General features: G+C 64.7%; 94 protein-coding genes (2 of these 94 cut by a window edge). 41 read left to right on the top strand and 53 right to left on the bottom strand.

Annotation, left to right across the window (positions count from 1 at the left end):
* Positions 1-303, bottom strand: the 5' portion of a protein-coding gene (locus tag ACP7BL_RS03095) for a 2Fe-2S iron-sulfur cluster-binding protein (RefSeq protein ID WP_126847794.1). 15 nt of this gene lie to the left of the window's left edge; only the first 303 of its 318 coding nucleotides appear in the window; its start codon is at positions 301-303; the stop codon falls past the left edge of the window.
* Between the two features lie 73 nt (positions 304-376).
* Here ACP7BL_RS03095 and ACP7BL_RS03090 point away from each other — a divergent pair, with 73 nt between their 5' ends.
* From ACP7BL_RS03090 to ACP7BL_RS03080, 3 genes are read left to right on the top strand one after another with little or no spacing between them, the layout of a single operon-like run.
* Complete coding sequence (locus tag ACP7BL_RS03090; RefSeq protein ID WP_126847792.1) at positions 377-1,000, top strand: DNA-3-methyladenine glycosylase family protein; 624 nt, start codon at positions 377-379, stop codon at positions 998-1,000.
* A 3-nt stretch (positions 1,001-1,003) separates the two neighbouring features.
* Positions 1,004-1,357 carry a hypothetical protein gene (locus tag ACP7BL_RS03085; RefSeq protein WP_033965665.1) on the top strand — a complete coding sequence of 118 codons (354 nt, stop codon included), beginning with the start codon at positions 1,004-1,006 and terminating at the stop codon, positions 1,355-1,357.
* Positions 1,354-2,226 carry an S-methyl-5'-thioadenosine phosphorylase gene (locus ACP7BL_RS03080; RefSeq protein WP_426257593.1) on the top strand — a complete coding sequence of 291 codons (873 nt, stop codon included), beginning with the start codon at positions 1,354-1,356 and terminating at the stop codon, positions 2,224-2,226. Before ACP7BL_RS03085 ends, ACP7BL_RS03080 begins: the two co-directional genes overlap by 4 nt.
* Before the next feature lie 91 nt (positions 2,227-2,317).
* Here ACP7BL_RS03080 and ACP7BL_RS03075 read toward each other — a convergent pair whose 3' ends face one another.
* From ACP7BL_RS03075 to ACP7BL_RS03060, 4 genes are read right to left on the bottom strand one after another with little or no spacing between them, the layout of a single operon-like run.
* Complete coding sequence (locus ACP7BL_RS03075; RefSeq protein WP_126847788.1) at positions 2,318-3,139, bottom strand: HpcH/HpaI aldolase/citrate lyase family protein; 822 nt, start codon at positions 3,137-3,139, stop codon at positions 2,318-2,320.
* Entirely contained in the window at positions 3,139-4,602 is a 1,464-nt protein-coding gene (locus ACP7BL_RS03070) for an efflux transporter outer membrane subunit (protein WP_426257639.1), read from the bottom strand. The genes ACP7BL_RS03075 and ACP7BL_RS03070 overlap by 1 nt, the downstream gene beginning before the upstream one ends.
* Positions 4,603-4,607: 5 nt before the next feature.
* Positions 4,608-7,793 (bottom strand): efflux RND transporter permease subunit, encoded by a 3,186-nt coding sequence (locus tag ACP7BL_RS03065; protein WP_426257592.1) that lies wholly within the window; start codon positions 7,791-7,793, stop codon positions 4,608-4,610.
* Between the two features lie 12 nt (positions 7,794-7,805).
* On the bottom strand, positions 7,806-9,008 hold the full coding sequence (locus tag ACP7BL_RS03060; protein WP_426257591.1) for an efflux RND transporter periplasmic adaptor subunit: 1,203 nt from the start codon (positions 9,006-9,008) through the stop codon (positions 7,806-7,808).
* A 336-nt stretch (positions 9,009-9,344) separates the two neighbouring features.
* Between ACP7BL_RS03060 and ACP7BL_RS03055 the strand changes: the two genes are divergently transcribed.
* On the top strand, positions 9,345-11,552 hold the full coding sequence (locus tag ACP7BL_RS03055) for a penicillin acylase family protein (protein WP_426257590.1): 2,208 nt from the start codon (positions 9,345-9,347) through the stop codon (positions 11,550-11,552).
* 34 nt (positions 11,553-11,586) lie between these two features.
* Here ACP7BL_RS03055 and ACP7BL_RS03050 read toward each other — a convergent pair whose 3' ends face one another.
* The 5 genes from ACP7BL_RS03050 to ACP7BL_RS03030 all read right to left on the bottom strand — a co-directional run bounded on the left by ACP7BL_RS03050 (position 11,587) and on the right by ACP7BL_RS03030 (position 17,716).
* Positions 11,587-13,995 (bottom strand): TonB-dependent receptor domain-containing protein, encoded by a 2,409-nt coding sequence (locus ACP7BL_RS03050; protein WP_405053304.1) that lies wholly within the window; start codon positions 13,993-13,995, stop codon positions 11,587-11,589.
* Positions 13,964-14,917 (bottom strand): FecR family protein, encoded by a 954-nt coding sequence (locus tag ACP7BL_RS03045; RefSeq protein ID WP_426257589.1) that lies wholly within the window; start codon positions 14,915-14,917, stop codon positions 13,964-13,966. The genes ACP7BL_RS03050 and ACP7BL_RS03045 overlap by 32 nt, the downstream gene beginning before the upstream one ends.
* Positions 14,907-15,464: an RNA polymerase sigma factor gene (locus ACP7BL_RS03040; RefSeq protein WP_033965017.1), complete on the bottom strand. Its 558-nt coding sequence runs from the start codon at positions 15,462-15,464 to the stop codon at positions 14,907-14,909. Before ACP7BL_RS03040 ends, ACP7BL_RS03045 begins: the two co-directional genes overlap by 11 nt.
* 83 nt (positions 15,465-15,547) lie before the next feature.
* Entirely contained in the window at positions 15,548-16,432 is an 885-nt protein-coding gene (locus ACP7BL_RS03035; protein ID WP_171010558.1) for a glycosyltransferase, read from the bottom strand.
* 324 nt (positions 16,433-16,756) lie between these two features.
* The gene (locus ACP7BL_RS03030) at positions 16,757-17,716 is read right to left on the bottom strand and encodes a LysR family transcriptional regulator (RefSeq protein ID WP_426257588.1); all 960 of its coding nucleotides are present in this window, start codon (positions 17,714-17,716) and stop codon (positions 16,757-16,759) included.
* A 189-nt stretch (positions 17,717-17,905) separates the two neighbouring features.
* Between ACP7BL_RS03030 and ACP7BL_RS03025 the strand changes: the two genes are divergently transcribed.
* From ACP7BL_RS03025 to purU, 10 genes are read left to right on the top strand one after another with little or no spacing between them, the layout of a single operon-like run.
* Positions 17,906-19,111 (top strand): aromatic ring-hydroxylating oxygenase subunit alpha, encoded by a 1,206-nt coding sequence (locus tag ACP7BL_RS03025; protein ID WP_033965016.1) that lies wholly within the window; start codon positions 17,906-17,908, stop codon positions 19,109-19,111.
* On the top strand, positions 19,108-20,367 hold the full coding sequence (locus tag ACP7BL_RS03020) for a cystathionine gamma-synthase family protein (RefSeq protein WP_033965015.1): 1,260 nt from the start codon (positions 19,108-19,110) through the stop codon (positions 20,365-20,367). The genes ACP7BL_RS03025 and ACP7BL_RS03020 overlap by 4 nt, the downstream gene beginning before the upstream one ends.
* Complete coding sequence (locus ACP7BL_RS03015; RefSeq protein WP_426257587.1) at positions 20,364-21,881, top strand: FAD-dependent oxidoreductase; 1,518 nt, start codon at positions 20,364-20,366, stop codon at positions 21,879-21,881. The genes ACP7BL_RS03020 and ACP7BL_RS03015 overlap by 4 nt, the downstream gene beginning before the upstream one ends.
* Entirely contained in the window at positions 21,874-23,022 is a 1,149-nt protein-coding gene (locus ACP7BL_RS03010; protein ID WP_426257586.1) for an NAD(P)/FAD-dependent oxidoreductase, read from the top strand. Before ACP7BL_RS03015 ends, ACP7BL_RS03010 begins: the two co-directional genes overlap by 8 nt.
* On the top strand, positions 23,019-24,275 hold the full coding sequence (locus tag ACP7BL_RS03005; protein ID WP_426257585.1) for a sarcosine oxidase subunit beta family protein: 1,257 nt from the start codon (positions 23,019-23,021) through the stop codon (positions 24,273-24,275). Before ACP7BL_RS03010 ends, ACP7BL_RS03005 begins: the two co-directional genes overlap by 4 nt.
* Entirely contained in the window at positions 24,275-24,538 is a 264-nt protein-coding gene (locus tag ACP7BL_RS03000) for a sarcosine oxidase subunit delta (RefSeq protein ID WP_209515504.1), read from the top strand. The genes ACP7BL_RS03005 and ACP7BL_RS03000 overlap by 1 nt, the downstream gene beginning before the upstream one ends.
* Positions 24,535-27,258, top strand: coding sequence for a 2Fe-2S iron-sulfur cluster-binding protein (locus ACP7BL_RS02995; RefSeq protein WP_426257584.1), 2,724 nt, complete (start codon positions 24,535-24,537; stop codon positions 27,256-27,258). Before ACP7BL_RS03000 ends, ACP7BL_RS02995 begins: the two co-directional genes overlap by 4 nt.
* Positions 27,251-27,733, top strand: coding sequence for a sarcosine oxidase subunit gamma (locus ACP7BL_RS02990; RefSeq protein WP_426257583.1), 483 nt, complete (start codon positions 27,251-27,253; stop codon positions 27,731-27,733). The genes ACP7BL_RS02995 and ACP7BL_RS02990 overlap by 8 nt, the downstream gene beginning before the upstream one ends.
* 31 nt (positions 27,734-27,764) lie before the next feature.
* Entirely contained in the window at positions 27,765-29,090 is a 1,326-nt protein-coding gene (locus tag ACP7BL_RS02985) for a spinster family MFS transporter (protein WP_426257582.1), read from the top strand.
* A complete protein-coding gene (purU, locus tag ACP7BL_RS02980) occupies positions 29,090-29,950 on the top strand; it encodes a formyltetrahydrofolate deformylase (RefSeq protein ID WP_426257638.1) in 861 nt (286 codons plus the stop codon). Before ACP7BL_RS02985 ends, purU begins: the two co-directional genes overlap by 1 nt.
* 40 nt (positions 29,951-29,990) lie before the next feature.
* Here the strand turns inward: purU and ACP7BL_RS02975 are convergent, their stop codons facing one another.
* The 14 genes from ACP7BL_RS02975 to ACP7BL_RS02910 form a co-directional block, all read right to left on the bottom strand.
* The gene (locus ACP7BL_RS02975; RefSeq protein WP_426257581.1) at positions 29,991-32,552 is read right to left on the bottom strand and encodes a TonB-dependent receptor; all 2,562 of its coding nucleotides are present in this window, start codon (positions 32,550-32,552) and stop codon (positions 29,991-29,993) included.
* A gap of 165 nt (positions 32,553-32,717) precedes the next feature.
* Positions 32,718-34,706, bottom strand: a complete 1,989-nt coding sequence (locus tag ACP7BL_RS02970; RefSeq protein WP_426257580.1) for a tetratricopeptide repeat-containing sulfotransferase family protein — start codon at positions 34,704-34,706, stop codon at positions 32,718-32,720.
* A 101-nt stretch (positions 34,707-34,807) separates the two neighbouring features.
* Positions 34,808-35,512, bottom strand: coding sequence for a Crp/Fnr family transcriptional regulator (locus tag ACP7BL_RS02965; protein ID WP_033963729.1), 705 nt, complete (start codon positions 35,510-35,512; stop codon positions 34,808-34,810).
* A gap of 59 nt (positions 35,513-35,571) precedes the next feature.
* Entirely contained in the window at positions 35,572-35,799 is a 228-nt protein-coding gene (locus tag ACP7BL_RS02960; RefSeq protein WP_126847755.1) for a hypothetical protein, read from the bottom strand.
* A gap of 100 nt (positions 35,800-35,899) precedes the next feature.
* Positions 35,900-36,088, bottom strand: coding sequence for a cbb3-type cytochrome oxidase assembly protein CcoS (gene ccoS / locus ACP7BL_RS02955; RefSeq protein WP_033963725.1), 189 nt, complete (start codon positions 36,086-36,088; stop codon positions 35,900-35,902).
* Positions 36,085-38,205 carry a heavy metal translocating P-type ATPase gene (locus ACP7BL_RS02950; RefSeq protein WP_126847753.1) on the bottom strand — a complete coding sequence of 707 codons (2,121 nt, stop codon included), beginning with the start codon at positions 38,203-38,205 and terminating at the stop codon, positions 36,085-36,087. The genes ccoS and ACP7BL_RS02950 overlap by 4 nt, the downstream gene beginning before the upstream one ends.
* Positions 38,202-38,660 carry a FixH family protein gene (locus tag ACP7BL_RS02945; protein ID WP_426257579.1) on the bottom strand — a complete coding sequence of 153 codons (459 nt, stop codon included), beginning with the start codon at positions 38,658-38,660 and terminating at the stop codon, positions 38,202-38,204. Before ACP7BL_RS02945 ends, ACP7BL_RS02950 begins: the two co-directional genes overlap by 4 nt.
* The gene (gene ccoG, locus ACP7BL_RS02940) at positions 38,657-40,174 is read right to left on the bottom strand and encodes a cytochrome c oxidase accessory protein CcoG (RefSeq protein ID WP_426257578.1); all 1,518 of its coding nucleotides are present in this window, start codon (positions 40,172-40,174) and stop codon (positions 38,657-38,659) included. The genes ACP7BL_RS02945 and ccoG overlap by 4 nt, the downstream gene beginning before the upstream one ends.
* Positions 40,174-41,103, bottom strand: coding sequence for a cytochrome-c oxidase, cbb3-type subunit III (gene ccoP / locus ACP7BL_RS02935; RefSeq protein WP_426257577.1), 930 nt, complete (start codon positions 41,101-41,103; stop codon positions 40,174-40,176). The genes ccoG and ccoP overlap by 1 nt, the downstream gene beginning before the upstream one ends.
* Positions 41,096-41,263 (bottom strand): CcoQ/FixQ family Cbb3-type cytochrome c oxidase assembly chaperone, encoded by a 168-nt coding sequence (locus ACP7BL_RS02930; RefSeq protein WP_033963718.1) that lies wholly within the window; start codon positions 41,261-41,263, stop codon positions 41,096-41,098. The genes ccoP and ACP7BL_RS02930 overlap by 8 nt, the downstream gene beginning before the upstream one ends.
* Entirely contained in the window at positions 41,260-41,994 is a 735-nt protein-coding gene (gene ccoO / locus ACP7BL_RS02925; protein ID WP_426257576.1) for a cytochrome-c oxidase, cbb3-type subunit II, read from the bottom strand. The genes ACP7BL_RS02930 and ccoO overlap by 4 nt, the downstream gene beginning before the upstream one ends.
* 10 nt (positions 41,995-42,004) lie before the next feature.
* On the bottom strand, positions 42,005-43,660 hold the full coding sequence (gene ccoN, locus ACP7BL_RS02920; protein ID WP_126847746.1) for a cytochrome-c oxidase, cbb3-type subunit I: 1,656 nt from the start codon (positions 43,658-43,660) through the stop codon (positions 42,005-42,007).
* Between the two features lie 211 nt (positions 43,661-43,871).
* Positions 43,872-44,951, bottom strand: a complete 1,080-nt coding sequence (gene adhP, locus ACP7BL_RS02915) for an alcohol dehydrogenase AdhP (RefSeq protein WP_426257575.1) — start codon at positions 44,949-44,951, stop codon at positions 43,872-43,874.
* A gap of 35 nt (positions 44,952-44,986) precedes the next feature.
* A complete protein-coding gene (locus tag ACP7BL_RS02910) occupies positions 44,987-46,378 on the bottom strand; it encodes an NAD-dependent succinate-semialdehyde dehydrogenase (RefSeq protein WP_426257574.1) in 1,392 nt (463 codons plus the stop codon).
* Between the two features lie 186 nt (positions 46,379-46,564).
* Here ACP7BL_RS02910 and ACP7BL_RS02905 point away from each other — a divergent pair, with 186 nt between their 5' ends.
* Complete coding sequence (locus ACP7BL_RS02905; RefSeq protein WP_126848373.1) at positions 46,565-47,344, top strand: sterol desaturase family protein; 780 nt, start codon at positions 46,565-46,567, stop codon at positions 47,342-47,344.
* Between the two features lie 16 nt (positions 47,345-47,360).
* Here ACP7BL_RS02905 and ACP7BL_RS02900 read toward each other — a convergent pair whose 3' ends face one another.
* The 7 genes from ACP7BL_RS02900 to dxs all read right to left on the bottom strand — a co-directional run bounded on the left by ACP7BL_RS02900 (position 47,361) and on the right by dxs (position 55,935).
* Positions 47,361-48,920 (bottom strand): AAA family ATPase, encoded by a 1,560-nt coding sequence (locus tag ACP7BL_RS02900; RefSeq protein WP_052192125.1) that lies wholly within the window; start codon positions 48,918-48,920, stop codon positions 47,361-47,363.
* Positions 48,921-48,995: 75 nt separating this feature from the next.
* On the bottom strand, positions 48,996-50,165 hold the full coding sequence (locus tag ACP7BL_RS02895; protein WP_426257573.1) for a L,D-transpeptidase family protein: 1,170 nt from the start codon (positions 50,163-50,165) through the stop codon (positions 48,996-48,998).
* Positions 50,166-50,177: 12 nt separating this feature from the next.
* The gene (locus ACP7BL_RS02890) at positions 50,178-50,981 is read right to left on the bottom strand and encodes a universal stress protein (RefSeq protein WP_426257572.1); all 804 of its coding nucleotides are present in this window, start codon (positions 50,979-50,981) and stop codon (positions 50,178-50,180) included.
* Positions 50,982-51,142: 161 nt separating this feature from the next.
* On the bottom strand, positions 51,143-51,445 hold the full coding sequence (locus ACP7BL_RS02885; RefSeq protein ID WP_341202886.1) for a UBP-type zinc finger domain-containing protein: 303 nt from the start codon (positions 51,443-51,445) through the stop codon (positions 51,143-51,145).
* Positions 51,442-53,085, bottom strand: coding sequence for an FAD-dependent oxidoreductase (locus tag ACP7BL_RS02880; protein ID WP_426257571.1), 1,644 nt, complete (start codon positions 53,083-53,085; stop codon positions 51,442-51,444). The genes ACP7BL_RS02885 and ACP7BL_RS02880 overlap by 4 nt, the downstream gene beginning before the upstream one ends.
* A gap of 126 nt (positions 53,086-53,211) precedes the next feature.
* On the bottom strand, positions 53,212-53,910 hold the full coding sequence (locus tag ACP7BL_RS02875) for a DUF6629 family protein (RefSeq protein WP_033963711.1): 699 nt from the start codon (positions 53,908-53,910) through the stop codon (positions 53,212-53,214).
* A 99-nt stretch (positions 53,911-54,009) separates the two neighbouring features.
* Positions 54,010-55,935, bottom strand: coding sequence for a 1-deoxy-D-xylulose-5-phosphate synthase (gene dxs, locus ACP7BL_RS02870; RefSeq protein ID WP_426257570.1), 1,926 nt, complete (start codon positions 55,933-55,935; stop codon positions 54,010-54,012).
* 97 nt (positions 55,936-56,032) lie between these two features.
* Between dxs and ACP7BL_RS02865 the strand changes: the two genes are divergently transcribed.
* Complete coding sequence (locus ACP7BL_RS02865) at positions 56,033-56,572, top strand: GNAT family N-acetyltransferase (RefSeq protein WP_033963708.1); 540 nt, start codon at positions 56,033-56,035, stop codon at positions 56,570-56,572.
* 45 nt (positions 56,573-56,617) lie between these two features.
* On the opposite strand, the gene ACP7BL_RS02860 is transcribed toward ACP7BL_RS02865, so the two are convergent.
* A complete protein-coding gene (locus ACP7BL_RS02860) occupies positions 56,618-57,076 on the bottom strand; it encodes a Fur family transcriptional regulator (protein WP_033963766.1) in 459 nt (152 codons plus the stop codon).
* Between the two features lie 52 nt (positions 57,077-57,128).
* Positions 57,129-57,521 carry a MerC domain-containing protein gene (locus tag ACP7BL_RS02855; protein ID WP_052192120.1) on the bottom strand — a complete coding sequence of 131 codons (393 nt, stop codon included), beginning with the start codon at positions 57,519-57,521 and terminating at the stop codon, positions 57,129-57,131.
* A 129-nt stretch (positions 57,522-57,650) separates the two neighbouring features.
* On the opposite strand from ACP7BL_RS02855, the gene ACP7BL_RS02850 reads away from it, so the two are divergent.
* The 4 genes from ACP7BL_RS02850 (at position 57,651) to rpsI (ending at position 60,722) form a co-directional block, all read left to right on the top strand.
* Positions 57,651-58,688 carry a COX15/CtaA family protein gene (locus ACP7BL_RS02850; protein ID WP_426257569.1) on the top strand — a complete coding sequence of 346 codons (1,038 nt, stop codon included), beginning with the start codon at positions 57,651-57,653 and terminating at the stop codon, positions 58,686-58,688.
* A gap of 152 nt (positions 58,689-58,840) precedes the next feature.
* Positions 58,841-59,539, top strand: a complete 699-nt coding sequence (locus ACP7BL_RS02845; RefSeq protein ID WP_426257568.1) for a hypothetical protein — start codon at positions 58,841-58,843, stop codon at positions 59,537-59,539.
* A 143-nt stretch (positions 59,540-59,682) separates the two neighbouring features.
* On the top strand, positions 59,683-60,162 hold the full coding sequence (rplM, locus tag ACP7BL_RS02840) for a 50S ribosomal protein L13 (RefSeq protein ID WP_052192118.1): 480 nt from the start codon (positions 59,683-59,685) through the stop codon (positions 60,160-60,162).
* On the top strand, positions 60,162-60,722 hold the full coding sequence (gene rpsI / locus ACP7BL_RS02835) for a 30S ribosomal protein S9 (RefSeq protein ID WP_052192115.1): 561 nt from the start codon (positions 60,162-60,164) through the stop codon (positions 60,720-60,722). Before rplM ends, rpsI begins: the two co-directional genes overlap by 1 nt.
* A gap of 134 nt (positions 60,723-60,856) precedes the next feature.
* On the opposite strand, the gene ACP7BL_RS02830 is transcribed toward rpsI, so the two are convergent.
* Genes ACP7BL_RS02830 through ACP7BL_RS02810 form a run of 5 tightly spaced genes read right to left on the bottom strand, consistent with a single transcriptional unit; the run spans position 60,857 to position 65,659 of the window.
* Entirely contained in the window at positions 60,857-61,624 is a 768-nt protein-coding gene (locus ACP7BL_RS02830; RefSeq protein ID WP_426257567.1) for a metallophosphoesterase family protein, read from the bottom strand.
* Positions 61,621-62,451, bottom strand: a complete 831-nt coding sequence (locus ACP7BL_RS02825; RefSeq protein ID WP_426257566.1) for a diacylglycerol/lipid kinase family protein — start codon at positions 62,449-62,451, stop codon at positions 61,621-61,623. Before ACP7BL_RS02825 ends, ACP7BL_RS02830 begins: the two co-directional genes overlap by 4 nt.
* Positions 62,452-62,507: 56 nt before the next feature.
* A complete protein-coding gene (locus ACP7BL_RS02820) occupies positions 62,508-64,133 on the bottom strand; it encodes a DHA2 family efflux MFS transporter permease subunit (protein ID WP_426257565.1) in 1,626 nt (541 codons plus the stop codon).
* A complete protein-coding gene (locus tag ACP7BL_RS02815; protein WP_426257564.1) occupies positions 64,111-65,211 on the bottom strand; it encodes an HlyD family secretion protein in 1,101 nt (366 codons plus the stop codon). The genes ACP7BL_RS02820 and ACP7BL_RS02815 overlap by 23 nt, the downstream gene beginning before the upstream one ends.
* Entirely contained in the window at positions 65,204-65,659 is a 456-nt protein-coding gene (locus ACP7BL_RS02810; protein WP_426257563.1) for a MarR family winged helix-turn-helix transcriptional regulator, read from the bottom strand. Before ACP7BL_RS02810 ends, ACP7BL_RS02815 begins: the two co-directional genes overlap by 8 nt.
* A gap of 123 nt (positions 65,660-65,782) precedes the next feature.
* On the opposite strand from ACP7BL_RS02810, the gene ACP7BL_RS02805 reads away from it, so the two are divergent.
* The gene (locus ACP7BL_RS02805) at positions 65,783-67,732 is read left to right on the top strand and encodes an OPT family oligopeptide transporter (protein ID WP_137903008.1); all 1,950 of its coding nucleotides are present in this window, start codon (positions 65,783-65,785) and stop codon (positions 67,730-67,732) included.
* A 143-nt stretch (positions 67,733-67,875) separates the two neighbouring features.
* On the opposite strand, the gene ACP7BL_RS02800 is transcribed toward ACP7BL_RS02805, so the two are convergent.
* From ACP7BL_RS02800 to queF, 3 genes are all read right to left on the bottom strand, one after another.
* Complete coding sequence (locus ACP7BL_RS02800) at positions 67,876-69,153, bottom strand: glycoside hydrolase family 130 protein (RefSeq protein ID WP_126848343.1); 1,278 nt, start codon at positions 69,151-69,153, stop codon at positions 67,876-67,878.
* Between the two features lie 45 nt (positions 69,154-69,198).
* On the bottom strand, positions 69,199-71,472 hold the full coding sequence (locus tag ACP7BL_RS02795; protein ID WP_426257562.1) for a glycosyltransferase: 2,274 nt from the start codon (positions 71,470-71,472) through the stop codon (positions 69,199-69,201).
* Between the two features lie 151 nt (positions 71,473-71,623).
* Complete coding sequence (gene queF, locus ACP7BL_RS02790) at positions 71,624-72,070, bottom strand: preQ(1) synthase (RefSeq protein WP_341202878.1); 447 nt, start codon at positions 72,068-72,070, stop codon at positions 71,624-71,626.
* 96 nt (positions 72,071-72,166) lie between these two features.
* On the opposite strand from queF, the gene sseA reads away from it, so the two are divergent.
* From sseA to ACP7BL_RS02775, 3 genes are all read left to right on the top strand, one after another.
* Positions 72,167-73,006, top strand: a complete 840-nt coding sequence (gene sseA / locus ACP7BL_RS02785) for a 3-mercaptopyruvate sulfurtransferase (protein WP_033963698.1) — start codon at positions 72,167-72,169, stop codon at positions 73,004-73,006.
* Positions 72,961-74,199: a cystathionine beta-lyase gene (gene metC, locus ACP7BL_RS02780; RefSeq protein WP_260591572.1), complete on the top strand. Its 1,239-nt coding sequence runs from the start codon at positions 72,961-72,963 to the stop codon at positions 74,197-74,199. The genes sseA and metC overlap by 46 nt, the downstream gene beginning before the upstream one ends.
* A gap of 219 nt (positions 74,200-74,418) precedes the next feature.
* Complete coding sequence (locus ACP7BL_RS02775) at positions 74,419-75,207, top strand: TorF family putative porin (protein WP_341202875.1); 789 nt, start codon at positions 74,419-74,421, stop codon at positions 75,205-75,207.
* Between the two features lie 74 nt (positions 75,208-75,281).
* Here ACP7BL_RS02775 and ACP7BL_RS02770 read toward each other — a convergent pair whose 3' ends face one another.
* The 5 genes from ACP7BL_RS02770 to sppA all read right to left on the bottom strand — a co-directional run bounded on the left by ACP7BL_RS02770 (position 75,282) and on the right by sppA (position 81,859).
* The gene (locus ACP7BL_RS02770; RefSeq protein WP_426257561.1) at positions 75,282-75,698 is read right to left on the bottom strand and encodes a DUF3035 domain-containing protein; all 417 of its coding nucleotides are present in this window, start codon (positions 75,696-75,698) and stop codon (positions 75,282-75,284) included.
* Positions 75,691-76,230 (bottom strand): signal peptidase II, encoded by a 540-nt coding sequence (gene lspA / locus ACP7BL_RS02765; RefSeq protein ID WP_209611928.1) that lies wholly within the window; start codon positions 76,228-76,230, stop codon positions 75,691-75,693. Before lspA ends, ACP7BL_RS02770 begins: the two co-directional genes overlap by 8 nt.
* Complete coding sequence (locus ACP7BL_RS02760; protein ID WP_426257560.1) at positions 76,227-79,229, bottom strand: isoleucine--tRNA ligase; 3,003 nt, start codon at positions 79,227-79,229, stop codon at positions 76,227-76,229. Before ACP7BL_RS02760 ends, lspA begins: the two co-directional genes overlap by 4 nt.
* 171 nt (positions 79,230-79,400) lie before the next feature.
* Positions 79,401-79,985, bottom strand: coding sequence for an N-acetyltransferase family protein (locus ACP7BL_RS02755; RefSeq protein ID WP_341202873.1), 585 nt, complete (start codon positions 79,983-79,985; stop codon positions 79,401-79,403).
* Complete coding sequence (sppA, locus tag ACP7BL_RS02750; RefSeq protein ID WP_426257559.1) at positions 79,982-81,859, bottom strand: signal peptide peptidase SppA; 1,878 nt, start codon at positions 81,857-81,859, stop codon at positions 79,982-79,984. Before sppA ends, ACP7BL_RS02755 begins: the two co-directional genes overlap by 4 nt.
* Before the next feature lie 212 nt (positions 81,860-82,071).
* Between sppA and groES the strand changes: the two genes are divergently transcribed.
* Together groES and groL are read left to right on the top strand one after the other, a co-directional pair.
* Complete coding sequence (groES, locus tag ACP7BL_RS02745; RefSeq protein WP_010404457.1) at positions 82,072-82,359, top strand: co-chaperone GroES; 288 nt, start codon at positions 82,072-82,074, stop codon at positions 82,357-82,359.
* Between the two features lie 108 nt (positions 82,360-82,467).
* Positions 82,468-84,114 carry a chaperonin GroEL gene (gene groL, locus ACP7BL_RS02740; protein WP_126848327.1) on the top strand — a complete coding sequence of 549 codons (1,647 nt, stop codon included), beginning with the start codon at positions 82,468-82,470 and terminating at the stop codon, positions 84,112-84,114.
* A gap of 212 nt (positions 84,115-84,326) precedes the next feature.
* Here groL and ACP7BL_RS02735 read toward each other — a convergent pair whose 3' ends face one another.
* Positions 84,327-84,851, bottom strand: coding sequence for a hypothetical protein (locus ACP7BL_RS02735; RefSeq protein WP_052192110.1), 525 nt, complete (start codon positions 84,849-84,851; stop codon positions 84,327-84,329).
* Between the two features lie 203 nt (positions 84,852-85,054).
* Between ACP7BL_RS02735 and ACP7BL_RS02730 the strand changes: the two genes are divergently transcribed.
* Entirely contained in the window at positions 85,055-87,922 is a 2,868-nt protein-coding gene (locus tag ACP7BL_RS02730; RefSeq protein ID WP_426257558.1) for a TonB-dependent receptor, read from the top strand.
* A 69-nt stretch (positions 87,923-87,991) separates the two neighbouring features.
* On the top strand, positions 87,992-89,857 hold the full coding sequence (pepF, locus tag ACP7BL_RS02725) for an oligoendopeptidase F (protein WP_426257557.1): 1,866 nt from the start codon (positions 87,992-87,994) through the stop codon (positions 89,855-89,857).
* 226 nt (positions 89,858-90,083) lie between these two features.
* On the opposite strand, the gene ACP7BL_RS02720 is transcribed toward pepF, so the two are convergent.
* A complete protein-coding gene (locus ACP7BL_RS02720; RefSeq protein WP_426257556.1) occupies positions 90,084-91,148 on the bottom strand; it encodes a mannose-1-phosphate guanylyltransferase/mannose-6-phosphate isomerase in 1,065 nt (354 codons plus the stop codon).
* Positions 91,149-91,321: 173 nt separating this feature from the next.
* Between ACP7BL_RS02720 and ACP7BL_RS02715 the strand changes: the two genes are divergently transcribed.
* Genes ACP7BL_RS02715 through ACP7BL_RS02695 form a run of 5 tightly spaced genes read left to right on the top strand, consistent with a single transcriptional unit; the run spans position 91,322 to position 99,003 of the window.
* Positions 91,322-92,710, top strand: coding sequence for a TIGR03013 family XrtA/PEP-CTERM system glycosyltransferase (locus tag ACP7BL_RS02715; RefSeq protein ID WP_033963692.1), 1,389 nt, complete (start codon positions 91,322-91,324; stop codon positions 92,708-92,710).
* A gap of 4 nt (positions 92,711-92,714) precedes the next feature.
* Complete coding sequence (gene prsK / locus ACP7BL_RS02710; RefSeq protein ID WP_126848318.1) at positions 92,715-94,766, top strand: XrtA/PEP-CTERM system histidine kinase PrsK; 2,052 nt, start codon at positions 92,715-92,717, stop codon at positions 94,764-94,766.
* Positions 94,763-96,112 (top strand): PEP-CTERM-box response regulator transcription factor, encoded by a 1,350-nt coding sequence (gene prsR, locus ACP7BL_RS02705; protein WP_426257555.1) that lies wholly within the window; start codon positions 94,763-94,765, stop codon positions 96,110-96,112. Before prsK ends, prsR begins: the two co-directional genes overlap by 4 nt.
* On the top strand, positions 96,105-98,150 hold the full coding sequence (locus tag ACP7BL_RS02700; RefSeq protein ID WP_426257554.1) for a tetratricopeptide repeat protein: 2,046 nt from the start codon (positions 96,105-96,107) through the stop codon (positions 98,148-98,150). Before prsR ends, ACP7BL_RS02700 begins: the two co-directional genes overlap by 8 nt.
* Positions 98,151-98,190: 40 nt before the next feature.
* Entirely contained in the window at positions 98,191-99,003 is an 813-nt protein-coding gene (locus tag ACP7BL_RS02695) for a DUF815 domain-containing protein (protein ID WP_426257553.1), read from the top strand.
* A gap of 142 nt (positions 99,004-99,145) precedes the next feature.
* On the opposite strand, the gene ACP7BL_RS02690 is transcribed toward ACP7BL_RS02695, so the two are convergent.
* A complete protein-coding gene (locus ACP7BL_RS02690; protein WP_426257552.1) occupies positions 99,146-100,936 on the bottom strand; it encodes an ABC-F family ATP-binding cassette domain-containing protein in 1,791 nt (596 codons plus the stop codon).
* 305 nt (positions 100,937-101,241) lie between these two features.
* Here ACP7BL_RS02690 and ACP7BL_RS02685 point away from each other — a divergent pair, with 305 nt between their 5' ends.
* Genes ACP7BL_RS02685 through ACP7BL_RS02675 form a run of 3 tightly spaced genes read left to right on the top strand, consistent with a single transcriptional unit; the run spans position 101,242 to position 103,720 of the window.
* Positions 101,242-101,547: a hypothetical protein gene (locus ACP7BL_RS02685; RefSeq protein ID WP_137903015.1), complete on the top strand. Its 306-nt coding sequence runs from the start codon at positions 101,242-101,244 to the stop codon at positions 101,545-101,547.
* Between the two features lie 32 nt (positions 101,548-101,579).
* On the top strand, positions 101,580-102,245 hold the full coding sequence (locus ACP7BL_RS02680; RefSeq protein ID WP_010404476.1) for a response regulator transcription factor: 666 nt from the start codon (positions 101,580-101,582) through the stop codon (positions 102,243-102,245).
* Positions 102,245-103,720 carry a sensor histidine kinase gene (locus ACP7BL_RS02675; protein WP_426257551.1) on the top strand — a complete coding sequence of 492 codons (1,476 nt, stop codon included), beginning with the start codon at positions 102,245-102,247 and terminating at the stop codon, positions 103,718-103,720. The genes ACP7BL_RS02680 and ACP7BL_RS02675 overlap by 1 nt, the downstream gene beginning before the upstream one ends.
* Positions 103,721-103,867: 147 nt before the next feature.
* Here the strand turns inward: ACP7BL_RS02675 and ACP7BL_RS02670 are convergent, their stop codons facing one another.
* The 3 genes from ACP7BL_RS02670 to ACP7BL_RS02660 form a co-directional block, all read right to left on the bottom strand.
* Positions 103,868-104,644 (bottom strand): hypothetical protein, encoded by a 777-nt coding sequence (locus ACP7BL_RS02670; RefSeq protein WP_426257550.1) that lies wholly within the window; start codon positions 104,642-104,644, stop codon positions 103,868-103,870.
* Positions 104,645-104,789: 145 nt separating this feature from the next.
* Complete coding sequence (locus ACP7BL_RS02665; protein WP_426257549.1) at positions 104,790-105,569, bottom strand: TIGR00266 family protein; 780 nt, start codon at positions 105,567-105,569, stop codon at positions 104,790-104,792.
* Positions 105,570-105,748: 179 nt separating this feature from the next.
* The gene (locus tag ACP7BL_RS02660) at positions 105,749-106,747 is read right to left on the bottom strand and encodes an LLM class flavin-dependent oxidoreductase (protein ID WP_426257548.1); all 999 of its coding nucleotides are present in this window, start codon (positions 106,745-106,747) and stop codon (positions 105,749-105,751) included.
* Positions 106,748-106,975: 228 nt separating this feature from the next.
* Here ACP7BL_RS02660 and ACP7BL_RS02655 point away from each other — a divergent pair, with 228 nt between their 5' ends.
* From ACP7BL_RS02655 to ACP7BL_RS02640, 4 genes are all read left to right on the top strand, one after another.
* Positions 106,976-107,641: a pyrimidine 5'-nucleotidase gene (locus tag ACP7BL_RS02655; protein WP_126848300.1), complete on the top strand. Its 666-nt coding sequence runs from the start codon at positions 106,976-106,978 to the stop codon at positions 107,639-107,641.
* Complete coding sequence (dapD, locus tag ACP7BL_RS02650; RefSeq protein ID WP_033963686.1) at positions 107,638-108,459, top strand: 2,3,4,5-tetrahydropyridine-2,6-dicarboxylate N-succinyltransferase; 822 nt, start codon at positions 107,638-107,640, stop codon at positions 108,457-108,459. Before ACP7BL_RS02655 ends, dapD begins: the two co-directional genes overlap by 4 nt.
* A gap of 168 nt (positions 108,460-108,627) precedes the next feature.
* The gene (gene glpX, locus ACP7BL_RS02645) at positions 108,628-109,596 is read left to right on the top strand and encodes a class II fructose-bisphosphatase (RefSeq protein ID WP_126848298.1); all 969 of its coding nucleotides are present in this window, start codon (positions 108,628-108,630) and stop codon (positions 109,594-109,596) included.
* 129 nt (positions 109,597-109,725) lie between these two features.
* A complete protein-coding gene (locus ACP7BL_RS02640; RefSeq protein ID WP_426257547.1) occupies positions 109,726-111,588 on the top strand; it encodes a CocE/NonD family hydrolase in 1,863 nt (620 codons plus the stop codon).
* Positions 111,589-111,636: 48 nt separating this feature from the next.
* On the opposite strand, the gene ACP7BL_RS02635 is transcribed toward ACP7BL_RS02640, so the two are convergent.
* Entirely contained in the window at positions 111,637-114,450 is a 2,814-nt protein-coding gene (locus tag ACP7BL_RS02635) for a M16 family metallopeptidase (protein WP_426257546.1), read from the bottom strand.
* 371 nt (positions 114,451-114,821) lie between these two features.
* Here ACP7BL_RS02635 and ACP7BL_RS02630 point away from each other — a divergent pair, with 371 nt between their 5' ends.
* Positions 114,822-115,343, top strand: partial view of a DUF1993 domain-containing protein gene (locus ACP7BL_RS02630; RefSeq protein WP_426257545.1) — the 5' portion only. It continues 39 nt past the right edge of the window; only the first 522 of its 561 coding nucleotides appear in the window; the start codon lies at positions 114,822-114,824; the stop codon falls past the right edge of the window.

Below are 115,343 nucleotides of genomic sequence, written 5' to 3'. Positions count from 1 at the left end.
GATGCGGACCTTCAGCCCGTCCAGCGCATCGGTCAGTTCGATCTGGCACGACAGGCGCGAGGTCGCGTCGCGGTCGGCCGAGGAATCGAGCAGATCGTTCTCGTCTTCGCTCATCTTGGGCAGTTTGGCCGCAAAGTCCGGGTCGACATGAACGTGGCAGGTCGCGCATGAACAGCACCCGCCGCACAGCGCCAGAATTTCATCGATCCCCGCGTCGCGGATGACTTCCATCACCGAAAGGCCGGCATCGCCTTCGATCTCCCGTTCTTCCCCTTCGCGGGTCACGACGATAAGCTTGGGCATGAACGATCCTTTGCGATAGCCACTGTCTCCACCGCCATGCCGCCAGAAGCGGCCCCGATCAAGGTATCACCGCATGGGCCTCAGCGCCGACCAGTTGAAAACCGCGCTGGACGCGCTGGCGGAACGGGAACCAGCCTTTGCCGCCGCACTCGCCCGCGTCGGGTATCCCGCGCCGCGCCTGCGCGAGCGGGGCTATGCCACGCTGCTGCGCACCATCATCGGGCAACAGGTCAGCACCAAGGCCGCGCAGAGCGTCTGGAACAAGCTCGAAGGGCTGGTCGGGTCGCTCGACGACCCGGCCAATATCACTGGCGCAACCGACGAGACGCTGCGCGAGGCGGGCCTGTCGCGCCAGAAAGCGGGTTATGCGCGCAGCCTCGCGGCGTTGGTGGCGAGCGGCGAACTCGATCTGCACCATCTGCCTGCGGATGACGAGGAAGCCATCGCCAAGCTGGTCGCGGTCAAGGGCATCGGGCGCTGGTCCGCCGAAATCTATCTGCTGTTCGCAGAAGGCCGGACCGACATCTGGCCGGCGGGCGACCTGGCGGTGCAAATTGAAATTGGCCGTATCCTCGGCCACGAGGCGCGCCCAAGCGAGAAGCTGGTGCGTGACCTGGCCGAGCCGTGGCGTCCGCACCGTGGGGCCGCCGCGATCTTCGCCTGGCATCATTATCAAAGCGACATGACGGTCGTCTGAGCCATGGCAAAAGCAGACCGCCTCGCCCGGCTCGACGACCGTCGCGCCGAAATCGAAACCGAATATCGCACGCTGCTGCTCGCCGCGCTGCAGCGGACGGCGGCGGGCCAGTGGGGCTTGTTCGGCCACACCAAAGACCGGGCTCACGCCGCCAAGGCGGCCCCGACGGTGCTGGAACTGACCGAATTGGGCGAAACCGCCGATCAACTGCGCGAACAATTATCGATGCCGCCCTTTGCGCTCCACGCGGATTTTGTTGCATCGCGCGGCCCCGTATCGGCACACGCCGTCGGCGAACCAAAGCAAGCGCAAGCGTGGCTGGCACGGCTGGAATCACAGGAAGGGAAACCCGCATGAGCGGAAAGTGGAAACTGGGCGTCATCGGCGGATCGGGCCTGTACGCGATCGATGCCTTGCACAATCCGCGCTGGCACCGCGTCGATACGCCATGGGGGCAGCCGTCGGACGAATTGCTGTTCGGGTCGATCGGCGACGTCGAACTCGTCTTTCTGCCGCGCCACGGACGCGGGCATCGCATCAGCCCGTCGGAGCTCAACTTCCGCGCCAATATCGACGCGCTGAAGCGCAGCGGCTGCACCGACATAGTCGCCATTTCGTCGATCGGGTCGCTGCGCGAAGAATTGCCGCCGGGGCATTTCGTGGTGGTCGATCAGTTTATCGATCGCACCGTCGCGCGTTCATCGAGCTTCTTCGGCACCGGCATGGTCGCGCACGTGTCGATGGCCGAACCGGTCTGCCCGCGCCTGTCGGGCTATGCGGCGGTGGCGGTCGCAGCAGCGGGCGGCGCAGTGACCAAGGGTGCCACCTATCTGGCGATGGAAGGCCCGCAATTCTCCAGCCGCGCGGAAAGCCTCCTCTACCGCCAATGGGGTGCCGACGTGATCGGCATGACCGCAATGCCCGAGGCCAAGCTCGCCCGCGAAGCGGAGATGCCCTATGCGCTGATCGGAATGGTCACCGACTATGATTGCTGGCGCGAGGAAGCCGCGTTCGTCGAAGTGGCCGAAGTCATCAAGCAAATGGGCTCAAACGGCGAAATCGCACGCAAGGCGTTGGCGGCTTTGGTCGCAGCCCTGCCAAGCGAGCGCACGCCCTCCCCGCTCGACACCGTGCTCGACCACGCGCTGATCACCGCCCCCGCGTCGCGCGATCCGGGCGTACTGGCGATGCTGGATGCGGTGGCCGGGCGCGTGCTGGGCAAATAACCCTGCTATCTTCGTGGCTTTGTGTCTTCGTGCGAGCCTTTTCTCACACAAAGCCATGAAGAAGGGACAAAGGCGGCTACGCCGGGGCCGCTCAGCGTGCGAGCGCGACGATCCGCTCGGCTTCGCTCAGGTGCAACCGCTCGACCATCTCGCCCTGGACGCGGATCGCGCCTTTGTCGGCGTTTTCCGGCTGCGCAAAGGCCGCGATCACCGCCTCCGCCCATGCAACGCGCTCGGCCGACGGCGCGAAGGCGCGGTTGGTGAGCGCGATTTGCGCCGGGTGGATCAGCGTCTTGCCATCGAAACCGAACGCCGCCCCCTGCGCGCATTCCGCCGCCAGTTCGGGCGTTTCGGCCAGCACATTCGACACCCCGTCGAGCGCGATCAGGCCATGCGCGCGGGCCGCCGTCACGATGGCGGTCAGATGCGGCAGCAGCGGCAGGCGGTCGGCACCCGGTGTGCAGCGCATGTCCTTGGCCAGATCGTTAGTACCCGCGATCAGACAGCCCAGCCCACGCGTCGCGGCGATCGCAGGCAATGCGAGCATCGCCGCGCACGTCTCGATCATCGCCCACAGCGGAACCTCGCCGAGCAGTGCGCGCGCTGCCGACAGATCATCGGGGTGCGACACCTTGGGCAGGACGATCGCGTCGAACCCGGCGTCACGCGCAGCCTCGCAATCGGCGATGCCCCATTCGCTATCGAATGCGTTGATCCGCAGCGCCAACGTCCGCGTGCCAAACCCGCCATCCGCCGCCGCTTGCATCGCCTGAATACGGGCGCTCGCTTTGGCCTCGGGCGCGACGGCGTCCTCCAGATCGAGAATCACGGCATCGCAGGCCAGGCCCCGCGCCTTCTCGATCGCGCGCGCGTTCGACGCCGGCATGAACAGGGCACTGCGAAGCGTGCGCATTATTGGGCCGCGGCCTCCCGCCGGGTTGGCGCAGGCGCGTCTTCCCAGCCACCGCCCAGCGCCTTGAACAGGCTGATCTGCGCATCGGCGACCGCCGCATCCGATTGTGCCAGAGCGGCACGCGCATCGGCCCGGTCGCGCTCGGCCTCGATCAGCAGCAGGAAACTGTCCGCCCCATAATTGAACCGCACTTGCGACAGCTTCGCCGCCGAAGTGCTTGCCGCTTCGGCACGGCGCAAAGCGGCGTTGCGCTCCAGCGCCCCGGCATAGCGCGCGAGCGCTTGCTCCACTTCGCTCAGCGCGCCGAGCACCTTGCCATCGAATGTCGCAAGGCTGGCATCGGCTCCGGCGCGCGCCTCCCGGATCCTTGCGCGCGCAACGGTCTGGTTGGGGAAGCTCCACGAAATAAGCGGCCCGAACGAATAATTGGCCGCGCTGCTCTTGAACAACTGGCTGCCGCGCGTGGCGTTGAGGCCAATGCTGCCCAGCAACGAGATCTTGGGATAGAGATCAGCCACGGCCACCCCGACCCGCGCCGTATCCGCCGCGAGCGTACGCTCGGCGGCTCGCAGATCGGGGCGGCGCGCGATCAACGCCGCTCCATCACCGACGGGCACCACGGTGTGCATCGTCGGCGGAGCCTTGCACGCATCAGCGGCGGCATCGACTTGCGCGGGCGGCAGACCGGTCAACACCGCCAGCGCATAAAGCGACGCGCGGCGTTCGGCCTCAAAGCCCGGAATGCTCGCCTGCGTCTGCGCGAGCAGGACGTCGGCGCGCTCCACATCGCGCCGCGTGCCGCGCCCTGCGGCGAACAGCGTGTTGGTCAGCCCCAGCGTGCGCTGTTGCAGCGCCACCGTCTCGACCGCGACCGCGCGTTGCTCGGCATTGCTGCAGGCGCTGGCATAGGCCCGCGCGGTTTCGGCGGCGACCGACACGCGCGCCGCATCCAGCTGCGCCTGTGCCGCCTGCGCATCGCCGCGCGCTGCCTCGATCGCCCGCGTCACGCCGCCAAACAGGTCGACCTCGTACGACGCATCGAAGCCCAGCTTGAAGCTATCGAAGCGAAAGGTCTGCGGCGCGGCGGCAGCGCCGCCAAAGGCTGCGGCGCTCGCGCTATTGGCCTGTTGGCGGCTATATTGCGCACTCGGGCTGGTGGTCGGTAGCCGCGCGCCCGTCTGTTCGGACAAAACCGCGCGCGCGCGCTCCAGATTGGCGGCGGCGACGCGGATATCGGTATTGTGTGCCAGCGCCTCGGTTACCAGCCGGTCGACCGATGGATCGTCATAGAGCCGCCACCAATGCTCGGGCAGCGGTGTTGCTGCGACTGCCGCACCGGCGCGCGCTTCGACGAAGCCACCGCCGCTGGCGGCAACGGGCGTGGTCGGGCGACTGTAATTGGGGCCGACGACGCAGGCCGACAATGCCAGCGCGGGCAGCGTCAGCCCGAGGATACGCACCATGCGGGTCATGCTGGATTACCCTCTACATGGTCGCCCGCCGTCGCCACACGCGGCTTGCGGCGGAGCTTGCTGGCAACCCAATCGCCCCCCTTGCGGCTGATGACGTAGAAGCTCGGCGTGAACAGCAGGCCAAAGGTCGTCACGCCAATCATCCCGAAGAACACCGCCACGCCCAGTGCCTTACGCATTTCCGAACCAGGTCCCGAACTGATCACCAGCGGTAACACGCCGAGGATGAAGGCAATCGAGGTCATCACGATCGGGCGCAAGCGCTGCTCGGCGGCGTGTTCGGCCGCCGCGTGCAATTCCATCCCTTGATCTTCGTTCGCGCGGGCAAACTCGACGATCAGGATCGCGTTCTTCGCCGCAAGCCCGATCAGCACGACCAAGCCGATCTGCGTCAGGATGTTATTGTCCATCCCCATGATGTTCACCCCCACGATCGCCGCCAACAGGCACATCGGGACGATCAGGATGACGGCGAAGGGCAGCACCAGGCTTTCATAATTGGCCGCCAACAGCAGGAATACGAACAACACCGCCAAACCGAACACCAGCGAGCCGGTATTGCCCGCCTGCGTTTGCTGGAAGGCGATTTCGGTCCATTCGTAGCTCATGCCCTTGGGCAGGATCTGATCGGCCAGCCGTGCCATCGTCTGCAAGCTCTGCCCCGAGGAATAACCGGGCACCGTGTCGCCCTGCAGTTCGGCCGAGGGATAGAGGTTGTAGCGTACCACGCGGTACGGGCCGCTATCGTTGCGGAGCGTCATCACCGCGTCGAGCGGCACCATGTTTCCGGCTGCCGATCGGGTGCGCAGGTGCCCGACATCCGAAATCTGGTCGCGATACGGCGCGTCGGCCTGCGCGGTCACCCGGTAGGTGCGCCCCAGATAGTTGAAGTCGTTGATGTACGCCGAACCGAGATAGGTGCCGAGCGTCGAAAACACGTTCGAAACCGGCACGCCCATCTGCTCGGCCCGCTCGCGATCGATATCGGCGAACAGGCGTGGAGTGCGGGTGTTGAAGGTAGTGAAGGCTGAGGTAATGCCCGGCGTCTGATTGGCCTTCATCATCATTGCGAATGCGGCCCCCTCCAACGCCTTGTAACCGAGGTTGGAGCGATCCTCGATCAGCATTTTCCAGCCGCCGCCCGTGCCGATGCCGGCGACGGGCGGTGGCGGGATGACCAACAGCAAACCGCCCGAAAGCGGTGCGAAGGCTTGCCGCATCTGGTTGGCGATAAGGGTTGCATCGGCGCGATCCGCGCGGGGCTTCAGGGTGATGAACATCGCGCCGCCATTCGAGGCGGTCGAGAAGGTGGCACCGTCGAGGCCGGAAAAGGCGACCGTGTCGCGCGTTGCCGGGTTCTTGCGCGCGATATCGCTCGCGCGCTGGATCAATTCGGTCGTCCTTTGCAGCGACGATCCCGGCGGCAATTGCGCCGCGACGATCAAATACCCCTGATCCTGCGCCGGAATGAAGCCAGTCGCGGTCGCGGTAAAACGCCATCCGGCGAGACAGATCAGGATAACATAAGCGATTCCGACGATCGCGAGACTGCGAACAGCGCGCGCGGTGAACTTGCCGAAGTTCCGACCGAGCCAATCGAAGCCGCGATTGAATCCACGGGCAAAGCGCGTGCCCCACCCCCGCCAACCCGGCTTAGGCTCCTCGTCATGCTTTGGCTTGAGCACCATCGCCGCGAGGGCGGGCGACAGCGTCAACGACACAAACGCCGAGATTGCCGTCGCCGACACGATCGTCAACGCAAACTGCTGATAGAATTGCCCCGATATGCCGGGAATGAAGCTGGTCGGAATGAACACGCCGCACAGCACCAGCGCGATCGCGATCAACGCGCCGGACACCTCGTCCATCGTCTTGTGCGCTGCCTCGCGAGGAGAAATTCCCTCCTCTTCCATCAAGCGTTCGATATTCTCGACCACCACGATCGCATCGTCGACCACGATGCCGATCGCCAGCACCATCCCGAACAGCGACAGGTTGTTGAGGCTGAACCCGAAACCGCCAAGCACCGCCAAGCTGCCGATCAACGACACCGGGATCGCCACGATCGGGATGATCGCCGCGCGCCAGCTTTGCAGGAACAGCAAAACCACCAGCGCCACCAGCACCAGCGCCTCGACCAGCGTATGCTCGACCGCCTCGATCGACGCCTGAATATATTCCGTCGGATTATACGGGATCGAATAGCTCAGGCCGGGCGGAAAGCTTTTCGCGGCGCGAGCGACTTCCGCCTTCACCGCTTCGGCCGTGCTCAGCGCGTTCGATCCAGGCAATTGCGTGATGCCGAGCGCGGTCATGTGCTTGCCGTTGAGGGCCGCGTTGATCGTATAATCCTGCGCGCCCAGCTCGATCCGCGCGACATCGCGCAGCCGCGTCAGCCGACCCTCGGTGTCGCGTTTTATGATGATTTCGCCGAACTGATCGGGCGTGGTCAGCCGCCCCGTCGCCTGGATGCCAAGCTGGAAGGCCGTGCCGCCCTGGTTGAACGGCGGTGCACCGACCGCACCGGCCGCGACCTGTACGTTCTGCGCGCTGACCGCCGCGACGATTTCATCGACCGTCAGATTGCGCGCGGCGGCGCGATCGGGATCGATCCACAGCCGCATATTGTAATCGCGACCGCCGAAGCTGCGCACGCCACCGACACCGGGAATCCGCGAGATCCGGTCGATGATTTGCGTGGTCGCATAGTTCGACACGTAGGATTCGTTCAACGATCCGTCGGGGGAGGTCAGCGCGATGACCAACAGGATATCGGGCGAATTCTTGCGCACCGTCACGCCAATTTGGCGGACTTCGGTCGGCAGGCGCGGCTCGGCGGTGGAGACGCGGTTCTGCACCAACACCTGCGCCTGATCGACATCGGTCCCCTGCTTGAAGGTCACCGTAATCGCGAGCGATCCGTCCCCAGTGGCCGATGAGGACATGTAGATCATGTTCTCGACGCCGTTGATCGATTCCTCGAGCGGCGCGGCGACGGTTTCGGCAAGCGTCTCCGCATTCGCGCCGGGGAAGGTCGCGCTGACCACCACGGTTGGCGGCGCGATCTGCGGATATTGCGCGACCGGCAAGGACGGATACACGATCACGCCGAACACGACGATCAGGATCGACAGCACCGCCGCGAAGATCGGTCGATCTATGAAGAAGTGGGGAAATTTCACGGGCGCGGGGCCTTAATTGGCGGTTGCGTCAGAAGCGGGCGGTGCGGTTTCCTGGGTAGATTGCGGTGCAGTATCTGCCGCTTTGGGCTGCATCTTCACCAGATTTTGCTTCACCGTCATGCCCGGCTGCAACGTCGTAATGCCATCGATCACGACATGTTCGGTGGGTGCCAGGCCGGATTTGACGACGCGCAACCCCTCCACCTGCGGGCCGGTTTCAACCGGACGCGCGACGACCTTGCCATCCTGGCCGACGACATAAACCAGCTTCCGGGTCTGGTCGGTAAGAATGGCCTCATCAGGCACCAGCATCGCTTTGTAATGGCCCGAGCCCAGCAACCGTGCGCGACCGAACAACCCCGGCGTCAAAAAGCCGTCGGGATTGGCGATGACGGCATGCGCGCGGATGGTGCCCGAATTGGGGTCGACCGCATTGTCGACGAACTCCATCCGGCCATGCCAGCGATACCCCTTCTCGTCGCCGAGCTGAACCTCGACCGGGTTGGGGGTGTTGCGGGAAGACCCTCGCTCGCCCGCTTTGGCCTGGCGCAGATATTTCAGATAGAAGCTCTCCGCGCCTTCGAAGGAAAACCAGATCGGGTCGGTGGAGACGACGCGGGTCAGCACGGTCGTCGCGGCCGTCGCATAATTGCCCTTGCTCACGCGGCGATCGGAAACGACCCCGGTGATCGGCGAACGGACCGTCGTGAAGCCAAGATTAAGCTCAGCCGTCGTTACATTGGCGCGGCCAGCACCCAAGTCGGCCTGCGCGGTGCGCACCGCCGCCAGCTTGGTCTCATATTCTTCCTTGCTGATCGCCTCGGCCGCCAGCAGCTTGTCCGCGCGTGCCAACTCGGACTGGGCATTGGTCAGCGCCGCCTGTGCCTTGGCAACCTGCGCGCGCGCCTGTGCCAACGCAGCCGCATAAGGACGCGGATCGATCGTAAACAGCGCCTCCCCGGCGCGCACGTGCTGGCCGTTGGAGAAAAAGATCCGATCGATGGTGCCGGATACGCGCGGGAGCAGCTGGACGTCCTGAATCGCCTCAAACCGCCCGACATATTCGTCCCAGTCGACCACCTCGCGTTGCAACGGCAGCGCCACGCTGACTTGCGGCGTGGGCGGCGGCGGCGGGGCCTTTGTGGAACATGCAGACAAGGCCAGAATAGCGCTCGCGAAGGCGATCAAGCCCATACGGCCAGGCATCATTGTCATCGGCGCTTTGATCCCTACGAGCATCATGGTCTGAATGCACCCCCGCCACGCAGCCCGCTTCTCCGGCAGGCCTGCTCGTAATCGTGTGTAGAAATGAGAACGACGGCGCGGCAATGCAATAGAGCATCCGTAAAATACCGGATTGATTTGGCTATATGCCTGATAAAGGTCACTATTATTACAAGCGCCTGCCGCGCGAGCGCCAGTGCCAAAGGCGTGTACCGTCAGCGGCCCTTGCCGCGCCCGGAGCCGGGCGGGCGATTGGACCAGAGATTTGAAGCATCGCGCGCCAGACGGTGATTGTGGTCGCGGATAATGCCCGATAGCCTCCCGCCCATGAGCACCGTCCGATCCGCCCGCGTGCTGTTCGCCGCGACCGCTTTTCTCGTCACCGCTGCGGCACCTGCGCCGAGCGACCAGGCGCACTGGCAGGAGCAAGCCGCGCGCGTCACGATCACCCGAGACACATGGGGCATCGCCCATGTCGTCGGCCAAAGCGACGCCGATGCCGTGTTTGGCGCAATCTATGCCCAAGCCGAGGACGATTTCAGCCGGATCGAAGCCAATTACCTGACCGTGCTTGGCCGCACCGCCGAAACCGAAGGCGAAGGGGCAATCTGGGCCGATCTACGCCAGCGGCTCTATGTCGATCCGGTCGATCTGCAGGCGCAATACCGCGCCAGCCCGGACTGGCTGCAACGGCTGATGACCGCCTGGGCCGATGGGCTGAACTATTATCTGGCGACGCACCCGCAGGTGCACCCCAAGGTGCTGACGCACTTCGAACCGTGGATGGCGCTGTCCTTCACCGAAGGCAGCATCAGCGGCGATATCGAACGCATTTCGCTGGCGGAACTCGCCGCTTTCTATGGCGGACAGAAGATCGCCGTGGCGGTGGAAGATGTCGGCCCGGTGCCGCGCGAGCCGCGCGGATCGAACGGCATCGCCATCGCTCCCAAAAACACCGTGGACGGCCACGCGCTGCTGCTGATCAATCCGCACACCAGCTTCTATTTCCGGTCCGAATTGCAAATGACCAGCGGTGAGGGGCTGAACGCTTATGGTGCCTCCACCTGGGGGCAGTTCTTCATCTATCAGGGCTTTAACGAGCAAGCCGGGTGGATGCACACCTCATCCGGGGTCGACAATGTCGATGAATTTGCTGAACAAACCGCACTGACCCGGTACGGGCGGTTCTACGTCTATGGCAAGGACGTCCGCCCCTATCGCACCAATCCGATCACCCTTGCCTATCGCTTGCCCGACGGGACGCTCGCATCGCGCAGCTTCACCACGTATGCCTCACACCACGGCCCGATCGTCGCCGAACGCGGCGGCAAATGGATTGCCGAGGCGTTGATGTGGAAGCCGGTCGCCGCGCTCGAACAAAGCTGGCTGCGCACCAAGGCGCACGATCTCGCCAGCTATAGGAAGGTTGCCGAGCGCCAGGCCAACTCGTCGAACGACACGCTGTTCGCCGACGCCAAGGGCGAAATCGCCTATCTTCACCCGCAATTCGTGCCCGTGCGCGACGACCGCTTCGACTATACCAAAGCGGTCGACGGGGGCGACCCGGCGACCGACTGGAAAGGCCTGCACACGGTCGCGTCGCTCCCCAATGTGATCAATCCCGGCACCGGCTGGGTGCGCAACACCAATGACTGGCCGTGGAGCGCCGCTGGGCCGGACAGCCCCAAAGCGAAGGACTATCCGCGCTATATGGATCAATTCGGCCCGAACCAGCGCGGCGTCCATGCCGACCTGCTACTCACCGGGCATCGCGACTTTACACCGCAGCGCCTGATCGCGGCGGCGTATGACAGCTACTTGCCGGCCTTTGCCGAACTGATTCCGCCACTCGTAAAGGCGTATGACACGCTGCCGAGCAAAGACCCGCGCCGCGCCAAACTCGCCGAGCCGATCGCGACACTGAAGGCATGGGACTATCGCTGGGGCGCGAACTCGGTGGCGACGACGCTTGGCGTGCTATGGGCTGGCCAGATGTGGCGCGACGTCGGCAGCTTCATCCAATCCGAACAAATCAACGTGCCTGCAGCGATCGCCACGCAAGTCTCGGCCGAACGCAAGCTCGCCGCTTTGGGCGAGGCGGTAGATCGATTGAACCGCGACTTTGGCGACTGGCGGGTCGGTTGGGGGAAGATCAATCGATTCCAGCGGCTCGACGATGCCATCGCCCCACATTTTGACGATGCCAGGCCCAGCATCCCCGTACCGTTCACCTCGGCGCAATGGGGGAGCCTCGCTTCATTCGGTGCCAAGCCCTATCCCAATACCAGGAAGCTCTACGGATCAAGCGGCAACAGCTTTGTCGCAGTGGTCGAATTCGGTCCAAAGCTGCGTGCCTGGGCGGTGACTGCAGGCGGAGAGAGCGGCGATCCGGCCTCACCGCACTTCAACGATCAGGCCGCGCGCTATGCAACGGGTGCGCTGCGCCCGGTCTATTTCTACCCCGACGATCTGGCGAACCATATCGAGCAACGCTACCGCCCCGGCAACGTCCCACTGTCGACGCGGCCGCAATAGGCGCGCGACACGCGCTATTGTAGCGGACACCACGTTACCAGGCGATCGATACCCCCAGCCGAACATTGCGCGGGCGCAGCGGCGTCGTTTGCTGCCGCGTTGCCAGAATGGTCGGGTTGCCAAGGGCGAAGCGATTGGCCGTCGCATTGGCGAGATTGTCGCCAGTCAACGACACATCGAGATTGCGCCAATGCCACCCGATCTGCGCGTCAAGCACCCCATATTTACCCTGGCTGACGTCCAGGAAGTCGCCCGTTCCCAGTAGCGACCGCCCGACATAGCGGCCCGACACGCCGGCACTGAAGGTCGACGATCGGCCTCGCGTCCAGCGGTAGGTCAGCCCCCCATTGCCGGCAAAGGCGGGGGTCTCCGGCAATCTGCGATTGGCGCGCACGGACAATTGCGCAAGCGGCCCGTCGACGACATTGTAGGTGTAAAGAAACGCAAAGTTGGCGTGCAGCCCACGCACGATCGCCCAATCGCCGGCAGCCTCCAAACCGACAATGTCCGCATTGCCGACATTGGCGGTATAAGGCTGGCCCCGCGTATTGTATAAGTCGGCCTGAATGTTGCGCCAGCGCGCATAGGACACGGCAGTGGTAAGTTCCAATCCGGTCGGACCGGTGCGTTGCTTGCGGATCCCGACCTCGCCGACAAGAATCGAGTCCGAGCGGAAATCCAGAACGCGTCCAACACCCGTCGCGACGGCAAGCCCCCCCGTGCGATACCCCGATTGCAGTCGCGCGAATACGGCGGTGCGCTTATCGATCAGCCACGACAGCCCCAGCGTCGGATCGACGCGTCGGGTGGCGCGCCCCTTGATGAAGCTGTTGTTGCGCGGGCGCACGGAGGGCTCGCCATCGGTTCGAGCGGCCGTAAAGCGGGTACCGGCGGTGAGCGTCAGGCGCGAGGACACCGGCCAACTCGCCTCGCCAAAAGCCGAGAGGCTGTCGGTCATGTTGGTGACGCCGATGATATCGAGCGGCTGGTCAGGCGGCCCGAGCGCCCGCGCCTGGATATCGCGATCATGCAGGAACGCGACGCCGACCAACCAGCCGATATGATCCGGCACCGCGCGCGACAGTCGCGCCTCCTGCACGAACAAGACATTCGACTGTTCGTTGGTGTAGATCGTCGGCCCCTTGCTGCCGATCGCGCGGGTGGCATCGAAGGTGTCCGACGTCTGCAACTCGACATAGCCCGTCGCCGAAATCAGATCGAGCCCGTTGTCCCAATGTTTGCGCACCACGCCACGCAGCAGTTTGATCTCGCTGCTATAGGGCTGAGCCAGCGAGCGCCGTGCGAGCGGGCCGACCGTCTGCTCGGCATATTGCGCATCTGCGGCGTCGATTCGCTGCGTTAGCGCACCCAGTTCGACGCCCCATCCGCCACCCGGATCGACCGCAAGCGTCGCGCGTCCGCCAACCGTGTCGGTGCGGTTGATATTCGAAAGTTTTCTCGTCTGGTCTGCGATAAACCCGCCATCGCGGTCCCGATAGCCGACCACGCGCAGGCCCACGCGGTCCTCGATCAACGGTAAGTTGGCCATACCGGCAACATCGAAACCGCCGCCACCGCCCTCGGTCGCGGTCGCACCGCTGCTCAGCGAAGCCGAGGCCACCCGCAAATCAACCGGATTGGGCGTCAACCGTATGATCCCGCCGATCGCCCCCGATCCGTACAAGGTCCCCTGTGGCCCCTCCAGCACCTCGACGCCTTTCATATCGTAAAGGTTGAGGCTGGGCTCCGGCCCGGAATATCCTAGAGGCACCTCGTCGAAATAGATGCTCGCGGTGGATTGCGTGGCACCGTTGAAGCTGCTGTCGGCAACCCCTCGAATGAAAATCTTGTTGCGACCGACGCCGAGCTCGGTGTTCTGCAAGACCGGCGTACCCCGCGCGACCTCGTCCATATCGATGGGACGCCCCGCCAATGCACCCGGAGAAAACCCGCCGACCATGAGCACGCTGCCGGGGAACCGAAGCAAGGTAGATTTCTGCTTGCCCGCGGTAACGATGATGTCGTCGCCTGACGCCGGTTCCGGAATCCGCCGCGCCAACAGGCGCGGATGAAGGACCAGTCGCGGAGCCCGTACGATGCGGTAGCTGCGGCCATCGACCGCCACCGCACGATAGCCTGTGCCATCCAGCAGCCGCCGCAAGGCTTCGCGTGGCGGCATCTGGCCGGTCACGCCCCGGGTCCGAACCCGCGCCAGGCCCGGCTCGGTGCTAATGATGTCGAAGCCGATTTGGCGCGCCAGCGCCGTCAATGCCTGGTCGAGCGGTTCAGCGGGGACCGCAACGCGCGGCGAATCGGCGGCCGCTGCAACCGGTATGCTGGCGAAAAACACAAAGGCGACGATGCGACGTCCCAGCCGTTTTGTTTTTCTGTTCAGGCACAGCAAATTACGGCTATTTCGGCGAGATGGTCCATCGCTCGCCATCGTGATGCCACTCAGCCCCAACCAGCGCGGCAATGTGCGGAACATCCCGCGCCGCTTCACCCGTGAAGCGGACCATGCCGGTAAAGGGCTGCTGCGACAAGCTCGGCTCAATCGAAAGGATGACTCCGTCGATCCGTCTGACCGAAGTGATGACACGCCCGAACGGTTCCCCGCCAAAGGCAACCACCCCATTTCGCCAGCTGCCGACCTTGGCGGCGTCGATCTTCATCACCGTCACGCTGCCAAGATCCTCCCGCGCCGAGACCGCAGCGCCCGAGCGCAGCGTCACCGCTTGCTGGCGCGGCTGGAACAAAACCGACCCTTCAGCGACCTGCACATCAAACCGCGCGCCATCGCGTTCGACATTGAAGACGGTTCCCAGATCCTGGACCGTCATCGTGCCGGATCGCACCGTAAACGGATCGCGCGGATCATGGCGGACATGGAAAGTCGCCTCGCCCGCCTGGAGCGTGGCAACTCTGGGATTGTTGCGGTCCAGCACCAACCGGCTCGCGCCGTTCAGCTCAATCCGCGTGCCGTCGCTCAGCGCGATATCCTGCCGCTGACCTGGCTTGGTTTCAACAGCATAGGCAGCGCTCCCGCTGCCTGAACCGATCGGTGCCACCATCAGCGTAACACTGGCTGCGGCCGCAACCGCTGCCCCTCCGCCAACCCACGCCCAAAGGCGTCGAGTCGGTGCCCGCACCACGACTGGCGCTACCACCATGGGTTGCGCGGGAAAAAGATCGGCGCGTTCGGACAACATCGCCATGTCGAGCGCAACCGTGTCAAAAGCCTGCGCATGCGCCGGATCTTCCTCCAACCAGGCGACGAAAGCGCGCCAGTCAGCCTCGCCCATATCGCCCTGGCGCAAATGCCAGTCGATGGCGCGGTCGACGATAGTCGCGTCTTCAACGGCCACGATGAGAGTCCCCTTCATCGGATAGACGATACACATCGCCCGATTCCGCCTCGCCCGCCAGTTTATATGCGTGAATTTCTTTAACAGCCCGTCTCAACAGCTTTTCGACACCGCTAACCGTCATGCCAAGCCGCTCGGCGATCTGCTTTTGGGGCAGGTTTTCGACGCGATACAGGCGCAAGGCCTGGCTCATCCGCTCAGGCATCGCGGCGAGCGCGGCTTCGAGTCGCGCAAGCCGCTCGCGCGCCAACAGGGTATGCTCGATCGAGGGATGCTCCTCGGCCGCCGGCTGCACCTCCAGCCATGCGGTGTCCCGCGCCCCCGCCCGCGCCGATGCGATCCGCCGATCCGCCGCCAGATTCGTAGCCATGCGATACAGATAGGCGGCAGGCTGGGCGACGGGCGGCGCGCCGTGCTGGTCGAGCTTGAGCCAAATATCCTGCAGCGCATCCTCTGCATCGGCGGGATTGCCGAGACGTGCCGCGAGCAAGCGCAACAACATCGGCCGTTCCGCCAGGAACACCGCCTTGAGACCGGCCTCGGTCATCGATGAAGAAGCAGCCACGGCATTCTGCCGTCTAGAGCGCGCCGCGCGTCACTTCGCAAGCGCGCACATACATTTACCGACGATCAGGCGGGTGTGGCCGAACGGTTGGCAAAATCCGTCTGCGCGTAAAACTGACGTTCGCGGATCCGGTCGCTCGTCAATTTGCGCGCGGCAAGCCTGCGACCAAGAAAGTCATAGAAGAACCAGTCGCGGGCGGGCTTCGGAGTCACATGATACAGAACGCGTTCCAGCAACGTCCAGCGGATCGATTCCCGATCGCGTTCGCGGGGTGACGGCGCGCACCACAGAGCACCGCCATACGCCAGCCGACCAAGCTTCGCCATGCGGTGCATGATTTCGTGATCCTCCAGCACATAGCCCCAGCGGCTGGCATCAAATTGCCCCGCGCGGCGCAGCGCATCGGTACGGAACACTTGCCCCGCCCCGCCGGTATGGCACTGCGCTGGCAGCAGCTTGGCCGCGCGCGCCATGCGCTGCGCCGCCTGGGCGTGATCCTCTGCGGTCGCGGTGGGCGTGACGAAATAGGCACCGCCTGCCACTGCACCCGACGTTTCGAGCAGATGCTGCGCCTTGCGCAGATAATCGGTCGGATACAGCGTATCGGCATCGCACGTCGCGACGAACGGCGTTTGCGTGCATTCGATCCCGCTTTGCAGCGCGTTCACCTTGCCTGGACGGCGATCGACGCGCAGCGTGAAGGAAAGACCGAGCCGCTGGCAGATCGCCGCCGCAACATCGCCGCTGCCATCGGTTGAGCCATTGTCGATCAGAATCAGCTCGAACGGCACGTCCTGCGCGGCAAGGCTGGCCAAGGTCCCGTCCAGGAAATTCCGCTCGTTGAAAAAGGGAATCAGCACGGTCCACGCACAAGGGCCACGATCGACGCTGGTCGCGTTGGGCTCCCACGGCGAATTCCAGCCTTGATAGTCCTGCGATTCGAGTAACATGTGTCGTTCCTGCGCTGGTCAGCGTGGTCAATAGGTCGAGGAGAGAGCGGCGACTGCCGACAAGGCGCGCGCTCGGTTCGCCGTTGCGCAGGTGCCCCCCGACAGGCTGCGCCAACCGCCCGGCCGCGCAAAACGGGTGTCGACTCCCGTAAAGTGTTTCGCGGTCGGCATCGGCAAACGAGATCTCCTCGTTAACAAAACGATACCGACGCGCGAAAACCGGACGGGATAATCGGCGTTATGGAACTTTTTTTGCTATCGCGCGTGCGGTGGGCGGAAACACCCTCATAATGATCGCGATTTCAAACGCTTCGTTTGCCGACCTTACGCTTTCGCGTGGCCTCGCGCGGCGAAGTGCGCGATCAGCCAGCTCCGCACCATGCTGATCGTCGGGTCGGCCAGATCGTCGGCACGCAGTTTCAGATAGTAACCGAACCCGTCGTTGATTACCGCTTCATAGGGAATGACAAGCTGGCCTGCGGCGATTTCGGGCGCGAACATGTCGATATCGGCGAGCGCCACACCATCCGACTGCATCGCATAGCTGACCGCCAGTGCGTTGGCGTCGAAGGCAAGGCCACGGTCGGAGTCGAGCGCGATGCGACACTGATTGGCATAAGCGCTCCACAACAGTCCGCGCGGCTGCCCCTCCAGCTTGACGTGGAGCAACGGCGCATCGGCCAGGAACTGCTCCAGCGTCTTGCCCTGGTGCCGTTCGGCGGTCTGCGGAGCGCACACCGGGGCGACGCGCACCATCCACAACAGATCGGTCACGCGGTCATCGATATTGGGGCGGTCGAACACGATCGCCATATCCGTCTCGGTGCTGGGCAAGCCGACCGCGTGCGAGCTGGAAATGTCGATGCGGATGTCGGGATGTTCGGCGTGGAAGGCCTGGATCATCGGCATCACCACTTGCTGCAACAGCGTCGGCGGAATGTGGATGCGGATCGGGCGGCTGGCGGCGGGGTTGGCGCAAATTGCGTTCATCGTCTGCTCCAGCCGGTCGAACGCCTTGCCGACTTCGGGCAGCAGCACCTTGCCCGCTTCGGTCAGCACCAGCGCCTGGCCCGAACGATCGAACAATTTGTGCCCGAGCAATTCCTCCAGGCTGATGACATGGCGGCTGACCGCGCTTTGCGAGACGTTGAGCGCCTGCGCGCCGGCGGTGAAGCTCAGCCGTTGGCCGACCGCGTCGAATGCCCGTAGCGCGTTCAGCGGCAACCAGCGCCGGTTGACAGGTGTGGTGCGTGCGATGGGAATCCCCCTGCTGGCTGGTGGCACATGGCAAGCCTTACGCGCGGCTATGCCGTTTTTCGATACCAAGCGTGTTTTTTCGGGCGGTGCAACGGTGCGGCGCGGCGGCGCACCGACCCCACAGCTTTTGGCATATCGCCATGCACAAATGCGATTTCAGCATCGGTTGCTCGCCATGTCACTCTTCTATGGTGGGCAGGTGGGAGGATTTCGGTTTTGAACCTCGGGGATATTTCGGCACTGCTACAGGCGCGTCCGGTCGGCCATTCGCTGCCCCAGGCGCTCTATACCGGTCAGGAAGCGTTCGAGTTCGATCTGGCGGCGATCTTCGGCCAGTCGTGGCTGTTCGTCGGGTTCGAGGCGGAATTGCGCCAGCCCGGCGACTATCTGTCCTTCATGATCGGTCGCTGGCCAGTGCTGGTGGTCCACGGCCGCGACGGCGAATTGCGCGCCTTTCACAATAGCTGCCGCCATCGCGGATCGATCCTGTGCAAGCCCGGCGAAGGCCATGTCGCGCGACTGATCTGCCCCTATCACAGCTGGACCTATGGTCTGGACGGGCGTCTGCTCGCGGCGGGACGGATGCCCGAAGTCTTCGACAAGGGCGAGCACAGCCTGAAGCCGATCCATCTCGAACGCGTTGCCGGGGCCGTGTTCGTCTGCCTTGCCGAAACGCCACCCGACATCGCCACGATACGGCGCGACCTGACGCCGCTGCTCGCGCCGCACAACCTTGGCCATGCCAAGCTCGCGCATCAAGCGACGCTGGTCGAATATGCCAATTGGAAGCTGGTGATGGAAAATGGCCGCGAATGCTATCATTGCGCGAGCGGCCACCCCGAACTCTCGCGATCCTTCCCGATCAATGCCTCGGCCTATTTCGATTTCGCCGATGACACCGCGACCCGCTTCGAACGGCGCATGGCCGATCTGGCGATGCCGATGGGGCCAGTGGGCGAGGATTGGTGGCAAGCGGTGCGCTTTCCGCTGAATGACGGCACGGTGGCGATGAGCACCGACGGGCAATTCACCGTCAATAAGCTGATGTGCGATATTGGCGGCGGCGATACCGGCTCGTTGCGCTGGGCGATCGAACCCAACAATTTCTGCCATTCGACCGCCGAATATACCTTTGCCTTCAGCGCATATCCGGTGTCGCCGACCGAAACGCATGTCGTGTCCAAATGGCTGGTGCATGAAGATGCGGTGGAGGGTGTGGACTATGACATCGCCTCGCTGACCGACCTGTGGACGCGCACCAATTTGCAGGACAAGGAGCTGGCCGAAAATAACCAGCTTGGCGTCAATTCGCCGGGCTATACGCCGGGCCCGTACAGCCCCGATGCCGAATCGCTGACAATGCGCTTCGTCGATTGGTATTGCGCCAAGGCCAACGCCTATCTTGATCGCGCGGCGCGATGAGCGACGAGACTCCTCCCGTGTGGCGTCCCGAAACGCTCGCGGTGCGCGCGGGCTACGATCCGGCCAGCGCCGCCAACGCCGCCAAGCCGCCGATCTACATGACCTCGACTTTCGCCTACGCCTCGGCCAGGCAAGCGAAGGACATTCACGAAGCGTATTTCGAGGGCACCGGCCCCGAAGTCGGGCGCCCCGGCCATATCTACGCCCGGCTGAGCCACCCCGGCCTCGACATGGTCGAGGCGCGGCTGGCGGCGCTGGACGGGGCCGAAGCCGCCGCTGTGTTCAACAGCGGCATGGCGACGCATTCGGCGATCGCCCTCGCGCATTTGCGCCCCGGCGACAGCGTGGTGTTCAGCCGACCGATCTATGGCGGCACCAATGGGCTCTATACCGGGCTGATGCCCGCCTTCGGCGTCAGCCATGCCGAATTTACCGACGGGTGCGACCGCGCCAGCATCGCGGCTGCGGTCGAGGAAGCACTCAGCCACGGGCCGCTCAAGCTGATCGTGATCGAAACCCCGGCCAACCCGACCGCCGCGATCGTCGACATCGCCTTGGTCGTCGACATTGCCGACGCCGTTGGCGCGCGCACCGGGCTGCGCCCGTTGGTGGTGGTCGACAACACCTTGCTCGGGCCATTGATGCAGCGCCCGATCGCGCTGGGGGCTGATTTGTGCATGACCAGCCTGACCAAATATTGTGGTGGCCATAGCGATTTGCTCGCGGGCGGCGTCAGCGGCAGCGAAGCGTTGGTCGCGCCGCTCCGGCTGTTGCGCACCACGCTTGGCAGCCATCTCGACCCCTATACCAGTTGGTTGCTGCTGCGATCGATGGAAACGGTGCATGTGCGGGTCGAGCGCGCAATGGACAATGCCCGCCACATCGCCGAATTTTTGCGCGATCACCCCAAGGTGGCGAGCATCCTCTATCTCGGCTTCCTGCCCGAAGGCAGCGCCGCACGCGCGGTGTATGATCGCCAATGCAAGGCGGCGGGATCGACCTTTTCCTTCGCGGTCGTCGGCGGCGAGGCGGAGGCGTTCCGCTTTCTCGACCGGCTGACGCTGCTGCGTTTTGCAGTCAGCCTTGGCGGATCGGAAACGCTCATCACGCATCCGGCGACCACGACGCATTATGCGCTCACCCCTGCGGAACGCGCGGCGGGCGGGATTACCGATGCCACGCTACGGCTGTCGGTCGGGATCGAGCATGTCGAGGATTTGCTGGCCGATCTTGCCCAAGCGCTCGACGCGGTATGACGGTGCGCGATTTCCACGCGATCGACGGCAAGGTGCCCGCGCCCGATGCGCGCTTCGATGTGGTGGTAGTGGGCGCAGGCCCCGCAGGCACGGCGGCGGCGATTGCGGCAGCGGCGGACGGGGCGTCGGTGTTGCTGATCGACGAAAATCCGGTGCCGGGCGCATTGATCGGCAGTGACGTTCCCTATTTCTACGGCGGTCGCATGACGGCGGCGGTGCAACAGCCCGCGCGGATGCTGGAGCAGGTGTTCGCCAGCAATCCGGCGCTCGAAACCGCTTTCGCCGCCGGGGTCGATGTCCGGCTCGGCACCTGTGCCTGGGGACTGTATGTCAACGGCCCCGCACTGCGCGCCTTGCCCGAGCCGATGCTGGGCATTGCCGATGCCGAAGCCGCGACAATGGTCGGGTTCGGGCGGCTGGTGCTGGCGACCGGCGCGCGCGATCTGGTACTGGGCTTTGCCGGGTGGAACCAGCCGGGGGTGATGGGCGCGCAAGGCTTTGCCGCATTGCTGACGCGCTATGATGCGTTGGCGAGTCGGCGGGTGGTGATCCTGGGTTCGGGCGCGCTGGCGCTGGAAACGGCGCTGCTCGCGCTGGCGCGCGGGATCGCGGTTGCGGCGCTGGTCGAGGTGGCGGAGACTGTGCAGGGTTCGGCGACGCTGGCGGCGCAAGTCGCGGCGGCGGGCGTGCCGATCCTGCTCGGCCACACCATCGCGGCGACGCACGGCGGGATCGATGGTGTTGAAGGCGTTACCCTAACCCGTCTTCCTTCCCCGGCCCAGGCCGGGGCCCAGTCGGGAAACGGCGACTGGGAAGCGCTACGCTCCGTTACCAAAACCTCCGCGACTGGGCCCCGGCCTGCGCCGGGGAAGGACAACGAGCTAGAAATCGCGTGCGACACGATCGTGCTCGCCATCGGGGCCACACCGGCCACCGAATTGCTCGATGCGGCAGGCACCCTCCCCAACGAAAGCATCAGCCTGATCGGCGACGCCGCCACCGTCACCCGGCCCAACCCCGCCTATCTCCAGGCCTGGTCCACCGCGCTCAGCCAGCACGCCACCCCCGATACGATCGTCTGTCAGTGCGAAGAGGTCACCCGCGCCGATCTGCTTGGCGTGCAGCCGCCCCGCTATCTCGATCGGCCACAGGCAATGGCGGCGCGCTCGCTCGCGTCGCTCATCAACGACGGGCCCGCCCATCCCGACCAGATCAAGCGCTTGACCCGCGCCGGGATGGGCGCGTGCCAGGGGCGGCGTTGCCGCGATCAGGTGGCGTGCCTGCTCGCCGAACAGCAAGGCATCCCGCTCGCCACGGTGCCGGTCGCCAGCTTCCGCGCGCCGGTGCGGCCCGTGCCGCTCGGCATCCTCGCCGACTGGCAGGAAAGCGCCGCGATGACGGCGGGATGGGACGTGTGGTTCGGCATCCCGACGCAATGGACGCCCTATGCCGTGATCGGCACGGCGGAAGAGGCGGAGCATGTCGCGGGATTGGGCGGCAACATGCATGTCTGAGGCGAATTTGCCCAAGGGCGCGGCGGTCGTCGTGATTGGCGCGGGCGTCACCGGGCTCAGCGCGGCCTGGTGGCTGGCGCGCGACGGGTTCGACGTGGTCGTGCTCGACAAAGGCATCGTCGGCTGGGAAGCCTCGGGCCGCAATGGCGGCGGGGCCTCGCATTACCAGAGCCCGCTCTTCGCCGAGGAGCAACGGTTGTGGCCGCAGATGGACGATTTGCTCGGCTACCCGACCGAATATCAGCGCGAACGCATCATCATCCAACGTGATCCGGACCTGCTCGCCCATTACCGCGCAGTCGGGCGGATGTGCAGCGCGATGGGCTACCGCGTCGATGATCTGGACAGCCAGCAGGCGCAGGAAATGGTGCCGCTGACCGACCAGAGCTGCCTCGGCGGCATTCATCTGCGCTTCGGCGGCCATGCCAATCCGCAGCGCACGGTGCAGGCCTATGCCTGGGCGCTGCAGGATTTGGGCGGGCGCATCCTGCAACATTGCCCGGCCCGCTCGATCGAGACCGCAGGCGGCAAGGTCGTCGCGGTCGATACGCCGCGCGGGCGGATCGCCTGCGATGCGTTGGTCGTGGCCGCAGGGCCGCAATCGGGGATGCTGCTTGCCCCCCTCGGCGTGGAGTTTCCGCTCGCCTCGGCCCGCGCGGAAATGATCGTGACCGAACCCGCGCCGCTGATGCGGATCGGCGGCGTCGACGGCAACGGCCTGTACGGGCGGCAGACGCTGCGCGGCAATCTCGCCTTTGGCGGTGGCCCGCACGAATGGATCGGTATGGATGAAACCGGCCCGAAGGTGCGCCCGACCTCGCCGCTGATCCGCAACCTTGCCCGCCGTGTCGCGGAAATGTTCCCCAAGGCCGCGCACTTGAACGTCATTCGCTCCTGGGCGGGGGTGATCGAGAATACGCCCGATGGCCGCCCGATCCTCGACCGGCTCGACCATCCCGCCAACGTTACCGTCGCGACCATGTCGGGGGTCGGCTTCGGCCTGTCGCCCGCCAGCGGCCACGCCGTTCGCGATCTCGTCATCGACGGCACCTGCTCCTTTGCCGACATTACCAAGCTTGGTCTGGCGCGCTTCAAAGGTCTGGAACCCGATTGGCGCGAGCAGCGCGGGTGGGCGGCATGAAGCGCTATTCGGCACTGGCGCTGCTCAAGGCGGGCCTGACCGGGCAGCGGGGCTGGGAGCGGGCGTGGCGCGACCCAGAACCGAAAAAGTCGTATGACATCGTCATCATCGGTGGCGGCGGGCATGGCCTGGCCACGGCCTATTACCTCGCCAAGGTCCACGGCCTGCGCAATATCGCGGTGCTTGAAAAAGGGTGGATCGGCGGCGGCAATACCGGGCGCAACACGACGATCGTGCGCTCCAACTACCGCCAGAAACCCCTGCACGATTTGTTCGATTTCGCGCTCGATTTGTGGGAGGGGATGAGCGACGCGCTCAACTTCAACGTCATGTTTTCCCCGCGCGGCGCGCTGTTCCTCGGCCATTCCGACGGCGACATGACCGCGCTGGCACAGCGCGGCGATGCCTTGCGCTGCGACGGGATCGATGCGGAACTGCTGACGCGCGCGCAGGTGCAAAGACTGGTGCCGCTGCTCGACATGGCACCCAATGCGCGCTTCCCGATTCACGGCGGGCTGATCCAGCGCCGGGGCGGCACCGCGCGGCACGATGCGGTCGCCTGGGGCTATGCCCGCGCCGCCGATGCGCTGGGCGTCGACGTGATCCAGAATTGCGAAGTCACCGGCTTCGCCATGACCGGCGGGCGGGTGAGCGGTGTCGCGACGACGCGGGGGGCCATCGCCGCCGGTCGCGTCGGCATTTGCGTGGCGGGCAATAGCGGCCCGGTCGCGGCGCTTGCGGGCCTCCAGCTTCCGATCGAAGCGCACACGCTACAGGCCTTCGTCACCGAGCCGGTCAAGCCGATGATCGACACCGTCATCATGTCGCAGTCGCTGCATTGCTATATCAGCCAGTCGGACAAAGGCGGGATCGTGCTGGGCGGCGACCCCGATCACTTCCCGAGCTACGCACAGCGCGGCCTGCCGCCGCGGATCGAGAAAGCGGCGGCGGAAGCGATCGCGCTTGTGCCCGCGCTATCGCGCTTGCGGATGGTGCGGTGCTGGGCGGGCACGACCGATATGAGCTTCGACGGATCGCCGATCCTGTCCGCCTTGCCGGTCGACGGGCTCTATCTCAACGGCGGCTGGTGTTACGGCGGCTTCAAGGCGACCCCTGCTTCGGGCTGGTGCTACGCGCATTTGCTGGCGACGGGCGATAATCATCCACTCGCAGCACCCTTCGCGTTCGACCGCTTTGCGCGCGGCGCGACCATCGATGAAGCAGGCGTCGGCGTCCTGCCGCAATTGCGCTGATGCTGCAGATCGATTGCCCTTATTGCGGAGCGCGCGCGCAAAGCGAGTTCGGCTATGAACGCACGCTCGATTCGATCGTGACGCTGGAGATGCCTGCGGACGAAGCGGTTAGGCGGCTCTATGCGCGCGCCAACCCGCGCGGCTTCGACGAGGAACTGTGGCGTCATGCCTTTGGGTGTCGGCAATGGCTGGTGCTGCGCCGCCACCGCCAGACGCACGAGATCGCATCGGTCGCCGCCTTTGATCCGGCACTGCATCGATGAGCGGCCCGTCGCGCTTGCCCGGCGGCCCCGCGCCGACGCTCCGCTTCACCTTCGATGGCGTACCCCTGCGCGCGCGCGCCGGCGATACGCTGGCGGCGGCGTTGCTGGCGAACGGCATCGGCCTGGTCGCGCGCAGTTTCAAATATCACCGCCCGCGCGGCATCTTGAGCGCGGGCGTCGAGGAGCCCAATGCGCTGGTCACGGTCGGCGAAGGCGGACGCTGCGAACCCAATACGCGCGCGACCGACGTCTATGTCTATGACGGCCTCGTCGCGCACAGCCAGAATCGCTGGCCGAGCCTCGCAGTGGATCTGGGCGCGATCAACGGGCTCGCCGCGCGCTTTCTGACGGCGGGCTTCTATTACAAGACCTTCTTCGGCCCGCCGTCCCGCTGGATGCTGTACGAACGCTTCATCCGTCGCGCCGCCGGGCTGGGCAAGGCACCGACCGAACCCGACCCCGATCAATACGAACACCGTTCGGCCTTTTGCGATGTGCTGGTGGTCGGTGGTGGCCCCGCCGGAATCGCCGCCGCGCGTACCGCGCTGCAGGCAGGGGAGCGCGTGCTGCTGGTCGAGCAGGACCGCGCAGTGAACGAAGCGATCGACGGTGCGCGCGTACTGACGCGCACCACCGCGTCGGGCGTGTGGGATCATGGCTTCGTCACGCTCGTCGAGCGCCTGACGGAGCCCGGCCAGCCCCCTGCCCCCGGCCAGCCCGCACAGCGGCTATGGCATGTCCGCGCGCGCCGCATCGTGCTCGCGACCGGCGCGATCGAGCGCCCGCTGACCTTTGCCGGGAATGACCGCCCCGGCGTGATGCTGTCGCAAGCGGTGCGCCGCTATATCGGACGGTTCAAGGTGCTGCCCGGCCAGCGCGTCGTCATCGCCACCAACAATGACGATGCCTATGCCACTGCCGACGCGATTGCGGCGGCGGGCGGCACCGTCGTCGCCATTCTGGATTCGCGCGCCGAAAAGAGCGCCATCGCCAGCGCCACCGCGCACCCGGTCCACACCAATGCCTTCCCAATCTCGACCTCCGGAAAACGCCATCATTTGCATTCGGTCGAGGCCGATATCTGGACCGAGCGCACGCGCTTCGAGGCCGATCTGCTGGCGGTTTCGGGGGGCTTCACCCCTGTCGTGCATTTGCACAGTCAGGCGGGCGGCGCGCTCGATTGGCACGAGGCGATCCAGGCGTTCGTGCCCGGCGCATCTCGGCAAGCGGTGTCGAGCGTCGGCGCGGCAGCGGGCGATCTTCCACCGGTCGGCACGGCTGTTGCCGACCTGCCCAACCCCAAAACCAGCTTCATCGATTTCCAGAATGACGTGACCGCCGCCGACATAGATCTCGCCTGGGCTGAAGGCTATCGCTCGGTCGAGCATCTCAAGCGCTACACCACGCTCGGCATGGCGACCGACCAGGGCAAGACCAGCAATATGGCAGCACTCGCGCGGCTGGCGAGCGTCGCCGGGGTCGCCATCCCGCAAGCTGGACTCACCACCTTCCGCGCGCCGTTCACGCCGGTGACGCTGGGCGCGCTGGCCGGGGCCGATGGCGGCGGCCATGCCGCGCCGAGCCGGAGGCTGGCACTCTACGATCGCCACCAGCGCCTCGCCCCACTCTGGCAACCGCTCGGGCTGTGGCACCGGCCGCGCGCTTATCCGGTGGCGAGGGAAACGCTGCATCAGGCGGCGCTGCGCGAGGCGCGCGCGGTGCGCACCGCCGCCGGGATTGTCGATGTCTCGACGCTCGCCAAATTTGCGGTGGTCGGGCCCGATGCGGCGGCGTTGCTCGAAAGCGTGTGCGCGACCGGCATCGCCAAGCTCGCGGTCGGGCGCGGGCGCTATACCTTTATGCTGCGCGAAGACGGCATGGTGATGGACGACGGCACCGTCTGGCGGCTGGAGGAAAATCGCTATCTGCTGACCAGTTCGACCGGCGGGGCCGACCGGATGGAGGCGCATCTCAGCTATGCCCACCGCGTGCTCGCCCCGCATTTGCGCGTGTCGGTGGTGGCGCAACAGGAGCATTTCGCCGGGATCGCGCTGGCCGGGCCACGCGCGAAGGACATTCTGGCCGAACTGACCGGCATCGCCCCGCCCGCGCATATGGGCCTGGCTCATGCCGAAATCGCAGGGGTGCCTGTGCTGATCCTCGCCGCCAGCTATAGCGGCGAACGCGCCTTCGAACTCTATGCGGTGGCGAGCGACGCGGGCGCGGTGTGGGATGCGCTGGAGACGGCCGCGCGCGCGCGCGGCGGTGCGCCTTATGGGTTGGAGGCGCTGGAATTTCTGCGGATCGAAAAGGGCCATATCGTAATCGGGGCCGAGGCCGATGGCCGCACCACCCCGCATGACCTCCAGCTTGAACGGATGCTGCGCAAAAGCGGCGGTTTCATCGGCGCGGCGGGGTTGACCCGCCCAGCCTTGTCGGCCCCCGATCGCCTGCAGCTCGTCGGCCTGACCAGCGACACGCCGATCCCCGAAGGCGCAATGCTCGTCACCGCGACCGGCGAACCGGTGCTGGGCCATGTCACCTCCGCCACCGGGCGCGTGCTTGGCGAGGGCGCGGTCGCGCTGGGCTTGCTCGCTGGGGGAAGAATGCGGATCGGCGAAAACCTGCTGGCGACCTCGCCGACACGCAGCCAGTCGGCCCGCGTCACCGTTACGGCACCGCTTTTCTACGATGCCGAAGGGATACGCTATCGTGACTGAGGCGCGGGTTACCCTGGCGATAGCCGCAGCGGGCGATGTCATCGCGCTCGACTTGTGGGACGATTCGGAGCCGCCAAATCTTCCAACCGGGCGGACCCTGCAGGTCGAGCCGCGACGCTGGTGGTTGATCGACGCCGCGCAGCACGCGCCCGCAATCGCCGCGCACATCGCCGATCGCGGCGCGCTGTCGCCCCTTGGCGGCGGCCTGATCCGCGCCACGCTCACCGGCCCCGGCTGGCGCGGGCTGCTGAGCGTGAGCGGCTGGTTCGATTCCGAAAATCCGGATTTCGGCCCCGGCCAGATCGCCGCGACAACGATCCACCATGTGCCGGTGTGGATCGCGCCGATCAGCGACACCGCGTGTGAGGTCTATCTGCCAAGCAGTTACGCCGCTAGTCTGGTCGATCTGTGGACGCGCGCCATCGGGGTAACCGAACCGCCGCCTGCACCGTGCAACAGTCCCGACGGCAGCTGACGGCGGGGAAACGAACACAATGGGGGCCAGCATGATGACATCGACGACACCGCGCCTGGAATCGGCGCGCTGGTATGTCGTCCTCGTGCTGGGGCTGGTCTATGCGGTCAATATCGCCGATCGCTACGTGGTCGCCACCGTGCTCGAACCGATCCGCAAGGAGTTCGGCCTCAGCGATTCAGGCGTCGCCTGGCTGACCGGCGTTTCGCTCGCCTTCTTCTATATCTTCGTCGGGCTGCCGATCGCGCGCTTTGCCGATCGCGCCAATCGGCGGAACATCGTCGCAGGCGCGATGATCCTCTGGTCGGCAGCGACCGCTTTGCTCGGCCTGACGCAAAACTATCTGCAATTCCTGCTGGCGCGGATCGCGGTCGGCATCGGCGAGGCTGGCGGCACCCCGCCCTCGACCTCGATCATCGCCGACAATTTCCCGCGCGGAAGGCGCGCCTATGCGCTGACCATCTATGCGCTGGGCCTGCCGCTCGGCGCGTGGATGGGGTCGAGCCTGGCGGGTGCAATCGTCGAGCATTTCCATAGCTGGCGCGCGGCCTTCATTGCGCTCGGCGTGCCCGGCGTGATCTTCGGCCTGCTGATCCTGCTGACCGTGCGCGAGCCGGTACGCGGCCGCTTCGAATTGGTCACCGAAGACAGCGCCCCCGCCGCGAGCTTTGTCGAGACATGCCGCTTCCTGTGGACGCAGCGATCGGCGTGGCACATCAACGCGGCCGGCACGGTGATCTGCCTGTGGGGCTGGGGCCTGTTGTTCTGGACGCAGACCTATTTCGAGCGCGCTTATGGCCTATCGACCGCAGAGGCGGGCGCGCGCCTCGGCACGATCTATTTCTGGGCGGGCACGGTCGCGACGATCGCCACCAGCGCCATCCTCGCGCTGCCGCAAATGCAGGATCCGAAATGGATCGCCCGGCTGCTCGCCGTCATCGTCGCGGCATCGACGATCCCGTCCTTCCTGATTTACTGGACGCATTCGCTCACCGTGGCGACGGCGATGCTGTGGATCGTGGTGCCCGCGATCTATCTCTATGTCGGCCCGACCATGGCGCTGCTGCTCAATTTCATGCCGGCCCCGATGCGCGCACAAGGCATGGCGATCAGTTTGCTCACCGCCAATGTCGCCAACCTCATCATCGCGCCCACCGTCGTCGGCTGGATCAGCGACATGCTGACCGGGCCGCTGGGCGGCAATGCCGCATCGCTGCGCTATGCGTTGCTGGCGCTGTCGCTCACCGGTTTCTGGGCGGCCTATCATTATTGGACGAGCGTGCGCAGCTATGCGGTCGACGATCTACGCGTGCGGACCTTCGGCATGGACGCCGCCCCTAAACCTGCGGAGACATGATGCCCGTTCAGCCGTTTATCTTAACGCTGTCGTGCCAGGACCGGCCCGGCATCGTCGCCGCCGTGTCCGGCCACATTCTGGCGTGCGGCGGCAACATCACCGATTCCAGCCAGTATAACGACGTGGATTCGGCCAGCTTTTTCATGCGCACCGCCTTTTCCATCCCCGGCGACGGCGATGCGGCGGCGTTGCACAGCGGGTTCGACGCGCTTGCCAAAGGCTATGGCATGACGCTCACGCTCCGCCCGGCCGATGCCCGACAAAGGGTGCTGATCCTGGTGTCGAAGTTCGACCATTGCCTGGTCGACTTGCTCTACCGCCGCCGCATCGGCGAGCTCGACATGGAGGTGGTCGGAATCGTCTCCAACCATCCGGCCGACACCTTTTCCGCACTCGATCTGGCGGGCATTCCGTTCCACCATTTGCCGATCACCCCCGCGACCAAGGCCGAACAGGAAGCCAAGATCTGGGCGATCCATCAGGCCGCGAACACCGATCTGGTGGTGCTGGCGCGCTATATGCAAATCCTGTCGGACGATCTCGCAGCCAAATTCGCCAGCCGCTGCATCAACATCCACCACAGCTTCCTGCCCGGATTCAAAGGGGCCAAGCCCTATCATCAGGCCCATGCGCGCGGGGTGAAGGTAATCGGGGCGACCGCGCACTATGTGACCGGCGATCTCGACGAAGGGCCAATCATCGAACAGGATGTCGAACGGATCAGCCACGCCGACACGGCGGAGGATCTGGTGCGCAAGGGCCGCGACATCGAGCGCCGCGTTCTGTCGCGCGCGGTTGGTCTCCATCTGAGCGGACGCGTGCTGGCCAATGGCGCGCGGACGATCGTGTTCCGCGACTGAAGGCGATGGGGAGAGCGGTTTGCCGCCCTCCCCAGCCCGGTCAGAATTTCACCTTAGCCCGCACGCCAATCGTGCGCGGGCGCGCATAGGTCACGCGCGATCCCGCCTGATAGATCGCATAGTAAGTCGCGCGCTGGATATCGATCACCTTGACGCCGTCGAACAGATTGTTGCCGAAAACGCCGAATTCGAACTGGCCGATGTCGTAAGTGACCGACGCGCTGGCATTATGGCTTTCGGGGATCACGGCGAAGGTCTGGCTGGCCCCACCATTGCTGGTTTTGTCGATGATCAGCTGCTTGGTCTTCGGGTCAAGCGTGGTCGAATAATTGTTGAACGTCGTCTGCTGCGACGAGATGTATTTATACGTCGCCTGCAGATGCAACGACCCGCTGCCGAGATCGGTATCGTAGAACGCCCCTGCCGACGCGGTCACTTGCGGCGAATAGGGCGTACGGTCGCCGTCAAACGCGCCGACCGTCGGAATATCGCCGCGCGCATTCGAATCGTTGAACGAGAAGCTGCCGTTGAGCGTGATGTTGCGCGTCGCCTTGACCGCCGCCTCGAGCTCGACGCCCTTGCTGGCGATCTTGCCCTTATTGTCGGTGAAGAAATACGAGCAGTTGAGCCGCAACCGCGTCTGCACGTCGGACCAGTCGATATAATAAGCGCTGGCGTTGAGCGTTACGCGGCCGCCGGCCAGCTTGGCCTTTTCGCCGATCGTATAGTTCCACAATTTATCGGGCCCGAACGTCCCCGGCGCGGCGGTATAGCCATAGGCATTGAGCTGCGTCGTGCAGCGCCCGGCCAGTCCCGCCGTGCCGAGCGGCACCGGCTGATTGGCACCGCCATAGCGGAAGCCCTTCGCCGCTTCGGCATAGACCAGCACATTGTCATTGAGCTTGTAGGAGATGTTGGCGCGCGGATTGACGCCGTTCGATTTGAGCGTGGACGTGATCGACTGGGTGATGCCCGTCGTCCGCCCCTGCGCATCCTTGCCGAGCAGCACGCCGAACGCGCCGCCTTCGTACAGATAATAGTTTTCCTTGAAATTGAAGTAGCGCAGGCCCGCGGTCAGATCGAGCCGATCCGTGACGTGCCAGGTGCCATCGGCATATGCCGCGAACTGATGCTCGTGGACGTCCTGCAGGCCTGAGAAAATGTCGTTCGAGTTGAATGCGCCATCGACGGTTTTCGAGTCATACAGGCCGCTCGGCGTTGCGAACGGGCCGAATGCGGCGTTCTGGTAGGATAGCGTATCGAACCCGGCGACCGGAATGTCCTGAACGAGATGCCGGTTCTGCTTTTCGTAATAAGCGCCGACCGTCCATTTGATCGGGCCATCGTTCTTCGACACCAGCCGCGCTTCGGCCATGAAATCGTTGAGCTTCTGGTTGATCGTATAGTTTTCAGCCGGGATCAGGCTGGTGACGGCGTGGTTGTAGCTGGCTGGCGGGTTATACAGCGGGTATTTGCCGGCCCCGGTATAGGGCGCGTAATAACTGGCGAAATAATAGCCGATCTGCGGATCGGGGCTCGCGTTGAAACCGATCTTGCGGTCGGTATACGCTCCGGTGACGATCAGATTGGCAAAGCCCGCATCATAATCGAAACCGCCGGTGTAGAGCTTGAACAGGTCGCGCGTACCCTCCGCGCCATTGCTCTCATAGGTGTAGGGCGCAAGGCCATTGAGCCCGGTGTTGAGCCCCTTGGCGCGGCTGTCCTCATAGGTGAAGCTTCCATCGACGACCAATGCGTCGGTCGGCGTCCAGCGTACCGCGACCCTGCCCTGGGTCGAGCGGTTGCTATTGGCGTTGTCGACCTTGTGCTGGCCGATATTGTCGATGAAGCCGCCATCGTTGCCGACGAAGATGTTGCCGCGCACCGCAAGCTGATCCTTGATCAGCGGAATGTTGACCATGCCGCGAACATTGTAACTGCCGGCACCATGCTCGGTGGTCGAGCCGCTCGCTTCGGCGGTGCCGAAGAAGCTCCTGGCATCGGGCTTCGCCGTCACGAAGCGCACCGTGCCCGCCATCGAACCCGCACCGAACAGCGTGCCCTGCGGCCCACGCAGCACTTCGACGCGGTCGAGATCATAGACCTTCAGGTCAGGCGTCTGCCCCTGCACCGAGATCGGCGTGTCGTCGAGATAGACCGCGACCAGCGGACGATCCGACGTGTCCGACGTGACATAGCCGCCCGTCGCAAGCCCGCGCAGGTTGAACTTATTGAAGCCCGGCGCACCTTCGGTGATGACGAGTGAGGGGGTGAATTTGGCGAGATCGGACAGATTGCCCTGCCCCGATTTGGTGACCTGATCGACATTCACCACCGACACCGCAATCGGCACCTTCTGCAGCGATTCCGCCCCCGAGCGCGTTGCGGTGACGACGATGTCGGTCAGCTCGCCGTCCTTGGGGGGCGTTTGTGCAGACGAAGCTGCCGCCGCGCCCGTATCGGGAAGGGGGGCAGCACGGTCTGCCGCAGCAAAAGCCGCTTGCGGTGCCAGCAGCGCCAAGCCTCCCGCAGATGCCAGCAAAGTAGCAAGCAAAGGCGTGCGACGGCCCAACGGGCCGGATTGAGCATGAAACTTCGTCATAGTCCCCCCTTGTCGTAAACGCCCCGTCAGATCCTCGCGCTGCCGCATCAGGCTTCATGCCTTTTGCTTACGGAGAATTTGGATCTGATCCCCGATTGAAGAAGCTCACCCGATTCCCGAAAAGCGAGAAGGATAATAATCAGATAGGGGCATTCCAAATTGCGATTATGGCCGATCGGTGACGGGTCTGGCAAGGGGGCCGAGCGTTTCGATCAACGGGCCAAGCCACGGCTCGAAGCCACGCCACTGGTCCAGCGCGTCGCGGAAGATCGGGCGGCGCACCTGTTCCGAACTGGGCGTGCGCACATTCCGTCCGGTCTCGAAAAAGCGCAGACAGTGCGGCTCGAAAGCAAGCCCGCAATGATCGAGCAGACGGCGGATCTCACCCTCGGCGTCGTCCACCAGATCTTCATAGACAATGCGGTGCACCCTGCCCGGCAAGACCGTATCGAAATGCGCCATCAGCGCAACATAGTCGCGATAGTAATGGGCCAAATCTTCAAGATCGTAACTATAGGCCTGTCCACGCGCGAACGCCTGCTTGAAAATGGAGAAGCAGCACGCCACCGGATCCCGCCGGACATCGATGATGCGCGCGTTCGGCAGCATCAGATGAATCAGGCCGCCGTGCAGGAAATTGCCGGGAAATTTATCGACGAACAATGGTCGGTCACCGCTGCGATACACCTCGGTCTGCTTTAGATAGGCGCGTCCAAGCTCGGCGAACGTCTCAAGCGGCACTTGCGAGATCGAAGAAGGATAGCCCGGATTGGCGACCGCCAAGTCCCGCGCCAGCGCGGTCAGCGTCGGCAGCTCCGACGCGCCCTCGACCTGACTATGGCTGGCGAGGATCTGTTCGACCAGCGTCGAGCCCGATCGCGGCATGCCAACGACGAAGATCGGGCCGATCGCATCGCACCCAGCGCCCGCCGCTCGCGCGAACAGCGAAGTGTCGAACGCGGCGATCGATTGCGTAACGAAGCGACGATGCGCCGCGGCATCGTGCGGCTCCAGTCGCTTTCGCGCCGCATTGCCGCGTGCATAATGGTCGAACGCCTCTGCATAGCGGCGCTCATCCTCCAGCGCCTTGCCCAACGCGAAATCCAGATAGGCGCGGTCGCCGGGATTGGCGCTGGCCGCTTTCGGCAGCGCCTGCATCCGCGCGATATCTTCGGCGTCGAAGCGCACCGTCTTGAGATTGGCGAGGCTCCACCATGCCTCACCGGAGCCGGGCGCAATGGCGATGGCGCGACGATAGGCGGCGACAGCATCGCTTTGTCGCCCGATCGCGCGCAGGGCGTGGCCATAAGCATGCCACATCTCGCTATCCTCGGGCGTCGTCCGCACCACGCCTTCATACGCATCGATTGCCTGCGCGACATTGCCGAGCTGCATGTGGATCGCCGCTTGCAAACCGACCACCATCGCGCTGCCCGGATACGCCTCCACCACCGGCTCGATCGCGGTGAGGGCCTCCGCTCCGCGTTCGAGCCGATGCAGCGTGAGGGCGAGGCTGAACCGCGCGGGCGCGAAAGCGGGCGCGGTCGCCACCGCCGCGGCCAGCAACGGCTCGACCGCCGCGAAATGCCCCAGGCGCATGCCGATATCGGCTAACAGACGGACAGCCGCGACATCGTTCAGGTCCAGCCCGAAGCGCGTCCACAGCGCCGCGCGAGCGCGCGGGTCCTCGCGCGCGAAGAGCGCACTCGCGACATCGGCGAGCGCGGCATCGCCGACATAGCCCGGCACCACGCGCATCTGCGCTGCGACCGCAGCGTCGGCGCGGTTGCGCAGCGCGAGCTGGTCCCCCAGCGCATGCCACGCGAGCGACGATTGCGGATTGGCGCTGGTCGCGCGTTCCAGCGCGGCGATGGCGAGATCGGACCGACCGAGCGCCGCCAAGGCCGTTCCATATTCGTAGTGCAAGCCCCACGCAGCGGGCCGCACCGTCGCCAGCGGTGCCAGCACAGCGCAAGCCGCAGAGATTTCCCCGCTCCGCCGCAACGCCGCGCCGAGCAGAAAGCGCGTTTCAAACGATTGCGGTTCCACCGCCACGGCCCGCCGCGCATATTCCACCGCCGCGACCGGATCGACGCCGAGCAACCGCCGGGCCTCGCGCAATTCGGGAGAAGGACCGGGTTTGGGCAGCGTCATGGTCCCGCAAGGCCAGAGGGGAAAACGCAAGCCTATCCACCGCCGCGCCTAAAATCCACAAAGGCGGCCCTTTCATCGCGATCAAGCGTCTCGCCGCACGCTCAATCGGGATTGGCAAGCGCCTCCAGCGCGGCACGGTCGCTGACGACGATCGCTCGCCCACCCCGCGCGAGCGTGACTGCACCCAGCACCTTCAGTCGCGTCAATTGACGACTGACGGTTTCGATGGTCAGCCCGAGGAAATCCGCCATATCGCCCCGGCTGACCGGCACATCGATGCTGAGCGATCCGTCGGCGGACCGCACCCCCGTCCGATCCACCAGATCGAGCAGAAAACCGGCAACGCGCTCCTGCGCGCCACGCTTGCCCAGCGTCAGCATCCGCTCGCGCGCCTCGTTCAGCGACGCGACCGTGCGGCGCAACAAGGTTCGTTCGATCGCCGACACCTCGGCCACCACACGCTCGAAGCGCTCGCGCGGATAGACGCACAGATCGCTATCGACGAGTGCGGTGACCGTCAGCGACGACGTTTCTTCGAAAAGCTGCCCGACAAAATCGCCGCCAAACACAAGGCCGACAATCTGTTCGCGACCATCAGAGGTGGAGGCGGTGACCTTGAGGATGCCCGACACGACGTTCGCGCATACCACATTGTCGTCGCCCGCCCAGGTGAGCACCTGCCCCGCCGCGACCGCGCGCCGTCGGCCGATCGCGCTCAATGATGACAGTTCGTCGATATCCGCCGCGCCGCAAAGGCCCATGTCGCGAACGTCGCATTCCGCGCATCTGTTGGTGAGCGTCCCCATGTCCCTGCTATCACAGGAACAGCGCCCCACGCCTGTACGTAATTGTCCCGATGCCGTGCTCAGTCACCCTCGCCGTCGTCGATCAGATCGGCCGCCGTCCTGCGGCTGCACATCGCGTGGCAGCCGGTCGGACAGTCGCGCCGCTGGCCGGGCGGCTCGCCCGAACGTCCGAGCGGGATCGTCACGGTGCCATGCCCGCCGCAGATCGCCGCGGTGATGCTATCGCCCGGCACCCCCGCCTGCGCCACCGTGGCATTCGCCAGCCCCAGCAACGCGACCAACGCCAAGGCCGCACCGCCCCGCGAAGACCGCGTAGAATGGCAAGGGGTGGAACAGGGCATGAGCGTCTCTGTACGCCGATTCACCGCGCCCGGTGTTTGACCCCGATCAAGCATGGGGAGGTACCGGATCGACAGCCTTGGCAAGCACGGGCTGATCCTCCTCGTCGATCAGGATGCGCAGCGCGGCCCCGTCGAGATCCTCGAACTGCCCCGAGCGCGCCGCCCAGAAGAACGCCGCCAGCCCCGCCAGCCCCAACGCCAGCGCCACCGGAATCAGAACCACCAGCCCGGTCATCGCGCGACCCCGCGCAAACGCAGCGCATTGGCGACCACGATCAGCGACGATCCCGACATGGCGAGCGCGGCGAGCAACGGTGTCACTTGCCCGGCGATCGCCAGCGGCACCGCCAGCACATTATAACCAATCGCCAGCGCGAAATTCTGCCGCACGACCCGCATCGTCCGGCGCGCGGCGGCGACGGCGATCGGCACCGGCATCAATTTTTCGCCAAAGAAGACCAGATCGGCGACAAGCTGGCTGACGTCCGTGCCCGAAGACGGGGCCATGCTGACGAACGCACGCTTCATCGCCGGACCGTCGTTCAGTCCGTCGCCGACCATCAGCACCTTGCGCCCGCGTGCCGCAAAATCATCGACGATGCGGCATTTGTCGGCAGGGTCCATCCGCGCGCTGCCGTGGATACCGAGCGTATCGCCGATCGTCTCGACCACCGCCGCCGAATCGCCCGACAATAAGCGCGGCGCGAACCCTTCTGCGCGGAGACGATCGATCGCGGCGAGCGCATCGGGCCGCAAGGCATCCCCGAACGTCATCACGTGGGCCGGGCCAGTGCCGATGCGAAATGCGGTCGCCATGGCTGCACTATTCACGAGCGACCCCACCCAGTCGAGTCGCCCCAATCGCACGACCGCGTCTCCGAGCCGTGCCTCCACGCCCATCCCCGGATGCTCGACCAGATCGGTCACGGCGGCGGCGACCACGCTATCGCGTGCGAGCGCATCGCTCAGCGCCACCGCCAGCGGGTGACGGCTCGCCTCGGCGAGCGCCAGCAATACGCCGCGTTCTTGCTCGCCGGTGGGCATCCCGCCCAGTGGCACGACGTGGCCGAGCGTAACGGTGCCGGTCTTGTCGAGTAGCACGGTATCGGCGGCCGCCAGCCGCTCCAACGCCGATCCGTCCTTGAGCAGAACCCCGGCACGCATCAGCGCGCCCGCTGCCACGACTTGGGCAATCGGCACTGCCAGCCCCAGCGCACACGGGCAGGTAATGATCAGCACAGCGACCGCGATCGTCAGCGCCTGGTGCAGCCCCGCCCCCGCGATCAGCCAGCCGACCAGGCTCAGTGCCGCCAGCGTATGCACCGCCGGCGCATATAATTGCGACGCGCGATCGGCGATGCGCACGTAGCGCGACTTGCCCTGCGTCGCGGTCTCCATCAGCCGCGCGATATCGGCGACGATCGTCGCCTCGCCCGCCGCCGTCACGTGCACGGTCAACGGGCCGCTGAGGTTGATCGTCCCCGCCAACACAGTGTCGCCAACGGCAACCACCTCCGGGACGCTCTCGCCCGTCACCAGCGAGCGGTCGACACTGCTGCGCCCGGCCTCGACCACGCCATCGGCCCCGATCCGTTCGCCCGCCGCGATCAGCAGCCGCATGCCCGGCGCGAGTTCGGCGGCAAGGCGCTGTTCGGTGCTGCCATCGGGCCGCCGTACCAGCACTTCGCTTGGCACGCGTCGCATCAGCGCCGCCACCCCGTCCGCTGCCCGCACGCGCATCGCACTGTCGAGAAAGCGCCCGGCGAGCAGGAAAAACAGCAGCATCGTCACGCCGTCGAAATAGGCGTGCGCGCCGCCGATGACGGTTTCGTACAGGCTCATCGACAGCGTCAGGACGACGCCGATCGAAATCGGCACGTCCATGTTCGTGCGCCCATGCCGCAGCGCACCCCATGCGCTTTTGAAAAAGGGCCGCCCCGCATAAGCGACCGCCGGCAGCGCGATCGCCGCCGAGAGCCAGTGGAACAGCGTCCGCGTCGCGCCATCCGCGCCCGACCAGATCGACACCGACAGCAGCATGACATTCATCGCCGCGAACCCGGCGACCGCCAGCGCGGTCATCAACATGCGGCTTTCGCGATTGGCCGAGGCTTCGCTTTCCCCGACAAAGGGTTGCGCCGAAAAACCCAGCCGCCCGATCGCGGCCTGCAGATCGTCGTCGGCAACGTTGGCGGCGTGCTCGATCCGGACGCGCTTGCTGGTGAAATTGACCCGGGCCGACGCGACGCCCGAAATCTCCGGCAGGCCCTTTTCTAGCTTGGCGATACAGCCCGCGCAGCGCAGCCCGTCGACCGTGAAGATCGATGTTTCGAGCGGCGCTGCGGCACTCATGCCGGAATCTCGTCGTCGAAGCGCGCATCGTCGGCACCGTGGCGGACATCGACGCGCAACAGCCAGCGCCCCGCCGGGAGCGCCGTCGTCGACACGAACCGACCGTTGCCGACCGATCGGAAGGCCAAATCCCGCTCGGGCATCCGGCCAAGCGGATGCGTTGCGCGCACCGTGACCACAGCATCGGAGAGCGGGCCATGCGGCGCGAGCGCGGTGACGATCACCACGCGGTCACCATCGACCGTAGCATCGACATTCCACTTGAGCGCGCGCTGCGCCCGCGCTTCGGCCAGCCAGTCGTTAAAACGCTGGCTGGCGACATAGCTATTGTCGACGACGGTCCCGCCAAAGGTGCCGATGGCATAGCTCGCCATCAGCACGTTGACCGCAATGACAAGGCCGAACATCGCGACGACAATACCGGTCATGTGCCAACCAGTGAAGGGACGGGTCATGGCGTTTGCTCCGGACGTTCGAAAAAGCTGCTGTCGCGCGCGGTTCCACCTTCAGTATCCAGCGCGCGGACGGTGAAGCCAAGGTCGGAACGCGCCGGACCCGCACCGGGCGCGGTAACGAACACCGGCACTTGCGCGACCTGATCGGGCGCGACGTTGACGTGCACGCTTCGCGCGGCACCACTGCGGCCAGACGCCTCGGTCCACAGCACCGCGCCCGGAACACCATCGATCGCGATTTCGACGGAGCGTGGCCGCTCCTCCATGTTGCGGACCTTGACGGTGTAGCCATTGCGAATGCTGCCGTCCGACAAGCGCACCCATTGCGGATTGCGCGTCTGCAGCACGCCAATGCCGATCCGCTCACGATTGCCCAGCGCGAACAGCATCGCCAGGCCGATCCCCGCCCAGGCACCGAAATAGACAAGCGTGCGCGGCCGGAACAAGCGCTTGAGCGCGGGCACCGCCGCCTCCCCCGCCCGAGCCCGCCGGGCGTCGAGGTCGGTGGTATAGCCGATCAGCCGTGGAGGCCGTCCGACCTTGGCCATCATGCCGTCGCACGCGTCGATGCATAGTCCGCAGGTAATGCAGCCGATCTGCGCCCCTTCGCGAATATCAATTCCAGTCGGGCACACCGCGACGCAAGCGTTGCAGTCGATACAATCCCCGACCCGGTCCGCCAGTTCGGGATGTTCGAGCAGCGCGACCAGCGACGGCGTCGCCGAGTCCATCTGTGCCAGCGGCTCGGCGCGTTTCAGCCCGTGGGAGCGCGGCTCGCCCCGCCACGCCTTGTACGTCACCGTCAGCGATTTCTCATCGAGCATCGCGCTCTGGATGCGCGGCCACGGGCACATGTAGATGCACACCTGCTCCCGCATCAGGCCACCGAAGATATAGGTGGTGGCGGTCAATACCCCCACGGTGGCATAGGCAACGAAGGGCGCGCTTCCCTGCACGAAGGCCTGGCCAAGCGTCGGCGCGTCGGCAAAATAGAAAATCCACGCACCGCCCGTCAGCGCACCGATCACCAGCCAGATCGTGTGCTTGGCAATCCGCCGCGCGACCTTGGCCGGCCCCCAGGGCGCGCGCTGCAGCTTGATTTGCGCGTTGCGGTCCCCGTCAATCGCGCGCTCGACATGCACGAACAGGTCGGTCCACACGGTTTGCGGGCACGCGTACCCGCACCACGCCCGCCCCACCGCCGAGGTTACCAGGAACAGCCCGATCCCGGCCATGATCAGCAAGCCCGCGACATAATAGAATTCGTGCGGCCAGATCTCGATCGAGAACATGTAGAAGCGCCGATGCGCCAGATCGACCAACACGGCCTGATCCGGCGCATAGGGGCCGCGGTTCCAGCGCAACCACGGCGTGACGTAGTAGATCGCCAGCGCGATCAGCATGATTGCCCATTTCAAGCGCCGGAACGGACCGTCCACGGCCTTCGGGAACACCTTGCGGCGCGCCTCGAAAAACTGTTGGCCGTCACCGGTCAAGTCCCGCGGATGGACCATCAGCGGGCCGCGACCGCCGGTGCCGCCGCAGGCTCCGGAGCGGGATCCACCGGCGTCTTTTCGCCGCCGCCCAGCGAGTGGACATAGATTGCCAGCATCTTGATCGTCACCGGATCAAGCCGCGCGCCCCAGGCCGGCATGATGCCGTAACGGGCGTTGGTCACCGTCTCGGTGATCGTGTCGCGGTCCCCGCCGTAGAGCCAGATGCCGTCAGTCAGATTGGGCGCGCCCATCGCACGGGTTCCCTTGCCCGCATCCCCATGACACACCACGCAATTGGCGGAAAACAATGCCCCACCCCGCTTCGACGATGCGGTCGCCCGCTCCTGCTTCGACAGCACACGGACATAGGAGACCACGTCCTGCACTTCGTCAGGCTTGAGGATTCCGTCGCGGCCGAAGGCCGGCATTTGCGACATGCGGGTTTCCTCGTCGCCGGGTTGGCGGACACCGTGCAGCAGCGTTTGCTGGATGGTCTTCAAATCACCACCCCATAGCCAATCATCGTCATTCAGGTTGGGATAGCCCTTGGCCCCGGCGGCCCCCGCGCCGTGGCACTGCGTGCAATAAACCTTGAACGCCGAATGCCCGCCCTCCTGCGCCGCGCGCAGCAATTTGGGATCGTCCGGGATTTTTTCGATCGGCGTTTGCGCCAGCGCGCGCATCACCGGCGCGCGACGCGCATGATCCGCCGCCATTTCCTTGTCGAGATCGCCATGGCTCGACCAGCCGAGCACCCCGGTCGTCGCGCTATGCAACATCGGGATCGCCGGATAGAGCACGACCATCACCGCCGCGAAGGCAATGCAGGCGTAGAAGGTGTATAGCCACCAGCGTGGCATCGGGGTGTCGAGTTCCTCGATCCCGTCCCATTCATGCCCGACAAAGCTGGTGCCGGTGGGCTCGTCGATGCGCTTTTCGTCAGCCATCCACTTCGTCCTCTTGTTCGAAGATGCTGTTTGCCGCCCGTTCATGCTCGGCGGCGACCGAACGCAGGAAGGTCCAGCCGGTGAAGGTCAGGAACGCGACCCCCATCAGGATCAGCCCCCAACTGTCGGCGAATTCCCGCAGCAGATCGTAGGTTGTCATCGCGCTTGCTCCCGGGGCGCGGCCGACTTGAAATCGACCTGTGTGCCAAGGCCCTGCAAATAGGCGACCAGCGCATCCATCTCGGTCACGCGTCCGGGCTTGCCGTCGAAATCGCGCGCTTGCGCCTTGGGATAGCGCTTGACGAGACCCGCCGTGTCGCCTTCGCCCGTCGCCTGCGTGGTGACGTCGTCGGCCGCTTTGGCGATTTCCTCATTGGTGTACGGCACCCCGACCCGGCGCAACGCGACCAGGTGATCGCCAATGTGGCTGACATCGAGATCGCGATCCGCGAGGAAGGCATAAGGCGGCATGATCGATTCCGGCACCACCGCGCGCGGGTCCTTCAGATGCTGGACATGCCAGCCATCCGAATAGCGCCCGCCGACCCGCGCCAGATCCGGCCCGGTGCGCTTCGATCCCCATTGGAACGGGTGATCGTACATGCTCTCGGCAGCCAGGCTGTAATGGCCGTAGCGCTCGGTCTCGTCGCGGAACGGGCGGATCATCTGGCTGTGGCAGCCATAACATCCCTCGCGGATGTAGATGTCGCGCCCGGCGAGTTCGAGCGGGGTGTAGGGCCGCACGCCCTCCACCTTGGTCACCGTCGAGTCGATCCAGAACAGGGGAGCGATCTCGACGATGCCGCCGATGGCGACGGTGAGGAAAGCGAACACGGCGAGCAACGTGACGTTGCGCTCGATCACTTTGTGGCGGTTGAGAAGATTTGCCATGGTCGCGCCCTTATTCTGCTGGGACGTGCTGGAGCGGACGGTCGCGCGCCGGATCGAAGGCCGGGGACGACATCGGGGCTTCGTCGCGGAGCTTGCCCGCAATCGTCATCCAGATGTTCCAGGCCATAATCAGCGCACCGGTGAGGTAGAGCAGCCCACCCGTCGTGCGGATCAGATAGTAAGGGTGCATCGCCTGGACGACTTCGGCGAAGGAATAGACGAGATACCCGTCGCTTCCATATTCGCGCCACATCAGCCCCTGCATGATGCCCGCCACCCACATCGACGAGGCGTAGAGCACGATGCCGAGCGTGGCGCACCAGAAGTGCCAGTTCACCATCCGCAACGAATACAGCCGGGTGCGGCCCCACAAGCGTGGCGTCATGTAATACAGCGCGCCGAAGGTGATCATGCCGTTCCAGCCGAGCGCGGCGGAATGGACATGGCCGATCGTCCAGTCGGTATAGTGGCTGAGCGAATTGACCTCCTTGATCGACATCATCGGCCCTTCGAAGGTGGCCATGCCGTAGAAGGCGAGCGCGAACACCATCATGCGGATGATCGGATCGGTGCGGATCTTGTCCCATGCGCCGTTGAGCGTCATCAGGCCGTTGATCATGCCGCCCCAGCTCGGCATCCACAGCATCACCGAGAACACTTCGCCGAGCGTCTGCGCCCAGTCGGGCAGCGCGGTGTAGTGCAGGTGGTGCGGCCCGGCCCAGATGTAGAGGAAGATCAGCGACCAGAAGTGGATGATCGACAGCCGGTAGCTGTAGATCGGCCGTTCGGCCTGCTTAGGCACGAAATAGTACATCATGCCGAGGAAGCCGGCCGTCAGGAAGAAGCCGACCGCGTTATGGCCGTACCACCACTGCGTCAGCGCGTCCTGCACGCCGGCAAAGGCCGAATAGGATTTGGAGCCGAAGAACGACACCGGCACCGTCATGTTGTTGACGAGGTGCAGCATCGCGACGGTGATGATGAAGCCGAGATAGAACCAGTTGGCGACGTAGATGTGCGGTTCGGAGCGGCGCACGATCGTGCCGACATAGACCGCGAGGTACGACACCCAGACGATCGTCAGCCAGATGTCGACATACCATTCGGGCTCGGCATATTCGCGGCCCTCGGTGATGCCGAGCAGATAGCCCGTCGCCGCAAGCACGATGAACAACTGGTAGCCCCAGAACACGAAGCGTGCGAGCCAGGGGAAAGCCAGGCGCGCGCGGCAGGTGCGCTGGACGACATAATAACTCGTCGCGATCAGCGCGTTGCCACCAAAGGCGAAGATCACCGCCGATGTGTGCAGCGGCCGCAAGCGCCCGAAGGTGGTATATTCCGAATGGAGGTTGAGCAGCGGGAAGGCGAGCTGCGAGGCGATGACCACGCCGACCAGCAGGCCGACGATCGCCCAGAACACCGTGGCGATCACGCCCCAGCGGATGACCTCGTCATCATAGCGATCGCGCGGGGCGGGCAAGGACCCGTCCGCAGCAATCGCGGGATTGCCAACGCGACGCATCGCGTAGAACGCAGCGATAAATGCCGCCAGCGCGACGATTCCCATCTGGATGGCAAAGCCCTGGTCGATCGCGCAGGCGGACATTCCCACCGCCGCGAAGGCCACCAAGAGCCAGGCCACCGCCCTCATCACGATTCCGTCCATTCGCGCCTCCGCAGCCACTACAGCTTGCCAATGGCCACGTCAGCCGACGCGGCCCTTGACCTTCGTCAAACCGCTACTGCGGATTCTGAACGGCGGATGTACGTAGAGTCACGCGGTTCGGCGGCATCGGTGGTGGCCGCGCAGCCGCACGAATCAAACGAGGCCGGGCATAGGCCCGGCCTCGTCCATGATCCATCGACTGAACCGCGTGTCAGGCCGCTGACACCAGGGCTGCCGCAGCCGTCGCATTCGCCGCGACCGGAGGATTTTCGAAATCGATCACCACGCGGCCCTCGATCTCGCCGCGGTGCATCCGGCCGAACACATCGTTGATGTTCTCCAGCGTGTCGGTCGTCACCGTTGCCCGCACCTTGCCCGCTGCGGCGAAATCGAGCGATTCCTGGAGATCGAGCCGCGTCCCCACGATCGACCCGCGTACGGTGATGCCGTTAAGCACCGTATCGAAGATCGACATCGGGAATTCGCCCGGCGGCAAGCCGTTGAGCGACACCGTGCCGCCGCGCCGCACCATGCCCATCGCCTGTTTGAACGCGATCGGGCTGACGGCAGTGACCAGCACGCCCTGTGCGCCGCCAATCTCCTTCTTGATGAAGGCGGCCGGATCGGCGTTGCGGGCATTGACCGTCAGGCTCGCGCCGAGTTCCTCGGCCAGCTTCAGCTTGGCATCGTCAATGTCGACCGCGACGACGTTCAACCCCATCGCCTTGGCATATTGCACCGCCATATGGCCGAGCCCGCCAATGCCCGAAATCGCCACCCAGTCGCCCGGCTTGGTATCGGTGACCTTAAGGCCCTTATAAACCGTCACCCCGGCGCACAGCACGGGCGAGATATCGACGAACCCGATATTGTCGGGGAGATGGCCGACATAATTGGGGTCGGCCAGCACATATTCGGCAAAGCTGCCATTGACCGAATAGCCGGTATTCTGCTGCGTCTCGCACAGCGTTTCCCAGCCGCCCAGGCAATGCACGCAATGCCCGCACGCGCTGTACAGCCATGGCACGCCGACGCGGTCGCCTTCCTTGACATGGGTGACGCCGCTGCCAACCGCGACGACGTGGCCGACGCCCTCATGGCCCGGAATGAAGGGCGGGTTGGGCTTGACCGGCCAGTCGCCCTCGGCGGCATGGAGATCGGTGTGACACACACCGGTCGCGGCGATCTTGACGAGGATCTGGCCCGGCCCCGGCATCGGCACCGTGACTTCTTCGATCACCAGCGGCTTGCCGAATTCGCGGACAACGGCGGCTTTCATGGTCTTTTGCATGATCTGCTTCCTTTTCGGGGGAACTCTAAGGGGCGTCAGAACGGGGCGTCGATATCGACGACGTCGATCAGCTTGTGATTGACGAATTCCTTGAGACCGAGGCCGAGCAGCTCGCGCCCATAACCCGAGCGGCGGACGCCACCGAAGGGAAGGTCGGCCTTGACCATCGTCGGATGGTTGACGAACACCATGCCGGTCGAGATCTTCCTGGCGACCTCCGCGCCATGCGCCGGGTCGCCAGTGAACACCGAGCCACCGAGGCCGAAAGGCGAATCGTTGGCGATGCGGATCGCATCCGCCTCGTCCTTGGCCCGGAACAGCATCGAGACCGGACCGAAGAACTCCCAATAGCGCGCCGGATTGTCCTCACCGATGTCGGTCAGGATCGTCGGTCGCACGAACGCACCGTGATTGGGCGCTTCCGGCCCGACTTCCGTAGCGGTGGCCCCATGTTCGACCGCCTTGCGGATCATCGCCTTCAGGTCATCCGCAGCACTCTGCGACGACAGGGGGGCAAGCGTGGTTTCGGGATCGAACGGATCGCCCATGCGCAACGCGGCGACACCCTTGGTGTAGCCCTCCAGAAAGGCATCATAGACCGGATCGACGATAATCATGCGCTTGGACGACACGCACACTTGCCCGCCATTCCAGTGGCGACCGAACACCGCCCATTTCGTCGTCTTTTCCAGATCGGCATCGGCCAGCACGACAAAGGCATCGGCCCCGCCCAATTCCATCGTCGACTTCTTCAGCGCCTTGCCCGCCGCTGCGGCAACACTTGCGCCAGCCGCTTCCGAGCCCGTCAGCGCCACGCCCTGCACACGCGGATCGTTAAGGATCAGCTCGATTTGCTTATGGTCGATATACAGGTTGATGAACGCGCCCTTGGGCAGCCCGGCCTCGAGCATCAACGCTTCGAAAGCGGCGGCGCTCTGCGGCACGTTGGAGGCGTGTTTCAGCAGCATCGTGTTGCCCGCCGAAAGCTGCGGCGCGATGATGCGCGCGATCTGATAGTAAGGGAAATTCCACGGCTCGACGCACAGCAACACGCCCAGCGGCTCGTACACCAGCATCGCCTCGCCCTCGGCCGGGTCGGCAACGGGGAGCCGCTCGGGCTGCAACAAGGCTTCGGCATGGCGGGCATAATAGTCGAAAATCGCGGCGGACAATTCGACCTCAGCCTTCGCCTCGCTCAGCAATTTGCCCATTTCCAGCGTCAGGATCGCGGCCAGCGACGCACTGTCGCGCCGCAGGATCGCCGCCGCATTGGTCATGATCCGCGCGCGTTCGGCAAAACTCGTCTCGCGCCAGGACCGAAACGCCTGGTGCGCCGCGCCAATCGCTTCGACCACCTGGGCGTCGGTTGCAGTCGGGAAGGTCTTGAGGGTTTCACCCGTAAACGGATTGGTCGTTGCGAATGGCATGGAATATCCTCTGATCGCCGGAAGCGTCGGCCCGCGACGGCGCACAGATCGGCCACCCCACCCCATTAGAATATTGGGATTTTTACCTAGAGGCGGCGGCCATCGCCGATTTGATGGCGGTCAAACGCCGCCGCCTGCCCCACCGCTATCGCTCGCCCCCAATCGGAACGATCGGGCAGACATCGAGTGAACACCGCACGCACGGGCCAAAACGGCACCTTCTGGACACGGTCGCATTATCTGGACCGGATGACCTTCCGCGAATTGGTGGTCGCCTATTTCCAGCATTACACCATCGTCGCCTATCTGGCGCTGACCGCGCTTTCGATCGGCCTGTTCGTGTGGCACCCCGCCGCACCATTGCCGACGGTCGCGACGGTCGCACTGATCCTGTTTGCCTATCCGCTGATCTGGTACGTGCTGCACCGCTGGGTGCTGCATTGCCACTGGATGTTCAAGGTGCCGTTTCTGGCCTCCACCTGGAAGCGGATCCACTACGACCATCATGTCGACCCCAATCATCTCGAGGTGCTGTTTGGCGCGCTCTACACCACGCTGCCGACGCTGCTCGTGGTTGCCGCCCTGCCCGGCTATCTGATCGGCGGGATCGGCGGCGCGGCAGCGGGGTTCGCAACCGGACTGCTCTGCACCTGCTTCTACGAATTTTTCCACTGCATCCAGCATCTTGCGTACAAGCCGCGGATCAAATGGCTGGCGACGATGAAGGTACGTCACGTCGAACATCATTTCCACGATGAGGATGGCAATTTCGGCATCACCAATTTCCTGTGGGATCGCCTGTTCGGCACGCTCTATTCGCGCGCCGACCGACCGACGAAAAGCCCGACCGTGTTCAACCTCGGCTATACCGAGGAGGTTGCCCAGCGCTACCCGTGGGTCGCACGGCTGTCCGGCGGCGTCGCAGTCGGCCATCCGCGCCGCCGGACAGCCAACAAGCAGGTATAGGCCGCGGCATCTGTCATCAGGCGCTGCGCACCAACGCGCGCACGGCACGCAAGACGTCATCGAGCGCGCCATCTGCCGCAACACGGTGCCAGTCGCCGAGCGGTCCAACGGCCTTCGCCGCTTGCCCGCGAACGACCGCCGCATTTGCGTCCGAGGCATCATGCAGCCGCCCCACGACCCGCGCCAGGCGGTGGTGGAGATCGGTCTCCAGCCAGATACCGGTAAAAGCCACGCGACCGCGTCTCCCCACGATCTCGATCGCATTGCGCTGATCGCGCGAGGCAAAGGTTGCATCGACGATGACCGCACTCCCCTGCGCCAACGCCGCAGCGGCCAGCCGATCGAGCAGACGATAGACCTGCTCCGTCGTATCGGGCCCATAATAAGCGGGCGGCAACCCCATTTCAGGCATGACGCCCGCACTGCGCTTTCGCAGCACGTCGGTGCGCAGGATACGGGCACCCGGTGCGCGACCGATCTCTCCACCAAGACCGCGCGCGACACTCGACTTTCCAGTCCCCGACAATCCTCCGATCGCGACCAGCGAAGGCGGCACCGGCGCGATCAACTCCGTCGCCAAGGCAAGATAGCCACGCGCGTCACGGTCCTGCGCGCTATCCCGGCCGGCCTGCGTGCTGCGAGTCGCGGCGACATGCGCGCGAATAACCGCGCGCGTCGCCAGGAAAACGGGCAGCAGTGCAACGCCCCCTTCATCCTCCGGCGAAAGGTCGACGTAGCGGTTGAACACGATGTTCGCCGCGCGCCGCAGCCCGCGGTGCCACAAATCCATCAACAGAAAGGCGAGATCGTAAAGGACGTCGGTGGTGGCGAGTTCGGCATCAAATTCGAGACAGTCGAATAACGTCGGCTCACCATCGAGCACCGCGATATTGGCGAGGTGCAAATCGCCATGGACATGCCGCACCCGCCCCGCCACTGCGCGCGCATCGAGCAGCGGCGCGAGTTCCTCCACCCGTCTCCGCAGATCGTCGCCCAGCCGGGCGACCTGCGCTTCATCAAGGATCGTCGAAAACTCGCCCAGGCGATCCAGCGCCGCTTCGACGACGGTGCGAAAGCCTTCTGCCGCTGTCGCGGTCCGGACGATCGGTTCCGTGGCGTGGAAGCGTTGAACGCGATCCGCCAGCCGCAGCAGCAGCGCATCGTCGATCTCTGCCGTCGCCGCCATCTCGTCGAGCAATGCGCCGTCGGGAAACCGCGTCATTTCGAGCAGCCAGTCGACCGTCTCGCCCGCCCCGCCGATCGACAACTGCCCCGTTTTGCCGCGCCGGACAGGATGGAGCGCACGATACAGCATCGGAGCGGTGCGGCGGTTGAGTGCCAGTTCCGCCGCCAGTGCGCGTTCGCGCAGAGCCGGTGTCGAGAAATCGAGATAGGGCAAGCGCACGGCGCGCTTCAGCTTCCACGCGCGATCAGGGCACAGAAACACGATCGCAGCATGGGTGTCGATCCGGCGGGGCGGACTTGCGAGACCAAAGGCGGCACCCGACGAGAGAAACGCCAGTGTCTCTGTCTGCTCGCCCGGCGCGGGCGCTGGAATAGGCGGTGAGGTCTTCATCGGCTGGAGGGTAACAGCGACGCCGATCCGCTCTATCGGGAAGAGTACGTGGATCGTTGCCCTGGAGTGAAAGACTCAGGCTGCTTTCGCCAGCCCGGCATCGCGGCCGTAAACGTCGTCAAGATACGCCACGCCACTTGTTGCCGCCGGATCGGCCACTGCGGTGAAATAGACGATGTAGACGGGTACCGGGCGATCGAGCGCAAACGTATGATTGGTGCCCTGCGCCAGATATTGATCGAAGCTCCGCGCGGTCTCCGGTGCGAGCAGCGTGCGCGCCAGCACGTCAGGGTGTTCGGTCCGCATACATCCGTGCGAGAATGCCCGCCGCTCCTGCTCGAACAGCCCCTTTGACGGCGTGTCGTGCAGGAAGATGCTATAGGCGTTGGGCATCTCGATCTTGACTTGGCCAAGCGCGTTGAGCGGCCCCGGTCGCTGCCGCACTTGCAATCGACCGCCCGCGCCGCGCGTGGCGACATAGCCAAGCCGTGCGGCCTGGGCCGGGCGATTGCGCACCATCGCACCCACGCTTTCCGACACGATGCTGCTCGGCACATTCCACCACGGATTGGCGGTCACCCCGGTCACCAACGTGGCAAACACGGGGGTCGGCGTGGTCGGCTTGCCAACGATAATGCGGTGGCTCTGGATGACGCGGTCCCCCTCGATCAGATCGAGTCGATACGCTGCCGGATTGGCCCAAAGGTAGTGGGCACCCAGCGCGCGCGGCAACCAGCGCCAGCGTTCGAGGTTGACCTTCAATGTCGTGCAATGCGCCGGGGTGTCGCAAGCCGGCAGCGCGGCGCGCAATGCGGCATAGCCCGACGACCGCGGCAGCAGCGCTTGCAACGCCCCGGCCACATCGTGCCGCGCGAGCGCCTCGCGCAGCCATAGGTCCAGGTCGATCGGATCGCGTGCGATCTCCCAGCCCTTGCGCGCATCGGCGGATGCCGCACCTTCCGCATAATCATGCGCGAGGAGCAGTGCGGCGCGGCTGGCCTCCGCCTCCAGATCTGGCGCGCGCTGGTCGATCGCGCGTTGCAACGCCGTCGCGCCGTAGCGCTCGGGACTCAACCCTTCCTGCGTCGACCGCCCGATTTCCTGGACGAGCGCGGCAAGATCGCCGGCCGACCAGCGCGGGGGCTGCGCCGCAGCGGGCGGCACCGGTTGTTGGAGTGTCGCGCTGGCAACCGGGACGCTCGCCGCGACCGAAAGGGCCGCAGCGAAGCGGACGAGCAAGAACATCCCCAAGATCGTTCAGTGCGCCAGGAAAATCGGCACGGGGCTTTTCGTCAGCATCATCCTGGTAACTCCACCAAACAGGGCCTCGGCAACACGGTGATGGCCGAACCCGCCCATCACCACATAGCCGAAGTGCCCGCTCGACACCCGTTCAAACAGCACATCGCCGACCTTTGCCCCGTCCAGCGCGACATGTTCGACCTCTGCGTGAATGTCATAGCGAGAGAGATAGGCCGCGGCCGCTTCGGCGGGGAGTCGGTCGGACTCGTCGCCGATCGCGATGATCGTCACGCGTTCGGCATGGCGCAGGAGCGCCACCGCCGCCCGCAGTGCTGCCGCCGACGCGGTAGAGCCATCCCAGGCGATCAGCGCCCGGTCAAGATCGAGCCGACTCAAATCCTCCGGCACGGCCAGCACCGGGATGTGGGTCTTTACCACCAGGTCGCCCGCCAGCGCCCGCATGTCGGGCACCGGGCAAGCCTCCAACTGGCGATTAACGACAATGAGATCGGCAAGCGCGGCTTCATCGCGCAGGCACGGGGCCACTTCGCCGGTTGCATCGCGCCAGTCCCAGCTCACATCCTCATGAACGAGTCGGGCCTCCAGTTTCTCGCGGTTGGCGCTCTCGCGCTGCCTTTCCTCCTGCAGCAACATGCCAAAACCCGCATCGCCCAGCGCATCGGAAACCACCATGGTCGGCATGATCGTCACGTCCAGGCATACCAGATGCCCTTCCAAGGTGCGTGTCAGGTCCAGCGCAGCCTGCAAGCGCGCCTCCTGGCCACCATCGTCGTGCAGCAGCAGCAATATGGTCTTCATGCCAGCCTCCGTAGGTATCGATACCGGGGCCACGATACCGCTCACCGCCAGAGATCGGCATTGGGACTAATACGCAGAACCCGCCGGGCAATGGAAACGCGCGAGGCGCAACCGCGCTGTTCCGACGCCAGCGAGGCGATTGCCCATGCTCACTCGGTCGCTCAATAATAACGCGGAATCGGGCCCCGTTGCGGCGTTTGGTCGGGCAAATCGATTTCCTCCTGGTCGACGTAACACCACCCCCAGCCCTCGGGCGGATCATAGCCTTCGATGATGGGGTGCTGGGTCGCATGGAAATGCGCGCGTGCGTGTCGATGCGGCGACTGATCGCAACACCCGACATGTCCGCACGAACGGCACAAGCGCAAGTGGAGCCAGACGCTTCCGATCTTCAGGCATTCCTCACACCCCCGCGCGCTGGGCGTGACTTCGTTGATCGTGATGCTGTGACGGCAGGATGTCATACGGTCTCCGTGGTCGATCGTTCGGCGAGAAGGGCGTGAATCTGCGCGACGACGGCGGCCCCCTCGCCAACCGCCGCAGCCACGCGTTTGGTCGAGCCGGCGCGGACGTCGCCAATGGCAAACACACCGGGCAGGCTGGTTTCCAGCGACCGGGCACCGCCGCCCGTTACAATGAAGCCCTTGTCGTCGGTGTCGACGCAGTCTTTCAGCCAGTCGGTATTTGGGTCGGCACCAATGAAGAGGAACAAGTGGTGCAACGCCAGGCGACGGGATGTCCCGTCGGCTAAATTTCGGAACTCCGCCGACTCAAGCCCGGTCGCAGGATCGCCCTCCAGCGCGACGACCTCGCTGCCGACATGGATCTGCACGTTCGGCAACGCGGCGATCCGGTCGATCAAATATTGCGACATGGTTTCGGAAAGGCTGCGCCGCACAATAAGATGCAGATGTCGCACCTGGGGTGCCAGAAATACGATCGCCTGCCCGGCTGAATTGCCACCGCCGACCAGCGCGACCTCTTCGCCTGCACAAAGCCGGGCCTCGATCGGGGAGGCCCAATAGGAAATACCCCGCCCCTCGAACTCGGCGAGGTTGGCGATTGCCGGCCGTCGATACCGCGCGCCCGACGCGACGACGATTGCGCGTGCCAGCAATTGCTGCCCGCCGACCAGGTCGAGCGCGATCCGCTCGGCGGTGCAATCGAGCGCCTTCACCCCCAGCGGCACCGCGATTTCCGCGCCGAATTTCACTGCCTGATTGAAGGCACGACCAGCCAAGGCTTGCCCCGAAATACCCGTGGGGAAGCCAAGATAATTCTCGATGCGCGACGATGCGCCAGCCTGGCCGCCCATTGCACGTTCGTCGAGAACGATGACCGACAGGCCTTCCGATGCGGCGTAGACAGCCGCTGCCAATCCCGCCGGACCGGCACCGACGATCGCCACGTCATAAATCTTCGCGGGATCGAGCTTGGGTGTCATGCCGACGCACGTGGCCACTTGCAGGTTGCTCGGATTGCGCAACACCTCTCCGCTCGGGCAAACCACGAGCGGGAGGTCTTCGGGCAAAACTCCGATGCGTTCGATCAGCGCCTTCCCCTCGGCATCGGCGGCCGCGTCGAGCACTTTATTGGGGTAGCCGCTGCGCGTCAGGAAGCCCTGGAGGCGGATGACGTCCGCGCTGTTCGGCACGCCGATCAGGATCGTCCCCGCCCCGCCTTGCTCGATCAGCGCGACGCGACGGAGAATGAGCGCGCGCATGACGATCTCGCCCACATCGGCCGACCCGACCATCAACGCGCGCAGATGCGCCGGATCGAAAGGCAGCGCCACACAGCCGTTCGGCCCGGCGTGACCCGCAGCAATCGAGCCACGCCCGGCCAGTTGATTGACCTCGCCGGTAAACTGCCCCGCATTATGAGTCGTAACCGGCGCTTCATGGTTCAAGCCATCGCGCCGGACGACGTCGATCGATCCCTCCAGCACCAGCCATGCCGGAGCATCCTGTCCGCCGATCGCATAGACTTGCTCGCCCGGCGCGAAGTGGCGTTCGGGGCCGCTGGCAAAGCGCCGCGCCGTCGCGATCTGCGCGGCATTGAGCACGGGAAACATCTGCGGGGCGCGTGTATCGGGCGTGCTCATTGCGTCCCCTTTCTCGACTGGGCGAAGCCACCATAACGCGCAACCGCAATAGCGGTGACCCCATTCGTGCCGACTATACCAAGATATAGGCCCCGCGACAGGGACGGTGGGGCGCGACCGCTCCCCTCAGCCGCGCAGCCACGACAGAAGGAACGGCCGCAAACCCGGTGTCGTGCCGTTGGGCGTTTTGATATCGATGTCCTGCCGGTTGAACTGGCGGTACAGCACCACGCTCAGCACCGCGGCGTAAAAGCACCACACCGAGGCGAAGGCATACCCCTTCACCAGATGCACGATCGTCAGCCCGATCACGTTGAGCGCACCATAGGTCCGCACCACGCGGTGGGTGGACAGCAGCAGCGCCCCACACGTCGCCAAGATGTAAAGCAGCGACACCCACAATTGGCTGGTGATCGGGTTGGTGTACCGGATCGAATGCTGCTCGATGACGGCGCAGGTCGGCGCGACGACAAGACCCGACATGTCCCAAGCGAACACCACCGCGCCGACCGCAACCGTCCCCAAAATCGCAATGCGCCGCCATCCCGGAGGCTCCATCAGCAGCACCGCGACTGGCATCAGCAGCGGCAGGATGCCGATTGCGTAGAGCGTGAACAGGAACACCGCATGATCGAGTGCATAGGGGCCCAGCCGCCCCTCAAGCGCGAGCCACACCATGCCTTCGGAAAACTGGTGCGCGGAAAACAGCAGCGGGACACAAGCGAATAACAGCGCGCGCGGCTCACGCACATGGCGCAATGTCGCCACGCCGACCGTGGCCAGCACCCCGGCGGCGGTAAAGCTGGCGGTGGCCGAAAAGCACATGCGCGGGTCTTTCGAGAACGGCGGGGGTTTCGATGGGACGAGGGTCGCCGCTTATGACCAGCGCCAAGTATCGAGGGGAGGGGGCGAGCCCCTTCCCCCTCAGGCCCGCGCGCCCTCCACTACTGCGTTCGAATTGTGACGCAGCGCCTTCAGCACCGTATCGACGATCGCATCGGCGTCGAGCCCTGCCTGGGCATATTGCACCTCGGGCTTGTCCTGATCCTGGAACAGGTCGGGCAAGCGCATGGTGCGCAGCTTGAGGCCCGCGTCGATCAGGCCGGAGTCGCTTGCGAACGTCAGCACATGCGCGCCGAGCCCGCCGACCGAGGCTTCCTCGATCGTCACCGCCACTTCATGCGTGGTCAGCAGCTTGCGGATCAAGTCCTCGTCGAGTGGCTTGGCGAAGCGCAAATCGGCGACGGTGGTCGACAGGCCCCGCGCCTCCAGCGCCTCGGCCGCGCGCAATGCCTCGCCCAGCCGCGTGCCGAGCGACAGGATCGCCACCTTATGCCCCTGGCGGACGATGCGGCCCTTGCCGATCTCGAGCCGCTCGGCCACCTCGGGCAGCGCCACGCCAGTGCCGTTGCCGCGCGGATAGCGCAGCGCGATCGGCCCGCTGTCATGTAGCACGGCAGTGTGCGTCATGTGCACCAGTTCGGCTTCGTCGGCCGGGGCCATCACCACCATATTGGGCAGCGACGCCATATAGGTCACGTCGAACGACCCGGCATGCGTCGCGCCATCGGCCCCGACCAGCCCGGCGCGATCGATCGCGAAGCGCACCGGCAGGTTCTGGATGCACACGTCATGTACGACCTGATCGTAGGCGCGCTGCAGGAAGGTCGAATAGATCGCGCAGAACGGCCGCATCCCCTGCGCGGCGAGGCCGGCGGCGAAGGTGACGGCGTGCTGCTCGGCAATGCCGACGTCGAAGAAGCGTTCGGGGTGCGCCTTGGAGAAGCCGTCAAGCCCGGTGCCCGAGGGCATCGCCGCTGTGATCGCGCAGATCCGCGGATCGGTCTCGGCTTCCTTGCTCAGCTGTGCGCCGAACACGTTCTGGTACTGCGGCGGCCCCGGCGGGGCCTTGGCCTGCGCGCCGGTGATGACGTCGAACTTCTGGACGCCGTGATATTTGTCGGCTGCGGCTTCGGCAGGCGCATAGCCCTTGCCCTTCTTGGTCACGACATGGACCAGGATCGGCCCTTCCTCGGCATCGCGGACATTTTCGAGCACGGGGATGAGCTGGTCGAGATTGTGGCCGTCGATCGGGCCGACATAATAAAAGCCCAGTTCCTCGAACAGCGTGCCGCCCATCGCCATGCCGCGCGCGAACTCCTCGGTCTTGCGCATGCCCGTCGCGATCGGCTTGGGCAGCCGCTTGGCGACTTTGCGCGCCAGATCGCGCAGGCCCAGAAACTCGCGGCTCGACACGATCCGGCTGAGATAGGCCGACAGCCCGCCGACCGGCGGCGCGATCGACATGTCATTGTCGTTGAGGATGACGACCAGCCGGTTGCCCGCCTGGGCGGCATTGTTCATCGCCTCATAGGCCATGCCCGCCGACATCGCGCCGTCGCCGATGACCGCAATGCCCTTGCCGGGCTTGCCCGCAATCTTGTTGGCGACCGCAAAGCCGAGCGAGGCCGAGATCGAGGTCGAGCTGTGCGCCGCGCCAAACGGATCGTATTCGCTCTCGCTGCGCTTGGTGAAGCCGCTGAGGCCACCGCCCATGCGCAGCGTGCGGATGCGGTCGCGCCGCCCGGTCAGGATCTTGTGCGGGTAGCATTGGTGGCCGACATCCCACACGAGTCGGTCGTTGGGCGTGTCGAACACATAGTGGATCGCAACCGTCAGCTCGACCACGCCGAGCCCGGAACCGAGGTGCCCCCCGGTGACGCCGACCGCCGCAATCGTCTCCTGCCGGAGCTCGTCGGCGAGCTGGCGGAGCTGGGTGGGCGCAAGCGCCCGGAGATCGGCAGGATAATGAACCGTATCGAGCAACGGCGTTTGGAGAGCGTCAACCATCCCCCCAACTTAGCGCCGTGGCCCGTGCCTGTCGATTGCCTGGATCGCGCTCGGCAAATTCTTGACGAGCGGTGCATCTGCGCATCACAGTCTAACCATGCCGCAATTGACCCATCGCCTTGCCACCGAGGCCGACATCCCGGCAATCCGTACGGTCATGGATCGTGCGATCGACGCGCTGCAGTCGGCATTTCTGACCCCGGCGCAAGTCGCGGCAAGCCGGGTCAGCATGGGGTTGGACACGCAGTTGATCGCGGACCGCACCTATTTCGTCGTCACCGAAGGCGACACGATCGCGGGGTGCGGCGGCTGGAGTTATCGTGCGACGCTCTATGGCGGCGATGCCAGCGCGATCCGCCGCGATGCCCGCTTGCTCGACCCGGCGACCGAGCCGGCGCGGATTCGCGCCATGTATACCGACCCCGATTTCATCCGCCGCGGCATTGGCCGGATGGTGCTGACGCTATGCGAGGAAGCCGCCCGTGCCGCGGGGTTTCGCCGTCTGGAAATGATGGCGACGCTGGGCGGGGAACCGCTGTACCGGGCGTGCGGCTATCACCAGATCGAGCGCGTGCCCACAATGGCGGATACCGATCCCCCCGTGCCGGGGCTTAGGATGGGCAAGGATCTGGTCTGACGATATCGGACACACGCCGTTTTGCCCAAACCCGCCGGAACGCGCCTAGTCGCAATCGGCGCATTTTCCGCGCACTTCGATCACCGGGCGAACCGGCGAAAACCCGGCAGCCTCGGCGGCCGAGCGCACGCCATTGGTGATCCGGTCATCGTCCAGATGCACCGTCTGCCCGCAGGTGTCGCATACCAGGAAGATGCAGTCGTGCAGGCAGCCGGGATGGGCATTGGCGATATAGGCGTTGGAGCTTTCCACCCGCCGCGCCAGGTTCTTGCCGACGAATAAATCCAGGATGCGGTACACGCTATTGGCCGCAATCCGCCGCCCTTCGGCCTTGGAAACGGCCTCGGCAATGTCATAGGCAGAGGCCGGCTTGTCGAATCCGGCCAGCGCCCGAAAGATGTTGGCGCGCATCGCGGTCCATTGCTCGCCCGAGCGCTCGAGCGTCGCCTGCGCCGCGACGGCAAGATCCGCGCCCTGCGGTTCGGTATGGTGATGCGTTGCCATGCGGGTCAGATAAGCGTTGTCGACCCAAGCCGCAACGGCGCGACTCAAGCGGTCAGTTGGCCGCGCGCCGGTTCAGATCATGGCCGAGCGCGAGAATGGCGACGCCGATCAGCGTCCACACCGTCTCCATGCCCGATCCGTCATGCGGCAGCGAAATTGCCCCCGCCATCGTGCCGAGCCCGGCCGAACCGACCACCGCCGGGATCATATAACCGTGCGTGAAGATGCCGCGGCCCAGCGCCAGCACGCCGAAACCAATCGCAATCGTCAGGCCAACCTCATGAAACAACGGGTTGAGCAGCAACCCGCCCGCCGTCGAAGCCAGCGCGATAAACACCGAACTCGCGATGCAATGCACCACGCACAGCCCGGACAGGCCGATCGCCATATTGTCGAAACGCTGTTCGATCCACCGTACGGTGGGAGATAGGGTCAGAGTCGTCATTCTGCTGTGCCATGTGGCACGCCACGCCCAAAGTTACAACATATCATCGCAAGGATTTTTGTCGGGGATTTTTTGACGGAGCGCTATTCCGCAATCGACGCGCGGATGACGGACGCGTAAGGCAGACCCATGCTTCAAGCGTCCTCGCTCCCGCAACAGCTCCGCCCGCGCACCTTGTCCAACTGGTTGTTCGGCGTTGCCGCGCTCGTTGTCGCGATGGTGGTGATCGGGGGCATTACCCGCCTCACCGAATCCGGCCTTTCGATTACCCAGTGGAAGCCGATCAGCGGGGTGATTCCGCCGCTCAATGCCGTGCAGTGGCAGGCGGAATTCGATAACTACAAGAAAATCCCGGAATATCAGCAGCTCAATCGCGGCATGTCGATGGCGGGTTTCCAGGCGATCTTCTTCTGGGAATATCTGCATCGCTTGCTCGGGCGCGTGGTCGGAGCCGCCTATTTGCTGCCGCTCCTGTGGTTCTGGATCCGCGGCCGCGTGCCGCGCGGTTATGTGCCGCGCTTGTTCGCGCTGGTGGCGCTGGTCTGTTTCCAGGGGGCGATCGGCTGGTGGATGGTGTCGTCCGGCCTCGTCAAGCGCATCGACGTCAGCCATGTCCGCCTGGCGGTCCATCTCGTCACCGCGCTCACCTTGCTCGCCGGAACGGTATGGACCGCGCTCGATCTGCGCGCTTTGGCGCTCAATGGCCGCGCACGACCGGCGCGTTTGCGGCCCGTCGCGGTCCTCGCTCTTGGCCTGCTGTTCGGGCAAATCCTGTTCGGGGCGTTCACCGCCGGGCTCGACGCGGGCTATGCCTTTTCCAGTTGGCCCTTGATGGGCGATGAAATCTTTCCCGCCGCCACGCCGCTGACCGATCCGTTATGGCGCAATGCCGTGGACAATCCGGTGGTGGTGCAGTTTATCCACCGCTGGTTCGCCTTCGTGGCGGCGGCAGGACTGGTCACGCTCGCGCTTGCGACGATGCGGGCGGGGGCACCCCGCACCGCCGCGATATTGATCGGCTTGGTCGCATGTCAGATCGTGCTTGGAATTGCCACGTTGCTAAGCGGCGTCGAGATCGTCGTCGCGGTCGCACACCAGGCCAATGCTGCACTCACCTTGATCGCGGCGACGGCCGCCGCCCATGCCGTGGGCCGTCGTTTCGCGTGACCCGCTGGCTGGGATTGCTCCCGGTTGCGCTCATTGCAAGTGCGGCACAGGCAACGTTCCATCCCATCCAGGATCGCCCCTACCGCTACGACTCGGTCGAAACGCGCTCCGCAGACGGCGTTGAGCGGCGGTTTCAGTCAAAGCGAACGGTCGTGTTTCACCAGACCGACCGCGGATTCACCGCGATCGTCACGCTGGTGATGGTCGATCACCAAAATGCCGCAGGCGTTGCTCAAATGTTTGCGACCGCAACGGAAAGTCTGCTCAACCGCCCACTGCGCTTCGCGCTCGGCCCCGATGGATCGATCGAGGGTGTCGAGGATGCCGACGCCGCCATCGCGCAGATCGCTATGGCAATCGAGCGGATGGCGATCGGCACCCGCCGTCCCGGCATGTCGACCGCGCTCGCCGCACCGCTGCGCGCCATGCCGCCCGAGCGGAAGGTCGCAATGCTGACGTCGATCGTGTCGCCGCTGCTCGCCGGGCACTTGACCGACCGCCTGCCAGGCAAAGTCGCGGTGACGCTGCCCAGTCGCCCACCCCTGGCACCGGGGATGGCCCTGTCCGGCACCGAAACCGTGCGGCATGCCGCAAATGGTCAAGTCACCATCGAAACCGAGGCGACCGGCAACGTCGACGCATCGTCGCTCGCCGATAGCCCAGGAAAATTTGCGGCGGGGCCGGTGGCCGCGCCATCGGTCACGACCCACTCGACGCGGAGGTTCGACTCCACCTCAGGCCTGCTCGTCGAAAGCACCGAAGCCAGCGACGTGATCGCGTCGGACGGCCGCAGCCTTCACCGCACGCGCACCGCCACCGTCATAACCGTCACCCCGCCAGCACATGATTGAAGCGGTATTCCGATACCCGTCAGCAAAGCCGCACTTTGCTTGACTTTCACCCCCATTCGCCGCAATAGGCCGTGCATCGGTGCCGTCCTTCGGGGCGGCACCTGTCGTTTTACACCCGTTCATACATAAAGGTCACAAGCCCCATGAAGGCGCTGATGAAGACCACCAAGCCGGCGTTGCCGCATGAGGTGGAAAAAAAGTGGCTGATCATCGATGCCGATGGTCTGGTCGTCGGCCGTATGGCCTCGATCGTCGCCAATATCCTGCGCGGCAAGCACAAGCCGAGCTTCACCCCGCACGTCGATTGCGGTGACAATGTCATCATCATCAACGCGGACAAGGTCAAGTTCACCGGCAACAAGCTGAAGGACAAGGTCTATTACAAGCACACCGGTTATGCCGGCGGCATCAAGGGCATCACCGCGGGCAAGGTGCTCGAAGGTCGTTTCCCCGAGCGCGTGATTGAAAAGGCGATCGAGCGGATGATCCCGCGCGGCCCGCTTGGCCGTCAGCAGCTGCGCAACCTGCGCGTCTTCGCCGGCACCGAGCACCCGCATGAGGCCCAGAACCCCGAAGTCCTCGACATCGGCAGCATGAACCGCAAGAACAAGGTGGGCAACTAATGTCCGACAACCGCCAGTCCCTCGCCGATCTCGCCGGCCTGACCAACACCCCTGCCCCCGCCATTCCGGCGGAATCGGCTGCCTCGGACCGCAAGGCCGAAGAGTATATGGCCGGCCACATTGCCGAGCCCGCTGCTCCGACGATGCCGCTGCGCGAGCAGATCCTCGACAAGCAGGGCCGCGCTTATGCAACCGGCCGCCGCAAGGACGCCGTCGCCCGCGTGTGGATCAAGCCCGGTTCGGGCAAGATCACCATCAACGGTCGTGACCAGGACGTGTATTTCGCCCGTCCGACGCTGCGCCTCGTCATCAACCAGCCGTTCGGCGTGACCGAGCGCGAAGGTGCCTATGACGTCGTCTGCACCGTCAAGGGCGGCGGCCTTTCGGGCCAGGCCGGCGCGGTCAAGCATGGCATCAGCCAGGCGCTGACCAAGTTCGAGCCGATCCTGCGCGCGCCGGTCAAGGCAGCAGGCTTCCTGACCCGCGACAGCCGCACGGTCGAGCGTAAGAAGTACGGCCGCGCCAAGGCACGCCGCAGCTTCCAGTTCTCGAAGCGCTAAGTCCTTTTCACACCCAGTCGCGAAGGGGCGGTCCGGCAACGGGCCGCCCTTTTTCGTTGCGGCAGGAACGATGGGGCACAAGAAAGCGAGACTGGGGAAGAGCGCGTGTCGGGATCCGGCCCGCCGAGAGCCGCTTATTCCGCGCGTTCGCGCAGCAAGGGGACCGCAGGCGCGAGATCCATCGTGCGCTGCACGACCTCGAACCCACCATCCGCGATGCGGATCTCGTTGAACGAGGGCGGCGTGATGCGGACGCGCTCGGACAGGGTGCCCGCCCCGATCATCCGAACGGTCCGTCCTTCAATCTCATGCGCGATATCGAACGGGTCGTGGACATGGCCGGTCAACACCGCATCGGCACCCGCCCGCGCCAGCGCAACCAGCGCCTGCGCGCCATTATGCGTGCGCGCCGACATCCGCGTTTCGGGCTCTGCCAAGGGGTGATGGCACGCGATAAAGATCAAACGCCCCTCCGGCACCGCCGCGATCAGCGATAGCGCCCGCTCCAGCGCCGCGCGACTGACCTTGCCCTTGGACCAGTTGAGCCGCCACTGCGCCCGCGCCGTCGTTACCAACGGGATGATCGCGATGCCCGGCAGATCGAGCGGTTGCTCGACCATGCGCTCCACCGCAGTCATTCGCCGATAGGGTCGGAAGAAGCGGTCGATCGGATTGAAATAGGGCAAATCATGATTGCCGACTTCGACCGTTACCGGCACGCCAAGCCCTTGCAACCAGGCGAGCCCCGCCGCGAACTCACGCCGTCGAGCGCGCATGGTCAGGTCGCCGGTCATCACCACGGCATCGGGCTTTTCGGCCTTTACCAGCGCATCGAACCACGCGACTGCGGCTGCATCCTCGCGCCCGAAATGGACATCGCTGACGTGAAACAACCGCGTCACGCGGCGGCCCTGGTCGTAAGGAAGATTTCACGCATCATGCCCACCCGCACCATACTACCGGGTTCGAGCATGATCGGCTCGCCGTCAACCAGCGCCAGCGCGGGCTTGTCGCCGCGCGTGCGAAACTGCCCGACATGGCATTGCGTGACCTCGGCGGCGGCAACCCAATCGCCCGTCACCCATTCCCACCCCAGCCGCGCAATCGCCCGGAAATCGCGCGCGTCGATGGCGGCGATGTCGAGATGATCGGCTTCCGGCCGGACGAACACAGCTTGCGCGCCATGCTTTAGAGCGGGCACGCCTTCCAGCCGGATGCCCCGGCCAAAGGTTCGCTGCCACGCGTGCTTCATCGCCCGGCCGAGCCCACGCAGCCGCCCGGCGCGCACCATCTCGCGCGCCCGCACCCAGGTGGCCGCCGGGCCCAGGATCAAGCCGACGAAGGCGCGGTGACCGGCGACGTCGACATAGGGCAGGCTCGTCCTGCGCCCGTGCTCGACCGCGGCCGCGACAATCGCTGCCGAATCGGTGGAGCCGTGAAGATGCTTCGCCAGCATGTTCATGGTGCCGCCGGGCAGAATCAGGATGGTGCCGTGCCACTCGGCCAGCGCGCACACGGCGGCGTTGATGGTGCCGTCGCCAGCGAACAGTACCGCGGTATCGACGCCCGCCGAGTCCAGCGCCTCCGGTGTCGGCAAGGCGTCATCGGGAAAGGCGGTGCGCCCGGCCAGCACCAGTCCGCGATCGGCGAACACCGTCGCCAGCGCCTCCGCTTTGGCCGGGGTGGCCGTGCCCGATTTGGGATTTGTAATGAACCAAAGTGTCTTCATCGCCCCGCCAACGCACCACGACGCGAAAAGGCTCGCCTCCGCAACGGATTCTCTGCTCAATCCATCGCCACATGGACAGGTTCGTCCCCGACCTTGGGGGCCGCCGGGCGTTGCAGCAGGAACACCAAGGGGATCGAGCCCAGCGTCAGGATCATCATCAGCTTGAAGTCGTCGAGATAGGCGACCATCGCTGCCTGCTTGTTGACGATCGCGTCGGCCATCGCCAGCACCGTATCGGTAGCTCCGCCCGTGATCGAACTCACCACCGGATCGTTGGCCACCAGGCCGGGATCGGGGATATGCTGACCGATCTCGGAATGCGCGGTCTGGATGTTGCGGGCAAGCAACGCAGTCACCACCGAAATGCCCGCCGAACCGCCAATGTTGCGCGACAGATTCATCAAGCTCGACGCCTCGGTACGATAACGGGGATCGAGCGTCCCGAAGGCGGTGATATTGAGCGGGATGAACACCAGCCCAAGTCCAATCCCCTGCACGAAGCCAGTGACGATGAAGGGTTGCTGCCCCATTTCGAGCGTCCAGCCCGTCATGTCATAAAGCGACCAGGCAGCAATGAGCAGTCCGGTGCCGACCATTATCCGCGGATCGACCTGGCGCTTCATCAACTGCCCGGCGATATACATCGAACCGACAATGCCGATCCCGCGTGGCATGAGCAGGATACCTGCGGTCAACACCGGATAGCCGTAAAGCTGCTGCAGCATCGGGGGGAGCAAGGCGAGCGTCGCTGTCATCAGTACGCCGAGCACCAGCATGAAGCCGACGCCCGTCAACAGATTGCGATTGAGGAACAGAGCCCGGTCGAACATCGGATTTCTGGCGGTGAACAACTGGACGAAGAACATCCATGCGCTCGCCAGCGCGACCATGCCCTCGGTCCACACTTCCCACGAGCTGAACCAGTCCTGCGTTTGCCCCCGGTCGAGCATCAACTGGAAAGCGCTGATCGCCACCGCCAGCATCGAGAAACCGAAAATGTCGAACCCGCGCTTGGTGATGTCGCGCGAGGGCAACAGCGCCCACAGGATAAGGAAGCAAGCGATACCGATCGGCACGTTGACGTAGAAGCACCAGCGCCAGTCGTAATTGTCGGTCAGCCAACCGCCGATCACCGGCCCCAAAATCGGCCCGACCATGATGCCCATGCCCCAGATCGACATCGCCGCCGCCTGTTTGGAACGCGGGTTGATATCCATCATCACGGTCTGGCTGAGCGGGTTCATAAACGCCGCCGCGACACCTTGCAGCACGCGGAAGATCACCATTTCGGGCAGGCTGCTGGCAAGACCGCACAGCATCGAAGCGATCACGAAACCGACCACCGCGCCGAGGAAAAGATTGCGCGACCCGATCCGGTCGGCGAGCCAGCCGGTCAGCGGAATCGCGACCGCCGAGGCGACGATATAGCTGGTCAGCACCCAGGTGACGGTGTCGGACGTGGCGCTGAGCGAGGCCTGCATGTGCGGCAGGGCCACATTGGCGATGGTCGAATCGAGGATCTGCATGATCGTCGCCGCCATCACGCCGATCGTCAGCAGCGGACGATTGCTGGTGTGGAGCGCGGCGCGCTCCTCGAGCGGCACCGCCTCCTCCGTCGAGGGGATGCGGGCGAGGCGGTCGGCCTCGCCCGCATCGGGATTAGCAGTGGCCACTGCGCACATCCACGGTGACGTTGGCGCTGAGCCCAGCGATCAGCGGCCGTTTGCTCGCCTGGTCGATCGCGATGCGCACCGGCACGCGCTGCGTCACCTTGACCCAATTGCCCGTCGCATTCTGCGCCGGAAGCACCGAGAATTCAGAGCCGGTGCCGGCACCGATCGACTGAACATGGCCCTTCAGTTTCAGGCCATTATAGGCATCGAACTCGACCTCGGCGGGTTGCCCGACGCACATCTTGTTGAGCTCGGTTTCCTTGAAATTGGCCTCGATCCACGCTGGGTGGTTCGACACGATGCTGACCGCAGGCAGACCGACGATCATCATCTGGCCGACCTGAAGCCGATCCGACTGGCTGATCGTGCCCGACACCGGTGCGTAGACCGAGGTGCGCCGCAGATCGAGCGCAGCCTTGTCGCGCTGGACCGTTGCTGCCTGGACCGCAGCGGGCACGCCCGATCCATCGGTGCCGCTGCCAACTTGCGTGCGCGCCTTGGCCGCACTGGCATTGGCGGTCGCCAGCCGCGCCTTCGCCGCCGCGACTTGCTGCGCCGCCGCATCGAAGCTGGCGCGCGTGGTGAAGCCCTGCTTCATCAGCGCGGCTTGCCGGTCATAGGTCGCCTGGGCGAGCGCGATGTCGGCCTTGGCGCTGGAAATATCGGCCGCCGCGCCGCCACTGTCGGTCGCCAGCGTGCTCACTTGCACCCGTGCCGTCGCAATCGCGGCATTGGCTTGCGCCAGCGCGATGCGATACGGATCCGGATCAATCTGGAACAGCAGATCGCCCGCTTTCACCGGCTGGTTCTCGCGCGCGTCGACACGGACGATGCGTCCCCCGACATCGGATGAGACCGACACCTTGTCCTGCTGAATATAGGCGTTGTCGGTGGAGACGAAGCGCCCGGCCGTGAGCCAGAAATAGCCAGCGATCGCGATGATCAACAAGGGTAGGCTGACCATCAGCAATGGCCGCAGCCATGTCCGACGCTTCACCGGCGTTTCGGTCAGCGTGCCCGGCGGGGGCGAAATTACGACGGTGTCGGTTGCCGCTTTGCGGGCGATCTTGGGGTCTGCGTCAGCCATTTGCGACCTCACTGGTTTTATCCGGAGAAGAAAGATTGCTGTGGATCCGCCGGAGCGTGGCCATCACCGCGTCATATTCGGCAGGAGAAACACCCTGCAGCGCACTATCGAGCATCGCTTCGGCCAAATGCCCAAGCTCCTCGAGCAGAGGACGCGCGCGCTCGGTCAGGAAAATCTGCCACGCCCGTCGATCGGCCGGATCGCGTCGGCGCTCGACCAGACCGGCCTCTTCGAGCCGGTCAATCATCCGACATAACGTAATCGGCTCCACTTCGAGCAGATCGGCCAAACCGCCCTGATTGATCCCTTCGCCGCGCTGAAGAAACTTGAGCACACGCCATTGCGTCCGCGTCACGCCGATCAGTCGCGCACGTTCATCGAACCGCCGCCGCATCAGGCGCGAGACGTCGCTGATCAAAAATCCAATCGAGTCCTGCATACCACCCATATAGTAAGTATGCTTAGATTATCCATAGTATCCTTTGCTGCGCCGCAATAAAGACACGGACTTGGAATGGTCCCGCTGCAAAAACCCCTGTTACGGAGCCCCCGCGCTGTGCCAGATAGCCGGATGCGCACCCCCCACCCCACCCCGATCGCCGAACTGACCCTGCGGGGCGTGTTGCTTGGCGGCCTGATCACGCTGCTGTTCACCGCCGCCAACGTCTATCTCGGGCTCAAGGTCGGGTTGACCTTCGCCACCTCGATCCCGGCCGCCGTGATCTCGATGGCGGTGCTGCGGCTGTTCAAGGGCGCGACGATCCTCGAAAACAACATTGTGCAGACGGTGGCGAGTGCTGCGGGCACGCTGGCGGCGATCATCTTCGTTCTGCCCGGGCTGGTGATGATCGGTTGGTGGCACGGCTTCCCGTATGTCCAGACCGCGATGATCACCGCGACCGGCGGCATATTGGGCGTGATGTTTTCGGTCCCGCTACGCCGCGCGCTCGTGGTCGATACCGACCTGCCCTATCCAGAGGGCGTCGCCGCCGCCGAAGTACTGCAAATCGGCGCAGGCTCGCGCGAGGGCGCCGCCGAGGCACGCACCGGGCTGTTCGTGCTGATCTGGAACAGCATCGCGTCGGCCGGGTTCGCGATCTTCACCCAGACCAAGATCATCACCGATACCGCTGCCACCACCTTCCGCGTCGGCGCGGGCGCAACCGGCATAGCAGGCAGCCTGTCCTTCGTCTTGCTCGGCGTCGGCCATCTCGTCGGCATTTCGGTCGGCGCGGCGATGGGGCTGGGGCTGGTGATGGGCTGGTTCGTGTTGGTGCCGCTGCTCACTGCCGCGCATCCGATGCCCGGCGACATGGCCGCCTGGGTCAATACGATCTGGAAGGGCGATGTGCGCTTCTTCGGCGCGGGGTTGATCGGCATTTCGGCGATCTGGACGCTGGTGAAGATCGCCGGCCCGGTCATCGGCGGCGTGCGCTCGGCGCTGGCGGCAAGCGCCGCGCGCGACAAGGGCGAGACGCTGGCGTTGGAAGAACAGGATTTGCCGATCGTCTGGGTGGCAGGGGTCGCGCTGCTCACGCTGCTGCCAATCGCCTGGCTGTTGTGGGACGTGATCGCGGGCGGCGCGCTGGTCGGTTCGGCGGCGCTGCTGATCGCAGGCGCACTGGTGTTCGTGCTCGTCGCCGGGCTGATGATCGCGGCGGTGTGCGGCTATATGGCGGGGCTGATCGGCGCGTCCAATTCGCCCGTCTCAGGCATCGGCATCCTCGCGGTGATCGGATCTTCGCTGATGCTGGTCGGCCTGTTCGGGCAGCATCCGGGCGCCGACACCACGCGCGCGCTGATCGCTTATGCGCTGATCGTCACCGGCATCGTGTTCGGGGTCGCCACCATCTCCAACGACAATCTGCAGGACCTCAAGACCGGGCAATTGGTCGGCGCGACGCCGTGGAAGCAGCAGGTCGCCTTGGTGATCGGCGTAGGGTTCGGCTCGCTCATCATCCCGCCGGTGCTGAACGTGCTCAACAGCGGGATGGGCTTTGTCGGCGTGCCCGGTGCCGGGCCGAATGCGCTCGCCGCGCCGCAAGCCGGGCTGATCTCGGCACTGGCCAAGGGCGTGCTGTCGGGTGACGCCAATTGGCGGATGCTGGGCTATGGCGTGGCGGCAGGCGTCGTGCTGATCGCGCTGGACGAAGCGCTCGGGCGGTTGAAGCTGTTGCGCCTGCCCCCGCTCGGCGTGGCGCTCGGCATCTATCTGCCGATGTCGGTGATCCTGCCGACGGTGCTGGGCTCGGTGATCGGCTGGTTCTACGACCGCTGGGCGCGCACCACCGCCAACCCCGAAGTGGCCGAGCGCATGGGCACGCTGACCGCAACCGGCCTGATCGTCGGCGAAAGCCTGTGGGGCGTGCTGTTCGCGCTGATCGTATGGGCCAGCGGCAGCGATGCGCCGCTCGCGCTGATCGGCAAAGGCCATGAGGCGGCGGCGTTGATCGGCGGCACCGTGCTGTTCCTGGGGATTGCGGCGGTGCTGTACCGTCGGACCATCACCGTTTCGCGGTAATTTCCCTCTCCCAACGGGAGAGGGAGGGAGGAGCGAAGCGACGGAAGGGTGAGGGTGATCGCTCCCGTATCGCCTCGCCCTCACCCTTCCCACGCCTTTGGCGCGGGCCCCTTCCCTCTCCCATTGGGAGAGGGAAAAGCGGCTCACATCGCCGCGAGCAGCGTGCTGATCTTGATGAACGCGAACGCGACCGAGCTGTCCGCCACGCCGTACGGCACGAACAGCGTGTCGCCGTGCCGGATCGCGCCGCAGGTGTAGACGACGTTGGGCACATACCCCTCGCGGTCCTGGTCCGCCGCCGCCAGGATTGGTTCGGGCGTGCGCCCCAGCACCTTGGACGGATCGCGCTTGTCGAGCAGCACTGCGCCAATCGCATATTTGCGCATCGCGCCGACGCCGTGGGTCAGCAGCAACCAGCCTTCATCGAGTTCGATCGGCGGGCCGCAATTGCCGATTTGCACCAGCTCCCACGGGAACACCGGCACGAGCAGCTTCTGCCCCTCGTCCCAATGCGTCAGCGTGTCGGATTTGAGCAGGAACAGATTCTCGCCGTCCTGCCGCCCGATCATCATATATTGCCCGGCGACCTTGCGCGGGAACAGCGCCATGCCCTTGTTGCGCGCGGCCGGCCCCGTCATCGGCACCAGATCGAACGCACGGAAATCGCGCGTGCGCAGCAATTCGGACTGGATCGTCGAGCCATTATAGGCGGTGTAGGTGCCGAGCCATTCGACATCGCCATTGTCATGATGGAACTGGACGAGGCGCAGATCCTCCAGCCCCTTGGACTGCGCCGCCGTGATCGGGAAGATAACAGTGCCCGACAGCGTCGAATCGCGGTGGCGATAGACCGTGATCGGCCCCTCGGGCAGCGTTTCCTCATCCAGCCCGACCGCATCGGTCGCGGTGGCGAAGGGCGGCTCGGGCGCGAGCTTCAATTGATTGTCGTCGGTGATGATGCCTTCGCGGAAGGCGACCGAGGAAATGTGGCCCTCGCCCACTGCACGCAAGCTCATCAGAATGCGCTGCGATCCGGCCGGCATGCCCGACTGGTCGAAATGCGGCACCGCGCTCGGGTTCATCAGCGCGGCGGCAGCATAGCTATATTCGTGGCAGAAATAGGCACCGATCAACTGGCGCTTCTCATCGCCAATCTCGCTGCCGTCGATGCCGAGCATATCCTCGATCTCGTCATAGCGCGTCATGAACACGCGGCGCGTCTGCCAGTGGCGCGCCTCGAAATCCTTGAGCACCAGTTCGAGCTGCGCGCGCGTCTCGGCAGAGTCGAGCGCCATCACCGCGCTGACGATCCGCTCCGTCCGGTTGCCGCCATTCCCGCCCCACGCGAGATGGAACGGCCGCACCACGACTCGCGACGGGTCGGCATGAAGCCGCAGGGCATGTTGGAACAAATCGATCACGGTATAAAAGCCTCGCGTAACGCCTTCGCGGCGTCACGAGCGAGGCTACGCGACGGCGCTCCGCGGTCCTGCCACGCTTTCCGCCCGCTTTGCCAGCCCAGAAATGGTGCAACCGGACAATTGCAGCGCCAAAATCGACTCCGCGCCCTGATTTCGGTTCAAACCGGTCGGCATGAGGCCATCGAAGCAACCGCCGTCCTGCACGGTGGCAAGCGGCAGGTCGAGATCGTTCTGGCCGAGATACCAAAGATAGGCCCGTTGTGCCTCGGCCACCCAGCGATGGTCCCCCGACGCGTCAAAAGCGGCACTGCAAGCGTCGATCGTGGCTTGCGCCTCCAGCGGCTGCTGGTCGAACTGCAACGGCTCGGCATAGACCCGCCCGAAACTCTCACTGCCCACCGCACGGAAGCGCCCCTCTGGCGATGTCTGTTTGCCGACGATCCAATCGAGCGTACTCAAACCGCATTTGACCATGTCTTCGCGGCCGAGCGAGTGCCCTGCCCTGATCAATGCCTCGGGCAAGCGGGCGTTGTCATACGCCAACACGATTTCGAACCATTCCCATTCGGGACGCCGCGCCTCTTCAAGCAGCCCGCATAGTTCCTCGCCAAAACGCGCCAAGATGGTGCGCGCCAGCGCATGGCCCGGGAAAGCATCAAGGATGGCCGCAGCGCCCAGCATGGCAAAGGCATGCGAGCGCGGCGAGCCAAGTTCGAGCGACAGCGACGCCGTCATATCGAACATCGACACGGCCCAATGGCGATGCTTGGCCAGCTGCGCATCGCGCGCGGTCACGCCCAGCGCCCACAGCGTGCGACCGTTCGAATCTTCCGACCCGAAATCCTCGCACCAGGTCCGGTCGAAATTCATGAAATTCCGAAAACGTCGAGCCTCCGGATTCCAGGCATATTGCAGGAACGACGCGTAAATCGTCATCCATTTGTCCCGCTCGCCTTCATCCATTGTCGGCATTTGGCTGACCAGCATGAGCGCGCGGGCGTTGTCGTCAATGCAATAGCCATGGCGGCGATCGGGCACGGAGTAGATCGAGTGCTGCAGCATGCCCGTCGAATCGCTCATGCGCTCAACCGCCGAAAAATCGGGGGCCAACGGGCTCAGCGACAATGCAACGCTCTGCAACCGTTGCGGCTTGGCTGCCACCATCTGCACGATCTCGCGCATGGCGACCTCGGCGAGACGCGGCCAGATCATCGTCCGGCCCCGCGCATACGCACGCTCCGACAGCTTCAGGCGATTGCGGTCGCTGCCGAGCAGGGCGTTGATCTCGCGTGCAAAGGCCGCAGAGTCGCCAAAATCGACCAGCACGCCGTGACCATCGCCGAGAATTTCGGTGGCATGGACATAAGGCGTCGAAACCACCGCCTTGCCGACACCGACTGCATAGCTCAGCGTGCCGGAGGTGATCTGCGCCGGGTTGAGATACGGCGTCGCGTAAATATCGGCCGCCTGCAGGTAATCGATCAGCTCGTCATGTTCGAGAAAGGCGTCGATGAACTCGATATTGCGCCCGACGCCCAATTTCGCCGCCAAAGCCTTGAGCCCGTCGCGATATTTTTCACCTTCGTGCGCGACCAAATTGGGATGCGTCGCCCCCAGTACCGCATAGAGCACATTGGGATGCTGCTCGGCGATCGCAGGCAATGCCTCGATCATGACTTCGATGCCCTTGCCCGGTGCCAACAGGCCAAAGGTCAGTACCACCTCTCGCCCCGCCCAGCCAAAGCGCCCCTTCAACGATTCGGGATCGACGAAGTCACGATCCGGCACGCCATGGGGAATCATCACCACGTTGCGCCCGCTGGCACCGTATACCCGCTCGAGAATTTCGCGCCCGCGCTCGGCCATCACGATCACACGTGCTGCGCGGCGTAGCAGGCCTTCCATGACCCGACGCTGGTCGGCATCGGGCTTTTCGAGAATGGTATGGAGCGTGACGATTACCGGGATCGACACACGATCGAGCAGCGCGAGGATGTGTTCGCCCGCCGGGCCGCCAAAGATACCATATTCATGCTGCAACCACAGCGCCTGCGCCCCGCTCGCCTCGATCGCGCGTGCGGCATCGAGATAGGCCATACGGTCCTGATCGGGGATGCTGCGGGTTACTTCGGGGGGATAGTCGTATCGCCCAGGATGGTCGTCCATCGCATAGACATCGATCTGCAGATCGGGGAAGCGGCCCTTCAGCGCCGTAAAGGTATCCGTAGTATAAGTCGCAAGGCCGCATTTCCGCGGCAGGAAATTGCCCACCAAAGCCAGGTGATCGATTGGGGTCACGCCATCCGCCTGTTGCATCATGCTCGCAATCCTCAAAAAATCAGGGCGCTTGCCCTTTGAATACCTCCAACGAACGGCCAAGTTTCAATATGGTTGCACAGATGTTGCATTGCAACGCGGGGAATTGCGCTGATCGAAATCAACCTTGCGGTGAGATGAACGAATCGCTCGCTCAGCCGCGCCCACGATACCCCTGAACCTCCTGCGGCGGCAGCCACAAACCCTCAGGAGGCGCGCCCGATTGCCAAAACACATCGATGGGAATGCCGCCGCGCGGATACCAATATCCACCGATTCGCAGCCATAGCGGCCGCATTTCCCCGAACAGGCGCTCGCCGATACCGACGGTGCAATCCTCGTGAAATGCCTGGTGGTTGCGAAACGAGCCCAGGAAGAGCTTGAGCGATTTCGATTCGACGATGGTGTCGGCAGGCGCATAATCGATGACGAGGTGCGCGAAATCGGGCTGGGCCGTAACCGGGCAAAGCGACGTGAATTCAGGCACCGCAAAGCGCACCAGATACGTGCGCCCCGGCCGCGGGTTGGGAACATAATCCAGCACGGCTTCGTCAGGAGAAGCCGGGAGCGCGCTGGTCTGGCCAAGATGTTTCGGAGTCATGAGGCCGATATAGGGATAGAAGGCGCGTGCGTCATCCCGGTGGCTCGACGGCGTGCCTGCAGCGGGCTAGGGACGGACAAAACAAGGAGACGATACATGGACTCGCTGGTGACGACGGAATGGCTCGCAAACGAGCTGGGCGCGAACGATCTGCGCATTGTCGATGCGACCTATTTCGCCGGCTTCGGTGATCGCGATGCCGCTGCCGAATATGAAGCGGCGCACATTCCGGGCGCGGTGTTCATGGATCTGGCCGAAATCGCCGATACCTCCAGCGACCTGCCCTCGATGCTGCCGAGCGCCGAAAAATTCGCCAGCCGGATGCAGTCGCTGGGTCTCGGCGATGGTAGCCGCATCGTCCTCTACGACAACTCGCCTTACCACACCGCAGCACGCGCCTGGTTCATGCTGCGGACCTTCGGCGCGCACGATGTCGCCATCCTCGATGGCGGTCTGGCCAAATGGCAGGCCGAAGGTCGCGAAACCGCGTCGGGCAAGGAGCAGCTGCGCCACCGTCACTTCACCGTCTGGGCCGATGACAAGGGCGTGCGCACGCTCGACCAGATGAAAGCCAATGTGGAAAGCGGCGCGGAGCAAGTGCTCGATGCGCGCTCGGCGGCACGTTTCACCGGCGAAGAGGCCGATCCGCGCCCGGCGACGCATCCCGGCCATATTCCGGGCTCGAAGAATCTGCCGGTCGGCCAGATCTTCAACGAAGACGGCACGTGGAAGACGGGCGACGCACTGAAGGCCGCGTTCGAAGGGGCCGGGATCGATCTCGACAAGCCGCTCGTTACCACGTGCGGCTCGGGCATCACCGCCTCGGCGCTGGCGTTCGGCGCGCATTTGCTCGGCAATGAAGCTGCGGTCTATGACGGCAGCTGGTCCGAATGGGGCGCAGACCGCACCACACCCAAGGCGACCGGCGCGGCGTGAACGACGATCGCGACTGCCCGAAGGGCGATGCCACCCGTGTCGTAGCAGCGGGGCGGCGCAAGGAATGGACGCAGGGGATCGTCAACACGCCGGTGTGGCGCGCCTCGACGATCCTCTACGATAGCGTTGCCGATCTCCGCGCCGCCGGTACCAGCAATACGCACCATCGGCTGTTCTACGGGCGCAAGGGCACGCCGACGCAGTGGAGCCTCGCCGACGCGCTGAACGAACTGGAACCCGGCGCGGAGGGCACGTTCCTATACCCCTCAGGGGTCGCCGCGATCGCAGCGGCCTTGTTGTCGGTGCTCTCGCCCGGGGACGAGCTGCTGCTGCCCGATTCGGCCTACGACCCGACCCGATCGATGGGCACCGGCCTGCTCAAGCGGATGGGAATTTCAACGCGCTTCTACGATCCGCTGATCGGTGGTGGGATTGCCGACTTGATCGCCGAGAATACGCGCGCGATTCTGCTCGAAAGCCCAGGCAGCCTCACCTTCGAGGTGCAGGACGTGCCGGCAATCGTCGCCGCAGCCAAGGCGCGGGGCGTGACGACCTTGCTCGACAATACCTGGGCGACGCCGTTGTTCTTTCCTGCAATCGCCCACGGCATCGATCTCTCCATCCTTGCCTGCACCAAATACGTCGTCGGCCATAGCGACGTGATGCTCGGCTCGGTCACCGCCGCCCCGGGGCATTTCGCGCGGCTGCGCGACACCAGCTTCCAACTCGGCCAGATCGCCAGCCCCGACGATTCGTGGCTTGCGTCGCGCGGCCTGCGCACCATGGCGGTGCGGCTGAAACAGCATCAGGCGAGCGCGCTGGAAATCGCGCATTGGCTGAAGCAGCGGCCCGAGGTCGCTGCCGTGCTGCATCCGGCGCTCCCCGATTGCCCCGGCCACGAAACCTTCCTGCGCGACTTTAAAGGCTCCTCCGGGCTGTTCTCCTTCGTCCTGAACGGCGGCAATGAAGCCGCCCGCGCGGCGCTGATCGACGGGCTGGAGCATTTCGGGATCGGCTATAGTTGGGGCGGTTTCGAAAGCTTGGCCCTGCCCGTCGATCCGCAACGGTATCGCAGCGTAACCAAGCGCGCTCATGCTGGCCCGATCGTTCGCCTGCAGATCGGACTGGAGGATCCGGTCGACTTGATTGCCGATCTGGCAGCGGGCCTGGAGCGATTTTCAGCGTCTCGCTGAAAGCATCTCCTGTTGCTGAAGCGTTGCTCGACTGTTGCTGAGTTACAACAACCGGTGCCGAACCGGTCGTAAAACCTCAAAATTGAGTTGTGCAGTGCCGCATGAACGGTCAATTATTCTGCGTTACCGGTTAGCGGCGCGGGGGGCATTTCCTGCTCCTGACAGACGCACGCACCGGTAGAAGCAGGCGGGGACAGTCGCATTTTCGAAAGGGAAACGATGCGCTTCTCCACAACCACGCTCGGCGCGCTCTTGCTCGCCGCTTCCGCCACCCCTGCGCTCGCGCAGGAAACCGCCCCACCGCCGCCGATCACGATCAATGCGACGGCAGCCGTCGTGACCGATTATCGGTTCCGCGGTATTTCGCAGACCGATAACAATGCGGCGATTCAGGGATCGATCACGATCACCCACAAATCGGGCTTCTATGCGTCCGTATGGGGTTCCTCGATCGACGATTATGTAACGGTCGCCGGCACCGGCCATCAGGAAATCGATCTGATCGCGGGCTACAGCCACACGATCGGCGGCATCAAGCTGGATGGCGGGATCCTGTACTATTTCTATCCCAAGACCAAGCTCGCGGGCGACAAGAGCAGCTCCGACTTTGTCGAGCCGTATTTCGACATTTCGACGACGCTTGGGCCGGTGACCGCCAAGACCACGGTCAACTATGCCCCGAAGCAAAAGGCGCTGGCGCTCGATCAGGGTGCGAGCGGCAAACTCCAGTCGCGCGACAACGTCTATCTCGCCGACGATTTCACCGTCGCGATCCCCAAGACACCGCTCGGCCTGACCGCGCATGTCGGCCATAGCTTCGGTCCGAGCTGGCTTGCCACCGATTCCAACGGCAAGAAGGGCTATACCGACTGGGCATTGGGAGCCACGGCAACCTACAAGGTGCTGACGCTCGGCGTGTCCTATGTCGATACCGACGCCAAGTTCCTCTCGGCGACCAAGAACGTCAGCAAGAGCGGCGTGGTCGCCACGCTGACCGCAAGCTTCTAAACGCTCCAGCGCACCAACAAAAAGGCCGCGTACCGGGCATCCGGTACGCGGCCTTTTTGGTACTGTTCAGGCGCTTATTTCGGCGTGGCGGCCTTGGCGGATTGCCCGTCGCCTTCGGGGGCGGCCACGACGTCGCGCGTCGTTGCGCCCTTGTCGACCACGGTCGTGCCGGGATCGCCGACCGACGAACGGATGCCGGGATCGTCGCTATCGGCACCGGCGGCGACCACGGTGGCTGCCTCGCCCGGGCTACGCTGTGCCGTGCCGCCGAACAGCGCGTCGAGCGCCTGCGCATTGGCGCTGACATCGTTGGCGCGCGCCGCACCCGGCTTTGGCGGGGTCAGCGAGAAATCGGGCGGGATCACCAGCGGTGCCTGACGCGCCACCGCGAACTCGTCGGGGCCGCCGCGCCCGCCACGGCCATGGGCACAGCCCGAGGCGAGCGCCACGATCGCCAGGCTGGCCGCGGAGAGAAGAAACGACTTACGCATGGATATTCTCCGTTGGGCCATGTTCCGCCCCAGAATTTTTGCCCGAATCCCCGGTCGGCTTATCCCGTACCAGAAGCGCGCGCGCGAACAAGATCACGACGCCGATCGTAATCGCGGCATCGGCGACATTGAAGACCAAAAACGGCTGCCACGCCCCAATATGGAAATCCGCCCAATCGACGACATAGCCCAAGCGGATGCGGTCAACGATATTGCCCGCAGCGCCCCCCAGCACCAGGCCCAGCGCCATCTGGTCGGCACGGTTCTTCTCACGCAGCAACCACACCAGCACGCCGAGCGCAATCGCCCCGGTCATCGCCACCAGCAGCCAGCGCATCGTCGCGGTATCGGCGTGCAACAGCCCCAGCGACACGCCCTGATTGGCGACGAAGCGCAGGTTGAAGAAGGAGGTGACGTGATAGGCATCGCTCAGAAAATTGAGCTTCAGCACATCGGTAATGCCATATTTCGCGGCCTGATCGACCACGAACAAGGCGGCGGCGGTGGCAAAACCAGCGACAGGCAGCTTCATGCGACGACTCCCGCGCAACGGTCACACAGGTCGCCATCCACCGCGACCTCGGGCAAATGCCGCCAGCAGCGACCGCATTTGTGGAAATCGGTGCGGGAAACGGTGATCGCCTCGCCCGTCGTCACCTTGGCGACGATGAACAATTCGGCCAGCGCCGCGGGCGACAGCGGTGCCTCGGGCACCACCACCTCCGCCTCCAGGCTTGAGCGCACGATCTTCTCGCGCCGCAGCGGTTCGATCGCCTCGGTCACATGCGTGCGCAAAGCGCGGACTGCCGCCCAATGCGCGGCGTCAACGTCCGCCACGGCCGGCACCTCGGGCCATTCGAGCAAATGCACCGACCCGTCCTCGCTTGGGAAGCGCGACTGCCACACTTCCTCTGCGGTGAAGCACAAAACCGGCGCCGCATAGCGCAGCAGCGCGTGGAACAGCGTGTCGAACAGCGTGCGGCAACCGCGTCGCTTGGGATCGTCGACCCCGTCGCAATAGAGCGAATCCTTGCGGATATCGAAGTAAAAGGCCGACAGGTCTTCCTGCGCGAATTCGGTCAGCAGCCGGACATAGCTGTTAAAGTCATACACGGCGACCGCCGCGCGCAGCTTCGCATCCAGTTCGGCGAGCAGATGGAGCATGTAGCGCTCCAGCTCGGGCATTTCCGCGACCGGCAGACGCTCGGCCTCGTCAAACCCTTCCAGCGCTCCCAGCAGGTAGCGGAAGGTGTTGCGCAGCTTGCGATACTGGTCGGAGACGCCGTTCAGAATCTCCTTGCCGATGCGATGGTCCTCGGTGAAATCGACCGACAGCGCCCACAACCGCAAGATGTCCGCGCCCGATTCCTTCATCAGGTCGAGCGGGTTGATCGTGTTGCCGAGCGACTTGGACATTTTCATGCCCTTGGCGTCCATGGTGAAGCCGTGCGTCAGCACCGCATCATAGGGCGCGCGCCCGCGCGTGCCGCACGCTTCCATCAGCGAGGACTGGAACCAGCCGCGATGCTGGTCGGAGCCTTCGAGATAGAGATCGGCCGGCCATTGCAGATCGGGCCAGCGCCCGCTTTCCAGCACAAAGGCATGGGTGCAGCCGCTGTCGAACCACACGTCGAGAATGTCGGTGACGCGCTCATAATCGGCGAGCGTGTAGTCGGCCCCGAGCAGATCCTGCGCCGCCTCTTCGCTCCACGCATCGACGCCCTGTTCGCGCACAGCTGCGACGATGCGGCGGTTGACCTCCGGGTCGACCAGATACTGGCCGGTCGTGCGGTTGACGAACAGCGTGATCGGCACGCCCCAGGCGCGCTGACGGCTGATCACCCAATCGGGCCGCCCGGCGACCATCGCGGTGATGCGGTTCTGGCCCTTGGGCGGATACCAGGTCGTCGCTTCGATGGCAGCGAGCGCGGTGGAACGCAGGGTCTCCCCTTCTGCTCCCCTCCCGCCTGCGGGAGGGGTTGGGGGAGGGAAATCAGCAGCGAGCGCAGCGTTCGCGGCACTGCCCTCCCCCAGCCCCTCCCGCAAGCGGGAGGGGAGTTCTTGGTCCATCGGAATGAACCATTGCGGCGTCGCGCGGAAAATGACCTTCGCCTTCGACCGCCACGAATGCGGATAGGAGTGCGCGAAATCATCGCTCGCCGCGAGCAACGCGCCGACGGCGCGCAGGTCCGAACAGATCGGCCCCTCGGCGGAGACGAACTTCTTGTTGATCACCGATCCCTGCCCGCCGAGCCATGCCCAGTCGGCGCGATACATGCCCGCGCCATCGACCGCGAACACCGGATCGATGCCGTATTGCTTGCACAGCAGGAAATCGTCCTCGCCGTGATCCGGCGCCATATGAACGAGCCCGGTGCCCGCCTCGGTGGTGACGAAATCGCCCGGCAGGAACGGGCGGGGCTTGGCGAAGAACCCGCCGAGCGCGTGCATCGGATGGCGCGCGGTGGCACCTTCGAGCTGCGAGCCCACCAAACTGATGTCGCCCGGATTTGCATCGTCGGCCATCGGCGGCGTCACACCGACGCCGTAACGACGGGTCAAGAGATGCAGCCTCTCCAACCACGGGATAAGCCGTTCCTTGGCAATCACCACGCGCTTGCCGTCGTAGAGAGCCAGAAGTTCATCGCGCTTCGCCGATAGCTCCGGATCGCCATCGACATCGGGGACGGGAAGCCGCGACGCTTGAAGCGTAACACGGACATACTCAATCTCCGGCCCATAGCTCAGCGCCTGGTTCACCGGGATCGTCCACGGCGTCGTGGTCCAGATCACCGCATGCGCGCCGACCAGTTCGGGCGCGTTCGGCGCGTCCACGATCTCGAACGCCACGTCGATCTGCGTCGACACGACGTCTTCATATTCGACCTCGGCCTCGGCGAGCGCGGTCTTTTCGACCGGGCTCCACATCACCGGCTTGGCGCCGCGATAGAGCTGGCCGCTCTCGGCGAACTTCATCAGCTCGCTGACGATCGTCGCCTCGGCGGCGAAATCCATCGTCAGATAGGGATGGTCCCAGTCGCCATTGATGCCGAGCCGCTTCAACTGCTCGCGCTGCACGTCGACCCAATGCTGCGCGTATGCCCGGCACTCGGCGCGGAATTCCTTTGCCGGAACTTCGTCCTTGTTACGCTTCTTGGCGCGATACTGCTCCTCGACCTTCCACTCGATCGGCAGGCCGTGGCAGTCCCAGCCGGGCACATAGGGCGCATCCTTGCCGAGCAAGGTTTGCGTGCGGCACACCGTGTCCTTCAGGATGTGGTTGAGCGCATGGCCGATATGCATGTCGCCATTCGCATAAGGCGGGCCGTCATGCAGGATGAACTTCTCGCGACCGCGACGGGCCTCACGCGTCTTCTCATACAAACCAATCGCCTGCCACCGCGCGAGAATCCCCGGCTCCTTTGCAGGCAGGCCGGCTTTCATCGGAAAGTCGGTCTTCGGCAGGAAGACGGTGTCGCGCCAATCTCGTTGGGCGTCGCGGGCGGGCGTGGTGTCTGAAGTGTCGGTCATTTGATGCGGCCTTAGCGTGAAGCGGCCCCTGTCGAAAGCCCCCTGCAAAGGCCCCCTCCCGTCACCCCGGCCTCGTGCCGGGGTCCACCGTCGATCCTCCCCAACCATCTGTAGAAAGCGCGGCACGGTGGATGCCGGGACAAGCCCGGCATGACGGGGAAAGCTACCCCGTCACCAATTCCACACCATGCCGGTCGCGCTGAACGGCTTGGGCTCCAGCGGGGGCAAAGTGGCGTCGTTGAGTTCGCATTGCCACAGGCCGACATCGATCCAGCGGCCTTCCTTATACCCGACCTCGCGCAGCACCCCGGCGCGGCGGAAGCCGACCGATTCATGCAAGCGGATCGAATGCTCGTTTGGCAAGGAAATCACGCTGATCGCCTGGGTAAATCCCTGCGCGCGCAGCGTATCGATCAACGCATCGTACAAATGCCGCCCATTGCCGCGCCCCTGCGTCCCCGTCTCCAGATAGACCGAGGTCTCGATCGTGTAGCGATAGGCCGGGCGGTCGCGGAAGGCCGAGGCATAAGCGTAGCCGCGTACAGGGCCGCCCTCGCCTTCGGTCACCACCAGCCACGGATACAACCCGCCCGAGGCCGCCATGCGCTGCCGCATCGTCTCGGCATTAGGCGCGGTCAACTCGAACGAGACGGTGCCGCCTTCGACATAAGGCCGATAGATTTCGGCGATCACGCCAGCATCTTCAGGCGTCGCCGGGCGAACCGCGATCGGGCGCGGTGCGGGATCGACGCTCACAAGCCGAACCGCGCAAGCACGAGGGTGAGCAACGTAGCATCGCCAGGCTGCGGCTGCGCACCGCCCAGCCCGTCGCATTCGAGGCACCGCGCCTGGATCGCCGCCCCCGTGCCGATCCGCTTCACATCGCCCAGCGCGCGCGCGAACACCGCGCGCCGCTCGGTCGCCATCCGCGTGAAGGCATCGCCCGCGCTCGCATCGTCATCCTTGTTCGAATCCAGGATTTGCGCGATCAATTGCATGAAAGCGCTCGGCTTTTTCTCCAGATATTCGGCATGAACGTCGGTCGCCTTCAACCCGGCGCGCTTGGCGGCTTCGTCGATCGCGTCCTGCAAGCCACCGAAACGATCGACCAGCCCGATCTGATGCGCCGTGCCGCCATCCCAGACGCGGCCCTGCCCGATCTCGTCGACGCGCGCCGGGGTCAGCTTGCGCGCAGTGGCGACGCGCGTGATGAACTCCTGATAGCCATTCTCGATCCCCGCCTGGAAGATCGTGTCGGTCTCGGCATTGGTGCCGCCGTAAATGTCCGGCTGCCCGGACAGCGGCGTGGTGCGCACGCCATCGGTGGTGAGGCCGATCTTTTTGAGCGTGTTCTCGAAAGTCGGGATGATGCCGAAGATGCCGATCGAGCCGGTGATGGTGGTCGGCTCGGCGAAGATCACGTCGCCCGCCGTCGACACCCAATAGCCGCCCGACGCCGCCAGCGAGCCCATCGAGATGACGACCGGCAGCTTCTGCGCCTTGGCTTCCAGGATCGCGCGCCGCATGTCTTCGGACGCAAGCGCCGAACCGCCCGGTGAATCGACCCGCACGACCAGCGCCTTCAGATCCTTCTTGGCCAGGGCATCGAGCAACGCCTTGGACACCGTATCGGAGCCCACGCTGCCGCTCTTCGATTTGCCATCGATAATGTCACCCGCAATCGTCAACACGCCGATCTTGGCACCGTTCGTCGGCAGCGGGTTGGCTGCGACATAGGCGTCATATTTGATGGTCTTGAAGGTGCCCGGTGCCTTGCCCGAATCCGCGCCCGCCAGCTCGGCAACGCGCTTTCCGAAATCGAGATGGCTGCCGAGCTTGTCGACGATGCCCGCTTCGAGATTGGCCTGCGCGATGTTGCCCTTGGCGGCGGTGATGACCGCGCCCGGCGTCGTCAGAAACGGCGTGACCTTGGCCTTGGGGCGCGCCTTGGCCACGGCCGCCTGCCAATTGGCGAACAGCACCTGATAGAGCTTCTCCACTTCTTCCTTGGCCTCGGGCGAGGCGTCGGTACGGGTATAAGGCTCGACGAACGACTTGTATTTACCGACGCGGTAGACGTGCGCGTTGATGCCGAGCTTGTCGATCAGGCCCTTATAATAAAGCTGGCTGCCGCCCGGCCCCATGAACAGCGTGCCGCCCATCGGGCTCATCCACACTTCGCTGGCATTGGCGGCGAGGCGGTAGCCGCTGTCGGTATAGGCAGTCGCATAAGCCAGCACCGGCTTGCCGCCGTCGCGCACGCGCCGGATCGCATCGGCGACTTCGTTCAGCGCTGCGGGATAGCCCCCGCCGAACGCGTCGAGATCGAGCACGACCGCCTTGACGCGGCTGTCCTTGCCCGCCGCATCGAGGCTGCGCACGACATCGCGCAGGCGGAATTGATGCGGCGTGCCGCCACCACCGAGGCTGGCAAACGGATCGACCTCGGCGGGCTGCTCGACGATTGCGCCGTCGAGTTTGAGCAATAAGGCCCCGTTTCCGATTGCCGCCTTGCCCGGCCGCGCGGCCAGCGCGCCGAAGAGCAAGCCAAAGAACAGCAGCATCGCGATCAGCACAAGACCGTCCTTGATGCCGACGAGAATCTTCCACGCGCCCCGTACGAGTTTCACTTGGCCGCTCCTTGATTGGCGGAAATACCGCCCTTGGCTAGGGCAAGGCGTCCGTCGAGTAAATGCGTGTTGCACGACCAACACGCATTATTTTTGTGGCGGGAGCGCGGTCGCGACCGGTTGACGATGCTCGGTCGCGACATCATATGCGCCGTGCTGGCACTCACTCCGTGCGAGTGCTAACAGACGTTCAATATAAAGGGACTTCACGCATGACCTTTCGTCCATTGCATGACCGCGTCCTCGTCCGCCGCGTAGAGGCAGAAGAGAAGACCGCAGGCGGGATCATCATTCCGGAAACCGCCAAGGAAAAGCCGCAGGAAGGCGAAGTCGTCTCGGTCGGCACCGGCGCGCGCAACGAAGCCGGTGAAATCCACCCGCTCGAAGTCAAGGCTGGCGACAAGATTCTGTTCGGCAAGTGGTCGGGCACCGAAGTCAAGATCAACGGCGAAGACCTGTTGATCATGAAGGAAAGCGACATCCTCGGGATCGTCGGCTGAAGCTCTTGAGCTCCTGCGCAGGCAGGGGCCCCGAGCCCAACGCTCTGCCCTCCATAATTCTGGGTTCCTGCTCCCGCAGGAACGCAATCAAGCAAAGGATTAGCCATCATGGCAGCCAAGGACGTAAAATTTTCGCGTGACGCACGCGAGCGCATTCTGCGCGGCGTGGACATCCTCGCCGACGCGGTGAAGGTTACGCTGGGGCCGAAGGGCCGCAACGTCGTGATCGACAAGAGCTATGGCGCGCCGCGCATCACCAAGGACGGCGTCACCGTCGCCAAGGAAATCGAGCTCAAGGACAAGTTCGAGAACATGGGTGCGCAGATGCTGCGCGAAGTGGCCTCGAAGACCAACGACATCGCCGGCGATGGCACGACCACCGCGACCGTTCTGGCGCAGGCGATCGTGCGTGAAGGCATGAAGTCGGTTGCGGCCGGCATGAACCCGATGGACCTGAAGCGCGGTATCGACCTCGCCGTCATCGAAGTCGTCAAGGACCTGCAGGCGCGCTCCAAGCCCGTTGCCGGCACCAAGGAAATCGCCCAGGTCGGCATCATCTCGGCAAACGGCGACACCGTCGTCGGCGAGAAGATCGCCGAAGCGATGGAAAAGGTCGGCAAGGAAGGCGTCATCACCGTCGAGGAAGCCAAGGGTCTCGAATTCGAGCTCGACGTCGTCGAAGGCATGCAGTTCGACCGTGGCTATCTCTCGCCTTACTTCATCACCAACCCGGAAAAGATGAACGTCGAGCTCGCGGATCCCTACATCCTGATCCACGAGAAGAAGCTGTCGAACCTGCAGGCGCTGCTCCCGATCCTGGAAGCGGTTGTTCAGTCGGGCCGTCCGCTCCTCATCATCGCTGAGGACATTGAGGGTGAGGCTCTGGCCACGCTCGTCGTCAACAAGCTGCGCGGCGGCCTGAAGGTTGCAGCCGTCAAGGCACCGGGCTTCGGCGATCGTCGCAAGGCGATGCTCGAAGACATCGCGATCCTGACCAAGGGCGAGATGATCTCGGAAGACCTCGGCATCAAGCTCGAGAGCGTCACGATCGGCATGCTCGGCACCGCCAAGCGCGTCACGATCGACAAGGACAACACCACCATCGTCGATGGTGCTGGCGACCATGACGCGATCAAGGGCCGCACCGATGCGATCCGTCAGCAGATCGAGCACACGACGTCGGATTACGACAAGGAAAAGCTGCAGGAGCGTCTGGCCAAGCTGGCCGGTGGCGTTGCGGTCATCAAGGTCGGCGGTTCGACCGAAGTCGAGGTCAAGGAGCGCAAGGATCGCGTCGATGACGCTCTCCACGCAACCCGCGCAGCTGTCGAAGAGGGCATCGTCCCCGGCGGCGGCACGGCGCTCCTCTATGCCACCAAGGCCCTTGAGGGCATGAAGGGCTTCAACGACGACCAGACCCGCGGCATCGATATCGTCCGCAAGGCGCTCTACGCGCCGGTTCGCCAGATTGCGGCGAATGCGGGCCATGACGGTGCGGTGATCTCGGGCAAGCTGCTCGAGGGCAACGATCCGACCCAGGGCTTCAACGCGCAGACCGACAAGTATGAAAACCTCGTCGAGAGCGGCGTGATCGACCCGACCAAGGTCGTTCGCACGGCACTTCAGGACGCGGCGTCGGTTGCCGGCCTGTTGATCACCACCGAAGCGGCGATCAGCGAACTGCCGGAAGACAAGCCCGCCATGCCGATGGGCGGCGGCGGCGGCATGGGCGGCATGGGCGGTATGGATTTCTGATCCGAAGGGCGGGCCGTGGCCATGCTGGCCACGGTCTCGCCCCGAGGACGGGCGGAGGGTCGGCGGCAATGCCGTCGAACCCGCCCGACGAAAGGCCATGGCTTTGCCGGGGCCGATCCAAACCTCCCAGCCCAGGCTGGACCAAGAGAAAAGGGCCGGGGTTCGCACCCCGGCCCTTTTTTTTTGCGCGGCTCAGTCAGTCCGCAGACAAATCAGGGCAGTTCCGGCCGGTCCGCCACGGCTGCGGCGGTCGGTGCCGCAGGAACCTTGCACCCGCGCGCTAGCCCGATGCCCTTGAGATAGGCACGGCGTGTCGATCCGGCATAGACGGCCGCCTCGACGCGACGCTGCTGCTTGTCCGCCCCGGTGATGACACGCACGATGCCGAGGCCCGGAATCAGCGTATTAACCGCAGTTCGCGCGGCGACCGCAGCGAGCGCGGACCCTTCGCCCTTGGGTTGGCCCGGCACATCCACATCGGTCCCCAAGGCGGCATTGAGCCGCCGCACCTCGCCCGCAATCGCGGCGCAGGAGCGCGTGTTCTGCGAGGAATAGGGGGCCGATGCCGCCAATTGCAGGATCGGCGGGATCTTCTTGTCCGCAATCCGCACGTCGCGCAGCGGCTGGGTAACCGCCTTGCCGACGCTGTCATCCTGCGGTCCGGCTGCCTGCGCCGCGACGGGCGCAAGCATAAGAGCGATCGAGCCCAATCCGCTGAGAGCATGTGTCCGACGCATGTTCGACGTTTTCCTTAGTTGTTGCCTTAGCGGCACGACGCCCATGCGAGCATTTTTGTTCCCGCATGGAAACGACACAACGGGACATACTCAATTTGTTCATATCGCTCCGCTCGTCACGAACTCGTCATGAAAGCGGCGTAGCGCCGCGCAAACGGCAAAGTTGGGGAACCCCAACGTGCCTTTCGATGGGGGAAATCATCATGTTCGGACGTGTCCGGGCGCGCTCTGTTGCGTCCAAGGCAGGCTTGTGTGCCGCATTGCTCGGCTCCACCGCCATGCCCGCCTTTGCCGCGGATGTCGCGGGTCGCGTCGTTGACCCGGCAACCGGCGCGTCGCTGCCGGGCGCTTCGGTCTCGGTCGGCGGCCGCACCGCCGTCTCGGACAATGACGGCATGTTCGTGATCCATGATCTTCCCGCCGGCCCCGTCCAGCTGACCTTCACCTATGTCGGCTATCCCACCACGACCCGCAGCGCGACGTCGAGCGATACCCCGCAGATCGTCGACTTCAAGCTCGATGTTCCGCCAGGCAATGAAAGCGGTGGGGACATCGTCGTGACCGGCCAGCGCGCGGCCGAACGCCGTGCGCTCCAGGCGAAGCGGACGTCCAACTTCATCCAGGATACGCTCAACGCCAACGACGTCGGCAAGCTGCCCGACCAGAATGTCGCCGAAGCGGTGCGCCGCCTACCCGGCATTTCGGTCGCCAACGACCAGGGCGAAGGCCGCTATGTCATCATCCGGGGTGCCAACCCCAACCTCGCCAACGTCACCATCAACGGCCAGACCGCACCCGCCCCAGAACCGGAGGGCCGCCAGGTCAAGCTCGACGATATTCCCTCCTCGTTGATCGGCTCGGTCACGGTGGTGAAATCGCTCACTGCCGATCGCGATGCCAACGCCATTGCCGGTCAGGTCGACATCGACACGCTTACCGCTTTCGATCGCAAGGGGGCCTTCGCCAATGCGCGCATCGCCAATGGCTATAGCAACCTCAACGGTCGCAGCCCTTATGAAGGCGATCTGACCGTCGGCTCGCGTTTCGGCGCGGACAAGACCTTCGGCGTGGTATTGTCGGGCAATTATTCGAAGCGCCCGATCGAATCCGAAAATCTGCAAGGCTCGTCCAACTGGCGCAGCGATTATCCGGGTTCAAGCAAGGCCTTGCCCGACGACTTCCGCCTACGCGACTATAATCTGACGCGCGAGCGCTATGGCCTGGTCGGCAATTTCGACTGGCGGCCAAACTCGGATGTCAGCCTGTACCTGCGCACGCTCTATTCGACCTTCAAGGACCATGAAACCCGCGACCAGTCGCGCATCGAAATTCCCGTCGTTGCACCGCCGACACCGCCTTCGGCGACCGCCACCCCGGCGCAGATCGCAGCCTATAACACCGCTTTGACCAACGCCACGAACGCCAACGCCAACATCGCCAATGGCGGCACCTTCAGCGCGCGCGGCACGCGCTTCCTGCGTCTGCGCAACGAAGATGACTCCACCTTTACCGGCGAGCTTGGCGGCAACTTCCACTTCGGCACCGCCGAATTGCAGGTCGAGGGGACGTACAGCAAGGCGCTGAAGAAAGATCCGTTGCGTTCCGAATTCTCGTTCCGCACCGGCAGCACCGCGCTGACGGGTCTATCGCTCGACCTCAGCGACACGCTGTTCAAGGTCAACACCGCCAATGGCACACCCTATAATCCGGCGCTTTATTCGGGCTACCGCGTCAATTACGATCGCCGACGCGCCGCCGAAAACCTGTATCAGGGCCGCGTCGATCTGACGGTGCCGCTCGGCACGGGCGATGCCTTCACGCTGAAGGTTGGCGGCAAATATCAGCAGACCGACAAGACCAACAATCGCGATTTCCAGCAATATAACCTGTCGGGAAGCACGCTCGCCAGCACTGGTGCCGCCTATGACGATGGCAGCTCGGTCTATAATGGTCGCTACCTGGTCGGTCCGCGCATCAACTACGATCTTGCGCAGACCTATTATACCGTGACCAATCCGGCTGCCCGCACGCTGGACGCCGCCGCCAGCCTCGCCAACTCGCTGATCAACGATTACGATCTGAGCGAGAAAGTCTATGCCGGTTATGTGATGGCCACCGCCAAGCTCGGGGCCTTTACCCTTATTCCGGGCGTCCGCGTCGAACACACCGATGGGCGCTACAGTGGCAAGTCCTTCACTGCCGCCTCGACCGCGACGCAGGGGTTCAATGTCACCAACACCAAGAAATATACCGATGTCTTCCCCGATCTGAACGTCCGCTTCGACGCGACCGACCGACTGGTCCTGCGCGCCGCCGCAACGACCGCGATCGGTCGCCCGAACTATGCCGACCTCGCGCCGTATCAAAACCTCGACCCGGTCGGAAACACGGTGACGCTGGGCAACCCCAATTTGAAGCCATACAAGGCGGTGGCGGGTGATTTTTCGGCCGAATATTATCTGAAGGGCCAGGGCATCCTGTCGGTCGCCGCTTTCTATAAGCATCTCGACGATCCGATTTTCACCGCAGGCCAGATTCAGTCGGGCACCTTTGGTGGTACGGCCCTGACCAACGCGCTGGTCACCCAACCGATCAACGCGCGCAGCGCCAAGCTTTACGGCGTCGAAGCCAATCTGCAGGCGCAATTGCTGTTCCTGCCGGGCGCGCTGTCGGGCTTCGGGGTGTCGGGTAACTTCACCTATACCGACGGCTCGGCCACCGGCGTGCCCAATCGCGCGGGCAACGTGCCGAACTTCCTGCAATCGAAATACACCGGCACCGCGCAGCTGTTCTACGAGAAATACGGCCTCACCGGCCGTTTGGCCTACACCTATCGGTCGGCCTATCTCGACACGCTGGGCGGATCGGCAGCAACCGACCAATACACCGCCGAGAACAATTCGCTCGACGCGCGGATCGCTTACTCGCCCGTCAAGCAATACACGCTGTTCGCCGAAGTCAGCAATCTGCTCGACTCGCCGTGGCGGCGCTATCAGGCGGTGAAGACGCAGCTGATCGAGAACGAGCATTACCGCCAGACCTTCCGCGTCGGCGTTCAGCTGGCCTTCTAAGTCGGCACTTCCCTGAGCAGGCGTGATGCGACAGACTGTCGCCATTACGCCTGCCAGAGGAACCGCTCCATGACCGATCTCACCCGCCGCGACGCCCTCGCCGCGACCGCTCTGGCGGCGCTTGTCACCGCTTTGCCTGCATGGGCGCAGGATCGGTCGGCCCCGGCTGACGCGGCGCAATGGGATCTTTCCGAAATCTATCCCGACGATGCGGCGTGGGACGCGGCGCGTAAGGGCGTACTCGCCAAGATCCCAAGTCTAGCCAGCTATAAGGGGAAGCTAGGCACCGGCGCGGAGGTGCTTGCCGCCGCTTTGGTGGCGCAGTCCGACCTCGCGCGGGAGGCGGCGCGCGTCTATACCTATGCCGGGCTGAAGAGCGATGCTGATCTGCGCATTTCCGCCAATCAGGAAAAGCTTGCCTTGGTCGGCGATCTGTTCACCGCCTTTGGCGAAGCGACTTCGTGGATGGCACCCGAGATCCTGACGCTCGGCAAAGCCAAAATCGACGGCTTCATCGCGGAAAACCGGACTCTCGCGACGCGGTTCGATTTCTTTCTAGCCGACACGCTGCGGCAGGCCCCGCACACGCTGTCCCCCGAGGGCGAAATTCTGCTTGCAGGCGCGGGGGCACCGCTTTCCGGACCGGGCACGATCCGCGAGCAGCTCGTCGGATCGGACATTCCCTGGCCGACGATCACACTGTCGACCGGCAAAAAGGTCCGCCTCGACGACCAGGCCTATACCTTGAACCGCGACGCGCCGGCGCGCGCCGATCGCAAGGCGGTGTTCGACACCTTCTGGGGCGAATATGGGCACTTCAAAAGTTCACTCGGGGCCGCCTATCTCAGCCATGTCAAAGCCGACATCTACCGCGCCAAGGCGCGCAAATACCCAACCGCGCTCGCTGCATCACTGTCGGGCAACAACATTCCCGAAGGCGTGTATCGCACACTGGTGACCGAGGCGAACGCTGGCTTGCCACAACTACATCGCTATTTCGAACTGCGGCGAAAGCTGCTCGGCCTGCCCGACATGGCCTATTACGATATCTACCCGCCGCTGGTGTCGCTCGACCGCAAGGTCACCATCCCCGAAATGCGCACGACCGTGCTGGAGGCGGTCAAGCCGCTCGGGCCCGATTATGTCGCGCTACTCGGCACCGCCACTGCGAAAAAATGGATGGATCCCCTGCCCCGTCCGGGCAAGAAATCGGGCGCGTATATGAACCCCGGTGCCTATGACGTGCACCCCTATCTGCTGCTCAATCTCGGCGAAAACTATGAGGGCATGACCACCTTCGCGCACGAATGGGGCCATGCAATGCACTCGCTGCTGTCGAACAAGACGCAGGTCTATGAGAAATCGGATTACCCGATTTTCCTCGCGGAGATCGCCTCGACCTGCAACGAAATGCTGCTCGCTGCCTATATGGTGGCGAAAGCCAAGACCAAGCAGGAAAAGCTCTTCTACCTCGGCCAGCAATTGGAGAGCATTCGCGGCACCTTCTTCCGCCAGACGATGTTCGCCGAATTCGAACTCGCCGTGCATGACAAGGCCGAAGCCGGCGAAGGCCTATCGGGCGAGCGTTTCACGGCGCTCTATCTCGATCTGCTCAAGCGCTATCATGGGCCGAAGGTGGCCATCGACCCGGCTTATGCCGTCGAATGGGCCTATATCCCGCATTTCTACAACAGTTTCTACGTCTACCAATATGCCACCTGCATTTCGGCGGCCTCCTATTTCGCGCACGCCATCCTGACCGGTGGCGCGAAGGAGCGCGACACCTATCTGACCGTGCTGAAGGCGGGCGGGTCGGCCTATCCGACCGAGATTCTTCAGCGCGCCGGTCTCGATATGGCCAGCCCCGCCCCGTATCGCGCGGTGATCGCGACCTTCAAGGAAACGCTCGATCAGGCCGAGGCCTTGATCGGCTGATCCAGCGGATACAGCGGATACAGCATCGCGACATTGCACCGTTCATAGCGCGCACCGAATTCGTCCATGATCCCCGTATCATGGACGAATCCGAGCTTTTCGTGGAGATGGATGGCAGTGGCGCTTTTACTGTTGCTGAGCAAATAGAGCCGCTCCGCCCCCAGCGCGCGGGCGCGCGCGATAACCGTGAAGCGTCAAACCATCCATCACGTGCCCCCCGGCCCGTTCAGCGCTTCATCGCCTCGATCAGGGCCTTCACTTCCTGACTGCGGCCACGCGGCAGGATCAGGATATCCTTGCCGCTGGCGACGACGATCAAATCCTGCACCCCGACCATCGCGATGCGTGCACCATCGCTGCGCACCAGACAATTCGCCGTGTCGATCGCGATCACTTCACCCCCTTCGCGGCTGGCGTGCACGTTGCCATCCTGGTCGCGATCGCTGATCTCGTGCAGCGCATCCCAACTGCCAAGGTCGCTCCAGCCCATCGACACGGGTACGACAGCGACGCGGTCAGCCTTTTCCATCACGGCATAGTCGATCGAGTCCGACGGTGCGGCCGCGAAGGAAGCAGGGTCCGGATAAAGGCGGCCACCCTCCACGCGTGCGCCATCCATGGCCCGCTGCGACGCCGCGAGAATTTCCGGGGCGTGAATGGCCAGACCCGCGAGATAGGCATCCGCCCGAAACAGAAAGATGCCGCCGTTCCAGGCATGATTGCCCGCCGCCAGCATCGCTTCGGCAACATCGAGCGGTGGCTTTTCGACGAATTTGGCGACGCGGTGGACTCCCCCGGAAATTTCCTCGCCAAGACGAATCCAGCCATAGCCGGTTTCAGGGGCAGTCGGATCGATTCCGAACGTGACGAGCCACCCGTCTTCGACCAGCGGCAACGCCGTGTGGATTGCGACGTGAAAGGCCGCGACATCCGCAATGACATGATCGGATGGCATCACCAGCAGCGGGGCGGCCCCGCTGCCCGCAGCAATCGCCGCAAGCGCGATGGCCGGCGCGGTGTTGCGGCCGACCGGCTCCAAAATCAGGGCCTTTGCCGTCGCACCAACCGCATCAAGCTGTGCTTCGACCATATCGGCGTGACGCTCATTGGCCACGACAATCGGCGCAGTGAAACGCGCGCCCTGCGCACGCCGCGCCGTCAGTTGGAGCATGGTTGCATCGTCGGTCAACGAAAGCATCTGTTTGGGCATGCCCGGCGTAGACATAGGCCATAGTCGCGTTCCCGATCCGCCGGAGAGTATGACGGGCACGATCGGAATGGTCTGCGGCATATTGGGTCCTCCTGGTGGAATCGCCCTAGCGGGGTTTCCAGCAGTTGGTAACTGCCTTGGATCAGGCCCGATCCATTCTGTTCAACCTTTCTTTGTCAATTTCTGCGACAGCAGCGTGCCGATGTCGGATTTGTTTACACCGTCATCGGGAAGGCGGGCGAGGTACGACGTCAATGATCAGGCTGTTCAAGCATTATATTCCCAACGCGGTGCTGTTGCTGGGGTTGTTCGATCTTATCCTGCTCGTCGTTGCGGGTGAGCTCGGCTATTCGCTGCGCATGCGCCAGGCCGCGCTGCCGGTCACGCCGATCCATATGCGGATCCCGCAATTGCTGACCTTTGCAGGATCGTTGGAAATCGCGATGATCGCGGTCGGCGTGTATGGCGCGGGCGCGTTGCAATCGCTGCGCTATGCGACGGCGCGGCTGCTGGTCGCGATTTCGCTCGGCGTGATCTTCCTGAGTGTCATCTACTTCATCGTGCCCGCAGCCACCTTCTGGCGATCGAACCTGCTATACGGTATGGCGGTGGCGGCGCTCTTGTTGATCGCCCTGCGTATCCTGCTGGGGAAAACGCTGGGCGGACAAGTGTTTAAGCGCCGCGTTGTCGTGCTCGGCGCAGGGGCACGGGCGGCTCGGCTAAAGGCCTTGGCGCAGGCACCAGGCGCGGGCTTCGCGGTGGTCGGCTATGTGTCAATGAGCGAGTCGGCGCGGGTCATCCCCGAGGCGATCGCACGCGACGCAATCTATAACCTCGCCGACCATGTCGTCCTGCTCAACGCAAGCGAAGTGGTGCTGGCGCTGGAGGAACGCCGCAACGCGCTGCCCCTCAAGGATCTGCTGCGGATCAAGACCACTGGGGTGCACGTCAACGAAATCTCGACCTTCCTCGAACGCGAAACGGGCCGTGTCGATCTGCAGAGCGTCAACCCGAGTTGGCTGATCTTTTCCGACGGATTTTCGTCAGGGCGGATGCTGTCCAGCATGTTCAAGCGGATCTTCGATATCGTCGCCAGCGTTCTTTTGCTGACCCTGACCCTCCCCCTGATTCTCATCACCGCCATCGCCATCAAGATCGAGAGCAAAGGCCCTGCATTCTATCGTCAGCGGCGCGTCGGCCTGTACAGCGTCGGATTCGATTGCGTGAAATTGCGCTCGATGCGGCAGGATGCCGAGGTCGCGGGCCAAGCGGTGTGGGCCGAGAAAGACGATCCAAGAATCACCCGCATTGGGCGCATCATCCGCAAGCTGCGCATCGATGAGCTTCCGCAGACCTGGTCGGTGCTCAAGGGCGAGATGAGTTTCGTCGGGCCACGCCCTGAACGACCACAATTCGTCGAGGATCTCGAACAGCAAATTCCCTATTATGCCGAGCGCCATATGGTGAAGCCGGGCATTACCGGCTGGGCGCAGATCAACTATCCTTACGGCGCGTCGATCGAAGATTCCCGCCAGAAACTCGAATATGACCTGTATTACGCCAAGAATTATTCGCCCTTTCTCGACTTGCTGATTCTGCTGCAGACGGTGCGCGTCGTCTTGTGGCCCGAAGGCGCGCGCTGATCCCGTGACCGCACTCGCCACCCTTATCCTGTGGAGCCACGCGCTGGCCGCCTTGCTGTTTGCGGGCGTCGCGCTGTCACGGCTGCACGATGCGGGCACGGCGCTGCCGCGGCTGACCTTCGTGATCGCGCTGGGCAGCACCGCCTTGTGGGCACTGGCGGTCGCAGGGATCGACACGACCGACGTCGTCACGCGCCTGGCCGAAGCGGCGCGCAATCTCGCGTGGCTCGGCTTCATGTACGCGCTGGTCCGGCGCGGCGGCACGGGCCCGGAACACCACGCGATTTCGGTCATCTACGGTCTTGTCGCGGTGCTTGTGCTGGCCGGTGCGACGCTGACGGTGATCGAACCCGCGATTGGCGCGGAGACGGTTTCGCAAGTCGCTGCGGTCCGGGCGGTGTGGCGGATGATGATCGCGATCGGTGCCATGCTGCTGCTTCACCATCTCTATTCGGCGGTAACGCCACAGGCACGCGGCGGCATCCGCCTGGCAGTCCTCGCGCTTGCGGCAATGTGGAGCATCGACCTGCTCCTCTGCGCCGCCGCTTATGCATTCAGCGCATGGTATGCCGGTCTGATCGCAGCGCGGGGCATCGTCATGGTGCTGGCGGCTCCGATGTTTGCGATCGCGGTGCAGCGCAATGGCGACTGGACCCTGCAACTCTCCCGCACCGTCGCCTGGCAGACGCTCACCTTTGCCGTCATGCTGCTTTACACGGCGGGTATGCTGCTGGCGACCAGCGCGATCGCCAGCATCAGCGGCGACAATGCCCGACTGTGGCAAACCGCCTTCGTGTTCGGGTCGACTGCGGCGGGGCTGACGATCCTCTCTTCCCCATGGTTGCGCGCCTGGGCCAAGGTAAAGGTGTCCAAGCACTTCTTCCGCCACCGCTATGATTATCGGACGGAATGGACGCGTTTTACCGACACGCTTGGCAAGCCCGATGGGGCAGCCCCACTTGACCAGCGTATCGTCAAGGCCGTCGCCGACCTGACCGATTCCCCCGCAGGTCTGCTGCTGGTGCCCGAAGGCGATGGTCTTGGCATTGGAGCCGGATGGCGCTGGGACGCCGCCACGGGTGCCGCCGATGCGCGATTGGTCGCCCACCTGTCCGGTAGTGGCCGGATCATCGAGCTGGATACCGTGCGCAGCGAAACCGCCGACCCGATCGAAGCCGCAAGCATCCCGATCTGGATGATCGACTGCGATGCCTGGGCTGTGGTGCCGCTGATCCATCTCGATCGTTTGCAGGGGGCGATCGTGCTGGCACGCCCGCCGCTCGACCGTGCGCTCGATTGGGAAGATTTTGATCTGCTGCGCATCGCCGGGCGGCAGGTGGCAAGTTATCTCGCGGAGGCTCGCGCGCAGGAGGCGCTGGCCGAATCCGAGCGCTTCGACGAGTTCAACCGGCGCTTCGCCTTCATCCTGCATGACATCAAGAATCTGGTCAGCCAGTTGACGCTGGTCGCGCGCAATGCCGAACGCCACGCCGACAATCCCGACTTTCGCGTCGACATGGTCGCCACCTTGCAAGACTCCGCCGCGCGCATGAACGACTTGCTCGCCCGGCTCTCCCAACAGCACCGCGCGCGCGCCGAGGTGCTACGCCCGGTCGAGCTGTTGCCGCTGGCCGAGACCGTCGCGCGCGGCAAGCGCGTCCAGCATCCGGTCGTGGTGGTCGGTCCACAGGGCCTGTTCGCCAAGGCCGATCCGGCACGCGTCGAGCAACTGCTCGGCCACCTCGTCCAGAACGCGATCGACGCGAGCCCGCCAACCGAACCCGTCACCATCGCGCTCGCCATCGCGGATATGGCGGTTTCGCTGACGGTGATCGATCAGGGCAGCGGGATGAGCCCGGCTTTTGTACGCGACCAGTTGTTCAAGCCGTTCGTCTCGACCAAACCCGGCGGCTTCGGCATCGGCGCGTTCGAGGCGAAGCAACTTGCCGAGGCGATGGGCGGCAGCGTTGCAGTCGAGAGTCGCGAAGGCATCGGCACCAGCTTTTGCATTACATTGCCGACTGCGCACGCGCGCACCCTGGAACAAGCCGCATGACCGACAAGCCCAAGCTCCTGATCGTCGAGGACGATTTAGGCCTCCAGCGCCAGCTCCGCTGGGCGTATGAAGGGTATGAGGTGCTGACCGCGATCGATCGTGCCACCGCACTCGATGCGGTGCGCGCTGCCGAGCCTGCCGTGGTGACGCTCGACCTCGGCCTGCCGCCAGACCCCGACGGCACGAGCGAAGGGTTCGCCACGCTCGCTGAAATCCTGCGCTTGAAGCCCGATACCAAGGTAATCGTCGCCTCCGGCCACGGCGCACGCGAAAGCGCGCTGCAAGCGATTGCCGATGGTGCCTGGGACTTTTACGCCAAACCGATCGACATCGATGCGCTCGGCCTAATCGTCGCGCGCGCGTTCCACGTCCATGCGCTGGAGACCGAAAATCGCCGCCTCGCCACGCGCGCGACCGGCACGGCGCTCGGCGGCATGATTACCGCCAGCCCGGAAATGCTGAAGGTCACCCGCACGATCGAACGCGTCGCCGGGGCCGATGTCTCGGTCATGCTGCTCGGCGCGAGCGGGACCGGCAAGGAATTGCTCGCGCGCGGGCTTCATGACAGTAGCCCGCGCCGCGGTGGCGCGTTCGTTGCGATCAATTGCGCCGCGATCCCCGAGACCTTGCTGGAAAGCGAATTGTTCGGACACGAGAAGGGCGCGTTTACCGGCGCGATCAAGACCACCGAAGGCAAGATCGAGCAAGCGCAGGGCGGCACGCTGTTCCTCGACGAAATCGGCGACGTTCCGCTGCCGCTGCAAGTGAAATTGCTCCGCTTCCTGCAGGAGCGAACGATCGAGCGGATCGGCGGACGCAAGCCGATTGCCGTCGATACCCGGATCGTCTGCGCCACGCATCAGGACGTCGATGCGATGGTTGCCTCCGGCAGCTTTCGCGAAGACCTTTATTACCGTCTCGCCGAAATCGTCGTTCGCATCCCGTCGCTGGCGGAACGCAGTGGCGACGCGGTGTTGCTGGCGCAGCATTTCCTGAAGAGCTACGCCAAATCGATGCACGCCGCCGTTACCGGCCTGTCGCCCGATGCCCGTGCCGCGATTGCCGCCTGGGGCTGGCCGGGCAATGTCCGCGAGCTGGAAAACCGCATGAAGCGCGCGGTCATCATGGCCGAGGGCAAGCTCGTCACCGCCGCCGATCTCGATCTGGCGGAAGGGGGGGCAGAATTGCCGCTCAACCTGCGCGCCGCGCGCGAAAGCGCCGATCGCTCGGCGATCGCGCAAGCACTCGCCCGCGCCGAGGGTAACATTTCGAATACCGCCAAGCTGCTAGGGGTCAGCCGACCGACCCTGTACGATTTGCTAAAGAGCTACGATCTCCATGCGTAAATCCCTTTCGATCGCCATCGGCACCCTCGCCGCGATAACCAGCGCCGCACTGATCGCGGTCGCGGCGACTGGCCCGGCCCATGCCGATGCCGCGAGCGCGCGCACCGAACTCGCGCTCAGCGTGCGCTTGCTGAAGGCCGGCAATTACAGCGCCGCGCGCAGCCACGCCCAAGCCGCGATCAAGGCCGATCCAAGCTGGGGCCTGGCCCATGCGATGCTCGCGCGCAGCTTCCTGGCGATTGGCGATGGGGTGGCAGCAGAGGGTGAGCTTGGCCGCGCGCGCGACGCCGGGTTCGATCCGGCCCGGGCGCACCAGCTTTACGCCCATGCGTGGTTGCTACAGGGCGACGCGAACCGCGCGCTGACCGAAGCCGCCAAGGCAAGCGCGCCTTATAGTGGTTATGCCATCCGCATCGGCGCGCGCGCGCTGGCGGCGCAGGGCGATGTCGCAGGCGCACAAGCCGCGCTCGGCACCTTGCTCGCCGATGCGCCCAAGGACAGCTTCGCCTGGTCCGACCTCGGGCGCATCAAATATCAAGCGGGGGACATTGCGGGCGCGATCGAATCGGCACAGCGCGCGGTCGATCTCGATGCCGATAATGTCGAGGCAATCACGCTGCGCGGCGAATTGGTGCGCGGCCAATATGGCTTGATCGCCGCGCTGCCCTGGTTTGAAAAGGCGCTGGGGCATGACGCTTATTATCATCCTGCGCTGATCGAATATGCCGCCACACTCGGCGATGTCGGGCGCTATACCGATATGCTGGCGGCGACGCGCAAGGCCTTGGCCGCGCGGCCGGACAGCCCGCAAGCCTTGTATCTTCAGGCGGTGCTGGCAGCGCGGGCGGGCAAGGACGATCTCGCCCGCACCCTGCTCACGCGCACCGGCGGGCAGTTGAACGCTATGCCCGGCGCGCGGCTGTTGTCCGGGACTTTGGCCTATGAAGCCGGGGCCTATCAGCAAGCGATCGACGATTGGCGTGTGCTGGTTGGGCAACAGCCAACCAACATCACCGCGCGCCGCCTGCTTGGTGCAGCCTTGCTGCGCTCGGGCGATCCGCAGGGGGCGCTCGATGTGTTGCGCCCGGTCGCGCTGCGCGCCGATGCCGACAGCTACACACTCGCTCTGGTCGCGCGCGCCTTCGAACAAACGGGCGAGCGCGATTGGGCTGCGAAATATCTCGATCGTTCGGCCCTGCCGAGCGCGGTCGGCTCCGCGCCGTTCGGCATCGATGACGGTTTGTCGGCGCTGAACGACGCCGCCAGCGCTGCCCCCGCAGAACCAGTCGCGCAGCTCACGCTGATCCGCGGGCTGATCGAGGCGGGCGATACTGCCGCGGCGCTGGCCAAGGCGCAGGCGCTGGTGCGGCTGACGCCGGGTGCGCCGCCTGCCTATCTCGCGCTCGGCGACACGTTGATGGCGGTGAACCGCTATGGCGACGCCGCCGACGCCTATCGCCATGCCGCCGACCTGCGCTTTGACGAACCGACCCTGTTGCGCGTGGTCGATGCGCTCGACCATGCCAACCGGCACGCCGAGGCGGGCAAGGTGCTCGCGCTGTTCGCGTCGCAAAACCCGCAAAATATCACGGCACGGCGCTTGATCGGCCATTGGCAAATCGCGGCGCAGGATTGGGATGCCGCGATCGACACGCTGGAGGAGCTGCGCGGGCGCATCGGTGACCGCGATACCGCGCTGCTGGCCGAATTGTCCTATGCCTATACCGGGGCCGGAGACGCTGATACCGGCACGATCTATGGCAAGGCGGCCTATGCGCTTGCCCCGATGAACCCTGCCGCCAGCGATGCCTATGGTTGGGCGCTGTACCAGCAGGGCAAGAGCGAACCCGCGCTGCAATTGCTGGAAAAAGCGGCGTCGATCGCGCCCGGCCGCGCCGATCTGCGCTGGCATTTGGGGCAGGCCTATGCCGATCTCGACCGCACCGCCGAAGCCGCGACGCAAATCCGCGCGGCACTCGCCGACCCCGCCTTTGGCGACCGCGTAGCAGCCGCAGCGGCGCTCAAGGCGTTGGGATAGTTTGCCACACGAGGCCGCGCGCGGCTAAACATGCGGCCACATGACCGATCCCCTCGCCCGCATCGCCGCCGCGCTCGAACGGCTGGCCCCGCCACCACCCTCAAGCGCCGATCCGCTGGCGCACCCGGCCTATGTCTGGCGCGGCACGGTGCTGGAGCCGGTGCGCGATTTTCGGCCCTTGCCGCTGGACCGCCTGCACGGAATCGACGCGCAAAAGGCGGCGATGCATGCCAATGCCCGCCATCTCGCAGACGGAGCAGCCGCGCATGACGTGCTGCTATGGGGCGCGCGCGGCACCGGCAAATCGGCACTGGTCAAGGCGGTGACGGGCACGGTGCAGGCTGAGGGCGGCGCGCTCGCGCTGATCGAAGTCGTCACCGGGCAGCTCGACACCCTGCCCGGCTTGTTCGCGCAGATCGCCGACGTGCCGCGCGCCTTCCTGCTGTTCCTCGACGATCTCGGCTTCGATGCCGCCGCCGATGGGCGCGCGCTGCGCTCGATGCTCGATGGCGGGGCGGAAGCCCGGCCCGCCAATGCCCGCCTTGTCGTCACTTCCAACCGCCGCCATCTGGTGCCGCGCGAGATGATCGACCAGCCGACCGCCGTGAACCCGCGCGATGCCGCCGACGATGCGCTGGCGCTGGCCGATCGCTTCGGCCTCAGCCTCGGTTTCCACGTCGTCGATCAGGACGGCTATCTCGCGATCGTCGCGGGTTATGCGCACGCCTATGACCTGCCGTTCGATCCGGCGGACGCGGTCGGCTGGGCAACCCGCCGCGGCGCGCGCTCAGGCCGGGTGGCGTGGCATTACATCGTCGATCTCGCGGGCCGAAACGGCCGATCGCTCAAGTGATCCTCCCCGGCACGGGGAGGGGGACCATCCGGCTTCTTCAGCCGGATGGTGGAGGGGGGCATCAACGGGCGGAGCGCCTGCGGCACGCCCCCTCCACCCTTCGCTGAATGCTCAGGGTCCCCCTCCCCGTTCCGGGGAGGATTTAGGCGAGGCTCTCCACCATCTCGGCCAGTTCCAGCCAGCGCAATTCCGCCGCGTTCTTGTCTTCCTGCGCCTGGCCGATCGCTTCCATCAGCCGCTCGAACAACGCCGGGTCGCGCGTGTAGAGATCGGGGTCTTCCAGCAACGCCTGGTCACGCGCGATCGCGGCATCAAGCGCCTCGATCCGCTTGGGCAGCAATTCGTAGTCGCGCTGGTCCTTATAGGTCAGCTTGACCTTGGTGCCCGGCGGCGGCGGCGCGGCAGCCGAGGTTGCATTCCTGGCGATCGCGCCGCGCTTGGTCGGCGCGGCGGCCTTGCGACGGCGCTCCCAATCCTCATAGCCGCCCGCCACGACATCGACCGTACCCGACCCGTCGAGCCCGAGCGTGATCGTCACCGTGCGATCGAGGAAGTCGCGGTCATGGCTGACGATCAGCACGGTGCCATCATAATCGCCGATCACATCCTGCAGCAGATCGAGCGTTTCGAGGTCGAGATCGTTGGTCGGCTCGTCCAGCACCAGCAGGTTGGACGGCTTGGCGAATTCGCGCGCCAGCAACAGGCGCGAGCGCTCACCGCCCGACAGCGTGCCGATCTTGGCATCCAGCACGCCCGGCTCGAACAGGAATTCCTTCAAATAGCCGACGACATGCTTGCGAATGCCCTGCACCTCGATCCAGTCGCCGCCATCGGCGAGCACGTCGCGGATCGTCTTGTCGGGGGCCATCTTGCTGCGCTGCTGATCGATCACGATCTTCTCGATCGTCTTGGCGAAGCGGATCGTGCCGCTATCGGGCTCCAACTCGCCGGTGAGCAGCTTGAGCAGGGTCGATTTGCCCGCGCCGTTCGCGCCGACGATGCCGATGCGGTCCTTGCGCGTCACGCGCAGCGACAAATCGCGGATGATCGTGCGGTCGCCAAACGCCTTGGAGATATGCTTCGCGTCGATCACCACCTTGGAGCGCGCATCGTCGCTGCCGATGGTGAGGTTGGCCGCCCCCTGCGGCCCGACCATCGCCGCGCGTTCGGCGCGCATCTCGACCAGCTTGGTCAGCCGCCCCTGGTTGCGCTTGCGCCGCCCGGTGACGCCGCGCAGCAGCCAATGCTCCTCCAGCTTCAGCTTGGCGTCGAGCTTTTCGGCATTGCGCTGCTCATCGGCATAGACTTGCTCGGTCCACGCATCGAAGCCGCCAAAGCCGATTTCGGCGCGCCGTAAATTGCCCCGGTCCATCCACAGCGTCTGCTTGGTCAGCTTGGTCAGGAAGGTGCGGTCGTGGCTGATGACGACGAACGCGCCGCGGAAGCGCTGGAGCCATTCCTCGATCCATTCGATCGCGCCGATGTCGAGATGGTTGGTCGGCTCGTCTAGCAACAAAACGTCGGGGTTCTGCGCAAAGGCGCGCACGATCGCGGCGCGGCGGCGCTCGCCGCCCGAAGCCTTGGCCGCTTCACGCGTCAGGTCGATGCCGAGCTGGTCGGCAATCGCCTCAGCCTCATGCCGCTGCGGCGCGTCGTCGCCCGCCAGCACATAATCGGCCAGCGTCGCGAAACCGGTCATCGCCGGTTCCTGCTCGAGCTGGATCACGCGCGTGCCGGGCACGATCGTGCGCCGCCCCTCGTCCGAATCGATCTTGCCGCCGAGCAATTTGAGCAAGGTCGTCTTGCCCGCGCCATTGCGCCCGATCAGCGCCAGCCGATCACGCGGCCCGACATGAATGTCGAGGCCGCGGAACAACCAGCCCGAGCCTTGAATGACGCCGAGATTTTCATATGCAAGAATTGGTGCAGCCATAGCGTGTGCGCCCTAACGATGTAGCGCAGCTAAATCGAGGCTTTCCGCACATCGCCGACTTTACCGCGACGCATGTCCTGCTCCCGGCTCCCATCGGGAGAGGGAGGGGCCCGCCGCGAAGCGGTGGGAGGGTGAGGGGGATCCGCTATGCCGCCGGCACCCGGATCACCCTCATCCGGCGCTTCGCGCCACCTTCTCCCACAGGGAGAAGGATTGAAACCGGTCTTGCGCGGGTCCGTCGCGCCTCCAACCCCCGTCCCCGCTCATTCACAGGCTGTTCAACGCTGACTGCCTATGCCAATCCCATGACAATGCTCGTACCCATCCTGTTTGGACTGGCCACCGCAACGGCACCGCTGCCGACCGACGGCGTGCAACTCCAGCGCGCCGATCAGCGCGAAGCGTGGCGCGCGCGCCAGGAAGGCCGCATCCTCCCGCTCAAGGAAATCGAGGGGCGCGTGTTGCCCTCGATGCGCGGCAGCCAGTATCTCGGCTTCGACTTCGAGCCCGATCGCGGGATTTACACGCTCAAGTTCCTGCGCGATGGAACCGTCATCTGGGTCGAGGTGGACGGGCGTTCCGGCCAGATCCTCGGCCGCACCAGCAACTAAGCGCGGCCAGCGCCGTCCTAAGGGGAACTTTCATGCGTGTTCTGATCGTCGAGGATGAACCCAATCTCGGCCAGCAATTGAAGGCGACGCTGGAGGGGGCAGGTTATGCGATCGACCTCGCCACCGATGGCGAGGAAGGCCATTTCATGGGCTCGACCGAGAATTATGACGCGATCATCCTCGATCTCGGCCTCCCCGAAATCGACGGCCTCACCGTGCTCGACCGCTGGCGCAAGGAAGGCCGCACCGCCCCCGTACTGGTGCTGACCGCGCGTGACAGCTGGTCCGACAAGGTCGCCGGGCTCGATGCCGGAGCCGACGATTATGTCGCCAAGCCGTTCCAGTCGGAGGAATTGATCGCCCGCCTGCGCGCGCTGATCCGCCGCGCTTCGGGCAATGCCTCGTCGGAACTGACGGCGGGCGATGTGCGGCTCGACACGCGCAGCGGCAAGGTCACGCTGGCGGGCGAACCGGTCAAGATGACCGCGCAGGAATATAAATTGCTCAGCTATCTGCTCCACCACAAGGGCAAGGTGGTCAGCCGCACCGAGCTGATCGAGCATATTTACGATCAGGATTTCGACCGCGATTCGAACACGATCGAAGTGTTCGTCACCCGCATCCGCAAGAAGCTCGGGCAGGACGTCATCACCACGATCCGCGGGCTTGGCTACAGCCTTGAAGATCCGGATGCATAATGGCTGACGCGCCGGGCACCGATCTCGCCGTCATTCCGGCGGCCGAGAGCACGGTGGCGCACGAGCCTGTGCCCGCTCCGCTACCGCCGCTCGACACCGAGCCGCGTGCGACGATCCCGACGCGCACGACGGGTTCGCTCAGCCGCCGCATGATCCTGATCGCGGCGGGGTGGATTCTGTTGTTGCTGACCGGCGGCGGCTTCGCGCTGGACCGGGTGCTGACCACCGCAATCACCCAGAATTTCGACGACCAGCTCGAATATGTGTTGAACGCGCTGATCGTTTCGGCGGAAATCGGGCCGCAAGGCGAGGTGTTCAACAATCGCGAACTCGCCGACCAGCGCTTCCTCGAACCCAATTCGGGCCTATATTACCAGATCAGCGCGCCGGGGCAGGAACCCTATCCGTCGCGTTCGCTATGGGATCGCCGCCTCGCTTATGGCAGCGCGCATACCGATCTTGGTATCCATGCCTATGACAGCGACCAGTTCGTCGATCCCACGACCGACAGCCCCGAGCGGCTGCGCATCGTCGAGCGCGACGCGACGCTGCCCGGCTCTAAAGTCCGCTGGCGCTTCCAGGTCGCGCAGAATCGCGAGGGGTTAGACGCGCAGATCAAGGTGTTGCGCAAGACGCTGGTGCGCAGCTTCGCGCTGCTCGGCTTCGGCTTGATCGTGATGGCGGCGCTGCAGACCTTTTACGGGCTGTGGCCGCTGCGCAAGGTGCGCGAGGAAATCGCCCGGATGCGCGCGGGCAAATCGCGCCAGATCGAGCGCCCGATGCCGATCGAAGTCGCGCCGATGGTCGAGGAACTGAACGGGCTGATCGCGCATAACGAACGCCAGGCCGAGGAAGCGCGCCGCCACGCCGGCAATCTGGCGCACGCACTGAAGACTCCGCTGACGGTGATCATGAACGCCGCGACGGCACAGGCCGACGATCTCGGTGAGACGGTGGTACGCGAGGCGCGGACGATGCGCCGCCAGGTCGACCACCATCTCGCCCGCGCCCGCGCGGTCGGCCGGCGTGGGTCGGCGCATAGCCGGGCGGACGTGTGGCCCAGCCTCGAATCGGTTGAGCGCGCGGTCGGCGTGCTGTATCGCCACGTCCGCATCGACACTTCCGGTCCCAAGGACTTGCAAGTCCATGTCGAGCGGCAGGATCTCGACGAAATGCTCGGCAATCTGATCGAGAATGCCGCGAAATATGGCGGCGGCAGCGTGTTCGTCACCGTGTCCAAGCATTCGGGCTTTGTCGAATTCCTGATCGAGGATGACGGCGTCGGCATCCCCGAGGAAGAGCGTATCCGCATCTTCGATCGCGGCGTGCGGCTCGATTCGGGCAAACCCGGCACCGGCCTCGGCATGGCGATCGTCCGCGACGTGGCCGAGATTTACGAGGGCACGGTCTCGCTGGAAGAAAGCGAGGATCTGGGCGGGTTGCTGGTGCGGTTGCGGTTGCCCGCAGCGAATTGAGAGAGCTACTATCAAGCTCCTGCTCCAGAGCCTCGCATCTTGACATTCTAGCGCGCGGATAGTAGGAACGTTCTCAAGTCGCGTTGGCGGCACCGAGCTAAAGGCGGTGCAACGGGTCACAGTACTCTGCGCACCGCCGGACATATTTCAGGGCCGCCGTTTAGGCGGCCCTATGTATTTGTGGCTATCCCTGAGGTCGGGTAGATACAATCGAAAGACTCGATAGTTGAGTTCTTTCCAAGATTTCACGGACAGCTTGTTTGGAATGCCCGGTCGGTCGCGCGTTACCAAATGCTTTGGGTCCAGCGTGTCAATCATGGCATGAAGCACAACCAAATATTGGAGAATGAGCTGGCGGGAGCCGGTATCCCAAGTGCTCGACAGAATCTCGATGAGAGGTGCTGCCCAGCGGCGCGCATATGGGTCGCAATCGAAATAGCGTATATATTCCACGAAATTCATCGTACGACCATCGACCAGCGCGCTCTCACCAATGGCGCGTTGCGAAATACGGTCAATAAGCCGAAGCTTCCGCGATTCGAGGCATCGGAAAAACGCTTGCGTCTGTCGGCCGCGCTTGCTGCGCGCGACATCGACGGATAGTCCCCGTTGCCGCACGATTTCCACCTCGCTCCAAAACTGAACGAACAGATAAACGACGCTGGCAAAGCCTTCGTCGTCAAGCCCCTCTTGCTTCCGCTTGCGCAGTGGAAGGAAATCCTGCTCCCCAAGCGAACGTAATTTTCCAACAAGTTCGTCGGCGGCGCGCAACAGCGACTCGAGATTGCGATCAACAACCTTCGCATCCACCTCGCGCCGATCTCGCCAACGACGGAACTGGTCATAGACGATCTCGATAAACTTGACCGTCGCGCCGCCGCCCAAAGCTGCGGCAAGAAGCGTGGGCCAGCTTCCGTTATTCATATAGCGCGCCTAGATTGCGATATCTTCAGAAAACCTGATCGAGTTTTATGTAGAAATCAAATCTCTTCAATGAGTACGCAACCTTTAATGAATGCGCAATTACGCCAATGGCGAACTCCTGTCCCGCAAACGCGCCTGTCACCCCTCACTCATTCCCCAACAACCCGCCGAGCAATCCCCCGACCACCGCGCCCGCAGCACCGCCGCCGACCAGCCGCCCGACGCCCGCACCCACGCCCACATCGCGCGCTTCAGTGCTGGGCAAATGCCGCGCAATTTCCTCGGCCAGGTTCAGGATCGGCATCGATTGCAGCCAGATCTTGCCCGGCCCGGTCAGCGTCGCGAGAAACAGCCCCTCCCCGCCGAACAGGATATTGCGGAAGCCGCGCACCATCTGGATGTCGGTCGAGACGGTCGGCTCCTGCATCCCGATATGCCCGGCATGGACGCGGAGCCGTTCGCCGGGGGCAAGCGTCTTCTCGATCACTTCGCCCGACAGATCGAGGAACACCGTGCCCGGCCCGGTCACGCGCTGCAGGATGAAACCCTCGCCCGCAAACACCCCCGCACCGAGGCGCTGCTGGAAGGCGATTTCCAGCGACACCGAATATTCGGCGCAGAGGAAGGTTTCCTTGCGGCAAATCAGCGATTCCCCGCTACGCAATTCGCGCGCGATGATGGTGCCGGGGAAGCGCGGCGCAAAGGCGACATGGCCGGGGCGCTCCGCGCCATATTCGGTAATGAAGATACTGCCGCCCGACAGCGCGCGCTTCAACCCCGCGAACAGCCCGCCGCCGGTATGCGTGTCCATCGTGATGCCGTCGCTCATCCACGCCATGGCGTGGGTCTGGCTTACGATCCGTTCGCCCGGCGACAGATCGATCGAGACGGTCTGCATGACGGTGCCGGAAATCTCGTAGCGCATCGGGCCATCCTTCGACAGTGATGCACTTATGTAACACGGCTTGAGCGGCGATGAAATACCGGGACCTATCACCCCCGTCACCCCGGGCTTGTCCCGGGGTCCACCGTGCTGCGCATTCTCCGGCGGCAGGGAGTGCGGTGCGGTGGACCCCGGCACAAGGCCGGGGTGCCGGAACGGGGTCAGGCGGCGACGGCGATGTCCTGCATCACCTGCGCCGTAATCTCCAGGCTGCGCTTGCGCGCTGCATGGTCGTAGATCGAGCTCGCGATCATCAGTTCATCCACCCCGGTGCGCGCGACGAACGCGCCGATCTCGCGCGCGACCTTGGCCGGGCCGCCCACCGCCGAGCAAGACAAGACATGATCGAGAATCGCCGCGCCCTGCGGCCCCAGGCTCGCGCGGTAACCCGCCACCGGCGGCGGCAATTGCCGTGGGTTGCCGGTGCGCAGGGCGACGAACGCCTGTTGCTGCGAACTCGCCAGCAACTCGGCCTCGTCATCGCTGTCGGCGGCAAACACGTTGAAGCCCGCCATCACATAGGGCTTGGCCAGCGCCGCGGACGGCCGGAAGGTGCGGCGATAAATGTCGATCGCCGACATCAGCGCATCGGGCGCGAAGTGCGACGCGAAGGCATAGGGCAAGCCCAGCATCGCCGCGAGTTGCGCGCCGAAGGTGCTCGACCCCAGGATCCACAAGGAGACATCGGCCCCCGCGCCTGGTGTCGCGCGAATGCCGGTCTGGCCGTCATCGGCGAAATAGCTTTGCAGCTCGACCACATCCTGCGGAAAGGCATTGGCGTCGCTGTCGAGATTGCGGCGCATCGCGCGCGCGACGATCTGGTCCGATCCCGGCGCGCGGCCCAGCCCCAGGTCGATCCGCCCCGGAAACAGCGCGTCGAGCGTGCCGAACTGTTCGGCAATGGCGAGCGGCGCATGGTTGGGCAGCATGATCCCGCCCGCACCGATGCGGATGGAGGACGTAGCGTTGCCGATATGCGCCAGCACCACCGATGTCGCCGCGCTGGCAATGCCGGTCATGCCGTGATGTTCGGCGGTCCAATAGCGTGTGAAACCGAGCCGCTCGACATGCGCGGCAAGGTCGGCGGCATTGGCCAAGGCTTGCGCAACGCTGCCGCCTTCGATGACGGGGACGAGATCGAGCAGGGAATATTGGGTCATAAGAGGGATGTGGGGAGGCCAGCGGGTGTTTCAAAGCCCCTCCCCTTCAGGGGAGGGGTTTGGGGGTGGGGTAGCGGCGGCGGAGCGGGCTTGATGCCCGCTTCGACGCTATGGTCTGGGCGCAGCGTTTGCTGGACGGCCCCACCCCAACCCCTCCCCTGAAGGTGAGGGGCTTTCCGCACTCCACGCCTTGCCCCCCTCGCCCACCCCGCTTAGAGCCTGCGCGACATGGACCCGCGCCTCGCCCATATCCGCACCTGGATCTTCGATCTGGATAACACGCTCTATCCCGCGAGCGCGCGGCTGTTCGACAAGATCGACGCCAAGATGGGTGCCTATATCGCCGCCAAGTTCGAGGTCGATCTGGTCGAGGCCCGCCGCATTCAGAAGGGCTATTTCCACGGCCACGGCACCACGCTCGCCGGGCTGATGGCCGAGCATGACGTCGACCCGCACGCATTCCTCGATTTCGTCCACGACATCGAAATGGACGTGCTCGAAGAAAATGCCCCGCTCGCCGCTGCCATCGCGCGGCTGCCGGGGCGCAAGATCGTCTTCACCAATGCCGACACGCCGTATGCCACGCGCGTGCTCGGGCGGCTGGGCCTGGGCGAAAGCTTCGAGGCGATCCACGACATCCATGCGATGGACTTGCTGCCCAAGCCGCAAGCCTCGGCTTATGCCGGGCTGTGCGCGGCGTTCGACATCGCGCCCGCCGAGGCGATCTTCTTCGAGGACATGGCCCGCAACCTCGCGCCCGCCAAGGCGATCGGCATGACGACGGTGTGGGTCGACAATGGCTCCGAACAGGGGCCGGACGAGGACCGCAGCTATATCGATTTTACCTGCGCCGATGTGACGGCGTGGCTTCACGAGCATATGGGGGAAGCATGAGCGATCTGCAGCACACGATCGAAGCCGCATGGGACGCGCGCGACACGATCGGGTTTGGCACCACGGGCGCGGTGCGCGACGCAGTTGACAGCGTGCTCGACCAATTGGGTGCGGGCGCGGTGCGCGTCGCCGAACCCGAGGGCGACGGCTGGACAGTCAATCAGTGGCTCAAAAAGGCGGTGCTGCTCTCCTTCCGCCTCAACGATAACAGCCTGGTCGAGGGCGGCGCTGGCGGCGCGCCCGCGTTCGACAAGGTGCCCTCCAAATTCGCCGGCTGGGGCGAGGCCGAGTTCCGCGCGGGCGGCTTCCGTGTCGTACCGGGTGCGGTCGCGCGGCGCGGCAGCTTCATCGGCAAGGGCGCGATCCTGATGCCGAGCTTCGTCAATATCGGTGCCTATGTCGGCGAAGGCACGATGGTCGATACCTGGGCGACGGTCGGTTCCTGCGCCCAGATCGGCAAGAACGTGCACATCTCGGGCGGCGCGGGGATTGGCGGCGTGCTCGAACCGCTCCAGGCCGACCCGGTGATCATCGGCGACGGCGCGTTCATCGGCGCGCGCAGCGAAGTGGCCGAGGGCGTGCGCGTCGGCGAAGGCGCGGTGCTGTCGATGGGCGTCTATCTCGGTGCCTCGACCAAGATCGTCGACCGCGCGACCGGCGACGTGTATCGCGGCGAAGTGCCGCCTTATGCCGTGGTCGTGCCCGGCAGCATGGGCGGCGGCGACGGCAAGCCCGCGCTCTATTGCGCGGTCATCGTCAAGCGCGTCGACGCGCAAACGCGCAGCAAGACCAGCATCAACGAATTGCTGCGAGACTAATTTCCTCCCCTCCCGCTGGCGGGAGGGGCTGGGGGAGGGCAGTCTGCCGCGAGCGCAACGCCGCTATCACATCCCCTCCCCTACCCCCCCCGCCAGGGGGAGGGGAAATCTGGCTCGACACACGCAAAGGCTCTGCTAACCGACACGCAAACGATAAGAGGATTCCTGATGAACACCACCCGCTCCAAAACGCTCGACCGAGTCCTCGTGCTGGAAATGGTGCGCGTCACCGAAGCGGCGGCGATTGCCGCGTCGAAGCTGACCGGGCGCGGGGATGAAAAGGCTGCGGACGCAGCGGCGGTCGAGGCAATGCGCGCCGCGCTCAACAACCTCTATATGGACGGCACCGTGGTGATCGGCGAGGGCGAGCGCGACGAAGCGCCGATGCTGTTCATCGGCGAGAAAGTCGGCTCGGCGATCGGCAAGGGCCCCAAGATCGACATCGCACTCGATCCGCTGGAGGGCACCACGATCTGCGCCACCGCCGGCCCAAACAGCCTCGCCGTGCTCGCCATCGCCGAGGAAGGCGGGCTACTCAACGCCCCCGACGTGTACATGGACAAGATCGCCTGCGGCCCGGGCTATCCCGAGGGCATTATCGATCTCGACAAATCGCCGACGGAGAATGTCCGCGCGCTCGCCGCTGCCAAGGGGGTGGAACCGCGCGAGATCATCGCCTGCGTGCTCGATCGCCCGCGCCACCAGAAACTGATCGCCGAACTGCGCGAAGTCGGCTGCGGCATCATGCTGATCGGCGATGGCGACGTCGCGGGCGTGATCGCGACCACCAACCCCGACACCACCATCGACATCTATATGGGTGCGGGTGGCGCGCCCGAGGGCGTGCTGGCGGCAGCGGCGCTGCGCTGCGTCGGCGGGCAGTTCAAGGGCCGACTGCTGTTCCGCAACGATGATGAGCGCGCCCGCGCCGCCAAATGGGGCGTGACCGAACTCGATAAGCAATATGATCTGACCGAGCTCGCGCGCGGTGATTGCATCTTCGCCGCAACCGGCGTCACCGATGGGTCGCTGCTCGCAGGCGTCAAGCGCAAGGGCCATGTGATGACCACCGAAAGCGTGGTGATGCGCGCCAGCTCGGGCACGGTGCGCTGGGTCAAGGGCGAACACCGCATCTGAGGCCGAAATCCGTCACCCCGGGCTTGTCCCGGGGGCCACGGTGCCGCACACTCCCAGCTTCGAGATTCACGGCACGGTGGACCCCGGCACAAGGCCGGGGTGACCGCCGGTGTGGAGTTTGGGGGCGTTATGCGAACACTGAAAATCCTTCTCGCGGCCAGTGCCGCGCTGCTCCCGGTCGCGCTCGTCGCTCGCCCGCAAGCCGCCCCGGCTCCCGCAGCGCAAGCGCAATCCCCCTACAGCTATGAAGAAGTGATGATCCCGGTGCGCGATGGCGCGCGGCTACAAACCGTCATCCTGCGGCCACGCGGCAAGACCGGCCCGCTGCCGATCCTGTTCCAGCGCACCCCTTATGGCGTGCCCGATGCGCCCCCGGCCAAGGTCCCCGGCAACCAGGTCTCGCTCGACAAGGACGGCTATATCTACGTCTATCAGTCGATGCGCGGGCGCTTCAAATCGGACGGCGTGTTCACGCTGTCGACCGCGGTCCATCCGGATAAGCCCAAGGTCACCGATGAATCGACCGATGCCTATGACAGCATCGACTGGCTGGTGAAGCATGTGAAAGGCAACACCGGCAAGGTCGGCATGTGGGGCGTGTCCTACCCCGGCTTCGCCGCCGCCGTCGCGCTGATCGGCCCGCATCCGGCGCTAAAGGCGGTCAGCCCGCAAGCCGCCTGGATCGATTATTGGAAATCGGACGATCTCCACCGCAATGGCGCGCTGCGCCTCAGCTACGCGACCGACTGGCTGTCGATGCTGCAGCTCGACAAGACCACGGACACCGACTTTCAGTATGACCGCTACGACACCTATGACTGGTTCCTGAGCAAAGGCCCGGTCGCGGAAATTGACCGGCAAGTGTTCAAGGGCCAGGTGCCGATGTTCACTGCCCTGCTCGACCATCCCAATCACGATCACTTCTACACCGATCAGCGCTGGAGCGACAAACTCGGCAAGACGACGGTGCCGACGCTCAACGTCGCGGGCTATTGGGATCAGGAAGACCCGTGGGGCTCCTGGCAGATCTATTTCAAGCAAGCGCAGAACGACCCCGATCATCTGGCGACGATGGTGGCGGGCCCCTGGGCGCATGGCTGGTGGCAAGGCCCGACCGCGGCGCTGGGGCCAATCCCATATGGCGTGCCGAGCGGCCCGCAGTTCCAGGAACAGATCCAAGCCCCGTTTTTCGCCTATTGGCTGCACGGCACCGGCCCGCGCCCGACCTCGGGGGTGAAGAGCTTCCAGAGCGGCAGCTGGACGTGGAAAAGCTATCCCGGCTGGCCCGCGCCCGGCGCGAAGGCGACCGACCTCTATCTCCACGCCGATGGCTCGCTCTCCTTCACCGCACCAGCCGAAAGCGAAGGCTGCCGCGACTATGTCTCAGATCCGGCCAACCCCGTGCCGTTCCGCACGCGCCCAATGTCGGGCACCTATCTCTCGCCCGATTGGTCGTGGTGGGAAGCCGCCGACCAGCGCTTCCTGCAGGGCCGCCCCGATGTGCTGAGCTACACCAGCGCCCCGCTCGACGCCGATCTGACGGTGACGGGCAGCGTGCTTGCGGAGCTCGCCGCCGCGACCAGCGGCACCGACAGCGATTTCGTCGTCAAGCTGATCGACGTCTATCCCGAGGATGCGGCCAAGCCCCCCGAACATCCCAAGCCCGGCGATTATGCCAAGTCGCTGAACGGCTACCAATTGCCGATCGCGATGGATGTCCGCCGCGGCCGCTTCCTCGCCAGCGACACCACACCGCAAGCGCTGGTACCGAACAAGGTGACGCGCTGGGACGTGCCCTTGCGCGAGCACGACCATGTCTTCCTGAAGGGCCACCGCATCATGGTGCAGGTGCAGTCGAGCTGGTTCCCGGTAATCGACCGCAACCCGCAAAGCTTCGTCCCCAACATCGCCCGCGCCACGCCTGCCGATTTCGTCAAGGCAACGCAGCAAGTGTGCGCCGGATCGAAGATCGTGCTGCCGGTAGTGCGGTAGAGTCTCCCGCCCACGCCGAATCGCGCCGTAGCAAGCGGCTGGCGCGGCTCAGGGTTTCGCGGCGGGGCTTGGCAAAACGCGGATCGTAACCGGTGCCGTGCCAAAGACTTCGGCGGCGCGGGCTTTCAATTGGTCGAGCGACAGCGCGGCCAGCGCGCTTTGATAGCCACGCGCGCGCGCCAACGCGTCGGGCTGCGTCTGCGCCCAGTCGAGCGCATTGAGCCACCAGGCGTTGGTCCGCATATCAAGCGCGGCGCGCGCTTTCATCGGTGCCGTCACGCGCGCCATTTCCTCCGCAGTCGGCCCCAATTCCCCGAGTGAACTCGCAATCGTGCGAAGCGTCCGTTCGGCAAGCGGAACGTCGCCGGTGGCGACTTCGACGATCGCACCGATATAGCCAAAGCCGCGCACACTGGTCGATGCCGCATATAAAGGCGCGGGAGAATAGGTCGCACCCGACGTCTGGCGCAGATCGTTGAAAAGCCGGGTCCGCAGGATCTCGTCGAGAACAGCCTGGGAAATACCGTCATTGGGGTCGAAGCCGTCGTGCGCCCGCCAAGCCGACACCACCAGCGCACGCCCGGCATCGCCGTGATGGGACCACACGATCGGCTCGCCGCCCGTCGGGAACTTCGGATCGGGCCCGGCGTCGTGCAGCGGCTGGGCGCGGCGCGGGGGGAGTGCGCCGAGCGTTTCCGCAGTCGCCGCAATCGCTTTATCGACATCGATATCGCCGACGATCGTGACCTCGATCGGGGCATCGGCAAGGATCGGTGCGAAACGCTGCCGGCTCTGCGAGAAACTCAATCCGGCGACGTCGGCCAGATCGAGCGGCGCGAACCGCAGATCGCCGTTGCTGAACACCGGCCAGTGCCGTGCAAAAGCCGCCATCGCCGTCGCGTCCGCCTTTTGCAGCGCCGCCTCTACCCGTGCTTGCACCAAGGAGTCGGCATGCGGATCAAAATCGGGCTTGCCGACAAGATCCGCCCAAAGCCAAAGCTGATCGGACAACGATGCCGGGTTATTCTGCCCCTTGAACTGGACGACATTCGTTCCGAGCGCGACCGAATCGACCGACACTTGTGTCGCCCGCAAACCCGCGAGCAATTGCTCGGCGCTCAGCCCGGCGACGCCGCCGAGGTACAGCATCGACAGCGGCGGCGCGACCGGGCGTTCGCCATGTGGCATGGCCAGCAACCCGCCGCCCAACCGCATCGTGGTCAACACCTCATTGGCGCGGAAATCGGTATGTTTGATGTTGAGCCGGACGCCGTTCGCAAATCGTATCTGTTCGACACCCAGGTCATCGACATGATGCCGTTCGACGACGGTGCCCGTAGGCCCGGGAACGGGCAATTGCTTGGCGACGGCGAGGGTGAGATCGCGCGTCGGCAGCGGACCGCGATGCGCCAGGGCGTAAGCATCTCGCACAAGCGCCGAGGATGCGGGCAATGCCTCCGAGCCGGCAACCGCGATCGCCGGCGGCGTTTCCCGCCACACCGCATTATAGGCCGCCGCGATGTCCGCCGGGGACGCAGCGTTGAGCACTTCCGAGATGCGCTGGAAGTTCCGCTCCGGAAGCACAAAGACCTGGCGATCGGCATAGGCAGCCACAATGCCGTTGGCGAGTTCGGACGAGGTCCGCGCGGCGGCGCGCAACGACGCACTGCGTGCGCCCTTCAAGGTATTGGTAACGGCGCGATCGACTTCCGGGACGGTGAATCCGGTCACCAGCGGTCGGCGCGTCTCCTGCTCGAGCAGCGTCAGCGCCTCGTGCCATTTGCCGGTACGGAAATTCGCGGAGAAGGAATAAAATTCGGCGAGCTCAGGCCAGCGCGAGGTTTGGAAAGAAACCGAGGCGATCGGAACCTGCGGGCTCGTCAACACGAGCCGCTCGAGCCGATCGCGCACGATGGCCATGCCGAGCGTCGCCAAGATCGCATCGTGCCGCGTCGCCGCCGTCGGCACGACGTTGGGCTGCGGCTTTGCCACGCCAAGGGTCAGCGAATCGGTAAGTCCGGCTTCTTGCACGACGGATGCGGACGCGGTGCGCGGTTGAAACAGCACGGGCTTGAGCGCGGGAATCGGCGCGGACGGCCGTTTCCAGCTTGCAAACGCAGCCTCAAGTGCCTTGCCGGTTTCGCTCGGGTCGACATCGCCCACCACGACGAGAAAAGCGGTGTCGGGCCGATACCAACGGTCATGAAACGCGCGCAACTGGTCCGCCGTAATGGTATGAAGCGAGGCCAGCCGTTGCGCAGGCGTTTCCCACAAATAGGGCAGTTCGGGATAGAATTGCTGCCGCAGCGCCCGGGCTGCGCGTGTTGCCTGCGTCTCGCCGCCCGCAATCTCCGCCCCCACCACACCCTTTTGCCGCTCAACCTCGTTGGCGTCGAACAGCGCGCCATCGCTAAACCCGCGCAGGAACCGCAGCGCAAGCGCCAGCTTCTCGGTCGTCACCTGCGGGATCGAAAGGCTGTACACTGTGCCGCGCGCAGAAGTCGCACCGTTGACATCACCCCCCAATTGCAGACCGGCCGATTGCAATTGCGCGATTGCATCGCCCTTGGGAAACGTCGTGGTCGCGCCGAACGCCATATGCTCGACGAGATGCGCAAACTCCTTTTCGTTGGCGGACTGCTGCGCGGTGCCGACCGCAATATGATATTCGACGACAGCGACCCCCTTGGGCTCGGCGCTGCGCATGACCGCGTAGCGCAGGCCATTGGCGAGTTCGCCGTAGTGGATCGCGGGATCGGGGGTCTCGCCACGCTCTTCGGCAACCCATAACGGAGTTTGTGCGGACGCGCAGGGCGAGCCAATCACCGCGAAGGCCACAGCGACTACCCAAAGCCTTCGCATCCGCCCGTTCCCTATTCGCGCGCCAAGCAGGCCGGGGGGCGTAAGCCACCTCCCCCTTCCGCTCGATTCATGTCGCTATCTTGTTATTTTTGAAACTTTAAAAATGATTCGTAAACTATCAAAACGACCGCGTTAAACAAACCAATGCCGTTCAAAACACCGCCGACAATGCGACGGTGCGACATTCAAGGGGCGGCTTGCGATCCCCAATTTCCGGCATCGGTTCATTCCCGCTTGCGACGGCGCAAACGACAGCGGAGTGGGTCGCCAATTCGGGTCTCGCGGTCTAGATCGCTCGACGGTGCGCTTGACGCTCATGCTCGTAGCGGCTTGGGCTGCGCGCGCCTGATCCGCTATGAAAGCAATCTCTTATGACGCTGTCAGACCTCCTCGTACCCACTTACGTGCAGATGCTCGGCGCGTTGTCGAAGTGGCTTGCCAAAGCTGAGGCCCAGCGACCGACCGGCGGCGCAGACGCCTTGTTGGGCGCGCGGCTCGCGCCGGACATGTTTCCTTTGGCGACCCAGGTGCGCTTCGCATGTCGGCAAGCGCAGGAAGGAGTCTTCCGGCTGTTGCAACGAGACTTTCCGCCGTCGTTGCAGATCCTGCTGGACGAAGGGCGCAACGCCGACGAGCGGCCGGGCACCGTGGCAGACGCACAAGCCCGGATCGCGGAAACGCTGGCGATCGTAGAGTCCGCCGGGGCAGCGGGCATCGCAATTGAACCTGCGGCCCCAATTGCCCATGCTCTGCCGAACGGCATGATTTTGGACCTCACTGCGCAGCAATACGCCCGCGACTGGGCGCTGCCACAATTCTATTTCCACGTGATGACTGCCTATTCGATCCTTCGAGCTCAAGGCATTGATCTCGGGAAAGCCGATTACGCCTCA

It is taken from the genome of Sphingomonas sp. DC1600-2, assembly GCF_049897605.1.
GTDB lineage: Bacteria > Pseudomonadota > Alphaproteobacteria > Sphingomonadales > Sphingomonadaceae > Sphingomonas.
This window is presented reverse-complemented; position numbering and strand designations above follow the sequence as displayed.

Coding starts and splice junctions, on each gene's coding strand:
- ACP7BL_RS03090 (WP_126847792.1), top strand. CDS start 377: ATGGGCCTCAGCGCCGACCAGTTGAAAACCGCGCTGGACGCGCTGGCG.
- ACP7BL_RS03085 (WP_033965665.1), top strand. CDS start 1,004: ATGGCAAAAGCAGACCGCCTCGCCCGGCTCGACGACCGTCGCGCCGAA.
- ACP7BL_RS03080 (WP_426257593.1), top strand. CDS start 1,354: ATGAGCGGAAAGTGGAAACTGGGCGTCATCGGCGGATCGGGCCTGTAC.
- ACP7BL_RS03075 (WP_126847788.1), bottom strand. CDS start 3,139: ATGCGCACGCTTCGCAGTGCCCTGTTCATGCCGGCGTCGAACGCGCGC.
- ACP7BL_RS03070 (WP_426257639.1), bottom strand. CDS start 4,602: ATGGTGCGTATCCTCGGGCTGACGCTGCCCGCGCTGGCATTGTCGGCC.
- ACP7BL_RS03060 (WP_426257591.1), bottom strand. CDS start 9,008: ATGACAATGATGCCTGGCCGTATGGGCTTGATCGCCTTCGCGAGCGCT.
- ACP7BL_RS03055 (WP_426257590.1), top strand. CDS start 9,345: ATGAGCACCGTCCGATCCGCCCGCGTGCTGTTCGCCGCGACCGCTTTT.
- ACP7BL_RS03050 (WP_405053304.1), bottom strand. CDS start 13,995: ATGGCGAGCGATGGACCATCTCGCCGAAATAGCCGTAATTTGCTGTGC.
- ACP7BL_RS03040 (WP_033965017.1), bottom strand. CDS start 15,464: ATGACCGAGGCCGGTCTCAAGGCGGTGTTCCTGGCGGAACGGCCGATG.
- ACP7BL_RS03035 (WP_171010558.1), bottom strand. CDS start 16,432: ATGTTACTCGAATCGCAGGACTATCAAGGCTGGAATTCGCCGTGGGAG.
- ACP7BL_RS03020 (WP_033965015.1), top strand. CDS start 19,108: ATGAGCGACGAGACTCCTCCCGTGTGGCGTCCCGAAACGCTCGCGGTG.
- ACP7BL_RS03015 (WP_426257587.1), top strand. CDS start 20,364: ATGACGGTGCGCGATTTCCACGCGATCGACGGCAAGGTGCCCGCGCCC.
- ACP7BL_RS03010 (WP_426257586.1), top strand. CDS start 21,874: ATGTCTGAGGCGAATTTGCCCAAGGGCGCGGCGGTCGTCGTGATTGGC.
- ACP7BL_RS03005 (WP_426257585.1), top strand. CDS start 23,019: ATGAAGCGCTATTCGGCACTGGCGCTGCTCAAGGCGGGCCTGACCGGG.
- ACP7BL_RS03000 (WP_209515504.1), top strand. CDS start 24,275: ATGCTGCAGATCGATTGCCCTTATTGCGGAGCGCGCGCGCAAAGCGAG.
- ACP7BL_RS02995 (WP_426257584.1), top strand. CDS start 24,535: ATGAGCGGCCCGTCGCGCTTGCCCGGCGGCCCCGCGCCGACGCTCCGC.
- ACP7BL_RS02985 (WP_426257582.1), top strand. CDS start 27,765: ATGATGACATCGACGACACCGCGCCTGGAATCGGCGCGCTGGTATGTC.
- purU (WP_426257638.1), top strand. CDS start 29,090: ATGCCCGTTCAGCCGTTTATCTTAACGCTGTCGTGCCAGGACCGGCCC.
- ACP7BL_RS02975 (WP_426257581.1), bottom strand. CDS start 32,552: ATGACGAAGTTTCATGCTCAATCCGGCCCGTTGGGCCGTCGCACGCCT.
- ACP7BL_RS02970 (WP_426257580.1), bottom strand. CDS start 34,706: ATGACGCTGCCCAAACCCGGTCCTTCTCCCGAATTGCGCGAGGCCCGG.
- ACP7BL_RS02965 (WP_033963729.1), bottom strand. CDS start 35,512: ATGGGGACGCTCACCAACAGATGCGCGGAATGCGACGTTCGCGACATG.
- ccoS (WP_033963725.1), bottom strand. CDS start 36,088: ATGACCGGGCTGGTGGTTCTGATTCCGGTGGCGCTGGCGTTGGGGCTG.
- ACP7BL_RS02950 (WP_126847753.1), bottom strand. CDS start 38,205: ATGAGTGCCGCAGCGCCGCTCGAAACATCGATCTTCACGGTCGACGGG.
- ACP7BL_RS02945 (WP_426257579.1), bottom strand. CDS start 38,660: ATGACCCGTCCCTTCACTGGTTGGCACATGACCGGTATTGTCGTCGCG.
- ccoG (WP_426257578.1), bottom strand. CDS start 40,174: ATGGTCCATCCGCGGGACTTGACCGGTGACGGCCAACAGTTTTTCGAG.
- ccoP (WP_426257577.1), bottom strand. CDS start 41,103: ATGGCTGACGAAAAGCGCATCGACGAGCCCACCGGCACCAGCTTTGTC.
- ACP7BL_RS02930 (WP_033963718.1), bottom strand. CDS start 41,263: ATGACAACCTACGATCTGCTGCGGGAATTCGCCGACAGTTGGGGGCTG.
- ccoO (WP_426257576.1), bottom strand. CDS start 41,994: ATGGCAAATCTTCTCAACCGCCACAAAGTGATCGAGCGCAACGTCACG.
- ccoN (WP_126847746.1), bottom strand. CDS start 43,660: ATGGACGGAATCGTGATGAGGGCGGTGGCCTGGCTCTTGGTGGCCTTC.
- adhP (WP_426257575.1), bottom strand. CDS start 44,951: ATGCAAAAGACCATGAAAGCCGCCGTTGTCCGCGAATTCGGCAAGCCG.
- ACP7BL_RS02910 (WP_426257574.1), bottom strand. CDS start 46,378: ATGCCATTCGCAACGACCAATCCGTTTACGGGTGAAACCCTCAAGACC.
- ACP7BL_RS02900 (WP_052192125.1), bottom strand. CDS start 48,920: ATGAAGACCTCACCGCCTATTCCAGCGCCCGCGCCGGGCGAGCAGACA.
- ACP7BL_RS02895 (WP_426257573.1), bottom strand. CDS start 50,165: ATGTTCTTGCTCGTCCGCTTCGCTGCGGCCCTTTCGGTCGCGGCGAGC.
- ACP7BL_RS02890 (WP_426257572.1), bottom strand. CDS start 50,981: ATGAAGACCATATTGCTGCTGCTGCACGACGATGGTGGCCAGGAGGCG.
- ACP7BL_RS02885 (WP_341202886.1), bottom strand. CDS start 51,445: ATGACATCCTGCCGTCACAGCATCACGATCAACGAAGTCACGCCCAGC.
- ACP7BL_RS02880 (WP_426257571.1), bottom strand. CDS start 53,085: ATGAGCACGCCCGATACACGCGCCCCGCAGATGTTTCCCGTGCTCAAT.
- ACP7BL_RS02875 (WP_033963711.1), bottom strand. CDS start 53,910: ATGTGCTTTTCGGCCACCGCCAGCTTTACCGCCGCCGGGGTGCTGGCC.
- dxs (WP_426257570.1), bottom strand. CDS start 55,935: ATGGTTGACGCTCTCCAAACGCCGTTGCTCGATACGGTTCATTATCCT.
- ACP7BL_RS02865 (WP_033963708.1), top strand. CDS start 56,033: ATGCCGCAATTGACCCATCGCCTTGCCACCGAGGCCGACATCCCGGCA.
- ACP7BL_RS02860 (WP_033963766.1), bottom strand. CDS start 57,076: ATGGCAACGCATCACCATACCGAACCGCAGGGCGCGGATCTTGCCGTC.
- ACP7BL_RS02855 (WP_052192120.1), bottom strand. CDS start 57,521: ATGACGACTCTGACCCTATCTCCCACCGTACGGTGGATCGAACAGCGT.
- ACP7BL_RS02850 (WP_426257569.1), top strand. CDS start 57,651: ATGCTTCAAGCGTCCTCGCTCCCGCAACAGCTCCGCCCGCGCACCTTG.
- rplM (WP_052192118.1), top strand. CDS start 59,683: ATGAAGGCGCTGATGAAGACCACCAAGCCGGCGTTGCCGCATGAGGTG.
- rpsI (WP_052192115.1), top strand. CDS start 60,162: ATGTCCGACAACCGCCAGTCCCTCGCCGATCTCGCCGGCCTGACCAAC.
- ACP7BL_RS02825 (WP_426257566.1), bottom strand. CDS start 62,451: ATGAAGACACTTTGGTTCATTACAAATCCCAAATCGGGCACGGCCACC.
- ACP7BL_RS02820 (WP_426257565.1), bottom strand. CDS start 64,133: ATGTGCGCAGTGGCCACTGCTAATCCCGATGCGGGCGAGGCCGACCGC.
- ACP7BL_RS02815 (WP_426257564.1), bottom strand. CDS start 65,211: ATGGCTGACGCAGACCCCAAGATCGCCCGCAAAGCGGCAACCGACACC.
- ACP7BL_RS02810 (WP_426257563.1), bottom strand. CDS start 65,659: ATGGGTGGTATGCAGGACTCGATTGGATTTTTGATCAGCGACGTCTCG.
- ACP7BL_RS02805 (WP_137903008.1), top strand. CDS start 65,783: ATGCGCACCCCCCACCCCACCCCGATCGCCGAACTGACCCTGCGGGGC.
- ACP7BL_RS02795 (WP_426257562.1), bottom strand. CDS start 71,472: ATGATGCAACAGGCGGATGGCGTGACCCCAATCGATCACCTGGCTTTG.
- queF (WP_341202878.1), bottom strand. CDS start 72,070: ATGACTCCGAAACATCTTGGCCAGACCAGCGCGCTCCCGGCTTCTCCT.
- sseA (WP_033963698.1), top strand. CDS start 72,167: ATGGACTCGCTGGTGACGACGGAATGGCTCGCAAACGAGCTGGGCGCG.
- metC (WP_260591572.1), top strand. CDS start 72,961: ATGGGGCGCAGACCGCACCACACCCAAGGCGACCGGCGCGGCGTGAAC.
- ACP7BL_RS02775 (WP_341202875.1), top strand. CDS start 74,419: ATGCGCTTCTCCACAACCACGCTCGGCGCGCTCTTGCTCGCCGCTTCC.
- ACP7BL_RS02770 (WP_426257561.1), bottom strand. CDS start 75,698: ATGCGTAAGTCGTTTCTTCTCTCCGCGGCCAGCCTGGCGATCGTGGCG.
- lspA (WP_209611928.1), bottom strand. CDS start 76,230: ATGAAGCTGCCTGTCGCTGGTTTTGCCACCGCCGCCGCCTTGTTCGTG.
- ACP7BL_RS02760 (WP_426257560.1), bottom strand. CDS start 79,229: ATGACCGACACTTCAGACACCACGCCCGCCCGCGACGCCCAACGAGAT.
- groES (WP_010404457.1), top strand. CDS start 82,072: ATGACCTTTCGTCCATTGCATGACCGCGTCCTCGTCCGCCGCGTAGAG.
- groL (WP_126848327.1), top strand. CDS start 82,468: ATGGCAGCCAAGGACGTAAAATTTTCGCGTGACGCACGCGAGCGCATT.
- ACP7BL_RS02735 (WP_052192110.1), bottom strand. CDS start 84,851: ATGCGTCGGACACATGCTCTCAGCGGATTGGGCTCGATCGCTCTTATG.
- ACP7BL_RS02730 (WP_426257558.1), top strand. CDS start 85,055: ATGTTCGGACGTGTCCGGGCGCGCTCTGTTGCGTCCAAGGCAGGCTTG.
- pepF (WP_426257557.1), top strand. CDS start 87,992: ATGACCGATCTCACCCGCCGCGACGCCCTCGCCGCGACCGCTCTGGCG.
- ACP7BL_RS02720 (WP_426257556.1), bottom strand. CDS start 91,148: ATGCCGCAGACCATTCCGATCGTGCCCGTCATACTCTCCGGCGGATCG.
- ACP7BL_RS02715 (WP_033963692.1), top strand. CDS start 91,322: ATGATCAGGCTGTTCAAGCATTATATTCCCAACGCGGTGCTGTTGCTG.
- prsR (WP_426257555.1), top strand. CDS start 94,763: ATGACCGACAAGCCCAAGCTCCTGATCGTCGAGGACGATTTAGGCCTC.
- ACP7BL_RS02700 (WP_426257554.1), top strand. CDS start 96,105: ATGCGTAAATCCCTTTCGATCGCCATCGGCACCCTCGCCGCGATAACC.
- ACP7BL_RS02695 (WP_426257553.1), top strand. CDS start 98,191: ATGACCGATCCCCTCGCCCGCATCGCCGCCGCGCTCGAACGGCTGGCC.
- ACP7BL_RS02690 (WP_426257552.1), bottom strand. CDS start 100,936: ATGGCTGCACCAATTCTTGCATATGAAAATCTCGGCGTCATTCAAGGC.
- ACP7BL_RS02685 (WP_137903015.1), top strand. CDS start 101,242: ATGACAATGCTCGTACCCATCCTGTTTGGACTGGCCACCGCAACGGCA.
- ACP7BL_RS02680 (WP_010404476.1), top strand. CDS start 101,580: ATGCGTGTTCTGATCGTCGAGGATGAACCCAATCTCGGCCAGCAATTG.
- ACP7BL_RS02675 (WP_426257551.1), top strand. CDS start 102,245: ATGGCTGACGCGCCGGGCACCGATCTCGCCGTCATTCCGGCGGCCGAG.
- ACP7BL_RS02670 (WP_426257550.1), bottom strand. CDS start 104,644: ATGAATAACGGAAGCTGGCCCACGCTTCTTGCCGCAGCTTTGGGCGGC.
- ACP7BL_RS02665 (WP_426257549.1), bottom strand. CDS start 105,569: ATGCGCTACGAGATTTCCGGCACCGTCATGCAGACCGTCTCGATCGAT.
- ACP7BL_RS02660 (WP_426257548.1), bottom strand. CDS start 106,747: ATGACCCAATATTCCCTGCTCGATCTCGTCCCCGTCATCGAAGGCGGC.
- ACP7BL_RS02655 (WP_126848300.1), top strand. CDS start 106,976: ATGGACCCGCGCCTCGCCCATATCCGCACCTGGATCTTCGATCTGGAT.
- dapD (WP_033963686.1), top strand. CDS start 107,638: ATGAGCGATCTGCAGCACACGATCGAAGCCGCATGGGACGCGCGCGAC.
- glpX (WP_126848298.1), top strand. CDS start 108,628: ATGAACACCACCCGCTCCAAAACGCTCGACCGAGTCCTCGTGCTGGAA.
- ACP7BL_RS02640 (WP_426257547.1), top strand. CDS start 109,726: ATGCGAACACTGAAAATCCTTCTCGCGGCCAGTGCCGCGCTGCTCCCG.
- ACP7BL_RS02635 (WP_426257546.1), bottom strand. CDS start 114,450: ATGCGAAGGCTTTGGGTAGTCGCTGTGGCCTTCGCGGTGATTGGCTCG.